At 62.6% G+C, this 108838-nt stretch carries 122 protein-coding genes, 4 tRNA genes and 1 pseudogene (1 of these 127 cut by a window edge); 70 read left to right on the top strand and 57 right to left on the bottom strand.

Annotated elements, in window-relative coordinates; genetic code table 11:
* From FJ951_RS23745 to FJ951_RS23710, 7 genes are all read left to right on the top strand, one after another.
* A protein-coding gene (locus tag FJ951_RS23745) for a flavin reductase (RefSeq protein ID WP_140493802.1) crosses the window boundary here: on the top strand, positions 1-37 show its 3' portion. The gene continues 491 nt to the left of window position 1, outside the view; only the last 37 of its 528 coding nucleotides appear in the window; its start codon lies off the left edge, out of view; its stop codon occupies positions 35-37.
* Complete coding sequence (locus FJ951_RS23740) at positions 34-963, top strand: MoxR family ATPase (RefSeq protein ID WP_140493800.1); 930 nt, start codon at positions 34-36, stop codon at positions 961-963. Before FJ951_RS23745 ends, FJ951_RS23740 begins: the two co-directional genes overlap by 4 nt.
* Before the next feature lie 5 nt (positions 964-968).
* On the top strand, positions 969-2219 hold the full coding sequence (locus FJ951_RS23735; RefSeq protein ID WP_181172272.1) for a VWA domain-containing protein: 1251 nt from the start codon (positions 969-971) through the stop codon (positions 2217-2219).
* A gap of 57 nt (positions 2220-2276) precedes the next feature.
* Complete coding sequence (locus FJ951_RS23730) at positions 2277-2615, top strand: XdhC family protein (RefSeq protein ID WP_140517690.1); 339 nt, start codon at positions 2277-2279, stop codon at positions 2613-2615.
* A 6-nt stretch (positions 2616-2621) separates the two neighbouring features.
* Entirely contained in the window at positions 2622-3326 is a 705-nt protein-coding gene (locus FJ951_RS23725) for an XdhC family protein (protein WP_140517689.1), read from the top strand.
* Positions 3323-4933 (top strand): molybdopterin-binding/glycosyltransferase family 2 protein, encoded by a 1611-nt coding sequence (locus tag FJ951_RS23720; protein ID WP_140517688.1) that lies wholly within the window; start codon positions 3323-3325, stop codon positions 4931-4933. The genes FJ951_RS23725 and FJ951_RS23720 overlap by 4 nt, the downstream gene beginning before the upstream one ends.
* A 254-nt stretch (positions 4934-5187) precedes the next feature.
* A complete protein-coding gene (locus FJ951_RS23710) occupies positions 5188-6030 on the top strand; it encodes an alpha/beta hydrolase (RefSeq protein WP_181172273.1) in 843 nt (280 codons plus the stop codon).
* Positions 6031-6046: 16 nt separating this feature from the next.
* Here FJ951_RS23710 and FJ951_RS23705 read toward each other — a convergent pair whose 3' ends face one another.
* Positions 6047-7084: a DUF1176 domain-containing protein gene (locus tag FJ951_RS23705; protein WP_140517686.1), complete on the bottom strand. Its 1038-nt coding sequence runs from the start codon at positions 7082-7084 to the stop codon at positions 6047-6049.
* A gap of 142 nt (positions 7085-7226) precedes the next feature.
* Here FJ951_RS23705 and FJ951_RS23700 point away from each other — a divergent pair, with 142 nt between their 5' ends.
* Positions 7227-7733 (top strand): DUF1993 family protein, encoded by a 507-nt coding sequence (locus FJ951_RS23700; protein ID WP_140517685.1) that lies wholly within the window; start codon positions 7227-7229, stop codon positions 7731-7733.
* A 58-nt stretch (positions 7734-7791) separates the two neighbouring features.
* On the opposite strand, the gene FJ951_RS23695 is transcribed toward FJ951_RS23700, so the two are convergent.
* Positions 7792-7956, bottom strand: a complete 165-nt coding sequence (locus FJ951_RS23695) for a hypothetical protein (protein ID WP_140493788.1) — start codon at positions 7954-7956, stop codon at positions 7792-7794.
* 385 nt (positions 7957-8341) lie between these two features.
* Between FJ951_RS23695 and FJ951_RS23690 the strand changes: the two genes are divergently transcribed.
* Together FJ951_RS23690 and FJ951_RS23685 are read left to right on the top strand one after the other, a co-directional pair.
* The gene (locus FJ951_RS23690) at positions 8342-8809 is read left to right on the top strand and encodes a hypothetical protein (RefSeq protein ID WP_140494990.1); all 468 of its coding nucleotides are present in this window, start codon (positions 8342-8344) and stop codon (positions 8807-8809) included.
* Positions 8810-8930: 121 nt separating this feature from the next.
* Complete coding sequence (locus tag FJ951_RS23685) at positions 8931-9998, top strand: aldo/keto reductase (protein ID WP_140517684.1); 1068 nt, start codon at positions 8931-8933, stop codon at positions 9996-9998.
* 133 nt (positions 9999-10131) lie between these two features.
* Here FJ951_RS23685 and FJ951_RS23675 read toward each other — a convergent pair whose 3' ends face one another.
* The 9 genes from FJ951_RS23675 to FJ951_RS23635 form a co-directional block, all read right to left on the bottom strand.
* Positions 10132-11160, bottom strand: a complete 1029-nt coding sequence (locus FJ951_RS23675; protein ID WP_140493781.1) for a histone deacetylase family protein — start codon at positions 11158-11160, stop codon at positions 10132-10134.
* The gene (locus tag FJ951_RS23670) at positions 11157-11663 is read right to left on the bottom strand and encodes a GNAT family N-acetyltransferase (RefSeq protein ID WP_140517682.1); all 507 of its coding nucleotides are present in this window, start codon (positions 11661-11663) and stop codon (positions 11157-11159) included. Before FJ951_RS23670 ends, FJ951_RS23675 begins: the two co-directional genes overlap by 4 nt.
* Before the next feature lie 52 nt (positions 11664-11715).
* Positions 11716-12645: a 3-keto-5-aminohexanoate cleavage protein gene (locus FJ951_RS23665; RefSeq protein WP_140517681.1), complete on the bottom strand. Its 930-nt coding sequence runs from the start codon at positions 12643-12645 to the stop codon at positions 11716-11718.
* A gap of 4 nt (positions 12646-12649) precedes the next feature.
* Positions 12650-14035: an aspartate aminotransferase family protein gene (locus FJ951_RS23660; protein WP_140517680.1), complete on the bottom strand. Its 1386-nt coding sequence runs from the start codon at positions 14033-14035 to the stop codon at positions 12650-12652.
* A gap of 1 nt (position 14036) precedes the next feature.
* Positions 14037-15677, bottom strand: a complete 1641-nt coding sequence (locus FJ951_RS23655; protein WP_140517679.1) for a N,N-dimethylformamidase beta subunit family domain-containing protein — start codon at positions 15675-15677, stop codon at positions 14037-14039.
* 8 nt (positions 15678-15685) lie between these two features.
* On the bottom strand, positions 15686-16450 hold the full coding sequence (locus FJ951_RS23650) for an amino acid ABC transporter ATP-binding protein (RefSeq protein WP_140493771.1): 765 nt from the start codon (positions 16448-16450) through the stop codon (positions 15686-15688).
* On the bottom strand, positions 16447-17106 hold the full coding sequence (locus FJ951_RS23645; protein ID WP_140517678.1) for an amino acid ABC transporter permease: 660 nt from the start codon (positions 17104-17106) through the stop codon (positions 16447-16449). The genes FJ951_RS23650 and FJ951_RS23645 overlap by 4 nt, the downstream gene beginning before the upstream one ends.
* A gap of 13 nt (positions 17107-17119) precedes the next feature.
* Complete coding sequence (locus tag FJ951_RS23640; protein WP_140517677.1) at positions 17120-17767, bottom strand: amino acid ABC transporter permease; 648 nt, start codon at positions 17765-17767, stop codon at positions 17120-17122.
* A gap of 63 nt (positions 17768-17830) precedes the next feature.
* Positions 17831-18613, bottom strand: coding sequence for an ABC transporter substrate-binding protein (locus FJ951_RS23635; protein WP_140517676.1), 783 nt, complete (start codon positions 18611-18613; stop codon positions 17831-17833).
* A gap of 135 nt (positions 18614-18748) precedes the next feature.
* Between FJ951_RS23635 and FJ951_RS23630 the strand changes: the two genes are divergently transcribed.
* The 12 genes from FJ951_RS23630 to FJ951_RS23570 all read left to right on the top strand — a co-directional run bounded on the left by FJ951_RS23630 (position 18749) and on the right by FJ951_RS23570 (position 29214).
* Entirely contained in the window at positions 18749-19708 is a 960-nt protein-coding gene (locus tag FJ951_RS23630) for a LysR family transcriptional regulator (protein ID WP_140493763.1), read from the top strand.
* A 128-nt stretch (positions 19709-19836) separates the two neighbouring features.
* A complete protein-coding gene (locus tag FJ951_RS23625) occupies positions 19837-20085 on the top strand; it encodes a ParB N-terminal domain-containing protein (RefSeq protein ID WP_006206067.1) in 249 nt (82 codons plus the stop codon).
* A gap of 206 nt (positions 20086-20291) precedes the next feature.
* Entirely contained in the window at positions 20292-21248 is a 957-nt protein-coding gene (locus FJ951_RS23620) for an alpha/beta hydrolase (RefSeq protein WP_140517675.1), read from the top strand.
* Positions 21249-21396: 148 nt separating this feature from the next.
* Entirely contained in the window at positions 21397-21792 is a 396-nt protein-coding gene (locus FJ951_RS23615; protein ID WP_140517705.1) for a GFA family protein, read from the top strand.
* Between the two features lie 244 nt (positions 21793-22036).
* Positions 22037-22234 carry a hypothetical protein gene (locus tag FJ951_RS23610; protein WP_140493757.1) on the top strand — a complete coding sequence of 66 codons (198 nt, stop codon included), beginning with the start codon at positions 22037-22039 and terminating at the stop codon, positions 22232-22234.
* 257 nt (positions 22235-22491) lie between these two features.
* Positions 22492-23364 carry an undecaprenyl-diphosphate phosphatase gene (locus FJ951_RS23605; RefSeq protein WP_140517674.1) on the top strand — a complete coding sequence of 291 codons (873 nt, stop codon included), beginning with the start codon at positions 22492-22494 and terminating at the stop codon, positions 23362-23364.
* A gap of 207 nt (positions 23365-23571) precedes the next feature.
* Positions 23572-24198, top strand: coding sequence for a transglutaminase-like cysteine peptidase (locus FJ951_RS23600; protein WP_140517673.1), 627 nt, complete (start codon positions 23572-23574; stop codon positions 24196-24198).
* A gap of 132 nt (positions 24199-24330) precedes the next feature.
* Positions 24331-25116 carry a phosphodiester glycosidase family protein gene (locus FJ951_RS23595; RefSeq protein ID WP_140517672.1) on the top strand — a complete coding sequence of 262 codons (786 nt, stop codon included), beginning with the start codon at positions 24331-24333 and terminating at the stop codon, positions 25114-25116.
* A gap of 171 nt (positions 25117-25287) precedes the next feature.
* Complete coding sequence (locus tag FJ951_RS23590; protein WP_140517671.1) at positions 25288-26370, top strand: GH25 family lysozyme; 1083 nt, start codon at positions 25288-25290, stop codon at positions 26368-26370.
* A 173-nt stretch (positions 26371-26543) separates the two neighbouring features.
* Complete coding sequence (locus tag FJ951_RS23585; RefSeq protein ID WP_226880337.1) at positions 26544-27518, top strand: DUF3592 domain-containing protein; 975 nt, start codon at positions 26544-26546, stop codon at positions 27516-27518.
* Between the two features lie 555 nt (positions 27519-28073).
* On the top strand, positions 28074-28595 hold the full coding sequence (locus tag FJ951_RS23575; RefSeq protein WP_140517670.1) for a hypothetical protein: 522 nt from the start codon (positions 28074-28076) through the stop codon (positions 28593-28595).
* Positions 28588-29214, top strand: a complete 627-nt coding sequence (locus tag FJ951_RS23570) for a hypothetical protein (RefSeq protein ID WP_140517669.1) — start codon at positions 28588-28590, stop codon at positions 29212-29214. The genes FJ951_RS23575 and FJ951_RS23570 overlap by 8 nt, the downstream gene beginning before the upstream one ends.
* A gap of 50 nt (positions 29215-29264) precedes the next feature.
* Here FJ951_RS23570 and FJ951_RS23565 read toward each other — a convergent pair whose 3' ends face one another.
* The 8 genes from FJ951_RS23565 to FJ951_RS23530 form a co-directional block, all read right to left on the bottom strand.
* Positions 29265-29471, bottom strand: coding sequence for a type II toxin-antitoxin system HicB family antitoxin (locus FJ951_RS23565; protein ID WP_140517668.1), 207 nt, complete (start codon positions 29469-29471; stop codon positions 29265-29267).
* 4 nt (positions 29472-29475) lie between these two features.
* Positions 29476-29676 (bottom strand): type II toxin-antitoxin system HicA family toxin, encoded by a 201-nt coding sequence (locus tag FJ951_RS23560; protein ID WP_140517667.1) that lies wholly within the window; start codon positions 29674-29676, stop codon positions 29476-29478.
* A 6-nt stretch (positions 29677-29682) separates the two neighbouring features.
* Positions 29683-33450 carry a vitamin B12-dependent ribonucleotide reductase gene (locus FJ951_RS23555; protein WP_140517666.1) on the bottom strand — a complete coding sequence of 1256 codons (3768 nt, stop codon included), beginning with the start codon at positions 33448-33450 and terminating at the stop codon, positions 29683-29685.
* 666 nt (positions 33451-34116) lie between these two features.
* Positions 34117-34428 carry a PilZ domain-containing protein gene (locus FJ951_RS23550; RefSeq protein WP_140493741.1) on the bottom strand — a complete coding sequence of 104 codons (312 nt, stop codon included), beginning with the start codon at positions 34426-34428 and terminating at the stop codon, positions 34117-34119.
* 107 nt (positions 34429-34535) lie between these two features.
* On the bottom strand, positions 34536-35024 hold the full coding sequence (locus FJ951_RS23545) for an NUDIX hydrolase (RefSeq protein ID WP_140517665.1): 489 nt from the start codon (positions 35022-35024) through the stop codon (positions 34536-34538).
* A gap of 209 nt (positions 35025-35233) precedes the next feature.
* On the bottom strand, positions 35234-35734 hold the full coding sequence (gene gpt / locus FJ951_RS23540) for a xanthine phosphoribosyltransferase (RefSeq protein ID WP_140493737.1): 501 nt from the start codon (positions 35732-35734) through the stop codon (positions 35234-35236).
* Between the two features lie 113 nt (positions 35735-35847).
* The gene (locus FJ951_RS23535) at positions 35848-36681 is read right to left on the bottom strand and encodes a universal stress protein (protein WP_140493736.1); all 834 of its coding nucleotides are present in this window, start codon (positions 36679-36681) and stop codon (positions 35848-35850) included.
* Between the two features lie 81 nt (positions 36682-36762).
* Entirely contained in the window at positions 36763-37506 is a 744-nt protein-coding gene (locus tag FJ951_RS23530; RefSeq protein ID WP_140517664.1) for a competence/damage-inducible protein A, read from the bottom strand.
* A gap of 174 nt (positions 37507-37680) precedes the next feature.
* Here FJ951_RS23530 and wrbA point away from each other — a divergent pair, with 174 nt between their 5' ends.
* The gene (wrbA, locus tag FJ951_RS23525; protein WP_140517663.1) at positions 37681-38280 is read left to right on the top strand and encodes an NAD(P)H:quinone oxidoreductase type IV; all 600 of its coding nucleotides are present in this window, start codon (positions 37681-37683) and stop codon (positions 38278-38280) included.
* 171 nt (positions 38281-38451) lie between these two features.
* Complete coding sequence (locus tag FJ951_RS23520) at positions 38452-38748, top strand: hypothetical protein (RefSeq protein ID WP_140494988.1); 297 nt, start codon at positions 38452-38454, stop codon at positions 38746-38748.
* Between the two features lie 108 nt (positions 38749-38856).
* On the opposite strand, the gene FJ951_RS23515 is transcribed toward FJ951_RS23520, so the two are convergent.
* The 3 genes from FJ951_RS23515 to FJ951_RS23505 all read right to left on the bottom strand — a co-directional run bounded on the left by FJ951_RS23515 (position 38857) and on the right by FJ951_RS23505 (position 40640).
* Positions 38857-39096, bottom strand: coding sequence for a DUF2188 domain-containing protein (locus FJ951_RS23515; protein ID WP_140493732.1), 240 nt, complete (start codon positions 39094-39096; stop codon positions 38857-38859).
* Between the two features lie 30 nt (positions 39097-39126).
* Positions 39127-39405, bottom strand: a complete 279-nt coding sequence (locus FJ951_RS23510) for a DUF982 domain-containing protein (RefSeq protein ID WP_140517662.1) — start codon at positions 39403-39405, stop codon at positions 39127-39129.
* 131 nt (positions 39406-39536) lie between these two features.
* Complete coding sequence (locus FJ951_RS23505) at positions 39537-40640, bottom strand: NADH:flavin oxidoreductase/NADH oxidase (protein ID WP_140517661.1); 1104 nt, start codon at positions 40638-40640, stop codon at positions 39537-39539.
* Positions 40641-40793: 153 nt separating this feature from the next.
* Here FJ951_RS23505 and FJ951_RS23500 point away from each other — a divergent pair, with 153 nt between their 5' ends.
* Together FJ951_RS23500 and FJ951_RS23495 are read left to right on the top strand one after the other, a co-directional pair.
* A complete protein-coding gene (locus FJ951_RS23500) occupies positions 40794-41372 on the top strand; it encodes an NUDIX domain-containing protein (RefSeq protein WP_140517660.1) in 579 nt (192 codons plus the stop codon).
* 134 nt (positions 41373-41506) lie between these two features.
* A tRNA-Leu gene (locus FJ951_RS23495) sits at positions 41507-41592 on the top strand.
* Positions 41593-41765: 173 nt separating this feature from the next.
* Here the strand turns inward: FJ951_RS23495 and FJ951_RS23490 are convergent.
* Positions 41766-42065: a DUF1236 domain-containing protein gene (locus FJ951_RS23490; protein ID WP_140493726.1), complete on the bottom strand. Its 300-nt coding sequence runs from the start codon at positions 42063-42065 to the stop codon at positions 41766-41768.
* A 480-nt stretch (positions 42066-42545) separates the two neighbouring features.
* Here FJ951_RS23490 and FJ951_RS23485 point away from each other — a divergent pair, with 480 nt between their 5' ends.
* Positions 42546-42782: a hypothetical protein gene (locus FJ951_RS23485; RefSeq protein ID WP_140517659.1), complete on the top strand. Its 237-nt coding sequence runs from the start codon at positions 42546-42548 to the stop codon at positions 42780-42782.
* 172 nt (positions 42783-42954) lie between these two features.
* Here FJ951_RS23485 and FJ951_RS23480 read toward each other — a convergent pair whose 3' ends face one another.
* Both FJ951_RS23480 and FJ951_RS23475 read right to left on the bottom strand, forming a co-directional pair.
* On the bottom strand, positions 42955-43245 hold the full coding sequence (locus FJ951_RS23480) for a hypothetical protein (RefSeq protein ID WP_140517658.1): 291 nt from the start codon (positions 43243-43245) through the stop codon (positions 42955-42957).
* A gap of 658 nt (positions 43246-43903) precedes the next feature.
* Complete coding sequence (locus tag FJ951_RS23475) at positions 43904-44569, bottom strand: outer membrane protein (RefSeq protein ID WP_140517657.1); 666 nt, start codon at positions 44567-44569, stop codon at positions 43904-43906.
* Between the two features lie 185 nt (positions 44570-44754).
* Here FJ951_RS23475 and ade point away from each other — a divergent pair, with 185 nt between their 5' ends.
* On the top strand, positions 44755-46566 hold the full coding sequence (gene ade / locus FJ951_RS23470; protein WP_140493720.1) for an adenine deaminase: 1812 nt from the start codon (positions 44755-44757) through the stop codon (positions 46564-46566).
* A gap of 21 nt (positions 46567-46587) precedes the next feature.
* On the opposite strand, the gene FJ951_RS23465 is transcribed toward ade, so the two are convergent.
* The gene (locus tag FJ951_RS23465) at positions 46588-47748 is read right to left on the bottom strand and encodes an alpha/beta hydrolase (protein ID WP_140517656.1); all 1161 of its coding nucleotides are present in this window, start codon (positions 47746-47748) and stop codon (positions 46588-46590) included.
* A 142-nt stretch (positions 47749-47890) separates the two neighbouring features.
* The gene (locus FJ951_RS23460; RefSeq protein ID WP_140493715.1) at positions 47891-48964 is read right to left on the bottom strand and encodes an alpha/beta hydrolase; all 1074 of its coding nucleotides are present in this window, start codon (positions 48962-48964) and stop codon (positions 47891-47893) included.
* Between the two features lie 406 nt (positions 48965-49370).
* Here FJ951_RS23460 and ilvA point away from each other — a divergent pair, with 406 nt between their 5' ends.
* Together ilvA and FJ951_RS23450 are read left to right on the top strand one after the other, a co-directional pair.
* Positions 49371-50627 (top strand): threonine ammonia-lyase IlvA, encoded by a 1257-nt coding sequence (gene ilvA / locus FJ951_RS23455; protein WP_140517655.1) that lies wholly within the window; start codon positions 49371-49373, stop codon positions 50625-50627.
* Positions 50624-51178 carry a DUF1697 domain-containing protein gene (locus FJ951_RS23450; RefSeq protein WP_140517654.1) on the top strand — a complete coding sequence of 185 codons (555 nt, stop codon included), beginning with the start codon at positions 50624-50626 and terminating at the stop codon, positions 51176-51178. Before ilvA ends, FJ951_RS23450 begins: the two co-directional genes overlap by 4 nt.
* Positions 51179-51209: 31 nt before the next feature.
* Here the strand turns inward: FJ951_RS23450 and FJ951_RS23445 are convergent, their stop codons facing one another.
* Both FJ951_RS23445 and gloA read right to left on the bottom strand, forming a co-directional pair.
* Complete coding sequence (locus FJ951_RS23445; RefSeq protein ID WP_140517653.1) at positions 51210-51506, bottom strand: DUF2218 domain-containing protein; 297 nt, start codon at positions 51504-51506, stop codon at positions 51210-51212.
* 129 nt (positions 51507-51635) lie between these two features.
* A complete protein-coding gene (gene gloA / locus FJ951_RS23440) occupies positions 51636-52076 on the bottom strand; it encodes a lactoylglutathione lyase (protein ID WP_140493707.1) in 441 nt (146 codons plus the stop codon).
* Positions 52077-52344: 268 nt separating this feature from the next.
* On the opposite strand from gloA, the gene FJ951_RS23435 reads away from it, so the two are divergent.
* Genes FJ951_RS23435 through FJ951_RS23425 form a run of 3 tightly spaced genes read left to right on the top strand, consistent with a single transcriptional unit; the run spans position 52345 to position 54264 of the window.
* Positions 52345-52890, top strand: a complete 546-nt coding sequence (locus FJ951_RS23435) for a cold-shock protein (protein WP_181165163.1) — start codon at positions 52345-52347, stop codon at positions 52888-52890.
* 22 nt (positions 52891-52912) lie between these two features.
* A complete protein-coding gene (locus FJ951_RS23430; protein ID WP_140493705.1) occupies positions 52913-53476 on the top strand; it encodes a DUF192 domain-containing protein in 564 nt (187 codons plus the stop codon).
* Positions 53477-53496: 20 nt separating this feature from the next.
* Positions 53497-54264, top strand: a complete 768-nt coding sequence (locus FJ951_RS23425; protein ID WP_140517652.1) for an alpha/beta hydrolase — start codon at positions 53497-53499, stop codon at positions 54262-54264.
* A 43-nt stretch (positions 54265-54307) separates the two neighbouring features.
* Here the strand turns inward: FJ951_RS23425 and FJ951_RS23420 are convergent, their stop codons facing one another.
* The gene (locus FJ951_RS23420) at positions 54308-54913 is read right to left on the bottom strand and encodes a hypothetical protein (protein WP_140517651.1); all 606 of its coding nucleotides are present in this window, start codon (positions 54911-54913) and stop codon (positions 54308-54310) included.
* Positions 54914-55037: 124 nt separating this feature from the next.
* Here FJ951_RS23420 and cysE point away from each other — a divergent pair, with 124 nt between their 5' ends.
* Both cysE and FJ951_RS23410 read left to right on the top strand, forming a co-directional pair.
* Positions 55038-55886 carry a serine O-acetyltransferase gene (gene cysE, locus FJ951_RS23415; RefSeq protein WP_140493699.1) on the top strand — a complete coding sequence of 283 codons (849 nt, stop codon included), beginning with the start codon at positions 55038-55040 and terminating at the stop codon, positions 55884-55886.
* A 148-nt stretch (positions 55887-56034) separates the two neighbouring features.
* Complete coding sequence (locus FJ951_RS23410) at positions 56035-56238, top strand: DUF3126 family protein (RefSeq protein ID WP_019857879.1); 204 nt, start codon at positions 56035-56037, stop codon at positions 56236-56238.
* 50 nt (positions 56239-56288) lie between these two features.
* Here FJ951_RS23410 and FJ951_RS23405 read toward each other — a convergent pair whose 3' ends face one another.
* Positions 56289-57020: a hypothetical protein gene (locus tag FJ951_RS23405; protein ID WP_140517650.1), complete on the bottom strand. Its 732-nt coding sequence runs from the start codon at positions 57018-57020 to the stop codon at positions 56289-56291.
* 102 nt (positions 57021-57122) lie between these two features.
* Here FJ951_RS23405 and FJ951_RS23400 point away from each other — a divergent pair, with 102 nt between their 5' ends.
* Positions 57123-57443 (top strand): hypothetical protein, encoded by a 321-nt coding sequence (locus FJ951_RS23400; RefSeq protein WP_140517649.1) that lies wholly within the window; start codon positions 57123-57125, stop codon positions 57441-57443.
* A gap of 42 nt (positions 57444-57485) precedes the next feature.
* Positions 57486-58013 (top strand): gamma carbonic anhydrase family protein, encoded by a 528-nt coding sequence (locus FJ951_RS23395; RefSeq protein WP_140517648.1) that lies wholly within the window; start codon positions 57486-57488, stop codon positions 58011-58013.
* Positions 58014-58198: 185 nt separating this feature from the next.
* On the opposite strand, the gene FJ951_RS23390 is transcribed toward FJ951_RS23395, so the two are convergent.
* From FJ951_RS23390 to FJ951_RS23380, 3 genes are all read right to left on the bottom strand, one after another.
* Positions 58199-58807, bottom strand: coding sequence for a transglutaminase-like cysteine peptidase (locus FJ951_RS23390; protein WP_140517647.1), 609 nt, complete (start codon positions 58805-58807; stop codon positions 58199-58201).
* A gap of 193 nt (positions 58808-59000) precedes the next feature.
* Positions 59001-59618 (bottom strand): PilZ domain-containing protein, encoded by a 618-nt coding sequence (locus FJ951_RS23385; RefSeq protein WP_140493689.1) that lies wholly within the window; start codon positions 59616-59618, stop codon positions 59001-59003.
* 119 nt (positions 59619-59737) lie between these two features.
* Positions 59738-60370, bottom strand: coding sequence for a PAS domain-containing protein (locus tag FJ951_RS23380; RefSeq protein WP_140493687.1), 633 nt, complete (start codon positions 60368-60370; stop codon positions 59738-59740).
* Positions 60371-60771: 401 nt separating this feature from the next.
* On the opposite strand from FJ951_RS23380, the gene FJ951_RS23375 reads away from it, so the two are divergent.
* The gene (locus FJ951_RS23375) at positions 60772-61530 is read left to right on the top strand and encodes a rhomboid family intramembrane serine protease (protein ID WP_140517646.1); all 759 of its coding nucleotides are present in this window, start codon (positions 60772-60774) and stop codon (positions 61528-61530) included.
* A gap of 87 nt (positions 61531-61617) precedes the next feature.
* The gene (locus FJ951_RS23370) at positions 61618-62049 is read left to right on the top strand and encodes a CBS domain-containing protein (RefSeq protein WP_140493682.1); all 432 of its coding nucleotides are present in this window, start codon (positions 61618-61620) and stop codon (positions 62047-62049) included.
* Positions 62050-62094: 45 nt separating this feature from the next.
* On the opposite strand, the gene FJ951_RS23365 is transcribed toward FJ951_RS23370, so the two are convergent.
* Positions 62095-62352, bottom strand: coding sequence for a YjhX family toxin (locus FJ951_RS23365; protein ID WP_140517645.1), 258 nt, complete (start codon positions 62350-62352; stop codon positions 62095-62097).
* 290 nt (positions 62353-62642) lie between these two features.
* Between FJ951_RS23365 and gatB the strand changes: the two genes are divergently transcribed.
* Positions 62643-64142 carry an Asp-tRNA(Asn)/Glu-tRNA(Gln) amidotransferase subunit GatB gene (gene gatB / locus FJ951_RS23355; RefSeq protein WP_140517644.1) on the top strand — a complete coding sequence of 500 codons (1500 nt, stop codon included), beginning with the start codon at positions 62643-62645 and terminating at the stop codon, positions 64140-64142.
* A gap of 3 nt (positions 64143-64145) precedes the next feature.
* Positions 64146-64640, top strand: coding sequence for a GNAT family N-acetyltransferase (locus FJ951_RS23350; RefSeq protein ID WP_140517643.1), 495 nt, complete (start codon positions 64146-64148; stop codon positions 64638-64640).
* Positions 64641-64696: 56 nt separating this feature from the next.
* On the opposite strand, the gene panC is transcribed toward FJ951_RS23350, so the two are convergent.
* Both panC and panB read right to left on the bottom strand, forming a co-directional pair.
* On the bottom strand, positions 64697-65548 hold the full coding sequence (gene panC / locus FJ951_RS23345) for a pantoate--beta-alanine ligase (protein WP_140517642.1): 852 nt from the start codon (positions 65546-65548) through the stop codon (positions 64697-64699).
* Positions 65545-66387 (bottom strand): 3-methyl-2-oxobutanoate hydroxymethyltransferase, encoded by an 843-nt coding sequence (gene panB, locus FJ951_RS23340; RefSeq protein ID WP_140517641.1) that lies wholly within the window; start codon positions 66385-66387, stop codon positions 65545-65547. The genes panC and panB overlap by 4 nt, the downstream gene beginning before the upstream one ends.
* Before the next feature lie 230 nt (positions 66388-66617).
* On the opposite strand from panB, the gene FJ951_RS23335 reads away from it, so the two are divergent.
* The 3 genes from FJ951_RS23335 (at position 66618) to FJ951_RS23325 (ending at position 68147) form a co-directional block, all read left to right on the top strand.
* On the top strand, positions 66618-67016 hold the full coding sequence (locus tag FJ951_RS23335) for an NADH:ubiquinone oxidoreductase subunit NDUFA12 (protein WP_140493670.1): 399 nt from the start codon (positions 66618-66620) through the stop codon (positions 67014-67016).
* A 116-nt stretch (positions 67017-67132) separates the two neighbouring features.
* A complete protein-coding gene (locus tag FJ951_RS23330; protein WP_140517640.1) occupies positions 67133-67690 on the top strand; it encodes a DUF2155 domain-containing protein in 558 nt (185 codons plus the stop codon).
* Positions 67691-67763: 73 nt separating this feature from the next.
* Positions 67764-68147, top strand: a complete 384-nt coding sequence (locus FJ951_RS23325) for a hypothetical protein (RefSeq protein ID WP_140493667.1) — start codon at positions 67764-67766, stop codon at positions 68145-68147.
* Between the two features lie 12 nt (positions 68148-68159).
* Here the strand turns inward: FJ951_RS23325 and aat are convergent, their stop codons facing one another.
* From aat to FJ951_RS23295, 6 genes are all read right to left on the bottom strand, one after another.
* Positions 68160-68777, bottom strand: a complete 618-nt coding sequence (aat, locus tag FJ951_RS23320) for a leucyl/phenylalanyl-tRNA--protein transferase (RefSeq protein WP_140517639.1) — start codon at positions 68775-68777, stop codon at positions 68160-68162.
* 27 nt (positions 68778-68804) lie between these two features.
* Positions 68805-70148, bottom strand: coding sequence for an acetyl-CoA carboxylase biotin carboxylase subunit (accC, locus tag FJ951_RS23315; RefSeq protein ID WP_140493663.1), 1344 nt, complete (start codon positions 70146-70148; stop codon positions 68805-68807).
* Between the two features lie 10 nt (positions 70149-70158).
* Positions 70159-70620, bottom strand: coding sequence for an acetyl-CoA carboxylase biotin carboxyl carrier protein (gene accB / locus FJ951_RS23310; RefSeq protein ID WP_140493661.1), 462 nt, complete (start codon positions 70618-70620; stop codon positions 70159-70161).
* Positions 70621-70646: 26 nt separating this feature from the next.
* Positions 70647-71081: a type II 3-dehydroquinate dehydratase gene (gene aroQ / locus FJ951_RS23305; protein ID WP_140517638.1), complete on the bottom strand. Its 435-nt coding sequence runs from the start codon at positions 71079-71081 to the stop codon at positions 70647-70649.
* A gap of 145 nt (positions 71082-71226) precedes the next feature.
* Entirely contained in the window at positions 71227-72030 is an 804-nt protein-coding gene (locus FJ951_RS23300; protein ID WP_140517637.1) for a DsbA family protein, read from the bottom strand.
* Positions 72031-72092: 62 nt separating this feature from the next.
* Positions 72093-73484 carry a M48 family metalloprotease gene (locus FJ951_RS23295; RefSeq protein ID WP_140493655.1) on the bottom strand — a complete coding sequence of 464 codons (1392 nt, stop codon included), beginning with the start codon at positions 73482-73484 and terminating at the stop codon, positions 72093-72095.
* Between the two features lie 146 nt (positions 73485-73630).
* Between FJ951_RS23295 and FJ951_RS23290 the strand changes: the two genes are divergently transcribed.
* Positions 73631-74779: an aminotransferase class I/II-fold pyridoxal phosphate-dependent enzyme gene (locus FJ951_RS23290; RefSeq protein ID WP_140517636.1), complete on the top strand. Its 1149-nt coding sequence runs from the start codon at positions 73631-73633 to the stop codon at positions 74777-74779.
* A gap of 4 nt (positions 74780-74783) precedes the next feature.
* Positions 74784-75713: a glutaminase gene (locus tag FJ951_RS23285; RefSeq protein ID WP_140517635.1), complete on the top strand. Its 930-nt coding sequence runs from the start codon at positions 74784-74786 to the stop codon at positions 75711-75713.
* Positions 75714-75806: 93 nt separating this feature from the next.
* On the opposite strand, the gene FJ951_RS23280 is transcribed toward FJ951_RS23285, so the two are convergent.
* Positions 75807-78755 carry a ribonuclease E/G gene (locus FJ951_RS23280; protein WP_140517634.1) on the bottom strand — a complete coding sequence of 983 codons (2949 nt, stop codon included), beginning with the start codon at positions 78753-78755 and terminating at the stop codon, positions 75807-75809.
* A 650-nt stretch (positions 78756-79405) separates the two neighbouring features.
* Between FJ951_RS23280 and FJ951_RS23275 the strand changes: the two genes are divergently transcribed.
* From FJ951_RS23275 to FJ951_RS23245, 7 genes are all read left to right on the top strand, one after another.
* Positions 79406-80656 (top strand): N-acetylmuramoyl-L-alanine amidase, encoded by a 1251-nt coding sequence (locus tag FJ951_RS23275; protein ID WP_140493640.1) that lies wholly within the window; start codon positions 79406-79408, stop codon positions 80654-80656.
* Positions 80657-80869: 213 nt separating this feature from the next.
* Positions 80870-83326, top strand: a complete 2457-nt coding sequence (locus FJ951_RS23270) for a penicillin-binding protein 1A (protein ID WP_140493638.1) — start codon at positions 80870-80872, stop codon at positions 83324-83326.
* Between the two features lie 124 nt (positions 83327-83450).
* Positions 83451-84582, top strand: a protein-coding gene (gene prfB, locus FJ951_RS23265; RefSeq protein ID WP_140493636.1) for a peptide chain release factor 2 whose coding sequence is annotated in 2 segments (ribosomal slippage) — positions 83451-83516 and positions 83518-84582 — 1131 coding nt in all. Because the reading frame shifts where the segments join, the coding sequence is not laid out codon by codon here.
* Between the two features lie 37 nt (positions 84583-84619).
* Positions 84620-85039, top strand: coding sequence for a GFA family protein (locus FJ951_RS23260; RefSeq protein WP_140517633.1), 420 nt, complete (start codon positions 84620-84622; stop codon positions 85037-85039).
* A 308-nt stretch (positions 85040-85347) separates the two neighbouring features.
* The gene (locus FJ951_RS23255) at positions 85348-85719 is read left to right on the top strand and encodes a hypothetical protein (RefSeq protein WP_140493631.1); all 372 of its coding nucleotides are present in this window, start codon (positions 85348-85350) and stop codon (positions 85717-85719) included.
* Positions 85720-85845: 126 nt separating this feature from the next.
* Positions 85846-86214, top strand: a complete 369-nt coding sequence (locus tag FJ951_RS23250) for a GFA family protein (RefSeq protein WP_140493629.1) — start codon at positions 85846-85848, stop codon at positions 86212-86214.
* Positions 86215-86366: 152 nt separating this feature from the next.
* Positions 86367-87017 (top strand): OmpA family protein, encoded by a 651-nt coding sequence (locus FJ951_RS23245; protein WP_140493627.1) that lies wholly within the window; start codon positions 86367-86369, stop codon positions 87015-87017.
* A 102-nt stretch (positions 87018-87119) separates the two neighbouring features.
* On the opposite strand, the gene FJ951_RS23240 is transcribed toward FJ951_RS23245, so the two are convergent.
* On the bottom strand, positions 87120-87704 hold the full coding sequence (locus FJ951_RS23240; RefSeq protein WP_210239750.1) for an HXXEE domain-containing protein: 585 nt from the start codon (positions 87702-87704) through the stop codon (positions 87120-87122).
* A 54-nt stretch (positions 87705-87758) separates the two neighbouring features.
* On the opposite strand from FJ951_RS23240, the gene FJ951_RS29040 reads away from it, so the two are divergent.
* Together FJ951_RS29040 and FJ951_RS23235 are read left to right on the top strand one after the other, a co-directional pair.
* Complete coding sequence (locus FJ951_RS29040) at positions 87759-87890, top strand: hypothetical protein (protein ID WP_263483010.1); 132 nt, start codon at positions 87759-87761, stop codon at positions 87888-87890.
* A 155-nt stretch (positions 87891-88045) separates the two neighbouring features.
* Entirely contained in the window at positions 88046-88651 is a 606-nt protein-coding gene (locus tag FJ951_RS23235; protein WP_140494984.1) for a hypothetical protein, read from the top strand.
* Positions 88652-88722: 71 nt separating this feature from the next.
* On the opposite strand, the gene FJ951_RS23230 is transcribed toward FJ951_RS23235, so the two are convergent.
* Both FJ951_RS23230 and FJ951_RS23225 read right to left on the bottom strand, forming a co-directional pair.
* Positions 88723-90306 (bottom strand): DEAD/DEAH box helicase, encoded by a 1584-nt coding sequence (locus FJ951_RS23230; RefSeq protein WP_181165113.1) that lies wholly within the window; start codon positions 90304-90306, stop codon positions 88723-88725.
* Between the two features lie 203 nt (positions 90307-90509).
* Complete coding sequence (locus FJ951_RS23225; protein ID WP_140493621.1) at positions 90510-91283, bottom strand: NAD kinase; 774 nt, start codon at positions 91281-91283, stop codon at positions 90510-90512.
* 319 nt (positions 91284-91602) lie between these two features.
* Here FJ951_RS23225 and FJ951_RS28530 point away from each other — a divergent pair, with 319 nt between their 5' ends.
* The gene (locus FJ951_RS28530; RefSeq protein WP_181167386.1) at positions 91603-91767 is read left to right on the top strand and encodes a hypothetical protein; all 165 of its coding nucleotides are present in this window, start codon (positions 91603-91605) and stop codon (positions 91765-91767) included.
* Between the two features lie 18 nt (positions 91768-91785).
* Here FJ951_RS28530 and FJ951_RS23220 read toward each other — a convergent pair whose 3' ends face one another.
* The 5 genes from FJ951_RS23220 to FJ951_RS23200 are packed head-to-tail and all read right to left on the bottom strand — an operon-like array spanning position 91786 to position 96335.
* The gene (locus tag FJ951_RS23220; RefSeq protein WP_140493617.1) at positions 91786-92547 is read right to left on the bottom strand and encodes an MBL fold metallo-hydrolase; all 762 of its coding nucleotides are present in this window, start codon (positions 92545-92547) and stop codon (positions 91786-91788) included.
* A 2-nt stretch (positions 92548-92549) separates the two neighbouring features.
* Positions 92550-93614 (bottom strand): ABC transporter ATP-binding protein, encoded by a 1065-nt coding sequence (locus FJ951_RS23215; protein WP_140493613.1) that lies wholly within the window; start codon positions 93612-93614, stop codon positions 92550-92552.
* Positions 93611-94393: an ABC transporter permease gene (locus FJ951_RS23210; protein WP_140517632.1), complete on the bottom strand. Its 783-nt coding sequence runs from the start codon at positions 94391-94393 to the stop codon at positions 93611-93613. The genes FJ951_RS23215 and FJ951_RS23210 overlap by 4 nt, the downstream gene beginning before the upstream one ends.
* A 1-nt stretch (position 94394) precedes the next feature.
* Complete coding sequence (locus FJ951_RS23205; RefSeq protein ID WP_140517631.1) at positions 94395-95234, bottom strand: ABC transporter permease; 840 nt, start codon at positions 95232-95234, stop codon at positions 94395-94397.
* Between the two features lie 9 nt (positions 95235-95243).
* A complete protein-coding gene (locus FJ951_RS23200; protein ID WP_140517630.1) occupies positions 95244-96335 on the bottom strand; it encodes a spermidine/putrescine ABC transporter substrate-binding protein in 1092 nt (363 codons plus the stop codon).
* Positions 96336-96427: 92 nt separating this feature from the next.
* On the opposite strand from FJ951_RS23200, the gene FJ951_RS23195 reads away from it, so the two are divergent.
* The 3 genes from FJ951_RS23195 to FJ951_RS23185 all read left to right on the top strand — a co-directional run bounded on the left by FJ951_RS23195 (position 96428) and on the right by FJ951_RS23185 (position 98234).
* Positions 96428-97042, top strand: a complete 615-nt coding sequence (locus tag FJ951_RS23195) for a TetR/AcrR family transcriptional regulator (RefSeq protein ID WP_140517629.1) — start codon at positions 96428-96430, stop codon at positions 97040-97042.
* A 223-nt stretch (positions 97043-97265) separates the two neighbouring features.
* Positions 97266-97613, top strand: coding sequence for a hypothetical protein (locus FJ951_RS28525; protein ID WP_181167570.1), 348 nt, complete (start codon positions 97266-97268; stop codon positions 97611-97613).
* 51 nt (positions 97614-97664) lie between these two features.
* Positions 97665-98234 carry a DUF2569 family protein gene (locus FJ951_RS23185; protein WP_140517627.1) on the top strand — a complete coding sequence of 190 codons (570 nt, stop codon included), beginning with the start codon at positions 97665-97667 and terminating at the stop codon, positions 98232-98234.
* Positions 98235-98339: 105 nt separating this feature from the next.
* On the opposite strand, the gene FJ951_RS23180 is transcribed toward FJ951_RS23185, so the two are convergent.
* Positions 98340-98415: transfer RNA gene (locus FJ951_RS23180), tRNA-Thr, on the bottom strand.
* Positions 98416-98573: 158 nt separating this feature from the next.
* Here FJ951_RS23180 and FJ951_RS23175 point away from each other — a divergent pair.
* The 4 genes from FJ951_RS23175 to FJ951_RS23160 all read left to right on the top strand — a co-directional run bounded on the left by FJ951_RS23175 (position 98574) and on the right by FJ951_RS23160 (position 100255).
* Entirely contained in the window at positions 98574-98744 is a 171-nt protein-coding gene (locus tag FJ951_RS23175) for a hypothetical protein (RefSeq protein ID WP_140517626.1), read from the top strand.
* Positions 98745-98948: 204 nt separating this feature from the next.
* The gene (locus tag FJ951_RS23170; protein WP_140517625.1) at positions 98949-99158 is read left to right on the top strand and encodes a hypothetical protein; all 210 of its coding nucleotides are present in this window, start codon (positions 98949-98951) and stop codon (positions 99156-99158) included.
* A 221-nt stretch (positions 99159-99379) separates the two neighbouring features.
* Complete coding sequence (locus FJ951_RS23165) at positions 99380-99685, top strand: BA14K family protein (RefSeq protein WP_140517624.1); 306 nt, start codon at positions 99380-99382, stop codon at positions 99683-99685.
* A 210-nt stretch (positions 99686-99895) separates the two neighbouring features.
* Positions 99896-100255, top strand: coding sequence for a hypothetical protein (locus FJ951_RS23160; protein ID WP_140493579.1), 360 nt, complete (start codon positions 99896-99898; stop codon positions 100253-100255).
* On the opposite strand, the gene bhcR is transcribed toward FJ951_RS23160, so the two are convergent.
* A complete protein-coding gene (gene bhcR / locus FJ951_RS23155) occupies positions 100256-101077 on the bottom strand; it encodes an HTH-type transcriptional regulator BhcR (RefSeq protein WP_140517623.1) in 822 nt (273 codons plus the stop codon).
* A 212-nt stretch (positions 101078-101289) separates the two neighbouring features.
* Between bhcR and gcl the strand changes: the two genes are divergently transcribed.
* From gcl to FJ951_RS23135, 3 genes are all read left to right on the top strand, one after another.
* A complete protein-coding gene (gene gcl / locus FJ951_RS23150) occupies positions 101290-103071 on the top strand; it encodes a glyoxylate carboligase (protein WP_140517622.1) in 1782 nt (593 codons plus the stop codon).
* Between the two features lie 21 nt (positions 103072-103092).
* Positions 103093-103890 carry a hydroxypyruvate isomerase gene (hyi, locus tag FJ951_RS23145; protein WP_140517621.1) on the top strand — a complete coding sequence of 266 codons (798 nt, stop codon included), beginning with the start codon at positions 103093-103095 and terminating at the stop codon, positions 103888-103890.
* Between the two features lie 223 nt (positions 103891-104113).
* Positions 104114-105001, top strand: coding sequence for a 2-hydroxy-3-oxopropionate reductase (locus FJ951_RS23135; protein ID WP_140517620.1), 888 nt, complete (start codon positions 104114-104116; stop codon positions 104999-105001).
* 119 nt (positions 105002-105120) lie between these two features.
* Here FJ951_RS23135 and FJ951_RS23130 read toward each other — a convergent pair whose 3' ends face one another.
* Positions 105121-105966, bottom strand: a complete 846-nt coding sequence (locus FJ951_RS23130) for an RNA methyltransferase (RefSeq protein WP_140517619.1) — start codon at positions 105964-105966, stop codon at positions 105121-105123.
* 197 nt (positions 105967-106163) lie between these two features.
* Here FJ951_RS23130 and FJ951_RS23125 point away from each other — a divergent pair.
* A tRNA-Tyr gene (locus FJ951_RS23125) sits at positions 106164-106248 on the top strand.
* Between the two features lie 90 nt (positions 106249-106338).
* Positions 106339-106412, top strand: a tRNA-Gly gene (locus tag FJ951_RS23120).
* Positions 106413-106495: 83 nt separating this feature from the next.
* Here the strand turns inward: FJ951_RS23120 and FJ951_RS23115 are convergent.
* Positions 106496-106954, bottom strand: a complete 459-nt coding sequence (locus FJ951_RS23115; RefSeq protein WP_140517618.1) for a YidB family protein — start codon at positions 106952-106954, stop codon at positions 106496-106498.
* 129 nt (positions 106955-107083) lie between these two features.
* On the opposite strand from FJ951_RS23115, the gene FJ951_RS23110 reads away from it, so the two are divergent.
* Positions 107084-107341 (top strand): GlsB/YeaQ/YmgE family stress response membrane protein, encoded by a 258-nt coding sequence (locus FJ951_RS23110; protein ID WP_140493554.1) that lies wholly within the window; start codon positions 107084-107086, stop codon positions 107339-107341.
* Between the two features lie 239 nt (positions 107342-107580).
* On the opposite strand, the gene FJ951_RS23105 is transcribed toward FJ951_RS23110, so the two are convergent.
* On the bottom strand, positions 107581-108468 hold the full coding sequence (locus FJ951_RS23105; RefSeq protein ID WP_140517617.1) for a DMT family transporter: 888 nt from the start codon (positions 108466-108468) through the stop codon (positions 107581-107583).
* 293 nt (positions 108469-108761) lie between these two features.
* On the opposite strand from FJ951_RS23105, the pseudogene FJ951_RS23100 reads away from it, so the two are divergent.
* Positions 108762-108838: pseudogene (locus tag FJ951_RS23100) on the top strand (elongation factor Tu); the annotation flags it as partial.

The following is a 108838-nucleotide window of genomic DNA, read 5'->3' as shown; positions in this document are numbered from 1 at the left end:
GGAAAGCGGGGCAGAGGCGTCCACGGAGAAGGAATGACCGAGCTAAAACCGCGCCCCGTGCCGCGGACGATCGACGAGACGCTCGATCTCCTGACCGGCGCGGACTATGTGGCGGACCGGTCGTTGGCCACCGTGCTTTTCCTGTCGCTGCGCATGAAGCGGCCGCTGTTCCTCGAGGGCGAGGCCGGCGTCGGCAAAACCGAGATCGCCAAGGTGCTGGCCGAGGCGCTCGGCCGCCGGCTGATCCGTCTGCAATGCTATGAAGGTCTCGACGTCTCGTCCGCCGTCTATGAGTGGAACTATGCCGCGCAGATGATCGAGATCCGCATGGAGGAGGCGGCCGGCAAGGTCGACCGCTCCGACATGGAGCGCAACGTTTTCTCGGAAAAATACCTGATACGCCGTCCGGTGCTCGATGCGCTGACCGGCAAGGCCGGCGCCGCCCCGGTTTTCCTGATTGACGAGCTCGACCGTACCGACGAGGCGTTCGAGGCCTTCCTGCTCGAGATCCTTTCCGATTTCCAGGTGACGGTGCCCGAACTCGGCACGATCAGGGCGGAGGAGCCGCCGATCGTCATAATCACCACCAACCGCACCCGCGAAATCCATGACGCGCTGAAGCGGCGCTGCCTCTATCACTGGGTCGATTATCCCAGCGCCGAGCGGGAGTTGGAGATCGTGCGCCGCAAGGTGCCGCAGGCGAACAGCCGGCTTTCGGCCGAGGTGGTCTCCTTCATTCAGAAGCTCCGCCAGATCGAATTGTTCAAGATGCCGGGCGTTGCCGAGACCATCGACTGGGCCGGCGCGTTGACCGAACTCGACAAGGTCGCGCTCGACCCGGAAACCGTCTCCGACACGATCGGCGTGCTGCTGAAATACCAGGACGACATTGCCCGCATCGGCGAGGGCGAAGGCCGGCGTATCCTCGACGAGGTGAAGGCCGAGCTTTCGGCGGCGGAGTAGGGCTCATGGCCATGCCTCGCGCGGAACCCAGGGAGGCGACTGTCGACGGTCACATCGCCGACAACATCGTCTATTTCGCCCGTGTCTTGCGCAAATCAGGCATGCGCGTCGGTCCGGCCTCGGTCAAGGATGCCATCGAGGCGGTACTTGCCACCGGCATCGGCGCGCGCGACGATTTCTACTGGACGCTGCATGCCGTGCTGGTGTCGCGGCATGAGGACCATGCCATCTTTGACGAGGCCTTCCGGCTATTCTGGAAGTCGCGTGAGCTGATCGAAAAGATGCTGGCGATGCTTTCGCCGGTGGCGCCCGATACCAGGGAGAAGCAGAAGCCACGCGCGGCCGAAAGCCGTGTCAGCCAGGCCATGTTCGCAGGCCACAGCAGGAACCAGCCGGCGCGGGAAATCCCCGAGATCGAGGTCGACGCGCGCTTTACTTTCTCCGGCAACGAGGTGCTGAGGGCCAAGGATTTCGCTCAGATGAATGCCGCCGAGATGGCCGACGCCAGGAAAGCGATCGCCGAACTGCGGTTGCCCTTCGATATGGTGCGGACGCGCCGTTTCAAGGCCGATTCGCACGGTCGCCGCATCGATCCGCGTGCCATGATGCGCTCGGCCGCACGCACTGGGGGCGAACTGATCCTGCCGAAATTCCGCTCGCTCCGCGAAGTGTATCCGCCGTTGGTCGTGCTTGCCGACATTTCCGGTTCGATGAGCCAGTACACGCGCATCTTCCTGCATTTCCTGCATGCTCTGACGGAAAAGCGCCGGCGCGTGCACACTTTCGTTTTCGGCACCAGGCTCACCAATCTGAGCCGACAGATGCGCCATCGCGATCCCGACGCCGCCCTGGCCGACTGTTCCACCGCGGTCAAGGACTGGTCGGGCGGCACGCGCATCGGCGACACGCTGGCCGAGTTCAACCTGATATGGTCGCGGCGCGTGCTAGGACAGGGCGCGGTGGTGCTTTTGATCACCGACGGGCTGGAGCGAGACGAGGTCGACGGCCTGTCGGAGGAAATGGAGCGTCTGCACAAATCCTGCCGGCGGCTGATCTGGCTGAACCCCTTGCTGCGCTTCGACGGTTTCCAGGCGCGCGCCCGCGGCGTCAGGGCGATGCTGCCGCATGTCGATGAATTCCGTGCCGTGCACAATCTCGACGCGCTTGCCGATCTCTGCGCTTCGCTGGACCGGAAGCCTGGATATGCCGTCGATCCGCGGCGATGGATGGAGGGTGGCGCGAGGCGCGCCGCGTAGCCATATGCTGCTGAAGACACATATTTCCGGGAAAAACAGACCCTGAGAGAAGCAACGATGAGCGACAGCATTTATCTCGACGAGGCCCGTGACCCGCTGATCATCGCGGAAGGCTGGATGAAGGAAGGCAAGGATGTCGCCATCGCGACCGTTGTCGAGACCTGGGGTTCCGCGCCACGCCCGGCCGGCAGCCATCTGGTCATCGACGCCGACGGCAATTTCCACGGCTCGGTTTCGGGCGGCTGTGTCGAAGGCGCCGTGGTGACGGATGCCATGGACGTCATCGGCACCGGCAAGCCCAGAATGCTGGAATTCGGCGTCGCCGACGAGACCGCCTGGCAGGTGGGCCTTTCCTGCGGCGGCCGCATCAAAGTGTATGTGGAAAGGCTAGGCTGATCTTCGATGGATCCCTATGCGCTGAAAACACTCAACGCCGAGCGCCGCGCGCGCCGCGCCGCGATCCTGGTCACCGATCTTGGTGACGGCCGCGACCGTGTCGTGCGCGAGGGCGATCCGGTCGCCGGCGATCTCGGTGCCGCGATCAGCAAGGCGTTCCGCACCGGGAATTCCGGCTCGGTCGAAGCGGAAGGGCGGACCTTTTTTCTCAACGCGCATCTGCCGCATCCTCGCCTGGTGGTGATCGGTGCCGTGCATATCAGCCAGGCGCTGGCGCCAATGGCCAGGATCGCCGGCTATCCAGTCGAGATCATCGATCCGCGCACGGCTTTTGCCACGTCGGACCGCTTTCCCGATGTCGCTTTGCACGCCGAATGGCCTGAGGAGGTCCTGCAACGACAGCCACTCGACAGCTACACGGCAGTCGCTGCCATCACCCACGATCCCAAGATCGACGATTTCGCGCTGAAGGCGGCGCTCGACGCCAGGTGCTTCTATGTCGGGGCACTCGGCAGCAGGAAAACCCATGCCAAGCGTGTCGAGCGCCTGTTGGCGCTGGGCGCCAGTTCCGAGCAGATCGGTCGCATCCAGGCGCCGATCGGTCTCGATATCGGCGCGGCCAGCCCCGCCGAGATCGCCGTCGCCGTGCTGGCGCAGGTCATTCACGCGTTTCGCTCGCGCGGCCTTGAAGCCAGGGAAGCCGCAGCGTGAAATTCGGCCCGGTTCCTATCGAACAGGCCGAAGGCGCCGTGCTTGCGCACGCGACGACGGTCGGCGAGCGACGTTTCCGCAAAGCGCATCGGCTGAGTGCAGAGGATGTCGGGGTGCTGAAAGCGGCGGGCATCAGCGAAGTCGTCGCGGCCGTGCTTTCTCCCGGCGATCTGGGCGAAGACGCCGCCGCCGAACGGATCGCGACCGGTATGCGCCACCGCAATGTCGCGGCCAAGCCTGCCGCGACGGGGCGGGTCAACCTTCATGCCGAAGCCGCTGGCGTCTTCACCGTCAACAGCGCGATGATCGACGCCATCAATGCCGTCGACCCAACCATCACCATCGCCACGCTTGGCCAGCATGCGCCGGTCGAAAAGGGCCAGATGGTGGCAACCGTGAAGATCATTCCCTTCGCCGTCGGGTCGGCGCTGGTCGATGCGGTCATGGAAATCTGCGCCGGCGGCGAGATCTTTGCCGTCAATGCCTATCGGCCCATTCGTGTCGGTGTTATCCAGACCGTCTTGCCGGGCGTCAAGCCGAGCGTGCTCGACAAGACGCTGCGCGTCACCGAGGCACGGCTGGCGCGTTCGGGCGGGCGGCTGACGGCCGAGCGCCGCACGCCGCACGAGGTTGCGCCGGTTGCCGAGGCGGCCGCCTCGCTGGCGCGCGATAACGACATGGTGGTGATCTTCGGCGCTTCGGCCATGAGCGATTTCGCCGACGTCGTTCCGGCCGCGATCGAGGAAGCGGGCGGTACTGTCATCCGCGCCGGCATGCCGGTCGACCCCGGCAATCTGCTGGTGCTCGGCAGGCTCGCCGGCAAGCAGATCATCGGCGCGCCGGGCTGCGCCCGCAGCCCCAAGGAGAACGGCTTCGACTGGGTGCTCGACCGGCTGATCGCCGGCCTCGACGTAACGGCGACCGACATCGCCGGCATGGGTGTCGGCGGCCTGCTGATGGAAATCCCGACACGCCCGCAGCCGCGCGAACCGCTGCCGGCCGTAAGCCGGCTCAAGGTCGGGATCGTGCTTTTGGCGGCGGGCCGTTCGAGCCGCATGGGCGGGCCGAACAAGCTTATGGCGCTTTTCGACGGCCAACCGTTGGTCCGCCGTACAGCAGAGCGCGCGCTCGCCTCGAAAGCTTCGGGCACGATCGTCGTCACCGGCCACCAGCGTGAGCGGGTGCGCGGCGCGTTGTCGGGCCTGGACGTGACCTTCGCCGACAATCCCGATTTTGCCGATGGGCTCTCCACCTCCCTGAAAGCCGGTATGGCCTATCTGCCGGGAGATGCCGCCGGTGCGATGATCGTCCTCGGAGACATGCCGGGTGTCTCGTCCGGCGATCTCGACCGGCTGATCGATGCGTTTCGCGGGGCAGGAGGCAATTCGGTGGTCCGCGCCTCGCACCTTGGCAAACGCGGCAATCCGGTCCTCCTGCCGCGCTCGCTGTTCCCGGCTGTCGCGCATCTCGAAGGTGATACCGGCGCACGCCACCTAGTCGAGGCCGGAGGACTTGATGTCGTCGATGTAGAGATCGGCGAGGGCGCATCCGTCGATGTTGACACTCGCGAGGCGCTGGAAGGCGCCGGCGGCGTGCTGCAGGATTGACAAACCCGGGCCGAATTACGCAAGCCTGCGGTATGGCTTCCGGTTTCATTTCGTTAATGTCAACGCTTCTACCCCCCTCTGGCCTGCCGGCCATCTCCCCCTCAAGGGGGGAGATTGGACATCATTTCGGCTTTCGCCAATCTCGACGGCCGGCAGAAGGGCGCCCCCGCCGAAACTGCCAATCTCCCCCCTTGAGGGGGAGATGGCCGGCAGGCCAGAGGGGGGTGCTCACGCTCTCTGCCTTTCTGATTTCGATATTTTTCCTGTTTTCTGCTGCCCAGGCCTCTGCTCTCCAACTAAAACCCTTCAAGGACGATCTGTTCGCCTATCCCGCGACGCTCTCGTCAGACGGCGCCTACACGGTGATCGACTACCGCGAGATGCGCGACATCAACCAGCGCGACGAGGTGCCGGAAAAGCGCGTGCATGCACAGTATACCGATACCGGTGTGCGCAAGGTGCAGCAGGATTTGCTGTTGAAAACCGATGCCGGCGACGTCCGGCACATCGCCGTAGGCAAGACGCAAGGGGCTTCCGTCATCGTGCTCTACCTGCACGGGCAGGGCGGCAGCCGCAAGCAAGGTGTCGATGACTTCACTTTCGGCGGCAATTTCAACCGCATCAAAAACCTGATGGCAGGCAATGGCGGCCTTTATCTCAGCCCTGACTTCCCCGATTTCGGCGACAAGGGGGCGGCACAGGTCGCGGCGCTGATCGAGCACTATGCGCAACAGTCGCCGGGCGCGAAGATCTTCGTCGCCTGCGGCTCGATGGGCGGCGCATTGTGCTGGAAGCTTGCCGCCCGCACGGACACGGGCGGGCAAATCGATGGGCTTCTGCTGCTTGGCTCGCTGTGGGACGAGAGTTTCTTCTCCAGCCCAGCCTTCAGGCGCCACGTGCCGGTTTTCTTCGGTCAGGGCAGCCATGACGTGGTCTTTCCCGTGGCAAACCAGGAATCCTTCTTCCGGTCCATCATCGCCAAGTCGAAAGCCTATCCGACCCGCTTCGTGCGCTTCGAGACGGGCACGCACGGCACCCCAATCCGCATGGTCGACTGGCGCCGCGCGTTGAATTGGATGCTGTCGAAGGCGCCGTGATCGGACCTCGCGGGGCTCAGGGAGCGGTGTTGTAGTCGACAACCGTTTGCGGGTTTTCCTCGCCGTCATAGGAGGCGTCGACGTCGTACTGGACGAGTGAAAAATCGCCGTTGCGGAACAGATAGGTGCCTGCTGACGAGGCATCGCCGGCGCCGCGCCACTTGTTGAAGGTGGTTATCGTGTGGGCGTCCTGGTCGTAGCTGGAATTGGTCGCCCAGCCGGTGGTCCGGAAGCCGACGATGTGCATGGATTCGACCTTGCCTTCGCTGTCGTTGTTCACGTAGCGGATGTCCATCTCCGGTTCGGTGAACTGCAGTTGCCTGACGCCGTTCGCCTCGTCGGTCATGTAGTAGATCGAGCTTTCATTGTAGGCGGCCGCCGAGCAGGAAAAATGGAACAGGCGCGTTTCCTTGTCGGGATCGCCGGCCGCCGCATCCTTGTCCCTGTATTTGATGGAAAAAATCTCCGGCTCCTTGGCCGCGAGATCCTTGTCGCATTGGTCGCTATAGCTGGCCAGGAAAGCCTTCTTGGCCTGCTCCAGCGCTGCATCCCTCTTCGGAGGTGGCGGGCCGTCGCCACAGCTAGCGGGCACAGCCTGCTCGTAATCCGCGCTCGACGGCTTCAGCGCTCCGCTGTCGATGAAGATCGGCTGGAATGGCGGCGCCTGAATCTGGGCATTGACCTGGCGCAGCGTGTAGCAGCCGGCAAAGACCTTCGCCTCGCCCTTCTTGTCGGTTGCCTGGATGGCGACCGGAACGCTGTAGTAGATGCTGCCTGCCGCGCCCTCGTTGGATACGGCGCCGGTCCTGACATCCACCTTGTCGGTACCGTCATAGCCCTTGACGAAGCTGTCGAAGTCCTTGGCCGGCTTGGTATCGCCATAGTAACCCCAGGCACGTGCGAATTCATGCCGGTTGATGGCACTGTAGAGCGAGCGGACAACTGCCTCGGCGCTCGACCTGTCATCGACGTAGGGCGCCTCGTCGGCAGGTGCCGACTGGGCGATCGAGGCAAGGGAGAACAAGGCAGTCGCTGCGAGAAAAGCGTGTCTCATCGGGAATCTCCACGCGGTAACGGAGATTCTACCACGGTGATTGCGGCGACGTGGTGACGCCTTGCGGGTATCGCTTGAAGAATCGCCCGGGAAGGCGCTAGTTCGCGCTCGCGGCGCTTCAACTGCCCCGGGAGATAATTGCGTGACCCTATCCATGTATGAAGTATCGGTGGCTGTGTTTTCGGCCCGGTTGAAAGCGCTGTCCAGCGTGCTGTCCACGGCCGAACAAAACGCCGGCGAGCGCAAGATCGACCCGCAGGTGTTCCTGACGGCGCGGCTGGCGCCCGACATGTTCGCCTTGACCAGGCAGGTGCAGATCGCCACCGACCATGCCAAGGGAGCCCCATCGCGGCTCGCCGGCCGGGAGGTTCCCAAATACGAGGACAACGAGGCGAGCTTTGCCGAATTGCATGCGCGCATCGCTAAGACGCTTGACCATCTGGCGACGTTCTCCGCGGCCGATCTGGAAGGTTCGGACGAGCGGATTGTCGAGGTCAGGCTCGGCGGGCGCGAGGTCTCGATGGCCGGTTTGCAGTATCTCCTGCATCTGGCCATGCCCAACTTCTATTTCCACCTCACCACCGCCTACGACATTCTTCGCCACAATGGCGTGCCGCTGGGCAAGGCAACGTTCCTGGGCTCGCGTTGACGGATCACGCCATCAAGGCGTTGCCCGTCCGGAGCCGGAATATCCCTGGCTGGCCGAACTAGCGAACGGACATTTCGCGGGCGATGCGCGGGAAATCGGCGGGCTTGATGCCGATGTCGGCGCGGTCCGCATTGCTCATGGAATGCAGCAGCGCGAGCGCGGCACGATAACGCAGATGTTCCTGCGGCCGTGGCCGCGCAAACATTTCAGTGAAGAACCCCATAATCCAGGCCCCTGTTGGACCTCCCAGCGTCCGAATATAGGGGATTCGTGACAATTGTGCAGTGCAGCATTTGCAGGCCTGCCATGCTCAGCAAATTTTTCTGCCATGATCCTGCATCGCCTGAAACTTTCGCAGATCGCGAATCGTATCCCTCTTGCTGGCACATGGCCGGTTTTTCCTCGCCGCTTCTGGCGAATTCCGGACTGCACCAACCGCAGTCCGGCTTTTTGTGACTGACCGGGCGTGGTCCAGCCCCGTAAACCTTCAATTGTTAAAATCGGCGGCATGCATTTTTAACGAGCGGACCCTAAGGTGGATGTCTCGGACACACCGTGAGACTGGGGAGGCTGACATCGTTACCAGCGCCAAGCGGGATTTCGCTTCGTTGCTCGATGATCTCTTCGTTGCCTCCGACAAGGACGGGGGAGGCGAAGAGGCCGCCACTCGCCCGTCGATTCCGTTTGACTATCTTTCCGTCGCCGACGAGCTCCATTCGGGCCGCATCAAGGTTTCTGGCAGCGGATTTGCCACGGAATATCGCGAGGCAGGCGCGGATCTCGCCGCAGAATTCGCGGCTCTGCTCGATCATGCGAAGCTGGCACTTGCGGGCGAAGAGACAAGGCCCGAAGAAAAACTGCCGCCGATCGATCCCGAATCGATTGCCGTGGAATTGGGATTGGACACGCCTAAGGCTGTCGCCGATTTTGGCCGCATGCGCCGCAGCTTCGCCTTTTCGAACCATCCTGATCGCGTCGCGCCGCACCTGCGCCAGCGCGCCATGATCCGCATGCAGGTGGCTAACATGCTGATCGACGAGGCCAAGCGGCGCGCCCTGGCAGGGGCTCGCCGCTAGCGCAGTCTGGTTCACGCAAAAGTCGGTTTGCCGAGGCTTGGAGAGCGCCTCTGCTTTCTTGTAGGATGAAAATTCCTTCCCCGCGCAGCCGCGCAAGCTTTTCCCGCCGGAGCACACTTCCATGCACAAACGCCGTCTCGGTCGGACCGATCTTCTTGTCACCCAGATCTGCCTCGGTTCGATGACCTGGGGCCAGCAGAACACCGAAGCCGACGGCCACGCCCAGATGGACCTGGCCTTTTCGCGCGGGGTGAATTTCATCGACACTGCCGAGCTCTACCCGATCCCGCCCAAGGCGGAGACGCAAGGGCGGACCGAGAAGATCATCGGCAGCTGGATGAAGGCAAAGGGCAACCGCGACAAGGTGATACTCGCCTCCAAGGTCGTCGGTCGCACCGCAAACAGCTGGTTTCGCGGCGACAGGCCGTCGCAGCTGGTGCGCGCCGATATCTTCGATGCCGTCGACAAGTCCCTGGCCAGGCTCGGCACGGACTATGTCGATCTCTACCAGATCCACTGGCCGGAGCGGGACATACCCTGGGGCGCCAATCCGACGCGCGTCGGGGCCGTGGCGCGCCGCGCTGATTCCGTCGGGGCGCCGACCGGAGAAACGCCGATCGCGGAGACGCTTGCCGTCTTCGATGACCTGGTGAAGGCCGGAAAGATCCGCCATTTCGGCCTGTCCAACGAGAGTTCCTGGGGCGTCATGCGCTTCATTGCAGAGGCTGACAAAGCTATTGGTCCACGGGTCGCCTCGATCCAGAACGCCTATAATCTGGTCAACCGGACCTTCGAGGTGAACCTCGCCGAAGTCTGCGATCGCGAAGAGGTCTCGCTGCTTGCCTATTCGCCGCTCGCGCAGGGCTATCTCTCGGGCAAATACGATCACGGCGCGCGCCCGCAGGGGTCGCGCTCGCAGCTCTTCAACCGCGGCCAGCGTTACGAGACCCCCAATGCCGCCGAGGCGCAGCTTGAATACAACGAGCTGGCGCGCTCCTTCGGCCTGGAGCCGGCGCTGTTCGCCAACGCCTATGTATCGAGCCGGCCCTTTGTCACGTCGAACATCATTGGTGCCACGACCATTTCGCAGCTGGAAATGGCGCTGTCTTCAGTGGAGGTTGTCTGGACCGAAGAGATGCAGAAGGCAGTGGACGCCATTCATCAGCGGGTCGGCAATCCCTGTCCTTGATCGACTCGGAAGTTGAATTGTCTGGGAATAACAGCGGGATGGAGACGATGGTGGATTTTCCGATCGAAACATTGCGTGGAAAATTTCCCGCTCTCGCTCTGACCGATGGAGGTCTCAGGCGCAGCTCGACCTGTCAGCGTGCCTTGGTGCCGAACCCGGTCAGGAAAGCGGTGAGGTTGTCACAGAGTTCGTCGCAGAGATAGCCGCCTTCCTGGACGATTGTCGTCGGCAGGCCGAGCTTGGCGATGGCTTCGCCGATGCGCGAGAAACCTGGCGTCGTCACCGAAAGCCCGCCGAACGGATCACCCTCGAACGCGTCGAGCCCGAGCGCCACGACCAGCGCGTCGGGCGCGAAGGCGCGGATGCGCTGGAACGCCACCTGAAGCGCTTCCAGAAACGCCGCGTCGGCGGATTTGCGTGGCAGCGGCAGGTTGAAATTATAACCGAGGCCGGGGCCTTCGCCGCGCTCGTCGGCATGGCCCCAGAAGAACGGATAAAACCGCACCGGATCGGCATGCAGCGAGACGGTGAGCACGTCGGGCCGCCCATAGAAAATGCCTTGCGTGCCGTTGCCGTGATGCAGGTCAACGTCAAGGATCGCCACGCGTGCCGCCTGTTTGCGCAGTACCTGCGCCGCCACAGCCGAATTGTTGATGAAGCAGAAGCCGCCGGCGACATCGGCGAACGCATGGTGACCGGGCGGGCGGCAAAGCGCATAGGCGGCCGGCGCGCCCGCCATCACCGCTTCCGCCGCTTCGACCGCGCTCCAGGCGCTCCACAGCGCGCTTTGCCAGGTCTCGCCAGAGATCGGGCAGGCCGTGTCGGCCATGTGGTATCCAGCCTGGCCGACCGCGGAGGCCGGATAGGAGCCGTTGCGCACGATCGGGTGAATGTTGGGGATCACTTCCGCCGAGGCACCCTCGATGCGTTGCCAACGCGTGTAGATATGCTCCAGGAAATCGAGATATTCGGGCGTGTGCACCGCCGCGACCGGACCAAGTCCGTGATTGCGCGGCCGCTCGATCGTGCAGCCGGCCGATTTTGCGCCTGCTAACAATCTCTCGACGCGCTCCGGCTTTTCGGGATTGGGCTGCGGGGCGCCGCTGGAAAGGAAAGCCTTGGGGTCGTGGCGCTTCTGCTCCTGCGCGTAGAAGGCTTTCATTCTTTTTCCTCCGGCGCGTCGGCAAAGGCGAAGAAAGCGTCGCCGATGATCTTCTGCGTCTGCTCGTAGCTCGACCAGGCGATGCCCAGCCTTTCATAAAAGGCCTTTGCGCTCTCATTGTCGGTATCGACGGACAATCTGAGATAAGCGCCGCCTTGCTTGCGGCACTCGGTCGCGACGCGCCGCAGCAGGCGCTCGCCGATCCTGCGACCGCGAAACCGGTCCTCGACATAGAGGTCCTGCACATAGACGCCGGGCCGCCCCATCCAGGTCGAGAAGATCGGGAAATAGAGGCACAGTCCGGCGAATTCGCCATCGACTTCGGCGATCAGGGTCGAGAAGGCAGGTCTTTCGCCAAAGCCCCAGGTCCTGAGATCGTCTGGCGTTGAGACGATTTCTTCGGGCGCGCCGATATGGGTGCCGAGCTTCAGAATTGCGGCATGGATGGTTTCGACGTCTTCGATTCGTCCGGGGCGGAGGAGGATTTTTTCCGGACTTGTCATGGCAAGCAGGGAGCCAAGGTGTGACGGAGCACTATCATCTCAGCCAGTCGCATTAAAACGCTACCCTGTCGCCACCCTTCAGCGCCAGCATGTCGCGTGCTTCGGCCGGGGTGGCAACCTCCAGCGACAGTCCATCGAGAATGCCACGGATACGGCCCACCTGATCGGCATTGGATTTCGCCAGCTGGCGGCCGTCGTAGAGACTGTCTTCGAGCCCGACACGGACATTGCCGCCCATGGCCGCGGCGATAGAGATCAGCGGCATCTGGTGGCGGCCCGCGGCCAGCACCGAGAACTGGTAGCTGTCGCCGAACAGCTTGTCGGCGATGCGCTTCATGTGGATGAGATTGTCCGGATCGGCGCCGATGCCGCCAAGAATACCCAGCACGAACTGGATGAACAGCGGCCCCGACACCAGCCCCCGGTCGCGGAAATGCGCCAGCGAATAGAGATGGCCGACATCGTAGCACTCGAATTCGAAACGCGTGCCGCAGCCCTTGCCCAGTCTCTCGAGAACGCCCTCCATATCGGCGAAGGTATTCTTGAAGATCGTGTCGCGTGTGGCTTCCAGCAGCTTCGGTTCCCATTCGTGTTGCCATTCCCTTGGCTTGTCGAGCATCGGGAACAGCGCGAAATTCATCGAGCCCATGTTGAGCGAACACATTTCGGGCTCGGCCCGCAAAGGTGCCGCCAGCCGCTGGTCCAGCGTCATCAGGGAGGAGCCGCCGGTTGTGATGTTGATCACCGCCGACGTCGCCTGCTTGATGCGCGGCAGGAACTGCATGAACACGTCCGGATCGGCCGTAGGCCGTCCATCTTTTGGGTCGCGGGCATGCAAGTGCAGGATCGAGGCGCCGGCCTCGGCCGCGGCGATGGCATCCGCCGCGATCTGGTCCGGCGTTACCGGCAGATAAGGCGACATGGACGGTGTATGCACCGAGCCGGTGACGGCGCAGGTGATGATGACCTTTCTCGGCGCCATTGTTTTATCCCCGGCCTTCGACCGGAAGGTCGAGTTCGGCAGCCAGAACTTCGAGCGAGTCGCCGATGATGGAGATGATCTCGCCGACCTGCTCGCTGGTGACGATCATCGGTGGTGCGACCATGAAATTGTCGCCGTCGACACCGCCCTTGACCTTGCGGCCATAGATGATCAGCCCGCGCTCATAGGCGAGGTCGAGCAGGCGCTGCGTCGCCTTCCTGCTCTGGTCGATCGGCCGCAGCGTTTCGGGATCGGCAAGCATCTCGGCGCCGGTGAGCAGGCCCTTGCCGCGCACGTCGGCGATGAACGGGAAGCGCTTGGCTAGCTCTCGCAATCCGTCCATCAGCACATCGCCCATGGCGGCGGCATTGGCGATCAGGTCGAGGCGGCCCATTTCGCCGAGCACGGCCAGCCCTGCGGCGCAGGCGAGCGGATTGCCGGCATAGGTATGGCCGTGCTGGAAGCCGCCGGAGGCGAGCAGCGGCTGCACCAGCCGCATCGGCGCCGCCAGCGCGCCGAGCGGCGCGTAACCCGATCCCAGGCCTTTTGATAGCGCGACGATGTCCGGCTTGCAGTTCCAATGGTCGCCGCCGAGGAATTTTCCCGTGCGGCCGGCGCCGCTCATCACTTCGTCATGGATGAGCAGGATGCCGTAGCGGTCGCAGATTTCGCGGATGCGCCCATAATAACTGTCCGGCGCGACAAGCGCCGCTGTCGCCGCGCCGCCGATCGGTTCCATGATGAAGGCGACCACGCTCTCCGGCTCCTCGGCCAGGATCTTCTCCTCCAGCATGTCGGCATAGCGGAGACCGCGCTGTTCCATCGAGAGATTGTCGCGGTCGCGCCAGGCCGCCGGTGCCGGCACGGTCGGCATCACCCGCATCATTGGCGTGAAGGTCTCGGCCAGCGCGTAGTCGCCGGTGATCGACAGTGAACCCAGCGTGCCGCCGTGATAGGAGGGGAAGCGCGTGATCACCTTCCAGCGGCTGGCTTGGCCGGTAGCCACCGCCCACTGCCGCGCCAGCTTAATGCACGATTCGGTCGCTTCCGAGCCGCCTGAGACGAAGAAGATGCGGTCCATGCCTTCGGGCAGCTTGCCGGCCAGCTCACGCGCCAGCTCTTCTGCCGGTTCGTTCTCGAAATGCAGCCGGTAGGCGAAGGTGGCGCGGTCCATCTGCCGCTTCATGGCGTCGAGCACATTGCGGTTGGAATGACCGATATTGGCGACCATCGGGCCGCTTGATCCGTCGATGAAGCGGCGGCCGTCCTGCGTCCACATATAGATGCCCTCGGCACGGTCGATCAGCGGCCGGCGCAGGCTGGAGAGATAGAACAGATGCGATTGGCGCCGGGCTTCGGTGTCCGGGGCGGCGGTCTGGGCTTTCGACATGTCAGGACTTTCCGAGATAACGATCGAGGACATTTTGGGTAACGCGTTCGACCATCGGGTCCTGCCTCAGCAGGCCGGCGACCCATTCGCAGCTTCCGGCGTGGAAGACCTCGCCCTTGCCGCGCGGGAAATTGACGATCATGCCGTTGCCGCGTTTGACTTTTTCCAGATTGGCGTCGCTCCGATCGCCGAACAGCGTCTCGGCGCTGAAGCGACCATCCTCGTCGGTGAGAAACTGATCCTCGATCGGGATATCGGCGCTTTCCTCGACCTGGCTGGCCATGCCGACGGCGAGAACCTGCAAGCCGTCCGGTGCGCCGCTGGTCGCGGTCGGGTAGGGAAGGCCGCCGCGGATTTCGAAATCCAGCCCGTCGACCTCATAGCCATAGACATGGCTGTCGGCGCCAAGCAGGTCGCCATAGTAGATGCCGGTTCCGGCAAAGGCCCAGTGCTCGGGCCGATACACGGGAAAGCCGCGCACGCCGCGTGGCGCGCAGCCGCCCCATCCGGCATAGAGGCCGCGTGTGGCGTTGAGCCCGAAGGTCGCCGAACCCGGCCGGCCGATCTCGGGCGCCTCCCAGGAATTGGTGGCGCGGGTGACGTCGCCGCCGCGATAGGCGGGGTCCTCGGCTCGGGCGCGGTATTTGTAGCAGACCTGCCGCCGGCCTTCATCCTCCAGCCGCGTCTGCCACATGAAGTTGCCGGCGAAGCGCGCCGCATGGCCGCCACGTTCGACGTAGCTGTCGACCGCATCGCGCATTTCCCAGGTCCAGTACTCGTCATGGCCGACAAAGACGGCGCAGTCGTAGCCATCGAGAATGTCGGGCGAGAAATGCAGATCGTGCTGGCTGGCGAGATCGACGGCGTAGCCCGCCCGTTCGGCGAAGCGGAAGAAGTGGCTGTCATAGCTCGCCCAGCCCGACGATGCGTATTTCTTCGAATGGCCGGTGGCGAGCGCCCATTCCATGTGTGGATAGCGCGGCACTGTCTTCGGCGGCACCGCGACTTCCAACGGCACACGCGGCGCCTCCTTGGGCAGCACGACGAAGCCGCGGCACCAGGGGCGCTGCGTCGAGACGATCGGAGAATATCCGTTACGGTCCGGCCCGGTGATGCCCTGGTAGTGATTGGAGCCGCCCCAGGTGTTGTAGGCGAGCCAGGTGCCTGTCGCCGCCACCTGCAGCACACGGCCTGGCTTCTTGCCGGGCAGGGGCGCGACGATGAAAAGATGATGGGATTGGATCGGCTTGCCGTCGCGGCCTTCAGCAGTCAGCGTCACCCGGTAAGCGCCGGACGGCCAGTCGCTGCCGACGCTGAATTCGAACGAGGCTTCCCAGCCGCAGCCTTCGGCCGAGCACTGGTCTGGACTTTCCTGCCAACGCGCCGCAATGCCGGACTTCTCGAACACCTTTGTCTCGGTGCCGCCGTCGCGGACGATCGTCATGCTGAAGGACGGAGCCGTCGAACTGACATGCAGCGTCACTGTCTCGCCGGCGCGGTAGGAAAAGCGGTCGCTGTAGCACCAGATTTCGCCGCGCTCGCCATCCATGCCCGGCCACTCATAATAGTGGCCGCGCACTGCGTGCCGGCGCTGCTCCGGCGTCAGTCCGAAATCGGGGAATTCAGTGGTCAATCTGGTCATCGTCGTACTCAGGCGGAAAGGTATTTCTTGAGGAAGGTGCGGGTGCGTTCTTTTTGCGGGGCGCGGAAGATGTCGCCCGGCGGGCCTTCTTCCACCACCACGCCGCCATCCATGAACAGCACCCTGTCGGCCACTTCGCCGGCAAAGCGCATTTCGTGCGTTACGATGAGCATGGTCATGTGCTCGGCGGCAAGCTGCTTCATCACCGCGTTGACCTCGTCGACCAGCTCCGGATCGAGCGCCGAGGTGGCCTCGTCGAACAGCATCACCTTGGGCTGCATGGCCAGCGCGCGGGCAATCGCGACGCGCTGCTTCTGCCCGCCCGAAAGACGCGAGGGATAGGCGTCGATCTTGTCGGAGAGCCCGACCTTGGACAAAAGACCAAGCGCCAGCGCACGAGCTTCGGCTTTCGGCATGCTTTTCAGGATCACCGGCCCCATCGTGATGTTCTCGATCACGGTCAAATGCGGGAACAGGTTAAAGTGCTGGAACACCATGCCCATCTGCTGGCGCACCTTGTTGATGTGCCTTTCGAACGCCTGGCCATGCAGCTTCTGGTTGACCTGCAGGCCGTCCAGCCAGACCTCACCGCTGTTCAAACCCTCGAGATGGTTGATGGAACGCAGCAGCGTGCTCTTGCCGGAGCCGCTCGGGCCGATGATTGCGACGATCTGCCCACGTTCGACCGATAGGTCGATACCTCTGAGGACCTCGACGGCGCCAAACGATTTGCGTGCGCCGCGGACCTCGACCATCGGCCGCTGCGTGCTCATCGGGAAACCTCCACATGTCTTTCGAACCTATGCAGGGCCGCTTCGAGCGCGAGGTTGAGAATGTAGTAGAGCGCGGCGGCAGTGATGTAGAATTCGAAAGGGCGAAACGTTTCGCTGATCGCCAGTTGCGCCGAGTGAACCAGCTCGGCAATGCCGATGACCGAGACGATGGAGGATTCCTTCAACAGCGCGATCAAATTGCTGCCGATCGGCGGCGCCGTGTTGCGGATGGCCTGCGGTATCACGACATGGCGCAGCGTCTGCCACTTGCCGAAGCCGATGCTGCGTGCACCTTCCGTCTGGCCGACATCGACGGCCACGATGCCCGCGCGGATGACATCGGCATTGTAGACGGCAAAATGCAGTCCAAGGCCGACAATGCCGGCCACGAGGGCAGGGATGTCGATGCCGACCTGCACCAGGCCAAAATAGATCAGGAAGAGCTGCAACAGCAGCGGCGTGCCCATGAACACCCACATGAAGGCGCGCACGGGGTAGGCCAGGATTGCCGGCGCGTAGAGTACGACAATCGCAAAGAAGATGCCGCCGGCGAAGCTAAGCGCTCCAGCCGAGACCGTCAGCACTGATGTCCACCAGGCGCCGGTCAGCAGAAGATCCCAGTAGGGCGCGACGACGGTGAAATCCAGGCCTTGCATTGTTTTCCGCCCCTCAGATGATTGCGAAGCGCTTGTCGAGCATGTCGACGATACGGGCGACGGCATAGACCATGACCATGTAGAGCAGGGCCGCGACGCCGAAGATCTCGAACGGCTTGTAGGTGGAGCCGATGAAGCGCTGGGCGGTGTAGGTCAATTCCACGACCGAGATGGTGGACACCAGGGCCGAGCCTTTCAACAGCGCGACCGTGTTGACGCCGAGCGGGCGGATCATCAGCCGGGCGGCTTGCGGCAGCACGACCTTGCGCAAGGTCTGGAACCGGCCGAATCCGATTGTGCGGGCCGCCTCCGTCTGGCCCCGGTCGACCGCCACCACCGCGCCTCGGATTGACTCCGCCATATAGGCGCCGATGTTGAGGCCGAGGCCGATCACGCCGGCCGCGAACGGATCCAGATTGATGCCGATCTGCGGACCGCCGAAATAGAGCACGAAGAGCTGGATCAGGCACGGTGTGCCACGGAACAGGCTCACATAGAGCGTGCCGATGGCCCGCAGGACCGCCGATCTCGACATTCTTGCGGTCGCGGCCAGTGCTGCCACGGCCAGCCCCAGAACCAGGGCCAGCGCTGTCAGTTCCAGCGTCACCAAGGCGGCTTCCACGAAGAACGGGAAGACGCGCTGCATCAAGGAGAAATCCATGGGAATGGCCCGGCGCAGTGGCTTTCGGCTTCAGGCGGCCTGGACCGCCGAAGCCTGGCGAAGTTAGCGGATGTCGCTGCCGACCCAGTGCATCGATATCTTCTCGTAGGTACCATCGGCCATCATGCCGTCCAGCGCCTTCTGCATGGCGGCCTTGAGCTCGGGATTGTCCTTGCGGATGGCGATGCCGATGGCGACGCTGCCGCCTTCGATACCCGGCGTGTCGAGCTTGCGTACCTTCTCGCCGGTCTCCTTGACGGCGACCATGACCGGAATGTTGTCGACGACGATGGCGTCGACGCGGCCCGCCTTCAGCTCAAGCAGCAATTCCGGCAGCCCCTTATAGGTGCGGATGTCCCAGCCGCCCTGTTGGCGCGCCCATTTCTCATGTGTTTCGCCGAGCGTCACGCCAATGGTCTTGCCCTTAAGTTCGTCGAGGCTCTGCACCTTGGAATCCTGGTTGACGAAAACCGCACGGCCGGCGTGATAGTAGGGGCCGACGAAATCGACCACCTTCTCACGCTCCGGCGTGATCGTCATCGAGCCGACCACGGTGTCGTATTTGTTGGCGAGCAGGCCGGCGATGATGCCGTCCCAGGCGGTCGTGATGATGGTGCCCTTGACGCCGATACGCTCGGCGATGGCCTTGCCGATATCGGCGTCGAAGCCGACGACCTCGTTCTGGTCGTTGACGAAGTTGAAGGGGGGATACTGCCCGCTCATGGAAATCTTCAATTCGCCCGCCGCCTTGACCTTCTCGAGGTCATCGGCCCTGGCCGAGACGTTAGCGAAGGAAGACGCAAACAGCAGCGCCGCGACGGCAATGCCGGAAAATACCTTGTTCATTTGAAACCTGTCCTCTGGATGGAGCGCGAAGGCTTGTTCTTGGGAGGCGTTGGGGCGCACTCCTGACGGCAATGATTGCCTTTGCGGTAGCATTGCGCAAATAGATAATGGAAATAGGGAGCATAGATATCAGGAATGGCATTGCCGCGCCCCGAACGGCTGGTCTGGGATCTGGACTGGAACCTTTTGCGGACATTCGTCGTCATCGCGGAGGTGAAGAGCATCACGCGTGCCGCCGAGAGGCTGAACCTCAAGCAGCCAAGCGTCAGCAATGCGCTGCGGCGGCTGGAAGACCGGGTCGGCCGGCGGCTGGTCGAACGCGATGCGACGCGCTTCGAGCTCACCGAGGTTGGACGGCTTCTCTACGAGCAGAGCATCGAGGTGTTCGGCACCATATCGCAGCTGCCGCTCTTGATGCGCGGCATCAGCGACGATGTCACCGGCCACGTCATGATCGCGACCGCCAGCCATGTGGTCTCGCCGCTGTTCGATCGGGCGCTGTCGGAATTCCACCGCAACTATCCGCGCGCCAGCATCACCATTTCGGTCGCGGCAAGCACCGAAGTGGCCAAGCAGGTGAGGGAGCGCCGTGCTTCGTTTGGCGTCTGCCTGGTCAGCCAGCGCGATCCGGCGCTGCAATACGACATGGTCTATCGCGAGTTCTTCGGCTTCTTTTGCGGGCCGCGGCACAGGCTCTATGGGCAAACCGGACTGACGCTCGCCGATCTCCGCGACGAGCCGTCAGTATCGTTCCAGACCGACCATATTTCGGATGCGCTGCGGCCGGTCGCACTGTTGCGTAGCGAAGCACGGCTGAACGCCGATGTCGTGGGCGTTTCGTCGAGCCTGGAGGAGGTGCGGCGCATGATCGTCGCCGGACTCGGCATCGGCCCGCTGCCGCTGCATGTGGCGCGGCGCGATGTGGCCGACGGCGCGCTGTGGCGGCTGCCGCCCTATGATGCGCCGCCGGCCATCGATATCTTCCTGCTGGTCAATCCGGACAAGGCGATGAACCGCGCCGAGAAGGCGTTGCTATCAGGGCTGCAGGCGCTGATTGCCGAGACGCCGCTCGAGGACCGTATCTACAAAGGCTGATACGCAATATCGACTGCGCGGCGGCAGACAAACCCGGTTGCCTCCGCCCTATTCGTCGCCACGCCCTTGGCCCTCGTCAACAAAGCGACTATCTCAGGACAAGGCGGCGTTCCGCCCGGGGGGTCGACATGCTCAGAGTGCAGAAGGTCAAGGTCGACGACATCTACGTGCCGACGGCGCGTAAGAAGACGCTGCATCCCGAGACGGTCCGTCATCTCGCCGAGGACATTCTGGAAAATGGCATGAAGATGCCGATCCAGGTCCGTCACGACGGCAAGCGTCATATCCTGGTAGAAGGCCTGCATCGGCTGGAAGCGGCCAAGTGGCTCGGCGAGACCGAGATCGATGCCTATCTGGTGCAAGCCAAGCGCCACTGATGCGTCCTCGATTTCGCCGTTGGTCCCCATCCACGGGAAAGCCCCAGAATTTCTCCTTGATGATGTCGGTTTGCATTTCGCTGGTTCGTCCTTGGGACGGAAGCCGGTCAGACCAATATTCTCGATCGGTTTTCGCGCGGGTTGGGGCCGATGCACCAGCCAGCTCAAGAACGCACCGACACACGGACAGACTGGAGGAGATTGATATGTCCAAAGCCCTGCTTTTCGCCATTCTTGCTTCGGCCGCGGCGCTTCTCGCCTGTCCGGGCATCACCAACGCAAAAGAGGTAAAATCTGCCATGACGACCGAAGCGAAGACACCGCCGAAGCCTGAAAAATCCGGCCTGCTGCCGATCAACGGCCTGAATTACTATTATGCCGTCCACGGCAAAGGCGAGCCGCTGCTTCTGCTGCATGGCGGTCTCGGCACAGCGGACATGTTCGCCCCCATTCTGCCGAAGCTTGCCGAACATCGCACTGTCATCACCATCGATCTGCAAGGCCATGGTCGCACCGCACTTGGCGACCGGCCGTTCACGCTGGAGGCGATGGGCGACGACATGGCTGATATCGTTAAACGGCTTGGTTACGGCGAGGTCGACGTCATGGGTTATTCTCTGGGCGGCGGTGTCGCCTTCCGGATGGCCGTCCAGCACCCCGAAACGGTGCGCCGGCTTGTGCTGGTCTCGACCGGCTATGCCGCCGACGGTTTCTATGACGAGATGCGCCCGCAGCAGGCGCGAGTGAGCGCGGCAGCGGCCGATTTCATGAAGGACACGCCGATGTACAAATCCTACGTCGCCGTGGCGCCGCATCCCGAGGAGTTCCCGAAGCTGCTCGACACGCTCGGCAACTTCATGCGCCAGAACTACGACTACTCGGCCGATGTTCCCAAGCTGAAGATGCCGGTCATGCTGGCCTACGGCGACAGCGACATGTACAAGCCCGAGCACGAGATCAAGTTCTACCAGATGCTCGGCGGCGGTTTGAAGGACGCCGGCTGGATGCGTGAAAACCTGTCGCGGAACCGCCTGGCGATCCTGCCCAACCGGACCCACTACGACGTCTTCTTCGCTCCAGAGCTGACGGCCGCCGCGCTGCCGTTCCTCAACGGCGAGACCAAGGTGAAGAGCTGGGACGAGGTGGTCGGCGAAACCGAATAGCTTGCCGGCATTGGCTGCCGGCGGTCTCCCTCGAGGCGGCCGGCAGTTTTATCGCTGCAGTCGATGGGATCGTATCAATGCTTTTGAATTGACCCGATATCCGGCCTCGATAGTCTCGCATCAAATCTTCTCGGGAATGGATACGGCAATGGCTAACTATCAGGGCGGATGCCTGTGCGGGGCGGTGCGTTATCGCGCCGACGTCGAGCCCGTCAACGAACGCATCTGCCATTGTCGGCTTTGTCAAAAGGCGATCGGCGCCGCCTTCAATGCGCGTGTGCTGTTTCGCATCGACGATGTGACGGTCGAAGGGCCGTTGGCGACCGCGAACAGCTCGCCGGATATTAAACGCGGGTTTTGCCCAAGCTGCGGTACGACGATGTTTTCGCGGCGCGATGCCGCCGGCATTATAGGCGTCACCACCGGGTCACTCGACGATCCATCCGTCTTCAAACCGCAGATGCACATCTGGACCGCCTCCAAGCAGCCCTGGGTGGCGCTCGATGACGGCTTGCCGCAGCACGAAGGCGCGCCGCCTGCCTGAGGTCTCCGGCCTCCCTTCCCGCCTTATGAAAGAAGGTGGATCGGCGCTTGAGCGCCGAAACCGATGAGCTGTGCCGGATGAAGCGGGCCAACAGAAGGGTGAAATTACGTGACCGTGACAAAAATTAATCGAAACAGTCACGAAATAACCGAAACAGTCACGCGAAAGCCGGCAAAGCGTCATTGGCGAGCCATCATTGTCTCCCTATTTAACCGGTGCGGGCCGGCATTCGAGGAGACGACGGATGAACGACAGCATCAGTACCCTGGACGAGCTTTTGAGCGATCCGATGGTCCTGCTTGTGATGGAGCGCGATCGTGTGCGCCCGGAACAGGTGCGCATGCTGCTCGAACGGGCGCGTCGGCCTTCCGTCGAGGAGCCGGTTGTGCCGCCGGCGCACGTGATCGCCAGGGCGTGCCAGAAACTCTGGCTGTGCCCCTGATCGCATCGTGATTTCCTCCAGTTTTTGCAGGCCGACCCGCCGGGCCGGTCTGGCCACTGCCTGGTGCTGCCAACGCGCCGAGGCGGCGCGGTGTTGATATTCGAACGCGCCTTCCGCACTCGCTGACGCCCATTCCCGGGTGCCAGTTCACAAATCCGTAAATTGATTTTCCGTCCCATGGCGGTATGGCTTGCCCAGGGGCCGATCGCCCCAGTCGTTCCCCGCGCAACTCCGATCTCTCTGACATGGAATTCGACATGGCCGACAGCTGCATGCAAGGCATGGACATGGGCTTTGTCGGCCTGGGCTACGCCAAGGTCGCATTTCTCGGCTTGGTGCAAGGCATCACCGAACTGCTGCCAATTTCCTCGACCGCCCACATGCGCGTCGTCCCGGCGATGCTGGGCTGGCAGGATCCCGGCTCCGCTTTCTCCGCCGCCATGCAGCTTGCGGCCCTCGCCGCGGTGATCAGCTACTTCTGGAACGATGTCAGGGACATCCTGTCCGGTTCGGTCAGTGCCTTGAAACGGCGCGATTTGGCCGACCGACATTTCCGGCTGGCGCTCTGGATCGTGCTGGCGACGATCCCGATCGTCATCGCCGGCGTGGCTCTGTCTGGCCTTCTCAACGCCTGCAATTCGCCGCTGCGCGGCCTCGGGGTCATCGGCTGGGCCTGCATCGTCATGGCACTCCTGCTGGCGCTGGCCGAACTCCGTGCCCGCCATGCGCGCACCATGGGCCAGGCCTCCATGGCCGATGCGCTGCTCGTCGGCATCGCCCAAATCGGCGCATTGATCCCGGGCGTCTCGCGGTCCGGTTCGACCTTGACGGCAGCACTGGGGCTCGGCTTTAAGCGGGAAGAAGCGGCGCGCTTTTCATTCCTGCTGGGGCTGCCGGCCATCGCACTCGCCGGTCTCAAGGAGCTCTGGGAACTGCACAAGGCCCATCTCGATGCCCATGGCTGGTCGATCCTCGCGGTCGGCCTGGTCGTCGCCTCGCTATCCGCCTTCTTCGCCATATGGGGCCTGATGCGCGTGCTGGAACGCTTCTCAGCCTGGCCTTTCGTCATTTATCGCGGCGTGCTCGGCATCGCCTTGCTGCTGGGCCTGGCGATGGGATGGCTTGCCTGAAGCAATCCCGGAAAGCGCGCAGCGGTTTTCCGCGGCGTCAAACAAGGGACTAAAAGGCAACTCCAGGAATGTGCGAGCCGGTGTTGCTTCGGCGCAACCCCGGTCGGGCATGCGTCGATCGCCAAAGATGTGATCGGCCGCCTTCATTGACTCCAGGCAAAATCCATCTTTAACGTTCTGTTAACAAAAATAGATGGGTGGGGCCGTATGGCATCCTCGGTGGGTTGGCGCCGCAAGGCGAGGGGTTTGGGGTTTGCGTTGGCGCTGACGGCTTTTTGTTCGGCCGCGGGTTTGGCGAATGCGGGACCGCTTTCCATGACTATCGGCGGGCAAACCTCCCAGCCGATCGGGCACTATGATTTTTGCAAGGTCCATTCTGCCGAATGCTCCATCCGCTCGCCCGCCAACGCTCCGGAGAGCATGACCGGCCAGCTGTTGCGGGAAATTTCCGCCGTAAATCTCTCGGTCAACACCCGCGTCAAGCCGATGAGCGACATGGACAACTACGGCAAGGATGAGTGGTGGGCCTACCCCGATAACGGGTTTGGCGACTGCGAAGACTACGCGCTTGAAAAGCAGCGCGAGCTCCAGGCCGCCGGCATTGCAATCGCCAATCTGCTGATGACGGTGGTGCGCAAGCCGGACGGCGAAGGCCACGCCGTGCTTACGGTGCGCACCGACAAGGGCGATTTCGTCCTCGACAATCTCAGCGACAAGGTTCGCCTCTGGAACCAGACAGGCTATCGCTACCTGAAGAGACAGGCGAGCGACAACAGCGGTCGCTGGGTTTCCATCCTTGGCGGCGACGAGCGGCTCGTCAGCTCTGTTCAATGATGTCGCCGATGTCTTGCGTCGGCAGCCGCACTTCGACCTTGGCCGTTTGATCCATTCCCGCTTGGGACCGTTCTTGCGTCGTGCCGGCGAATGCTGGCGGCGGCTCGTTGGAACCGGCAATCCGGTGCGCGCATGGATCTTTTGACTGTCCTCCAATCCGCGCCATTACTGCTCGCGCTGATCAAGACCGCGCTGCCGTCGGCGGCGGCGATCGGCATGGGAGTCGGCCAATGGTTCGCCTCGTTGCCGCCGTGCCGCGATTTCGTCTTCGAGGTCACCAGCTACCTGGTCTGCGAGGTCGATCCCAGGCAATATCGGATCGAATTGTTCTGGAAGGATCCGGCCGGCAAGCCCTATCAATCGCTGCACAATCTCGACGATGCCCAGCGGCGGGCCGGGCGCACGATGCTGTTCGCCATCAATGCCGGAATGTACCATCCAAACCTCGCGCCGGTCGGCCTGTATGTCGAGCGCGGGCAGGAACTGGCCTCGGCGAAGGTCGGGTCGGGAAGCGGCAATTTTTCGCTCCAGCCCAATGGTATTTTCTACATCAGCGACGGCAAGGCCGCGGTCCGCGCGACAAGGGATTTCTTAGAGAAGCGTCCGCCCACCGATTATGCCACGCAGTCCGGGCCGATGCTGGTGATCAACGGCAAGTTGCACCAGAAATTCCGGGCCGACAGCACCTCGCGCAAGACGCGCGACGGTGTCGGGGTGCGAAAGGACGGCGTCGTCGTCTTCGCCATTTCGAATGGCACGGTGACATTCCATGCATTCGCACGCCTGTTTCGCGACGGGCTCGGCTGCGACAATGCGCTGTTCCTCGACGGGTCGATATCGAGCCTGCTCGCGCCGGCCATCGGCCGCAATGACGACTACTGGAACCTGGGGCCGATGATCGGCGTCTTCAGGCGATAGGATCGGCAGGCCTAGATTGCGCTTGTCACCGCGCACGGCCGACACTCGGAACCGTGCCCAACATGCTTAAAAACTTGATTCAATCTTTATTGGTAATTTCTCGCTCATAACTAGACCTGGTTTGTCCGTCGGCCGTTGCCTTCGGTCTGTTGTGTTTGAGTACAGGTCCAGATGCGGTTACCAGGCGCCGTCAGTTTCGTGATCGCAACGCTGTGCCTTGCCGGCTGCTCGTCGACATCCGGCATGGACGCGCTGGACATCCAGAAGCCGTCGAACGAGATCACCAACTCGGTGGTGCGACCAAGCGCGCCGATCGCATCCGCCCCAGTGACCAAGGCCGAACGGAGAATGGCAGCCGAACGCAGGATGGCGGAAGCCATGCCGGTGGACGAGAATGTCCGACCTTACGGCCTGGCGGAGGAAGAGACGGTGGCGTTTCCGGCGCCCGACCTGCCGGACAGCGTCGAGCCGCCGGTCGTCGAGCCGGCGGCGCTTGTATCGCCGCCGAAGCTCTTGTCACGGGCGGCACCGCCGATGCTGGCCGGGCCTGTCACGCGCTACGGCTTTCGCGATGCCAAGCCGATCAATTTCGGCCGCTCTTCGCCGCGACACCTTGCCGTGCATGGCGTCGACGTGTCGCGCTGGCAAGGCAACGTCAACTGGGAGAAGCTGCGCGCCCAGGGCGCCAATTTCGCCTATATTAAAGCGACCGACGGCGGCGACCATCTCGATCCGATGTTCACCAGGAATTGGCGCAACGCCGACGCCGCAGGGCTGAAGCGCGGCGCCTATCACTTCTTCTACTGGTGCCGCACCGCCGGCGAGCAGGCCGACTGGTTCATCCGCAACGTGCCCAGGGTCGAGGGCGCCTTGCCGCCGGTGATCGATGTCGAATGGAATGGCGAATCCAGCTGCAAGCGGCGGCCGTCGCGCGAAAAGGTGCTGGAGAAGATGCAGGTGTTCATGGACAAGCTTGAACGCCATTACGGCCAGCGGCCCATCATCTACACCGCGCCCGATTTCTACCGCGACAATCTTCGCGGCGAATTCCTCGATTATTCGTTCTGGCTGCGCGCCGTGGCGCAGCACCCCTCAAAGGTCTATCCCGGCCGCAAATGGCTGTTCTGGCAATATTCCGGCTCCGGCCTATCGCATGGCGTCACCGGCCGCATCGACCTCAACGTCTTCCACGGCGACGAGCGCCAATGGCGCGCCTGGGCCGGCGGCCGGCAGATGGTGGCCGACGCGGATTGAAACAAGCCATCAGGCTTGGCGTGCTTCGCTCTCCCAGGTCTCCGCCGGTTTGGCCAGCAAATGGGAGACGATGATGAGCATCCGCGGAGGCTTCGGCCGTTTCAGCGAATAAGCAAGACATTGCCGTCGTCATGATGTCTATGTGCGGGCTCCTGAACTCCGGGGGAGATGAGTTGGAACTCAAATTTCTGTTGGTCGGCTTTGCCTGCGCGGTCGCCGGCGGGCTGTCGATCGTCACTTTCCTGAAATGGCGAGAGGTCAAAGCGGTCAGCCGCTGGTTGCCGGCGCCGGGAAAGATCATCTCCTCGCGCGTCGAAGCGCGCGAGGTCCGAAGCTCCGGCTCCGGGTCTGACAGCAGCGATTCCACCGAGATCCGCAATTTTCCGGCGATCACCTTCGAGTACAAGGTGGATAAGAAGACATTTCAGAGTTCGCACTACAGCGTGCAGGAAAATCTGGGGAATTTCGAAGTCGCCGAAACCCTTGCGCGATTTCCCCGCGGCGCAGCCGTGACCGTCTTCTATAACCCTGTCGATCCGGCCAAGGCCGTGATCGAGCGCACCATGCCGGAGGGCGCCTTCAAATTCATGGTGCAGCTTTCCGCCGGGCTGGTGGTCGGCGCCCTGGTGTTGGTGTTTTCCGTCGGCGGTGTCCTGGAGGCGATCGGCCCGTATTTGCCCAAGCCGCAGTATGTCGGTGCGGCGGCTCTGTTGCTGTTCATGGGCCTGTTTGTCCTGCGCATGGGCTTCGTCCAGAAATCGATGGCCGAGCAGGCGGCAAAATGGCCGGTCGCCGTCGGCCGCATCGACGCGTCGGGCCTGCAGGCGATCAAAACCCGCGAGCGGACCGGGAGCTATCGGCCCTGGCGTACTGTTTTCAAATCCCGCATCGTCTACAGCTATGGCGTCGCCGGCCAGCGATACAGTGCCGATCGCGTCGCTTTCGGCGCCAGCGTGACGGCTTCGTTGCCAGGCCTCGTCGGGGCTCAGGCGCGGTGCTATGTCGAGGGCACCAAGGTGGACGTGCACTATGACCCCGCCAACCCTGCTTCGGCGGTGCTCGAATGCAGGGTGCTCGGATTGTGGGTGCTGTGGGTCTGTTCGGTTGGCTTTCTCGGCAGCGCTGCTTTTCTGGTCGGGCTGGTCTGACGCGAACGCCTCAGCAATGCACAAGAAGTCCGCTGTCGAAGCCAGGCCAGGTGAACCGCATCGTGGCGCCATGCCTCTCGATATGGATGACACGAGTGAAGGGCTCCTCCAGTGACGGGTACGATCCGTAGCACCGGCTAGCATGTACCACCCAGCCGGTCGGCGACTTGCGAAATGACGCGTGCTCGCAGCCGAACTCGGGCAGCGACAGGGCCGCTCGGTCTACGGAGTAGACGGTCTGGCGTTGGATGTCGGCGGCCGCGTGGCAGTTCAGTCGGTCGCTGGACCAAGTCCCGACATAGGGCGACGCCGCCAGCGCAGCACCAGTCGCGAATGCGGACATTGCCATCGTAATCACCAAACGTCGCATCACCACCCCTCGATCAGTGCGCTCGACCATACAGGCTGTTGGGTTGCGAGAGATAAGTTTTCGTCCAAGGAGCCGACAATGCAGCCGTTCCGGATTTCGCTTATGCTTTTGCGTGGATGATGCGACTGTGCGGGACGGTATGCGGCCAGCATTTGGCTTTCACAACGCTTTCCCACGGACATTTGATGATCACCCGTAAACTGGCCTTCGTCTTCGCGGGTCTGCTCAGTTCGATGCAGGTGGCGAACGCCGGGGAATGCTTGCTGAGCCATGCCACCTATCGGGAGCAGCGCTCCGGTGCGGTCATGCAATTCCGGCCGCTCGCCAATGAGCCGGCGGCACTGACGGCGCAGGTGTTTTCGCTGGCCGTGCCCAAGACCGATATCCGCCTCCCGGCCGATATCACCTGGACCAACGGCAGGAATTCGTTGCCGCTCGGCACCATCCGCCATCCCTGCACCGACGATGACCGCGAAGCGGGGCTGCAGGACGGCAGCGGCCTGTGCAGGATATGGGAGGGCCAAGTCTATGCCTTGACCGGAGGCGGCGCCGAGCAGTTGAACTCGCGCGAAGCGACGCCGGCGCCGAAAGGGCTGCTGCTGCCGGATTTCGGCGTGGCTTTCACCGATTGGGTCGACTTCGCCAACGCCAACCCCGGTGGCTCGGCGTGGGATGTCTTCACTTTGACAGGATGCAGCGATGAATAGCGCCATGATATCGATCGTCTGGGGCAGCGCCCTGTTTGCGTCCGTGGCAATATCGGCCGTGGCACGAGCGGATGAACCGGCGCCGTCGCGCCCGCCCATCGACAAATGCGCCTGGGAAAGGCTGACCGACAAAACCGTCGGGCTCGCCGCCTGGGTGCAGCGCTGCGATTTCGGTTTCCGCCAGATCCACTTTGAGTTCGCAGGCGAGGCGCTCGCCGTCAAATACAGCGATGGCGGCGCGGCCGATCCTCTGGTTGAGGTATTCGACATCAAGCCCGGCGAAACTGCCGAAGCCGCGTTGCAGCGGCTGTTCCTGGAAAAGACCGACAACGCCGTCGGCGCACGCTGCGTGCTCGCCCCCTACACGGAAGGAACCGTGCCCGCCGGTGTCAAACGCTATACATTCAGCCCCGACGCCGCCTACGCGAAAGAGCTGAAGGCACTTGCCGACCCCAACGAGGTCCCCGAACCGCCCTGCGGCGACTGGGGCGAGATGCCCGATGGCATCCAGTATTTCGAGATACCGGCGGGTGCGGCGCAAAAGCTGCTGTTTGTCCGGATTGGCCAGGACGAGCCGCTGTTTGATGAGCAGACGCTGCGAGTGTTGCCGGCGGAATAGGTGCTGAGGTCAGAGGCTGATCTGGATTGGAAGGATCGCAGCGGCGCCTTCTATGCCTCTACATATTCTGCCAGGCTGACACTTTCGGGCACATCCAACCCATCGGCACGCAAGCCCTCGATATGAAAGCGTATTGCGTCGCGAATCTCGGTTTCCACCTCAGGCACCGTCGCGCCGGTCGCGATACAGCCGGGCAGGTCCGGCACATAAGCAGAAAAATTATCTCCTGCTTTTTCAATCACCACAGCGTAACGCATGTCGTCACTCCTTTAACCCGGACTGCTTGAGGATGCTGTTCAATGTCCCTGGTGCAACCTCTTCAGACGACTTGCCGGCCACGGTGACGCGGCCGGCTTTTATCTTGTGCTTATATTGGCGATGGCTGCCCTTGGTTGCAACCAGATACCAGCCATCGGTCTCCAGCAAGCGAATGACTTCGCGGACTGTAAGCCGAGGCGGCATCAGCTCTCAGCTGCACCCGCTCGTGCTTCCACACGTATCGCACTTCTCGCAGGTGCCGTTCCGCACCATGGTGAAGTTGTGGCATTCCGAGCATTCGTTGCCGGTGTAGCCCTGCATCAGCGATTGCTGGCGCCGGGTGGCGGCGAGCGCCTTGGCTTCCGCGGCTTCGTGCGCGGCGGCGTTGGAGAACAGCCCCTCGGCACCCGAAGCCTCGGCTTCCTCCTCGGCGATGTCCTCGACCAGTTCCCTGGCGCGTTCCTCATAGTCGCGCTTGTAGGCGATGGCCTCGTCGCTCGCCGGCTTCAGCGCCAGCACGTTGGAGCCAGAGAAGGCCGTCGGCGCCACGCGGGCAGGGGCCGTGGCCGGGCCAGACCCGCCAAATCCCTTAGGCTCGGCGCCCGACACCAGCTTGACCGGCGAGGCACCGCGATAAAGGCCCTTGGAGAACGGCGTGGCCTTGCCTTCGGTGATGCCGCGGCCAAGTGCCGTCTTGTCAAAATCCGACTGGTCGACATGGGCGAGGTCGTGGCGGTTGAGATAAGAGACCGCAAGTTCGCGGAACACGTAGTCGAGGATCGACGTCGCGTTCTTGATCGCGTCATTGCCCTGCACCATGCCGGCCGGCTCGAACTTGGTGAAGGTGAAGGCTTCGACAAATTCCTCCAGCGGCACGCCATATTGCAGGCCGAGCGAGATGGCGATGGCAAAATTGTTCATCATCGCCCGGAAGGCAGCGCCTTCCTTGTGCATGTCGATGAAGATCTCGCCGAGACGACCGTCGTCGAACTCGCCGGTGCGCAGGTAGACCTTGTGGCCGCCGACGACCGCCTTCTGCGTATACCCCTTGCGGCGGTTCGGGAGTTTCTCGCGGTCGCGGTAGAGACGCTCGACGACGCGCTCGACGATCTTTTCGGTGACCTGCACCGCACGCTGCGCGGCAGGCGCGGCGACCAGCTGTTCGATCGCCTCGTCCTCGTCCTCCTCGCCATCGGCGAGCAGCGAGGCATTGAGCGGCTGCGAGAGCTTCGAGCCGTCGCGGTAGAGCGCGTTGGCCTTCAGCGCCAGCTTCCACGACAGCATGTAGGCGTTCTTGGCGTCCTCCACCGTGGCGTCATTCGGCATGTTGATGGTCTTGGAAATGGCGCCGGAAATGAAAGGCTGTGCCGCCGCCATCATCTGGATGTGGCTGTTGATCGACAGCGAGCGCTTGCCGATCTTGCCGCAGGGGCTGGCGCAATCGAACACGGGGAGGTGTTCGGCCTTGAGGAAGGGCGCTCCCTCGAGCGTCATCGCACCGCAGACATGGATGTTGGCGGCTTCGATGTCCTTCCTGGAGAAGCCCAGTGCCGGCAGCATCTCGAACGAGAAGTCGTTGAGCTGCTCGTCGGTGAAGCCAAAGGTCTCCTTCACCCAGTCGGCGCCGAGCGTCCACTGGTTGAAGACGAACTTGATGTCGAAGGCCGACTTCAGCGCCGCGTTGAGCGCCGCGATCTTGTCGTCGGTGAAGCCCTTGGCCTTGAGCGAGCCGGGGTTGATGCCGGGCGCCTGGTTGAGATTGCCATGGCCGACGGCGTAAGCCTCGATCTCGGCGATCTGGCTTTCCGAATAGCCCAGCGTGCGCAGCGCTTCCGGCACGGCGCGGTTGATGATCTTGAAATAGCCGCCGCCGGCAAGCTTCTTGAACTTCACCAGCGCGAAGTCGGGTTCGATGCCTGTTGTGTCGCAATCCATGACCAGTCCGATCGTGCCGGTCGGCGCGATGACGGTCGCCTGCGCGTTGCGATAGCCGTGCTCCTCGCCGAGTTCGATGGCGCGGTCCCAAGCAGCCTTGGCGTGCGTCGCCAACTCCTGCTGCTTGAGGTCGGGAGCGACCAGCGGCACCGGGTTGACGGCCAGCTTCTCGTAGCCGTCCTTGTCGCCATAGGCGGCGCGGCGATGATTGCGCATGACGCGCAGCATGTTCTGCGCATTGCGGTCGTAATCGGGGAAGGCGCCGAGCTCGGACGCCATCTCGGCCGAGGTGGCGTAGGCGGTGCCGGTCATGACTGCGGTGAGCGCGGCGCAGATGGCGCGGCCCTCATCGGAATCGTAGGGAATGCCCGAGGTCATCAACAGGCCGCCGATGTTGGCATAGCCGAGGCCCAGCGTGCGGTAGTCGTAGGAGAGCTTGGCGATCTCCTTTGACGGGAACTGCGCCATCATGACCGAGATTTCCAGCACGATGGTCCATAGCCGCACCGTATGCTCATAGGCAGCGATGTCGATCGTGCCGTCGGCATTGCGGTAGGGGAGCAGATTGATCGAGGCGAGATTGCAGGCCGTGTCGTCGAGGAACATGTATTCCGAACACGGGTTGGAGGCCCGGATCGCACCGGCGGATGCGCAGGTGTGCCAGTCGTTCATCGTCGTGTTGAAGTGCAGGCCCGGATCGGCGGATGCCCAGGCGGCGTAGCCGATCTTTTCCCAGAGATCCCTGGCCTTCAGCGTCTTCAGCACCTTGCCGTCCTTGCGGGCGGTGAGATGCCAGTCGGCATCATCCTCGACGGCGCGCAGGAAATTGTCCTTCAGCGACACCGAATTGTTGGAGTTCTGGCCCGACACGGTGAGGTAGGCGTCGGAATCCCAGTCGGTGTCGTAGGTCTTGAACGACATCGAGGTGTAGCCCTGCTTGGCGAACTGGATGACGCGGTAGATATAGTTCTCCGGCACCGCGTCCTTTTTGGCCGCCTTGATCTCGCGCTTCAGTGCGGTGTTGACGGCGGGGTCGAAGCAGTCGTCGTCATGGCCTTCGCAGTTGACGCAGGCCTTCATGATCGCTTCGAGATGCTTCTTGACGATCTTGGAGCCGGTCACCAGCGAGGCGACCTTCTGCTCTTCATTGACCTTCCAGTCGATGAATTCCTCGATGTCGGGGTGATCGGCGTCGACGATGACCATCTTGGCGGCGCGGCGCGTCGTGCCCCCCGACTTGATGGCGCCCGCAGCGCGGTCGCCGATCTTGAGGAAGCTCATCAGGCCGGACGAACGGCCGCCGCCGGACAGCTTTTCGCCCTCGCCGCGCAGCAGCGAGAAATTGGAGCCGGTGCCCGAGCCGTATTTGAACAGGCGCGCCTCGCGCACCCACAGATCCATGATGCCGCCCTCATTGACGAGGTCGTCCTGCACGCCCTGGATGAAGCAGGCATGCGGCTGCGGGTGCTCGTAGGAGGATTTCGACTTGGTCAGCTTGCCGGTGAACGGGTCGACATAGAAGTGGCCCTGGCTCGGGCCGTCTATGCCATAGGCCCAGTGCAGGCCGGTGTTGAACCATTGCGGCGAGTTCGGCGCCACGCGCTGGGTGGCAAGCATGTAGGCAAGCTCGTCGCGGAAGGCGCGCGCGTCTTCCTCCGACTTGAAATAGCCGCCCTTCCAGCCCCAATAGGTCCAGGTGCCGGCCAACCGGTCGAAGACCTGGCGGGCGTCGATCTCGGACCCGTAGCGCTCGGCTTCCGGCAGCTTGGCAAGTTCGGCCTCGTCGGCGACGGAGCGCCACAGGAAGGAGGGAACATCGTTCTCCTCGACCTTCTTCAGCCGCGCGGGGACGCCGGCCTTGCGGAAATATTTCTGCGCCAGGATGTCGGCGGCGACCTGGGAGAATTGCGCCGGCACGTCGATATTGTCCAAGCGGAACACCACCGAGCCATCCGGATTCTTGATCTCGGAGAGCGCCTTGCGGAATTCGATCTCCGCGTAAGCCGATTGTCCCTGTCTGGTGAAACGACGCTCGATGCGCATTGTCCGGTCCCTTTTGTCTATATATAGCGCTTTCGTCGGGAGATTTCTGCTCCCAATGCGAAACGCGCATGTCCGCCGTCTGCCGGCGTTCGAAAACGGCCGGCTCTCCATTTTCGCGGTCTTCGTCCGCCTTGCTGGTCAAACTTCTTGCGAAGCGCCTGTCCAACTCACCGACGAACCCGCGGGTCCCTCAAAACTGATTTTTTCCGATTCCCTCACTCGAGGGAAATTCACATTATCTAGCGTCGAACCTGCCTGCAAACACTAAATATAGTGTTAACAGACAATTTATTCCAGTCCGACAATTCTCCCTTTTATCGCCCACGCCCCCACAATCCCAACGCTTCCGCCAGCCTCGTAAACAGGCGGAAATGTGGGGAAAAACGCACATAATCCGGGAAAAAGACCGGGCTCAGAACTTTCCGGTCGCGCTCTCAACAGGAGCGCATGGCCTATAAAAGGCGACTCGTTTTGCGCCGTCAAGGATTCGTTTGCGTAGCTTTTGTGACCTCAACATCTTGTGTGTCACACATGTGGATAACGGGGATAGAATGGAGCTGCCGCGGTAGCCCCCGGCCGAGGGGACAAAGACGCGCTTGTCAGGCTTCGCGACGGCTCCGGGGCGTGATCCAGGCACAGACCATCTGGCGCATCCGGCGTCGCGGATCAGCCGTAATGCGTCCTGGGCTTCGGCTCGGTTCCGGTGAAGTGCACCCCGATCCGGCCGTTGCGGCGCCAGCGGACCTCGCATCGATAGCCGATGCCGTCGACGGGCACATAGAGAAGGAAATGATCCGGAATCGTTGCTTCGGGCGGAACCTTGAGTTCGGCGCCACCTTCATTTTGATTGCGCAGCGTGCAGCCAACTTCCGAATTCGAGATGCCCGTGATGATCGTGCCGCCCTTGAGCACGCGCTGGCGATGCTCGCGCTTGTGCTCGTCGGATCTCTCTGGATTGGGATTTGCGGGATTTGTCATCGGTAAAACGCCAGGATCGGATCAGATCCTATTACGTCTTCATTAGAAAAGCATTCACGCCGCAGGCGCCCCCGTCCGAGCTGCTTGGTGGCGCGGCCGGTCCCGGTTCAGGCAAACCGACGCGGGTCGGCGCAGAAATAGGCGATGATTTGGCAAAGATCCGGTTCGTTGACCATGCGCACCGCTTCGCTCGAATTGACCCATTTGCGGGTGCGGGAGCGTTTTTCCTTCCAATGGTCGGCGACCTTGTCGACATGCAGCGGGAACACCAATACCTCGCATGGCACTTCCTCGCCGGAGGCCAGGGCCTTGGCGTAGAAGTAGCGGCCGGCCTCGAGATGCGAGATCGTCCCGCGCAGTCCGGCTTCCTCGACAGCCTCGCGCGCCGCGGCTTCGCAAAGCGGCTCCCTGGCTTCAGGCCAGCCCTTCGGAAGCACCCAGCGGCCGGTATCGCGGCTGGTAATCAGCATGATCTCGACGCTGTTTCCGGTTTCGCGCCAGGGCAGGGCGGCTACCTGCAGACGGCACGGCGCGGTGCCGAAGAGTCGCCGGACCCTTTCGGCCAGATGGTTGTGCGTCGTTGGCCTCGTCAGCATCGGAGAAGCTAGCCCCAGCCTCCAGAATCGTTTGCCGTCTCACGAATCTTACGGCTAATTATCGGCAATAAAAGTAAAAACTTTCATCAGGATGGCCGATTTTCGCCAATAGACGCCGATTTCCGCGCGCCAGCCAGCCTCGCGAGACCCTTTGCCTAGTGGATGAGACTTCCCTGCGGCTCGATTTGCAGCAGGTTGCTTGCCGCGAATCAGCCGGCGTGATCGTCGGCGATCGGCTTCTGGTAGGTGAAGCCCATGTCCCAGGGAAAATAGATCCAGGTATCCTGACTGACCTCGGTGACGAAAGTATCGACCAGCGGCCGCCCCTTCGGTTTGGCGTAGACGGTGGCGAAATGCGCCTTCGGCATCATGGCGCGCACGATGCCAGCCGTCTTGCCGGTGTCGGTCAGGTCGTCGATAATCAGCACGCCCGCGCCGTCGTCGGCAAGCAGGGCCGGCGTGACCTCCTTCAGCACCTGCAGCTGACCCTGGCTGCTGTAGTCATGATAGGAGGCGACGCAGACCGTCTCGATAACGCGTATGCCAAGCTCCCGCGAGATGATCGCCGCCGGCACGAGGCCGCCGCGCGTGATGCAGACGATCGCTTTCCATTGCGCCTTGTTGGTGCCGGCAAGCCGCCAGGCGAGCGCGCGCGCATCGCGGTGGAACTGGTCCCAGGAGACCGGAAAGGCTTTTTCGGGAAGGGACATCTTTCGCGCACTCCGCAGCACGCGCGGTCGCGCGCAGAAAACAGGGGAATGCGCGCGGAAGTAACTGGAAAACCTCGCGCTTGGCAAGAGCGGCCGCAAACGACACTGTGAACTTACCGCGACAGGAAAGCCGCCACCGGCGCGGTGCGCAGCACGGAGCGCGTCACTCCGCCGAACAAGAGCTGGCGCAGCCACGAGTGGCTGTAGGCGCCAAGCACCAGCAAATCGGCGCCGGTCTCCGCGATCCTGGTCTGGATCACCTCGTCGACCGAGGTGCCGCCCGATCTCTGCACCGAGACACTCACGCTGGCGCCATGACGCGACAAGGCGGAAGCGATTTCCGCTCCGGCGGCCTCGGGGCGTTCATCGAGCGTGTCCGGCGGATCGATGACCAGAATGTCGGTTTTGTCGGCCTCGATGATGAAGGGCAGCGCATCGAAGGCGGCGCGTGCGGCCTCCTTGCTGCCGTTCCAGGCAAGCAGCACACGCTTGAAGGTGGTGATCAGCGGACCCAGGTGCGGCACTACCAGCACCGGCCGTCCGGCGTCGTAGACCAGTGTGTCGACGTCGGCGCTCGCATCGCCGCCCGTCTCGCGCTGCGCGGCGATGATCAGGTCGGCGGCACGCACGCTTGAAATGCCGGTCAGGGCGCTGTCGCCGGAAAAACTCTCCAGGCTGTGCCATTCGAAGGACAGGCCGGAATTCTCGATATGCCTGAGAAACGCGGCCCGCAGCTTTTCGGCCCGTTCGCGGTTCATGTCGGCCGAAACCTGCAGGAACTCGGTGTCGGGAAAGCCGGTGGCCGACGTGTAGGGCACCGGAAGCGCTTCGGCGTGGATGCCGATCAGATGGCTCTGGAAGCGGCCGGCAAGCGGAATGGCGAAGTCGAGCACGCGCTCCGCGTCCTGCTCGTTCTGCAGAATGGCGACGATGGTCTTGAAGCGCATGGTGATCCCCTCATTTTGCGAGCGATCCGCCCGCGGCAAGGAAACGTCGCCGCGTTGTGCTTGGTTCCGGCCTGGACCGGATCAGCTCGCGCTGCTGGCAAAGCCGGCCACCATCGCCTCGACATCGGCGCGCGCGGCGTCCAGGGCCTGCTGGCTGCGGGCACGGACCACCAGTTCGGTCCAGAACTTGCCGTCGCCGTATTTCGGATAGGAGCCGATGATCGTGTCCGGATGCGCTTTCTGGATCTCGCCCAGCGGCCCGCCGACGAGACCTTCGCCGAACGGGCAATGCACCGCTGCCGACAGCATTTTCGTGCCGGCTTTCAGCGTCGGCACGACATTGTCGAGCATGGCCTGGAAGATCGAGGGCACGCCCGCCATCACGTGGACATTTCCGATGCGGAATCCGGGCGCGACCGACACCGGATTGTCGATATGGTCGGCGCCGCGCGGCATTCGGGCCATGCGCTTGCGGGCCTCGGTGTATTCGATGCCGCGAGCGGCATAGCTTGCTTCCAGCAGGGCATAGGCCTTGGCATCGTATTCGCACGGCACGCCGAAGGCCTTGGCAATCGAATCGGCTGTGATGTCGTCATGGGTCGGGCCGATGCCGCCGGTTGTGAACACATAGGTATAGCGGGCCCGCACCGCATTTACCGCGGCGACAATCTCGTCTTCCTCATCGGGAACGATGCGCACCTCCTTCAGGTCGATGCCGATGGCCGTCATGATGTCAGCCAGATGGCCGATATTCCTGTCCTTGGTGCGGCCGGACAGGATCTCATCGCCGATGACGAGCATGGCGGCGGTAACGATTTCGGACATCGATGGCTCCGGCAAAAACGGGTCGCCTGAAATAGCGCGGCACGCGGCCAGCGGCAATGCCATCCGACCGGTGAACAAACTGTGCCCGCATACGCGGTATTCCCCGAATATTGGCGCCCTAAGTACCCTGGCGTGGCTGGGGCGGGCGAGGATCATCACGTCAAGGAGACGCAAATGGCGAAAGTACTTGTTCTCTACTATTCGAGCTGGGGTCACATGGAGCAGATGGCCAAGGCCGCAGCCGAAGGCGCGCGCGAAGCCGGTGCCGAGGTGACCATCAAGCGCGTCGCCGAACTCGTGCCCGAAGCGGTCGCCAAGGCCGCCCACTACAAGCTCGACCAGGAAGCGGCGATCGCCAGCCCGCTGGAACTGAGCGACTATGACGCGATCATCGTCGGCGCCTCGACGCGTTACGGAATGATGTGCGCGCAACTGAAGAACTTCTTCGACCAGACCGGCCCGCTATGGGTCAAGGGCGCGCTGATCAACAAGATCGGCTCGGTGATGTCTTCGACCGCGACCCAGCACGGCGGCGCGGAACTGGCGCTGATCAGCACCCAGGCCATGCTTCAGCACCACGGCATGATCATCGTTCCCCTGTCCTATGCCTATCAGGCTCAGATGGGCAACGATGTCGTGCGTGGGGGGGCGCCCTACGGCATGACCACCACAAGCGACAGCGACGGTTCGCGCCAGCCTTCGGCGCAGGAACTCGAAGGCGCGAAGTTCCAGGGCGGGCGCGTCGCCGAAATCGCCGCGAAGCTGCACGGCTGATCGTTGTGCCGCCGGTGCCTGCCGGCGTTGCTCCTGCTGGCGATGCTTGTGGTCCACGCCGTGGATCGTCGCTTCACCGACGCTTCACAAGGAATTCAAGGAACCATTCGGCTGATGACTGGTTTGCCCCGTGTCGCACCCAAGGCGACGAAGACAAAACGGAGTGATCCAATGTACAAAAAACTTTTCGCGGCATTCGTTCTGACGGCCGGTCTTGCCACATCGGCGATGGCGCAGTCGACGGACGGCAGGTATTACAACCATGACAGTTGGTGGAACAATTGGTCGCTGTTCGGCAATGAGGATTCATCAGCCATCGACCAGAGCACCACCGGGAGCATCAACGCATACGGCTCCGGGTTGAGCACCCAAGGCAATACCGGTGGGATGGGCCCATGTGCTCACAACACTCCAGGTCCGGACGCCAATGCTCAAGGCAACGTCAATGACCAGTACTGCGGCAAATAATCAGCCGTAAGTTTCCCTGCTGACCGTAGGGCGTTTTCTCTCCCGACGTCCGCGGTCGGCGCTCCGGGGCGGCCGGCCTTTGGGGCGATCGGGCTTTGGGCTGAAAGATCAGTCGGAAACCTCGGTCTGCGGCCGGTCGCGTCCATCAGCCAGTTCCTCATGCCATTTGCCGTCGGCATCCTCGTACTGGATGCCGTCCGTCGACCCCGCGACCTGCTGCTCGGCAGAAGCGATCTCGGCGGCCCGCAACGCGTCCTGATGCGTGGGAAACGTCTCCGAGAAGGTCGCTCCGACCTTGTAGGCCCAGCCGCCGTCATGCTCGACGATCTTGTAAGTCAGCTTCGCCATCAATAACCTCCGGTTTAAAGGTCCGTCCGCTCAATGCAGGCGGTCGTCGGACAGCTTGTCGTCTGGCACCAGCACTTCCGATTCCTTGGCGGCTTCGATAAGGGCCCGGCGCGCATCCGCTGTCGAACGATAACCTTCCAGCACTTTGAGGCAAGTGTCGAGAGCATCACGATGACGGGGGCCGCGATTGAGCGGCCAAACCGTCATCAGGCACTCCGCCGCCTCCTGGGTACTGCGGATGTGGCGATATTTGCCGACATGGCCGAGTTCGACCACGACCGGTGTTTCAAAAGGCTTGTTGTCCATCATGGCCGCAACGCAAAGCAGTCAATTTGGTTGCAACCGTGTCCTCAGCCTGCGCCCAAACGTCCCAAACCTCCTTGGAAGCTCTATTGCGGCGGTCGTCCGACGACGCGTTCCGCCCTTCTCGGAAGGGTCGCTCAGTCCGCCGCCTTCATCCAGTGCTGCATCGTCGTCACCGAGCGCGCGAGCTGCGGCGCGGGATGGATCGTCTCGCTGAACGTGGCGGCCGCTCGCCACCCCCAGCGCGGGTCGGCGAGGAAGGCGCGCGCCAGCGCAACCATGTCGGCGCGGCCTTCGGCGATGATCGCCTCTGCCTGCTTGGGATCGTCGATCAGACCGACCGCGCGGGTAGGGATGCCGGCGCCCCTGCGCACGGCTTCCGCCAGATGTACCTGATAGCCGGGGCCGGAGGGCAGTTTCTGCAAGGGCGAATTGCCGCCGCTCGAGCAACAGAGATAAGCGACGCCTTCGGCCTTCAGCGCTTTCGCCACTTCGATCGCATCCTCGACGTCGAAACCGCCATCGACCCAATCCTTGACCGACAGCCGGGCGCCCAGCATCAGTTTTGGCGCTGCCTTTTTCACCGCCTTGGCGATCTCGACGACAAGACGCATGCGGTTTTCCAGCGAGCCGCCCCAGCTGTCCGTGCGTTGGTTGGAGAGCGGCGACAGGAACTGGAAGATCAGGTAGCCGTGCGCCGCGTGCAGCTCGATGAAGTCGAAGCCCGCGCGTTCGGCCCGCCTCGCCGCCTCGGCGAACCGCTCGATGAGCTGGAGGATCTCCTCTTCCTCCAGCGCTCGCGGCACGTTCCAGCCGGTATCGTAGGCGATTGCCGAAGCCGAGACGGTCTGCCAGGGATCCTCGTTCGGCTGCAGCGGTCCGCCGCCCTCCCAAGGCTTGCGGTTCGAGGCCTTGCGGCCGGCATGGGCAAGCTGAGTGCCGAATTTGGTGCCGGGTGCGGCCACGCGCCTTGCTGCGTCCAGGGCGCGGCGCGCAGCGGCTTCATTGTCTTCGGAATAGAGGCCGAGGCAGCCATGGCTGATGCGGCCACGCCGCTCGACATCGGTCATCTCGACCGTCACCATGCCGGCGCCGGACATTGCCAGGTTCATCCAGTGGTGGAGATGCCAGTCGCTCGCCGAGCCGTCCTCGGCCGAATACTGGCACATCGGCGCGACGGCGATGCGGTTGGGAAAGCTCAAGCCATCGAGCGTGATCGGCTGGAAAAGCGATGTGGTCATGAACGAAACTCCGGGAATAGGATGCGCTATTTAGGCGATCGATCGCCGCCATGCCACACACGAGAGAGTGAAATGCTTGCTGGACCAACCGCTGCCCCGATTGCGTGAACGCTGGTTCGCGGCTACGCCTCCCGGGCAACGTGGAGGCAGCCGATGGAAGATCGTATCCGCATCCGTTCTGAAGAAATCCTATCCGACGACTGGGCGGTTCTGAAGAAGACCGTCCTCGACTACCGTCGCCGCGACGGACAATGGGAGACACAAATCCGCCAGACTTACGATCGCGGCGATGGCGCGGTGATCCTGCCCTATGATCCCCATCGTTCGACCGTGCTCCTGGTGCGCCAGTTCCGCTATCCCGCCTATGTCACCGGCCACCGCGAGCCGCTGGTCGAGGCCTGCGCGGGACTGCTCGACGAAAACGATCCGGAGACCTGCATCCGCAAGGAGGCGGAGGAAGAGCTCGGCTATCGGCTGAACCATGTGGAGCGGCTGTTTTCGCCCTACATGAGCCCAGGCAGCGTCACCGAGCGGCTCTGGTTCTTCACCGCCCTCTATTCGCCCGCCGACCGCATTTCGGCCGGTGGCGGCGCAGCGGACGAAGGCGAGGACATCGAGGTGCTGGAAATGCCGCTCGACGAGGCTCTGGCCGGCATTGCCGATGGCCGCATCATCGACGCCAAGACCATCATCCTGATCCAGCATCTGAAGCTCCATCCGATCGCTGTTTGACCGATACCGGTCGCCCCTGCGGGACGAAGAATCGGTGCGGGGCGAATGAAAACGAACGTGTTTTGCACAACGCTTTTTTGGGACTGCATGGCCCTAATTGACGAGATCGCCTAGGTAGTTGAAACGAAAGGCGCGCGGACGTGGCGGAATTGGTAGACGCAAGGGACTTAAAATCCCTCGATCTCTGATCGTACGGGTTCGATTCCCGTCGTCCGCACCACCTTAACTCTACTTCAATGCTCTGCAGAGCCTAGCCGCCACCAACGGGTGCCACCCGGGTCTTCTAGCGGCGGCTCGGCGACCGTGCGCCGAGGCGCGCCGTCGGCTATGGGCCCTCGGCGAACGTTGCCACGATCCGCCGACCTGAAACGGCGGATCGTGGCGTTCAAGCGCTCACTGGATAATCTTTACGATCTTGCGTGTGCCGGGATCCACGACGACGGTGTGATTGTCCACGACGACATAGCGATATTTGACGTTGGGAATTTCATGAAGCTCGACTGTATCGGGCAGGGCGGTCCCGACATTGAGCTCAACGCCGGGAATCTTGACTGAGGCCAGAGGCTGTTTCTTTACGTATTCTTGTATGACGGTTTCGTCCTGCGGCTGAATGACCACATCCTGTGCGGCGGCGGCACCGATGCCGGCAAGCAGCAGGAATCCCGCTACGACGGTTGTAAGATCGGTTCTCATTGTTGCTTCCTTTCTCTCTCGTTGGGCTTGACGCGAAGCGCGGTGGCGCCCGAAGGATTGCCAGGGTTGGCAAGGGCTCCCAATGCTGGCCATCGATCAGGGGAACCATCGTTCAATGGCCTGTCAGGCAATCGCTCTTAGACGCGTGGGTTCCAAACAACCGTGGGTTTGGGCCTTTTGCGCGCCACGATCTGACTTTGGTCGCATGTTCAATAGGACCCAAGCCCCAGCAGTGGAACCGCCGGTAGGAAGCGTGCGTTGCGTTTGCTAATGATCTTCAACTGGAGGCCGATCATGGCAGCCGGCCCCGCTGTGGTAAATTCTGGCGGCAGCGCTGCCGTGGCCATTGTTCTGGCAGGCGGAAAAAATATTTGGCGTCAAGATTGACGCTCCCAAAGCCAAAGTGCCGTCCGCATCGGCGAATCCGGCAGCTCCGTCGAACGGTGGCTGATGTCAATCCGACGCTTCGTGAGGCAAAGCATGACCCCTGGTTCCATCAAAACTGATGGCCGTGACCGTGTCACAATCCCCGACAACGACAATCACATGGCTGGCGTCGACACCAAGCCGCTCTTGAAAAGTATCCAGAGCGACGATTTTGCTGACGCGCTTTGCGCGAGAGCCGAGCGGTTCGCGACCAAGGTGGTCGTGGCAATGGCGATTTGTTTGACATCGACACTGGTCGCCGGCGTTTATTTTTTACTGGCGCCCTCTTGAGGGACCAGAAGCTCAAGCTGGAGAGCACGACCGGCCTCTCATACCCGGGCTGCGATTAAGCACTCATTTTCAACAGGGAAGACCCGCCTGGCTTCCTTCCCTTGTTGTCGGTCCGCCGCTCGCGGGCACGGCCCGGCAGGGTTGGCGATCAGCCGGGCCGGATTGCACAATATTAGTCGTTGCTGTCGTAGATCACCACTGGGTGACGCCGGTGGTGACGGCGTTCAGTTGAGCCCGTTATGACGACGGTGTCGCGGCGATGATGCCGGCGACCTTGGTCATAGAAAGCCACCGTGCCATGGCGCCGATGATGGAGGCGCTGGCCCTGATCGTTGATCACTGCCACGTGACGGTGATGATGGCGATGGGTTTTGATGACGACGTCGGCTTCTGCCGCCGAAGCGACAACCGGCATTGCAACGAAAACGAGCGCCATGGCACTTGTCAGAAAAATCGCTTTCATAAGTGTTTCTCCATTCCAGATCCCTCGGGGTAGTTTCACGACAGCTCAAGCCGCACGAGATCTCGATTTGAGCTTTCTGCCTGCGAACTGAGCAGGGGGTTGAGGGTGCAATGATGGCAACCCTGCTCTCGTGGGCACATGAAGGACCATTGCTGCACCCGTTCAACAAATGAAAGGAATGCGAGTACGTTCCTTGCAGGAGAGCTGATCGGACCTCTGCTGTAGGTATTCGGACCAAGGTCTTGCTGATGTTCTTGGACCTTCGTCCGCACTTGCGGGTTCGATGGCTCTTTTCTCGCTGCAATTCTTTGAGTGTTCACTGCGCGATCGGGCGCGGGTACTGCGATGGCGGACGCGCGCCTGCGTGCGAGGGCAGGATCATAAACGGCACGCGGCATCAAGTGCTGCGCCGGTGACGTTCAGACAAGCGGGCATGGTGATACTGGTGCGATCACGCAATTCCGCGCGCCGCAGGCAATGATACGGTGTCTGCGCGGCGGATCTGATCCGTCGAGGCCGGCGTCTACCAGGCCCAACCCATCCCCCCGCCCACTGGGGACGCCGGCCCCTCAGTCCTTGGAATTGCCGTAGAATTGCCGTCGCGGACCATGCGAGATCGAGCATGATCCTGCCCGGTGACCGGGCGCGGCGATGGGGCTCAGAACTTGTAGCTCAGATTGATGCCGACCGTATTCAGCTTCACATTCTGGTCGCGATCGAGAAAATCGTCCGGCGCATCAAAATGCTCCTTACTGAAATCATAGTAGCGATACTGCGCCCCGACGACGAACCTGTCGGTCAGCGCATAGTCGACGCCGGCCCCAACCGTCCAGCCTATGCTGGTTCGCGTGTTGTCGAACGAAGTACCGGCATCTTGGGAGGTTTCGATGCCGGCAAAGGCGACGCCGCCGATGCCGTAGATCAGGAACCGATCCATCGCATAGCCGGCCTTGGCATTGATGGAACCGAACCACTTGACATCCGTGCCGAGCAGATTTCCCGCACCCAGTTCTTCGGCGCCCTTTGCCGAGGAATAGTTAAGCTCTGCTTCGGCGCCGAGCACAGCCTCGTCGAATTGCCACAGACCGGCGACATGGCCACCGACGAAACCGCCGTCGAGGTCTGGCGAGGCGGCAAACGGCTCGCCCTCGGTTCCCGAGATGTCGGAACTGCCCCAGCCATAACCGCCTTGCAGGCCGGCATAGTAGCCGGTCCAGTCGAAACCGGGGGCGGTCATCGGCACATCGGCCACAGGTTCGGCTGCGAAAGCCGGTGCGGCCAGAGCGGCAAGAAAACCGACACTTGCAAGCATTAGGCGACGCATCGAACTGCCCGAACGAAGAGCTGGAAGATCCTGGCAGGCACGGTAACCCGATTTGCGGCAAAACGGAATCGCATTTCTGTGCGGCCGATTTACGCTCTCCGTCGGTCTTGGAACAATCGGGAGAAAGTGTGAGGCTGGTCAAAACCGTGGCGGCTTGGCACAGTCGGGCAAACAGGAGTCGCTTCATGGCGAACACGCCGTCGGGCAGCAAACCCAGACCATGGACTGAAATGGCAACGCATCTGGTCGATGTCGCCATGGGCAGGAAACCCGCCGATCTCGTCATCCGCAACGGGCGCTGGGTCAATGTTCACTCCGGCGAGATCGTAGCCGGCACCGACATCGCTATTGCCGGCGGCCGCTTCGCCTATTGCGGTCCGAACGCCGGCCATGCCATCGGGCAGGGCACCAAGGTGGTCGATGCCGGCGGGCGCTATCTGGTGCCCGGCCTTTGCGACGCGCACATGCATGTCGAGAGCGGCATGGTGACGGTGACCGAATTCTGCCGCGCGGTGATCCCGCATGGCACGACTTCGATGTTTATCGATCCGCACGAGATCGCCAATGTGCTCGGCCTGCCCGGCGTGCGGCTGATGCATGACGAGGCCGTCGCCATGCCGATCAACGTGCATGTCCAGATGCCGTCCTGCGTGCCCTCGGCCCCCGGGCTCGAACATGCCGGCGCCGAACTGACGGTCGCCGACGTCGCCGAGGCGATGGGCTGGGAAAATATCATCGGGCTGGGCGAGGTGATGAATTTCCCTGGCGTAGCCGCCAACGATCCTGTGATGTCGGGCGAGATCGCCGCGACCGTGAAAGCCGGCAAGACCGTCGGCGGGCACTATGCCTCGCGCGATCTCGGCCTGCCGTTCCATGGCTATGTCGCCGGCGGCCCGGAGGACGACCATGAGGGCACGCGCGCCGAAGATGCCATCGCCCGCGTGCGCCAGGGTATGAAGGCGATGCTTCGGCTGGGCTCGGCCTGGTACGACGTCGCCTCGCAGATCAAGGCGGTTACCGAGGGCGGCATCGATCCGCGCAATTTCATCCTGTGCACCGACGACAGCCATTCCGGCACCTTGGTTCACCAGGGGCATATGGACCGCGTGGTCCGCCACGCCATCAGCCAGGGCTTGAAACCGGTGACCGCGATCCAGATGGCGACGCTCAACACCGCTCAGCATTTCCGGCTGGAGCGCGAGATCGGATCGATCGCGCCGGGGCGGCTGGCTGACCTTTTAATCGTCTCGGATCTCGCCGAAATGACCATCGACGAGGTCTATGCGCGTGGCGTCAGGCTGGCCAAGGCCGGCAAGCTCGACATCGACATTCCGGTCTACGACTATCCCAAGGCGGCGAAGAACACCGTCAAGCTCGGCAAGAAGCTGAAGGCCCACGATTTCGACATCACGGCACCCAACGGCGCGAACGAAGTCCGGGTCCGGGTCATCGGGGTCATCGAAAATCAGGCACCGACGCGGGCGCTGGAAGCGGATCTCGCCGTCGAGGACGGGCTGGTCGCCATGGATCGCCGCAACGACGTCTGCCAGATCGCGCTGGTCGAGCGCCACAGGGGTACCGGCGGCGTCACCAATGCCTTTGTCTCCGGCTTCGGTTACATCGGCGATTGCGCGATGGCGTCGAGCGTGGCGCATGATGCCCACCACATCATCGTCGTCGGCACCAACAAGCGGGATATGGCGCTGGCGGTCAACCGACTGGGCGAGGTCGGTGGCGGCGTCGTGCTGTTTTCCAAGGGTAAGGAACTGGCACTGGTCGAAATGCCGATCGCCGGGCTGATGTCGGACGAGCGGGCCGAAATCGTCGCGGCCAAGGCCGACAAACTGACCGAGGCCATGCGCCAGATGGGCTGCTCGCTGAACAACGCCTACATGCAGCACTCGCTGCTGGCGCTGGTCGTCATTCCGGAGCTCAGGATTTCCGATGTCGGCCTGATCGACGTGACGACCTTCCAGAAGGTCGACCTCTTCGTATAAGAGCAGTTGCGGTCGCTTCGCTCATCCGCCGGTGGCGATCGTCAGCACCTTGAACGGCGTGGTGATGACGATCTCGGCAACCGAGCCGACGGCCTTGCCGAGGCCTTGGCCGAGATTGTTGAGCTGCACTGGAGGTTCGTCCGACGCCAGGCCGGCCGGGGCCCGCAGCCGGTCGCCGAGCAACTGAACCAGGATCGGATTGTCGGCGAATTTGGCGTGGTTCAGCCGGTCGCCACCCTTGGTCTGGCTGAGATCGACCACAGACACGCCATAGCTGGCCAGATCGGCCGCGTCGCCATAGTCGCCGACGCGGGGCTTGTCGCCCGAGATCAGGGAAGACAGTTTGAGCGCCCGGTCGTCCGCGGAAAGCAGGATGGCGAACGGTTTGTCCGGTTTGCCGTAGCGGATCATCTGTTTCTTGAACACGTCGACGTCGATGTCGGGCGAGGCCAGGATGACATAACCAAGCTTGCCGTCGAGATCGCGGTCGCCGGTGATGGCAAGCTGGCGCAGCGCCTCCATGGTCACCCATGTTCCCATCGAATGGGCGACGATGTCGATGCTCTTAGCCCGCGTCTTGGCCAGCATCCTGAGCGTTGCCTCGAGGTCGTCACGCGCCGCGTTGGCGCTCTCCTTGTCGTAGATGTAGCCCGTCGCCTTGCCGCTCGAGGCCCAGGAGAACAGCACCGGCGTGCCCGGATATTTCGTGTCGTGCGCGATCTGCGTCAGCCGGTAGATGCCGTCGTCGAAACCATTGTTGAACCCGTGCACGAAAACCAGCGCACGGTCGCCGCGCATGGCGATGTCGGCACCGACCGCCTTGGCGAATTGCGGCGCATCCGCATAGAACGCGACATCCTTGGCGGTGAAATCCTTGGCTGGATTGCTGTTGGCAGACCCCCGGACACGCTCGATCATGCCGACCTTGTGACTTTTCGGCACGGTGACGTCGACCCGGGCGAAGCTGGTGGTCAAGGAGCGATCGCCGTCGAATACCTGCCGCGGGTCCTTGGTCGCCTTCTGGCGGGTGGTGGCGACGAATATCTCGTGGGTGGCCGCGATGTCGGACGCGGGTACGGCAACCGTCGTCCTGTTCAGCAGATCGTGCGTGTTTCGGCCGGCGCAGCCTGCGACCAGCAGCGTGAACGCAATGACGACGAAACTCTTCGAATGCACCGTCACACGCCGGCTCCCGCAAAGGAGGACGTCAAACGCGTGACGTCGCTGGATATTTCGATAAGGCCAGAGGCCGGCGCGGTCCAGTTCAAAGTTGGTCGAGTCTGTCGCAAGGCCGAGCGGGCCACGCGAACCCGCGGCGATGCATCTATTGGCCGAGCAGGCTGATGCGGTCGGTCACGTCGCGGTCGCTGGCAAATCCATCGTCTTCGCGCAGCCGTTGGCCGATCATCTTCACCAGCGCGGGATTGTCGGCGAATTTCGTATGGTTGAAACTGTCCGCTCCCTTGATCTTGGAGAGGTCGACGACCGTTACGCCGTAGGATGCAAGGTCGGCGGCGTCCTTGTAGTCGCCGACGCGCGGCCGCGCGCCGGCAATCAGACCGGAGAGCCGGAGCGCGCGGTCATCATCGGACAACAACAGGATGAACGGCTTGTTGGGTTTGCCATAGCGGCGCATCTGGCTCTTGAACACGTCGACATCGATGTCGGGCGATGCGAGCACGACGTCGCCGAGCTTGCCGCCGAGATCACGGTCGCCGGTGATGGCGAGCTGGCGCAGCGTCTCCATGGTCACCCAGGTTCCCATCGAATGGGCGACGATATCGATGCGCCGCGCGCCGGTCTGCGCCAGCATGCGCAACGTCACTTCGAGCTGGTCGCGCGCAGCGCTGGCGCTTTCCTTGTCGTAGACATAGTCGGTGGTCTTGGCGCCGGATGCCCAGGAAAACAGCACGGGTGTGCCGGGATAGCCGGAATCGTGGACGATCTGGGTCAGGCGGTAAACGGCGTCGTCAAAGCCGGTGTTGTAGCCATGGACGAAGACCATGACGCGGTCGCCGCGCGCCGCGATGTCAGCACTTAGCGCATTGGCGAATTTCGGCTGGGTGTCGTAGCCGACGACCTCGGAGGCCATGAAATACTTGGCCGGATCGTTCGACTTGCCGCGCGAGCGGCGTTCGATCTGCCCGGTCTGGTGGATGCCGGGCACGGTGACGTTGACGCGGGCGTAGTTCAGCGTGGCCGATCGCTCGCCGTCGAAGACCTTGTTCGGATCGTCGGATTTCTTGCGCGTGGTGGCGATGAAGATGCTGTGATTGCCGGCGATCTCGGTCACCGGCGCTGCCACGATGGCGCTGCCGAGCAGTTCCTGGGTCTGCTGTCCCGCGCAGCCCGCGACAAGCAAGGCTAGGCCAATGGCAAAAATCGTCTTCAACGGCACGTCTGAAATTCCACTCCGGCCCGAAAAGGCCAATCGCCTCCGCAAGTCTCCCCCGACAGCGCAAGTGCGGCGGAAGTAAGTCGTGCCCAGCCGAAAAGCGGTCGGCGTCTCGCGACCGCCGCCGCAGTGTTGCACGAAAGCCAGACTGCATCAGGGCGAGCCCCGACGGGCCTTGGCACCCGCATGGATTTTAAGAATTACATGAACAATCACCTCCAACTAACGGCAAATATGTCACTAAACGCCGACCGCTTGGGAACATGAGTGACGGGCAATGGTTTCACGGGGTCGCCTGTGCAATAGACGGAATCGGGTTGCTTGGCGGCAAGGCTCGCGACAAAAGGGCGTTCCGCAGCCAATCGATGATAGACGTTCCCAAACGACATGCGTTCAAGGTGGCTTTCCGATGACCAGCTTCTCTTCCCGTGTTGCCACCGCTGCTTCCGCGATCCGCCGGATCTTTCCGGAAACGCCGCTGCAGGAGAACGACTATCTGTCGAAGAAGACCGGCGCGCGGGTGCTTTTGAAGCGCGAGGACCTGAGCCCGGTGCGCTCCTATAAGATCCGCGGCGCCTTCAACTTCTTCCGCAAGGCACTTGGCGAAGGCAATCAGGCCGAACTGTTCGTCTGCGCTTCCGCCGGCAACCATGCGCAGGGTTTTGCATTCGTCTGCCGCCATTTCGGCAAAAAGGGCGTTGTATTCATGCCGGTGACGACGCCGCAGCAGAAGATAGACAAGACGCGGCTGTTCGGCGGCGACTTCGTCGAGATCAGGCTCGTCGGCGATTTCTTCGACGATTGCTATCGCGCCGCCATCGAATTCACCGAAAGCGCCGGCGCTCATATGGTGCCGCCCTTCGACCACAAGGACATCATTGAGGGACAGGCGACGGTCGCCTATGAGATCGCCGACCAGATGCCCGGCGCGGGCATGCCCGACATCGTCATGCTGCCGGTCGGCGGCGGAGGTCTGGCCGCGGGGGTGACGCACTACTTCGCCGATCAGGGGCGTGAGGCGCGCTTCGTCTTTTGCGAACCGGCAGGGGCGCCAAGCCTGCGCGAGAGCCTTGCGGCGGGAAAACGGCTCAAACTCGCCAAGGTTGATAATTTCGTCGACGGCGCGGCGGTCGCCGAAATCGGCCGTGAGCCCCTGCGGCACCTCAAGGACTTCGCCGCCGACACGGTGCGGCTGATCCCGGAAAACCGGCTCTGCGCGACCATGATCGAGATGCTCAATGTCGAGGGCGTGGTGCTGGAGCCGGCCGGCGCGCTGGCTATCGATGCGCTGAAGGATTTTTCCAGGAAGGAAATCCGCGGCAAGACCATCGTGGCCGTGGTTTCGGGCGGCAATTTCGATTTCGAACGGCTGCCGGACGTCAAGGAACGGGCACTGCGCTTCGAGGGCCTGAAGAAATACTTCATCATCCGCTTTCCGCAGCGGCCGGGCGCGCTGCGCGACTTCCTTGAAATGCTGGGGCCGGACGACGACATCGCCCGGTTCGAATATCTGAAGAAGTCGGCACGCAATTTCGGCTCGGTTCTGATCGGCATCGAAACCAAGGATCGCCGCAATTTCGACCTGCTGAAAGCGAATTTCGAGGCCGAAGGCGTCCAGTATCAGGATATCACCGACAACGAGACATTGGCCGGGTTCATCATATGAGCGGAAACGTCTTCATCGCCCTGTTTTCAGGCATTAATGTCGGCGGCAACCGCATCGTCAGGATGGCCGAGTTGCGGGCGTTCTTGGAGGATCTCGGGTTTTGCGATGTCGCTACCTACGTGCAGAGCGGCAATGCGGTGTTCCGGGCCAAGGAAGGTGACGCCGCCACGCTGACCAAACAGATCGAAGCGGCTTTCGAGGAGAAATGGGGTTTTCATTCGCGCATCATGGTGCGCGATCTCGGCTGGGTCGAACGGCTGGTCAGGGAAAATCCCTATCCGGAGATTGCCGAGGAGCCAACCAAGCTGCACGCGTATGCGCTGGAGCGCGCGCCTACCGCCGAGGAGGCGGCACGGCTGGCCGAAAAATGTACGGGTCCGGAGCGGTTCGAGATCAAGGGCGACGTGCTTTACCTGCATGCACCCGGCGGACTGGGCAAATCGGTGTTTGCCAATCTGATCCCACGCGTACTGAAGGTACCTGGCACTGCGCGCAACTGGCGCTCGGTGCTGGCGCTGCTGGAGATGGCCGGCAAGCCCGGCGGCGGCTGATTAATGCCTGCCGTAATGCGCGGACAAGAGCCTACGCCGCCTCGGCGCGTTTCCAGTCGAACGTCAGCTCCTCGCGAAACGCAAAGCGTTTGATGTGGTCGGCGACGACGCTTTCGAGGCGTTCGATAGAGCCGGGGTCGTCGCTCGTCGATACGGTGATGTGCAGCGCAGCTCCATCGGCATCCATGATGGTGCGGCCGAGCGAAAGGTCGATGGCGCCATGGTTGGGATCGAATTCCACGGGGAATTTGTGCGCCCAATGTTTGCACAATTGCTGCAGATAACGGCTTGCATGTGCGGTGGTGACATCGGCATGGCTGGTCGTCATGAAGGGATCTCCGAGGGTGAAACGCACGAAACGGCGGCCGCTTTCGAAGCGGGCGCTATCGCCGCATAGATAGGCGCAAGCTCGCCCGCCGCCATAGGCCGGCTGCCGACCGCTCGAAAAGGTGATCGATCACCAGCTTCCGGTGTTCGGCATCGACGCCCACGGTTCGGCCTTTGCCTTCGCCGGACCTTTCTGCAGAAGTTCGATCGAGATTCCGTCCGGCGACTTGACGAAAGCCATGTTGCCGTCGCGCGGCGGCCGGTTGATGGTGACGCCGTTGTCCATCAGCCGCTGGCAGGTGGCGTAGATGTCGTCGACTTCATAGGCGAGGTGGCCGAAATTGCGGCCGCCCTTGTAGTCTTCCGGGTCCCAATTGTAGGTGAGCTCGACCAGCGGTGCTTTCTCGTCGATGCCGCTTTGCTCGTCTTCCGGCGCGGCCAGGAAGATCAGCGTATAGCGGCCCTGCTCGTTCTCGTAGCGGCGCACTTCCTTCAGGCCGAGCTTGTTGCAGTAGAAATCGAGCGAAGCATCGATGTCGGCGACGCGGACCATGGTGTGCAGATAGCGCATGTGATTTCCTCGACTTGTTGGGTTGCGGCGCAACATAGGGGTGGGCCGTCCAAAGGGCAAATCCCAGGCGGCCGCCGGCGCCGCCAAAGAACAAATCCGGTATTCGCATAATGAACCGTGAAAAAAGGCACGTCAGGTCTTGCACTCACCGGAAGCCGCAGTGTTAATCTGGTGTCAAGAATCAGTTGCGGTGTTCTTGAAAAAAGGGGGCATTCTTATGGGGGAAAAAGCCTCTTTGACGGGGCGGGCCGAAACCCTTGGCGACGCCATGAAGCGCGACGAAGGCGGCGATGCCGTCGATCTGACCGAAATATCCGGCGCCATCAAGTGGTTCGATGTAGCCAAGGGCTATGGCTTCATCCTCCCGGATGACGGCGTTTCAGGCGACATCCTCCTCCATGTGACATGCCTTAGACGGGATGGTTTCCAGACTGCTCTGGAGGGAGCGCGCGTTGTCTGCCTCGTCAAGCAGGGCGAGCGCGGATTGCAGGCTTTCCGGGTTCTCTCGATGGATGTCACCACAGCGGTCCATCCGGCGGAAATGCAGGAACAGCGCACCCATGTCTCGGTGACGCCCGAAAGCGGGCTGGAGCGTGCCTTGGTGAAGTGGTTCAACCGCACCAAAGGATTTGGTTTCCTGACCCGGGGCGAGGGCACCGAGGACATCTTCGTCCATATGGAGACCTTGCGCCGCTACGGCATCACCGAGCTTCGGCCGGGGCAGGTCGTGCTTGTCCGCTTCGGGCGCGGCGACAAAGGCCTTATGGCTGCCGAAATCCACCCCGATATGGGAACCTTGCCGGTCGCGCATTAGGGCGGTTGCCGAGGATTTTCGCATGACACATAGGAACTGGCTGACGGCGGGCGCAATGTGCGTCCTGGCTGCCGTCATCGTCGCCGCGGGCGCCTATTTCTATTCGCCTGCACCGACGGCGGCCGACAGCCGGGTGATGACCCTGCCGGTGGACCCGACGCCGCTGGTCGTGGCGACGAAAGGCGGAGATCGCTCCTTTTCCATCGAAATCGCCGACACCGATGCTGAACGCGAGGCCGGCTTGATGTATCGCCAGGACATGGCGGACGATCACGGCATGTTGTTCGTCTTCGACATGCAGCAGCAGGTCAACTTCTGGATGCAGAACACGCCGATGCCGCTTGACCTGGTTTTTATCGGCCAGGATGGCAAGATCCGGGCGGTCAAGCACGGCGAGCCGCAATCCCAGGCGCTCATTTCGCCCGGCGTGCCGGTGCGCTTCGTGCTTGAGCTCAAGGCGGGCACCGCCGCCAGGAACGGTATCGATTATGGCGACCTGGTGCGGCATCCGGCCGTTGGCACCATATCAGGCCCCGAGGTGCCGCCATCGGACAATGGCGATGCGCCGAACGGCGGTGGCGGTTGAGGACGCGGGCAGTATAGCCGATGCAGTTTTTTTCCCATGACGGGTTCGACATCGCCTTCCTCGATCGCCAGCCGGGATCGGGCCGGGGCGATCCTGTGCTGATGATCCATGGCTTTGCCTCCAGCCATTACGTCAACTGGGTTTCGCCCGGCTGGTTCAAGACGCTGAACGATGCCGGCTACCGCGCTATAGCGCTGGACAATCGCGGCCACGGCTCGTCATCGAAAAGCTACGAAGAGGCAGATTACACCCCGGCCCGGATGGCCTCGGACGCGGCTGCTTTGCTCGATCATCTCGGCATCGAGCGCGCCCATGTCATGGGCTATTCGATGGGCGCGAGGATAGCGGCATTCCTGGCGCTATCGGATCCCGACAAGGTAGCGACGCTGGTCTTCGGCGGTCTCGGCATCGGCATGATCGACGGCGTCGGCGATTGGGATCCGATCGCGGCAGCCCTCCTTGCCGACGATCCGGCCAAGACCACACATCCCCGCGGCCGTTCGTTTCGCGCCTTCGCCGACCAGACCCGCAGCGACCGCCGGGCGCTCGCGGCCTGCATCGCCACCTCCCGCGAGTTGCTGAGCGAGGATGAAATTGCCCGGATCGCCCAGCCGACGCTGATCGCCGTCGGCACCACCGACGACATCGGCGGCTCGCCCGACGAGCTTGCCACGCTGATGCCCAACGCCAAGGCTTTCCACATCGAAGGCCGCGACCATATGCTGGCCGTCGGCGACAAGACCTTCAAGCGGCGTGTGCTGGAATTCTACGCCGAAAATCCGCTTTGACCCGGCGCAAGAGCCCGATAAAACCTGATGCACAAGCCAGATGTCACGCTGGTTTTTGCAGCGCTTCGAGCGATCGGGTGAGATTCAGCCTGGCCTGCTGCTCGAAGCGCCGACGGAATTCCTCGCTGTGGAAGATGTGCGGGCGTGTCAGGAAGCTGTTCAGCACCGCGCCGCGTCCGGCCCGCCAGATCGGCTCCTCCACCCATTGATATTCGGCGCGGATCGCGCGCTCATAAGCATCGAATGCATCCGGCGCTGCGCCGAGGATCGACAGGTCCATGTCCAGGAAAAGAGCGGCGTCATGCATCGCGGCCGTGTCTTCGAAGCCCGGCAACTGGTGTGTTGCGGTGGCAAGGATCATGGCGCTGATGCGGCCGAGGCGCTGGGCGTCGATGCGGCCCGTGAGCTTTTTTTCCGCGAGCGCCGCGCTTTGCGCCTCATTGTCCTTGGCCCGGCTGTCGTAGACGGCGTCGTGGAACCAGATCGCCGCCTCGACGGCCTCGGGATCGCCGAGCAGCTTCCGGTACTCGCCGGCGAGCGCCAGCATCGCCTCGATATGGGCAAGGTTGTGGTAGTGGCGATCCCGTCCCTCATAGAGGACGGAAAGCTCGCGTTTGAGGGCATTGTCGAGCAAGAGTTCATTTTCCATGCCGGCTTGAATTCCCGCGAACCAAATCCATTTGACAGAGCACTAAGGAAAATTGAGTTCAATCGTGCTATGATCTGGCTTATATGTGCGGCCCGATATTAGGCAAGGCGGCAGGACGACGTCGATGAACAGCATCAGCATTTCCCGACACAGCGCGTTGCAGCCGGTCGATCCGATCTGGCGCTCGATCCGTGACGAAGCGATGGACGCGGTCAATCGCGACCCGCTGCTCGCCGCCTTCCTCTATTCGACCATCCTCAACCAGGAGAGCCTGGAGGAGGCGGTCATCCACCGGCTGGCCGAGCGGTTGGCGCACCAGGACATAGGCTCCGATCTCATCCGCCAGACCTTCAAGTCGATGCTGGCCGACGACAAGGACTGGCCGACCACCGTGCGTGTCGACATCCAGGCCTATTACGACCGCGACCCGGCCTGCGACCGCTTCATCATGCCGGTGCTCTACTTCAAGGGTTTTCACGCCATCCAGACCCACAGGCTGGCGCATTGGCTGTGGAATCAGGGGCGCAAGGATTTCGCGCTCTATCTGCAAAGCCGTTCGTCCTCGGTCTTCCAGACCGATATCAATCCGGCGGCCCGCATCGGCAAAGGCATTTTCATCGACCATGCCACCGGCCTGGTCGTCGGCGAGACAGCGGTCATCGAGGATGACGTATCGATCCTGCACGGTGTCACGCTCGGCGGCACCGGCAAGGCCGGCGGAGACCGTCACCCCAAGATTCGTCGTGGCGTCTTGATCGGCGCCGGCGCCAAGATTCTCGGCAACATCGAAATCGGCCATTGCTCCAAGATCGCCGCCGGTTCGGTGGTGCTGTCGCCGGTGCCGCATAACAAGACGGTCGCAGGCGTGCCGGCTCGCGTCGTCGGCGAGACCGGCTGCGACCAGCCGTCGCGCCAGATGGACCAGCTTCTGCCGTCGCAGACGATGGACCAGGTCGTCAGCTTCGACATCTAGTTTTACTGAGGGGCGTCGCGGAGTTTCGCACTGCTCGCGCCGGCGGCTTCCATTGCCGTGCAATACGGCGAGCTTGCCTTTACATGGCCATCGTCGACGTGTCAGAAGCGCCGTTCAAACGAGCAAGCCCGATGATCGGAGAAGACTGTTGAAGCCTGACGAAATCAGAAAGCTGGACGCCTATTTCAAGCGCGTCTTCCAGAACCCCAAGCTCGAGGTCAAGGCACGGCCGCGCAAGGAGGATTCGGCCGAAGTCTATGTCGGCGACGAATTCCTCGGCATCGTCTTCAAGGACGAGGATGACGGCGACTACAATTTCTCGATGGCGATCCTCGACATCGATCTGGGCTGATCCTTGCATCCCATGGCGATGCCGGACGCAAACGCGACCGGCCTTTCCCGTCAACGTCCGGCCTTTAGGACACGCCCGGCCTCGGCGGTGATTGCCGCGTCAAGCGCCTGCCAATCCCCCAGAAATTCCTTCGGGAAGCGATAGGTGAGGCTGAGATCCTCGCCGACATGGATGTCGCGCTCGCAAGGCGCCAGCGATTGTTCTGCTGCCGGCCCGCTCAGGCAGCGGGCCACGAATGGGTCCTTGCCGGGCCGGTTGCCGACAACGAGCACCTCGTTGAGGTAACCTGATTTCGCGTTGAAACCGTAAATCGTCGTGCCGCCCGGACCTGCCGTGCCGGGCTGCACGATCAGCGCGCTGTAGATCGGCCCGAAACGTCCGCTCATGTCGCGAGACATCATTTGCGGTTCGAAGGACAGGAAGACGATGCTTTTGGCTGGCCCCGTGTGGTTGAAATCGCCGCGGGCGGCCTCGCTGTAGCCATCCATCTGGGGATAGCGCAGATAGAGGTCGAGCCGCGAGGCGATGCCGTCGCGCCGCGCCTGTTCGAAACGGATAAAATTGGCAGGCACGGCGATGACATTGTTGCCGACCACCACCTTGCGCATCGTCGCATCATCCGTGTAGCCGGCCATGGCGATCGAATGGCCGAACCATTTGCCGCCCAGGCTGATTGCGACCGACAGCAGGGCGAGTGCTGCGAAGGCGTAGAACACCCGCTTCATCAGCGTGGAATCGACCACGGTGAATTGGGGGTCGTCGGCGATCGCTGCCTGCTTCATCTCTGTCCCCGGATTCCTGTCCCGTGACGGCACGCATCGCACGGCACGGCTCTTGCAGTCCTTCCAGCGACTGTGCGATTTCATGGTAAACGGAAGGTAAAGATGGGCCCGGTTGAGCTAACTGCGTTCGCTTTTCTTGTCGGGTTGACGGCTTGTGGGCTGGTCGGATCGGCGATGGAGTTGGTTGCCGGGCGCAAGGTCGCGTTCACCGAGCCTTATGTGTCCTCCGCGCACGTACTGCGTTCGCTCGCCGCCACCGCGTGCGCCGGGCCGTTCATGCTGCTCAACGATGCCTTGGACGCCCGCCGCGACGGTCGCATTTCGTCGGTGGCGCTGATTTCCTGTGGCTGCACGGCGGTCGCCTGGACGCTGGCGCTCGGCATCGTTCTTGTGGCCGTTGCGTGTTGGGAGGTGCCAACCTAGGGTCGTTCGACTTTCAGGCTTGAGACGAATCGGAGACCAGAAATGCCGCTTTATGCGATCGATGGCACCGAACCGAACTTCGCGGATGCGGGCTCAAACTGGATCGCGCCCGATGCGACGCTGATCGGCGACATCAGCATCGGCCGCAATGCCGGCTTCTGGTTCGGCGTCGTCATCCGCGGCGACAATGAACCTGTCGTGATCGGCGCCGACACCAACGTGCAGGAGCACACGGTCATGCACACCGATCCCGGCTTCCCGCTGACCATTGGCGAAGGCTGCACGATTGGACACCGGGCCATGCTGCATGGCTGCACCATTGGCGACAACAGCCTGATCGGCATGGGCGCAATCGTGCTGAACGGCGCCAGGATCGGCAAGAATTCGCTGGTCGGCGCCGGCGCGCTGGTCACCGAAGGCAAGGAATTCCCGGACAATTCGCTGATCGTCGGCTCGCCGGCCAAGGCGATCAGGGTGCTGGACGAGACGGCGATCGCGAGGCTGCGAGCCTCGGCCGCGCACTATGTCGCCAACGGCAAGCGCTTCAAGGCGGGGTTGAAGAAGGTCTAGGCCAGAAATGGCGGAGCCGGCCCGGGGACGGGGCCGGCTCCTTAGACCCGGTCGTTGGGACGGGGAGGGTGGGGACTCGACCGGGTTTCTCCTTAGGCGCATCGCCTTGATGCGTAGCGCCTGGTCTCTGGTTCACGCGTGCCGGTCCCCTAACGCTGCGCGTTGATCGCCATGGATCGACGCCTTCAGCGGACGCTGGCGACCGCGTCGGCGCGGCCGTCGTTGATCGTCACCCAGACGCCGGAATTGGTATCCGACTGTCGCTTGAGGTAGGTGTAGTCGGTGTCCGTCCAGGACAGGACCTTGGTTTCCAGATTGTCGAGGATGAATTCGCCGAGGCTGGTGCGCACGGTCAGCACCGCGTGGCCGTCACCGTTCGGCTGGCGCGCGACCGTCATCAACAGGTTGCCGGCCGGAACGCCGGCGTCCATCAGCTCGCGGCGCTTTTCCAGCGCGTAGTCCTCGCAATCGCCATAGCCATTGTCGGGATAGGCCCAATATTCCTCGACGCCGTTGTTTTCCATGTCGGTGCGCGGCTTGACGCGGGTATTGACCGAATTGTTGATGCTGAGGATCGTCGCCCACAGCTTGCGGGTCAGTTCGACCGGCGCCCCCTTGGGTGTCCGCTCGCTGCATTCGCCCGGTATGCGCTGGCAGAATTCATAGTGTCCGACAGGCTGTGTGGTGCGGCCGCCGGTGTGCATATAGGCCGGTCCCGCGGCATATGCTGATCCCCAAGCGGAAAGCTGCATCGCCATTGCCATCAGCAACAGCTTGCCTCTCGTTTTCTTCATTGTTTTTGTCTCCCCGTTCGAGGGAGACATTGCCACAGGTGGATTTATTCGACGCAAAAGCGCGCAGTAGATATTGAGTAAAACGTCCCTAGAATAGGTATCAAATTTGAAACTTTTGAGTGGTCAATCGTTGTCGTGAAATACAAAAAAACCGGCCGCGAAGGCCGGTTTTGATCTTAACGCTGTTCGGCCTTCAGGCGCGCGGCGTGTTGAATTCCGAATCGAGCGTCTCAGGCCGCTGGATGACGGCGAATTCGATGGCGACGCCATCCTCGAAATGACGCACGATCTGTCCGCGCATGGTGCCGAGCATGACCTGGACGCCGATCGCCGGCTTGACGTCGATCTCGATCGCGGCGCCGGAGAGCGACAGGTCGATGATGCGGCACTGGTACTGACGGCCGTCGGTGAGCTGCAGGATGCTGGTCGGGTTGCGGGGGGCGACGCGCTCGTGGCGGCGGTCTTCCGGCAGATCGAGCTCGTGCTTGTTGGCGAGCCACGTCAATTGCGCGGCGAGCTTGTCCTTCTTGCGGTCCGACGCAATCACCGTCATTGCGAAACCGTCCTGCAAGGTGCGGGTGACGACGCCTTCTATGCGGCCGATATGGTCGACATAGGCGATGACCTTTTCACCGGGCATGCCGATGCGGTCCGTGCGAAACGCGACGTTACCCGGCGACATATCGACGACCTGGCAAGGATGTTCGGTGCGGTCTTCCAGCATGAAGCGCCCGTATATCTTGACCCGGACGCGCTGAAAGTTACGTCTCTCAGCTTGGGACGGCGCGTAGTCGACCGCCGCTGACCTCATGACTGCCTACACCCCGTTTGGCATCCCCGCGCGCCGATGCCAGGGACTTCATCCCAGAACTACAGCAAAGCGGGTTAACAAAGGGGAAAAACGGGCAGGCGGGGCTGTAGGATCGTCAACTATTCCTCGCGCCCGCCATCGAAGACGACGAGGTGGCGGATGCGGCGCGCTCGGCCGAGCGCGGAGATGGTTTCGGGCGCCTCCAGTTCGGCGGGAACAAGCGAGGGAACGTCGATCGCCGGCCGGCTCGCCAGCAACTCTTTTTCGGGATCGATGACACGGATCGAATCGATCAACGCGTCCGTGAGCGGGTCGGCGCCCAGCCAGAACGGCTTCTCCACAGCGCTGATCACGCCAAGGCAACGCGGGTTTTCGACGCCGCCATCCAGCGGCAAGGCAAGCAGTTCGAACTTGTTGGAACGGCCGTTGCGGCTGAAGCCCTCGAACATGATCAGCACGACGGATTTCTGGTCGAACACGCCATGGATCAGCTTCGAGACCAGCCGCTGGTCCTTCTCGCGCCATAGCGAGGGAAAGGAGAACCCCTTGAGTTCGCGGCCATAGGAGGCGCAGAGCCTTGTGCCGGCCAGCCGGAACACCGCTTGCCCACGCGTGTCCCTTTCCAGGATGAAAGTGTCGGCCAGCAGCGACTTGATATCGGCCGGCTCCACTTCCGAGCGCTTCGGGGCAGGGCGTCCATCACGCAAGCGGTTCCAATACTGGAACAGCGTGATCGATCCGTTCTGGTTCATGCTAAGCAGCTCCGCGCATTCTGTCGTCTGATGTCCCATCGGTGAACAGAAGGGCGCCCTCCGATGACCTACATGCGTTGCGGAGCAGGAAGCGTGCCAGCGTCGTTAACACTTGTTCACGGGTCGGGGCCGTTAAGGTTAACAAGTGGTTTACGTTGCGCCCGGTCGAGCCGCGTGGCACACAAAAACCACTCCAGAAGCGGTCGTTTCGCGACGATCGGCAGCACTCCAGTCAAGAGTTCGGGGGAACAGGGGACTCGACAGCCGTTCAAGGGAAACCTTGGACGGCTTTCTTTTGATTCGGCACTTTTGATTCGCGCTCGGCGATTCGCCCTTTGTGGTCCGGCGGGCAGTGGTCTAGATGCTCGCAACGACGAATCCTGGACCGAGTGCTAGTGCGCATGAGTGAACCTGTAAGCCCACCGGAAATAGAACAGGCGGATCGCGAGCCCGAGCCGCGTCGCGAGCCGATCTTCAACCTGCCGCCGATCGTGCTGGCGGTGATCGCCATTTGCGTGGCCATCTACCTGTTGCAGCAATACGTGCTGAGTGATGCTCAGCAAATGACACTGCTTTACGATGGGGCCTTCATCCCTGTCCTCTACACCGGCCAATACGGCTTCGACTGGTTCCTGTTCACGCGGCCCTTCACCTATGCCTTCATGCATGGTGGATTTGCGCATATCGCCATCAATATGGTCTGGCTCGCTGCCTTTGGCTCGCCGTTGGCCAATCGGCTCGGAGCGTTCTGGTTCGCGTTGTTCTTCGCCGCGACGGGACTGGCTTCAGTGGCGCTTTTCTGGGCCATGCATCCATATGGCGAAGCGCCGCTGGTCGGGGCTTCCGGTGCGATATCGGGCATGATGGGAGCGGCGGCACGCTTTGGCTTCCGTACGGATCGTTCGGCGGGCAAAGCCGCTTTCGCCGGCCCCGTGCTGCCGATCGCAATGGTGCTGCGCTCGCGTGGCGTGATGATCTTCCTTGCCGTTTGGATGATGATCAATCTTGTCACCGGCCTTGTCGGCTTCGCCCCCGGGGTCGACAGCCAGATCGCCTGGGAGGCTCACATTGGCGGCTTTATCGCCGGCTTCTTCGGCTTGCGCTGGTTCGATAGGCGTTGGCAGCCGCTCGACTGGGAGACGACCGACCGCCGCACTTGAAATGCAACCGATCGCGGCGCACGATGTTCACTCTTACGTGAAAGCCGGTCAGGGCAGGAACCGGTTGGCAAAGTAGAGGAGGACGCCATGACGGTTAAGGCCATTCTCGAGCAAAAAGGCCACGACGTGTTGACGCTCGGGCCGAACGAAAAACTGAGCGAAGCCATCCGTATCCTTGCCGAACACAGGATCGGGGCGTTGGTCATCACCAATGGAGACCGCAAGATCGTCGGCATCCTGTCCGAACGCGACATCGTCCGCGTCGTCGCCAGGGAAGGCGCGGCGGCGCTCGACATAGCCGTTCGTTCCGCGATGACGCCGAAAGTGAAGATCTGCAACGAGAATCACACCGTCAACGAGGTGATGGAGATCATGACCCGGGGCCGCTTCCGCCATCTTCCGGTGGAAAAGGACGGCATGCTCGACGGCATCGTGTCGATCGGCGACGTGGTCAAGCGTCGTATCGAGGATGTCGAGCGCGAGGCTGAGGAAATCCGCGCCTATATCGCTACCGCCTGAGCGGCAAGCAACCGCCGGCCGCGCAAACGGTCGGCGGGGCGATAGTTACCTGTTGTCGAGTTCGGAGCGGACGAGTTGGAGCCCGCGCCGCGTGATGCGGTAGGGGCCGCCGCCCGACGACGAAACCGCCTTCTTGCGCTTCAGCTCCCGAAACAGGTCGAGATCGACGTCGGGGTAGTGCCAGCCGTCGCGGGTCAGGCATTTGACGGAGGCGATCCGTTTCTTCTCACTTTTTTCGATCTCAATGCGTCCGCCCTGCGCGAGCAGGTGCAGAACGCGTTGTTCAATACGCGAAATATCCATGGGAGAGTTTCCGGGAAAACAACAAAAGCCGCCGCCGCGAAGCTTCGCGGCGCGGGGTTTCAGGTTTTCTGCCCTGCCTCGCTATGAGGTCAGGGCCTTACCGGGACTGAGCGTAAGTGGACATCCACTCTCCATTGGGATGGATGGCCTATAGGCGAAAGCGGCGGAAAAGGCCAGCGGGCGGCTTTACGCTTGTCTCGCGATGCGGTTTGCACTAGCGAATGACTTTAATTTTTAACGTGAAACTCACGTCCGAACGTGAGTTCGGTCCCCGTAATTCGCAGGCTACCATGAGCATCATCGACACCCGCACGCCCGACGCGAAACGCCTTATCCCCGGCGCCACCGGCGACTGGGAAATCATCATCGGGCTCGAGGTCCACGCGCAGGTGACATCGGAAGCAAAACTCTTTTCCGGCGCTTCGACGTCGTTCGGCGCTGCCCCCAACGCCAATGTCAGCCTGGTCGATGCGGCAATGCCCGGCATGCTCCCCGTCATCAATGAGGAATGCGTCAAGCAGGCGATCCGTACCGGCCTCGGCTTGAAGGCGCAGATCAACCACAAGTCCGTCTTCGACCGGAAGAACTATTTCTACCCGGACCTGCCGCAGGGCTACCAGATCTCGCAGTTCAAGCAGCCGATCGTCGGCGAGGGCACGGTGATCGTCTCCGTCGGGCCGGACCGCCAGGGCGAGTTCGAGGACATCGAGGTCGGCATCGAGCGCCTGCATCTGGAGCAGGACGCCGGCAAGTCGATGCACGACCAGCATCCGACCATGTCCTATGTCGATCTCAACCGCTCCGGCGTGGCGCTGATGGAAATCGTGTCGAAACCGGACATGCGTTCGGCCGACGAAGCCAAGGCCTATGTCACCAAGCTGCGCACCATCGTGCGCTATCTCGGCACCTGCGACGGCAACATGGACGAAGGCTCCATGCGCGCGGACGTCAACGTTTCGGTGCGCCGGCCGGGCGGCGAATTCGGCACGCGCTGCGAGATCAAGAACGTCAATTCGATCCGCTTCATAGGCCAGGCGATCGATTTCGAGGCGCGCCGGCAGATCGCTATCATCGAGGATGGCGGCACGATTGACCAGGAAACGCGGCTGTTCGACGCCGTCAAGGGCGAAACCCGTTCGATGCGCACCAAGGAAGAGGCGCACGACTACCGCTATTTTCCCGATCCCGATCTGTTGCCGCTGGAATTCGACCAGGCCTATGTCGAAGCGCTGGCCAAGGAGTTGCCGGAACTGCCCGACGACAAGAAGGCGCGATTGATCTCCTCGCTCGGCCTCTCGACTTACGATGCTTCGATCCTGGTGTCGGAAAAGCCGATCGCCGACTATTTCGAGAAGGTGGCCGCCGGCCGCGACGGCAAGCTCGCGGCCAATTGGGTCATCAACGACCTGCTCGGACAATTGAACAAAGCTGGTAAGGACATTGAAAACGCTCCGGTTTCGCCAGACCAGATCGGCGCTATCATCGACCTGATCAAGGATGGCACCATCTCCGGCAAGATTGCCAAGGACCTGTTCGAGATCGTCTGGAACGAGGGCGGCGACCCGCGCCAACTGGTCGAGAGCCGCGGCATGAAACAGGTTACCGACACCGGCGCTATCGAAAAGGCGGTGGACGAGGTGATCGCAGCCAACCCGGACAAGGTCGAGCAGGCGCGCGCCAAGCCGACCATGGCCGGCTGGTTCGTCGGCCAAGTGATGAAGGCGACCGGTGGCAAGGCCAACCCGCAGGCCGTCAATGACCTGGTCAAGGCCAAGCTGGGCATCGAGTAGACTATGTTCGTGCGCACCGCCGGGGATCGCGACCTCGCCGCCATCCGGGCGCTGCTGGTCGAGACCTGGCATGCGACTTACGACGCCATCTATGGCGCCGAACGGGTGGCAGAGATCACCGATGTGTGGCATTCGATCGCCTCGCTCACGGCGCGGCTGGCGAAGCCAAACAGCGAGTTCCTCGTCGCCGACGATGGCCAGCGCATTGGCGGCATGGCATTTGCCGAAGCGCTCGATGGCGGCGGCGTGGTCATGCTGAAGCAGCTTTACGTGCAGCCCGGCCTGCAGGGCCGGGGCATCGGCGGCATGCTTCTCGACGAGATCATCGAAAGCTTCCCTGAGGCCCGCGCCATCCGGCTGGAAGTGGAAGAGAAGAACACGCGCGCAATTGCCTTCTACCAGGCGAACGGCTTCGTCCAGACCGGCCGCACCGACAATTGCGGTTCGGCCCAATCCGCTATCCCGGCGCTCGTCTATGAAAGGCCGCTTGCCGCATAGCAGCGGACCTTTCGGGTGCGCAATCCGGCGGTCGAATTCAGCGATCGAGCCGCAGCCTAACTGGTGGAGACGTCCACATTGTCGATCAGCCTGGTCTTGCCCAGCCAGGCGGCGGCGAGCAGGCGGCCCTCGTGCCCGCGGCGCCACGGCGTCAGCGTCCGGCTCTCGCGAGCTTCGACATAATCGATCTTGTGGAAGCCGGCCGCGAGTAGGGCGCGGCTGGCTTCGCCTGTCGCGCCGTTCTGGTCGGCGCCGGCCGCCAGCGCCGCGGCTGCCTTGCGCAGGATCACGTTGAGCCGGCGGGCGATCTGGAGTTCGGCCTCACCGAGATAGGCGTTACGCGATGACATGGCGAGGCCATGCGCGTCGCGGATCGTCGGCGCGCCGATGATTTCGACGGGCAGGTCGAGGTCGCGGCAGAGCTGCCTGACGACGCACAATTGCTGATAATCCTTTTCGCCAAAGACCGCGACGTCGGGCGACGCCTGCAGGAGCAGCTTCGCCACGACGGTGGCGACGCCTTCGAAAAAAGTCGGTCGAAAATCCGATTCGAGCCCGGCGGAGGGACCGCCGACCGAGATTTTGGTGGCAAAGCCGGCAGGATACATCTCACCAACCCCAGGCGTGTAGGCAAGATCGGCTCCGGCCAAAGCCAGCTGGTCGAGATCGCGGGCGAGCTGACGTGGATATTTGTCGAGATCCTCGCTCGGCGCGAACTGCGTCGGGTTGACAAAGATCGAGACGATGCAGCGCTCGGCTCTTTCAAGCGCGATCCTGACCAGCGATAGGTGCCCTTCGTGCAAGGCGCCCATTGTCGGCACCATGGCGACGCGAAGGCCGTCGCGCCGCCAGTCGCGGATCCGCGCGCGAAGGCCGGCGACCGTGTCGACGACGAGGGGCCGGCTCATCGGTTGTCCTTGCCCAAGGTGGCCGAAAACACATTTTCGGAACCGGGGAATGTCCGGTCTCGTACCTCGCTGGCGTAACGTGCGGCCGCCTGCGAGACCACGCTGCGCAAATCGGCGTACTCCTTGACGAATTTCGGCACGCGGTCGACGGTGAGCCCGACCATGTCGTCTATGACCAGGATCTGGCCGTCGCAAACGCCACTCGCGCCGATGCCGATAGTCGGAATGGCGATGCGGCGGGTGATTTCGGCCGCGACCGCTTCGACCGTGCCCTCGATGACCATCGAAAAGGCGCCGGCTTCTTCGACGGCGCGCGCATCGGCAAACAGCGCTGCCGCATTCTCGTCGGTCCGGCCCTTGATCCTGTAGCCGCCATCCTTCTCGACGGATTGCGGCAGCAGGCCGATATGGCCCATGACCGCGATGCCGGCATCGACGACCGCGGCGATCTGCCGGGCCATACCGACGCCGCCCTCGAGTTTCACAGCCTGGCAGCCGGTTTCGCCAACGATACGCCGCGCCGAGGCAACCGCTTGGGCAGCCGAATCCTCATAGCTGCCGGCTGGCATGTCGACGACGACGCAAGCCCTGGCCGAGCCGCGCATCACCGCTTGCCCATGCGCGATCATCATCTCCAGCGAGGCGCCCAGCGTCGTTTTGTGGCCATGCAGGACCATTGCGACGCTGTCGCCGACGAGGAGCAGATCGACATGCTCGTCGAGCAGGCGGGCGATGGGGTAGGTATAGGCGGTGAGACAGACGATCGGCACGTCACGCTTTCGGCGGCGAATGGCGTCGGCACCGATGCGAATGTCGGCGGTCGGCGATTTCCTGGCCAATCGTCACCTCCCTCGGCCAACGGTCGGCCGGATACCCGCACGGGGCGCGCGCAGAGCTTTAGAAAGGCTGAGGGTGGTTGGCAAGCACCATACGGCGCCGGCAATGCATCACCGGCTTGTGTCGCCTTACCGGCGCGCCATTTGCGCCCTCTTGGCGGCAAGCCCCTTGCCTTCACGAAGGGCTGACGCCATAAGCAGGAAACGGACGCCATCGGCGCGAGGGTTTGAAGATGAAGACTTTCCTTACGCAGTTTTTCACCTGGTGGAACGGCCAGACGCTTGGCACGCGCCTGCACACCTGGCGGCACGGCAGGAAGGTCGGGCAGGACGAGGTGGGCAACGTCTACTACGAAGGCGGTGTCGATTCCGAAGGACGCACGCGCCGCTGGGTCATCTATCGCGATTATTCCGAGGCTTCTTCTATCCCGCCCGGCTGGCACGGCTGGATTCATCACCGCGTCGACGTCGCGCCGCCGAGCGACGATTACAAGCCGCGCGACTGGCAGAAGCCACATCAACCGAACCTGACCGGCTCGCCCTCAGCCTATCGTCCGAAGGGCTCGGTGCTGACCAACCAGCACCGCCCGCAGGTCACCGGCGACTACGACGCCTGGACGCCCGGATCATAAGCGGGCGTCGGTCCTTTATCGCCACAATTGGTGTCTAGCAGCTTGCTCATCAGAAAACGGCGACTAGCCTTTGTGATAGAGAGAATCACCCGGGCGCTAACCACCGGTATCCCTGCATGAGCATTTTCAGCCTGACATCGATGGGCGCACTGATAGTAGCCGCCGGGCTCACCGTTAGCACCGCGGCACTTGCCGCTTCGCCAACGCCGGCCGCACCCGCGCCGGCGCCGGGATCGGACCGAATCACCAACCCGGTCGCCGAATTCGCCGGCATCGACAAGATCACCGGCCGCATCATCACCTTCGACGTCTATATCGACGAGACGGTGCAGTTCGGTGCTTTGCAGGTGACGCCGCGCGTCTGCTACTCCCGGCCGCAGAACGAGGAGCCGAAGACCGATTCTTTTGTCGAAGTCGACGAGATCACGCTCGACCGCAAGATCCGCCGCATCTTCACTGGCTGGATGTTTGCCGAAAGCCCTGGTCTCAATGCCGTCGAGCATGCCGTCTATGACGTCTGGCTGAGGGCCTGCAAGCAGAAGTCGGATGTGCCAGCGCCCGATTCGGCCAAGACCGATGCGGCCAACCCCGATACGGCCCAGCCGAATGCCACGGCCGCTCCGGCTGCGGCCGAACCGGAAGCCACGGAACCGCCTACGACCAGCACCAACTGATCCTTCGGAACCGCCCTGAGGGCAACGCGTTGGGCCCTGACGGCCACACGATGCGCGCCGGGAGGATTTTCCGATGTCTGCCAGAAAGCGGATCACCGCCAGCATCAAGGAACTGCTTGAGCTCGAAAAGGGCTTCTGGACAGGCGATTCGGCATTTTTCGCGGCCAATGCCGACACCGAGTGCCTCGTGGCATTTCCGCAGATGGCCCAGACCATGAGCAATGCCGATCTCGCCGAAACCGCCGCCGATCCCAAGCGATGGCGTGATCTCGAGATCGATCTCAAGGGCGTGGTCGAACCAGGCAGCGACATCGTCATCCTGGCCTATGAGGCGCATGCCGTGAAGGGCAATGGCGAAGCCTACGCGGCGCTGGTCAGCACCGGCTATGTCCATCGCGTCAACGGCTGGAAGATGATGTTCCATTCGCAGGCTCCGCTGGAAACGAAGGTCCGCTGACGGGCTGGATCATCAGGGGAAAAACACCGCTTCACCCTTCAGCGCGTCGGCCAGCATCTTCTCGTATTTGCCGCGCGGCACGTCGATTGCGCCGAAGCGCTTGAGGTGTTCGGTGGTGAACTGCGTGTCGAGCAGCGCGAAACCGCGCGCCTGCAGGCGTTCGACGAGATGCACAAGGCAGATCTTCGAAGCATCCGTTTCCCGGGAAAACATGCTTTCGCCAAAGAACACCCTCCCCAGCGAGACACCGTAGAGGCCGCCGACCAGCCGCTCCTCGCGCCAGGCCTCGACAGAATGGCAATGGCCGATGCGATGCAACTGTACATAGGCCTCGCGGATCGGTGCGTTGATCCAGGTGGAACGGCGCTCCTCGCGCCTTTCGGCGCAGCCATCGATCGTCGCCTCGAAATCGAAGTCGAAACGGATGTCGAAGAGGTTTCGCCGAAGCGCCTTCTTCAGACTTTTCGGCGTGTGGAAGCGGTCGAGCGGAATGATGCCGCGCGTCTCCGGCCGCACCCAGAACACTTCCGGATCGGCGGCGCTTTCGGCCATCGGGAAGACGCCCGAGGCGTAGGCCTTGAGCAGAAGGTCGGTCGGGATACGATAGCCTGGCGCGTAGGGGCGAGTCATCGCTTCATTATAGCGGCAAGTCCGGGGCTATTCGCCTTTGGCCAGATATTTTTCCAGCCAGTGGATGTCATAGTCGCCATTGGCGATGTCGGCGTTGCCGACGAGGTCGCGAAACAGCGGCAACGTCGTCTTGATTCCGTCGACGACGAATTCGTCCAGCGCCCGGCGCAGCCGCATCATGCATTCGACGCGGTTGCGCCCGTGCACGATCAGCTTGCCGATCAGGCTGTCGTAGTAAGGCGGGATCTTGTACCCTGAATAGACGCCGGAATCGACACGGATGCCAAGGCCGCCTGGCGTGTGGAAATGGGTGATCGTGCCGGGCGAGGGCGTGAAGGTGCGCGGATCCTCTGCATTGATGCGGCACTCGATGGCATGGCCCTGGAAGCGGATGTCTTCCTGCTTGACCGAAAGACCGCCGCCCGAGGCGACACGGATCTGCTCATGCACCAGATCGATGCCAGTGATAGCCTCCGTCACCGGATGCTCGACCTGCAGGCGCGTGTTCATCTCGATGAAATAGAACTCGCCATTCTCGTAGAGGAACTCGATCGTGCCGGCGCCGGAATAGCCGAGGTCGGCGATGGCGTTGGCGCAGATATCGCCGATGCGCGAGCGTTCCTCGGCGTTGAGGGCGGGTGAGTTGGCCTCTTCCCAGACTTTCTGGTGGCGGCGCTGCAAGGAGCAGTCGCGCTCGCCGAAATGCACGCCCCGGCCAAAGCCGTCGCCGAACACCTGAACCTCGATATGACGCGGTTTTTGCAGGTACTTTTCAATATAGACGGCGTCATCGCCGAAGGCCGCGCCCGCTTCCGAGCGGGCCGTCTGCAAGGCGACTTCGAGGTCGGCCTCGGTATGCGCCACTTTCATGCCGCGTCCGCCGCCGCCGGCCGACGCCTTGATGATCACGGGATAGCCGATCTCTGCGGCGATGCGCTTGGCCTCCTTTTCCTCGGTCACCGCACCGTCGGAGCCGGGAACCACCGGGATGCCGAGGCGCTTGGCGGTGCGCTTGGCTTCGATCTTGTCGCCCATGATGCGGATATGGTCGCCGGTCGGACCGATAAAGGTAATGTTATGCGCGGCCAATATGTCGGAAAACTTGGCGTTCTCCGACAGGAAACCGTAGCCGGGATGCACGGCGTCGGCGCCGGTGATCTCGCAGGCGGCGACGATCTGGTGGATATTGAGATAGCTGTCGCGCGATGGCGGTGGCCCGATGCATACGCTCTCGTCGGCGAGCCGAACATGCATGGCGTCGGCGTCGGCGGTCGAATGCACCACCACCGTCTGGATGCCAAGCTCCTTGCAGGCACGCAGCACCCGAAGCGCGATTTCGCCGCGATTGGCGATGAGAATCTTCTGGAACATTAGGGCCGCTCTACTCGATCACGACGAGCGGCATGCCGTATTCGACCGGCTGTGCGTCCTCGAACAGGATCGCCGTCACCGTGCCGGCGCGCGGCGACGGGATCTGGTTCATCGTCTTCATCGCTTCGATGATCAGCAGCGTCTGCCCTTCCTTGACGTTCTGGCCGATCTCGATGAACGGCTTGGCATCCGGCGAGGGCGCCAGGTAGGCGGTGCCGACCATGGGGGAGGCCACGGCGTTTTTCGACACGTCGGCCGCGGCCGGAACGGCTGCGGTGGCAGGTTGGGCCGCTGGCGCCGGCGCAAAGGCCGGCTGCGGCGCGGCTATCGCGTGAACCGCCGGCGCCTGCCGCGATACGCGCACCTTCAGGTCACCCAGCTCGACTTCGATCTCGGTGAGATTGGTGTCGTTCAGTATGCCCGCCAGGTCGCGGATCAGCTGCTGGTCAACACCGGTCTTCTTTATCGACATTTTCGAGCCTTCTGTTTGTTGGCCGGTCATAGGCGTGCGGCCAGCGCCTGAAGCGCCAGCGTGTAGCCGAGCGGCCCAAAGCCACAGATCATGCCGACAGCGACCGGCGCGACCATGGAGACGTGGCGGAATGATTCCCGCGCATGGATATTGGAAAGATGGACCTCGGCGACCGGCAGCGGCGCCACGGAACGAATGGCGTCGTGAATCGCGATCGAGGTGTGGCTATAGGCGCCGGGATTGATGACGATGCCGGCGGCCTTGTCGCCGGCTTCCTGGATCCAGTCGACGAGGTCGCCCTCGTGGTTCGACTGGCGGAAATCGATTTCGAGCCCGAGCGCCGCGCCCGCCTCTCTGCAGTCCTCCGCGATGGCGGCAAGCGTCTTGCCGCCATAGATGCCTGGCTCGCGCTTGCCGAGCGCGTTGAGATTGGGACCGTTCAGGACGAAAACCGTTTTCAAAAAATGCCGACCTTTTCCGGCACCGGCGTCAAACCGGCGCTGGGCCCTCTATAATGGGCATAGACGCCCGCGGAAAGAGCGCAAGTGCGTTCTTTCACTGTCCACAACAGGCGGAAATGCGCCCGTGAAGAAAACCCGCGGCCGATCAAAGCGCGGCTTTCGCCGCCTCGATCTTCTCCGCCAGGACTTCCTGTCCGAGCGCCCCGAACACGACCTCGTTGCCGACGACATAGGACGGCGTTCCGGTGATCGCCAGCTTGTTGGCGAGATCGTAGGTCTTGGAGAAGGCTTCGGTGATGGACGGGTCCTTCATCTTTTCACGCAGCGTCGCTTCATCGGCGCCGAGCGAAAGCGCGACCTTGATCGCCGCCGCCTCGGTGGCGCGACCCTGGCCGCCGAGCAGCGCATTGTGGAACTCGCCGTACTTCTGCGGCATCATCAGGTGGAAGGCCATCGAAACGACGCTGGCCTTCTGCGAATCCGGGCCGAGGATCGGGAACTCCTTGAGCACGAAACGCAGGTCCGGATCGGCCTTGGTCAGCGCCTGCATGTCTTCGATGGCGCGTTTGCAGAAGCCGCAATTGTAGTCGTAGAACTCGACGATCGTGACCTTGCCGTTCGGGTTCCCGACCACGCCGTCGAAGGAGGAGTTGAAGATCTGCTCCTTGGCGCCCTTGATGACGCCGAGATGGGCAATGCGCTGCTCTTCCTTCTGCTTGGCCTCGAGCGCATCCTGGACTTCCAGCAGCACTTCCGGATTCTTCAGGAGATAATCGCGGATGATGCCTTCGACCTCGGTGCGGTCGATCTTGGTATCGGCCGCTGCCGTCTGAAGCGGTTGCGCCGCACCGGCTTCCGCGATTTGCGGGCTGCCGGCCACGAAACCGAACGCCAGCATGGCAAGGGCTATCGCAACTCCCGTGGTGCCCAGCAACAGTGCCTTTTTCATCGTTCCGTTCCTTTGCCTGTTTTCCGGTCTGGCTGCGTCGCAGCGCACGGCCGGAAGGTTCACTATACCTTGCCCGACGGCTTGTAGTTTATGATGTCCTGGGCGCGTATCCATCGCGGCTCGCCGCGTTTGAGTTGCTGCTGCGCTCGCATGGCGAAGATCTTCGCATCCTTGTAGTTACCGGAATAGAAATGACCCTCGGCCGTGGCGAGCTCGGCGCCCGGTATATCTCCCAATTCGCCATAGGCCTGCGCCAGATAGCGGTATCCCACGGAATTTTCCTTGTCGCGTCGCAAGCCGTTGTTGATCTGCACCACGGCCTTTTTCAGAGCGTCTGGGGTGCCCGTCGCCATCAACGCCTGGCCGAGCGAAACCGGCAGCAATCCAGATCGCGCCTTGTCCAGGCTGACTGCCTTGGCGTAGGCATCGGCAGCTTCCTTGGGCTTGTTCGCCTTCATCAATATATCGCCGCGCAATTCCTGGAAATAGGCGTTGCCGGGCTGGGCTTTGATCAAGGCGTTGGTCTTGGCGAGTGCGGTGGCGATGTTGCCGAAAAGATAGGCCGATTGGGCCTCGCCATACTGCGCGGCAAGGCTGCCCTGCATCTTTCGCATCAGCCGCGACGCGGCGGCCTGGCCTTCCATGTAGACAGCGATCTTCACCCGCATCATGTCGTGGCGCAATTGCAGTGCCGGCGCATCGACCTTGTCGAGATAGGGGCTCTGCTTGACCAGCACTTCGAGGTTGGAGATTCGATCGCGCGGCATTGGATGGCTGATCCGGTAGGGATCGACCTGCGCGCCCGACAGCGACAAGGCCGTCTGGAAACGCTGAAACGTCTTCAGCATGCCCATGCCGGACTGGCCGGTGGCGTTGAGATAGGTGATCGCCGAGCGGTCGGCCGTCATTTCCTCGGTGCGCTGATAGGCGAGAATGCTGCGCTGCGCCATCTCGCCGCCGCCAGCCGCCACGCCCACGCCGGCGCCGGCAAGTCCGCGGCTGTTGGTGGTCGCCCCGGCGACCATGGCGCCGGCGCCCAGCAAGGTTGCGATGATGGCCATCGTCTTGGCGCGCTCGAGCTGGTCACGCAGTTTCTGCTGGTGGCCGCCGGCGATATGGCCGGCCTCGTGGGCGATGACGCCGATGATCTCGTTGGGCGTTTCGGCTTCCATCAAGGCGCCCGTGTTGATGAACAGCCTGCGTCCGGTGACGAAGGCATTGAAGCTCTGGTCGTTGACCAGGACGATGTCGATGCCGTCATTCGCCAGACCGGCGGCCTTGAAGATCGGGCGGGCGTAGTCGCGCACCAGCGCCTCGATCTCGGCATCGCGCACCACCGGCACGTTCTGGGCCAAGGCGCTGATGGAACCAGACACCGCGACGGCGACGCCAAGCGAAAGCGTCGCAACGACGCGCGCTACCCGGGCAACCATCGATTTGGGTCGGCTCAACATGACGTGTCCACTGGTAGACGAGCGGGCGAAAGATGAAAAGTCGGCACCGGAAAAACTTCCTCAACTTGTGATCCTCACACCAATCGGGCATTTGTGCGGCGCATGCGCCAGGACGTGGTGCGCTCAATCGTCGGATCGAGGTCAAAATGGTCGTTTCGCTCTCACGCCGTGGCAATGTCGAACCCTTCCACGCCATGGATGTGCTGGCCGAGGCGAACCGGCTGAGAGCGACGGGCGCGCCGGTCATTTCCATGGCCGTCGGCCAGCCGTCCGATCCGGCTCCGGCCCGCGTTCGTGCCGCGGCGGCCAGGGCTTTGCAGGACGGGCGTATTGGCTATACCGATGCGCTGGGCCTGGCTGGATTGCGCAAGGCGATCGCGGAACATTATGGGGATCACTACGGGCTTGATGTCGCGCCCGACCGGATCGCGGTCACGACGGGATCCTCGGCCGCCTTCAATCTCGCCTTCCTGGCAATGTTCGATCCCGGTGACCGCGTCGCCATCGCAGCGCCGGGCTACCCCGCCTATCGCAACATCATGGCGGCGCTGGGCATCGAAGTGATCGAGATAGAGCTCGGCGATGCGGCCTATCTTCATGCCGCTCACCTGGAGACCGCGCATCGCGAAAAACCGCTGAAGGGCGTGCTGTTCGCAAGTCCGGCCAACCCGACCGGCGCGGTCATTCCGGCCGATGATCTCGCGGACCTGGTCCGGACGGCGGAGGCGCTCGGCATTGCCGTCATCTCCGACGAGATCTACCACCGGCTGGCCTATGCGGCGCCCGACACCACGGCACTCGCCTTTGGCACCGGTGTCACGGCGATCAACTCCTTCTCGAAATACTATTGCATGACCGGCTGGCGCATCGGCTGGATGGTGCTGCCGGAAGCGCTGGTGCGGCCCATCGAGCGCATTGCGCAGAGCCTCTACATCTCGCCGCCGGAACTGTCGCAGGTCGCCGCAATCGAGGCCTTTGCCGCTACCGAGGAGCTGGAAGCGGTCAAGGGTCGCTATGCCTGGAACCGCGAGCTCCTGATGACGCGTCTGCCGGAGCTCGGCTTTCCGCTGGCCGCACCGATGGATGGCGCCTTCTATGCCTTTTGCGACGTCACCCGGCACAGCAATGACAGCATGGCTTTCGCCCGCAAGATGCTGGCCGAGGCGCATGTCGCGGCCACGCCCGGCCGTGATTTCGACACCCAGGCCGGGCACCGCACTATGCGTTTCTCCTATGCCGGCAGCCATGACGACATGGTCGAGGCATTGGCGCGCATCGAACGCTGGCTGAGGTAGATCCATGCCGGAACTCGAGCAGGCCCTGGCCGAAGTCGCGGTCGAAATGGCCGAACGCACCGATCGCGGCGAGGTCGCCACCTATATCCCGCAACTCGGCAAGGTTGATCCCAAGAAATTCGGCATCGCAGCCGTCACCAATGACGGCCGTGTGCTGATGGCGGGCGACGCCGACCAGCCCTTTTCGATCCAGAGCATCTCGAAAGTGTTCACCTTGACGCTGGCGCTGGGCAATGTCGGCGACGCGCTGTGGAAGCGGGTAGGGCGCGAGCCTTCGGGCAATCCGTTCAACTCGATCGTGCAGCTCGAGCATGAGAACGGCATTCCGCGCAATCCCTTCATCAATGCCGGCGCCATTGTCATCTCCGACATCCTGCTTGCCGGCCACCAGCCGCGCGAGGCGATCGGCGAGATCCTGCGCTTCATCCAGTTCCTCGCCGACGACGAGACCATCATCATCGACCGCGAGGTGGCAGCGTCGGAGCGCGCCACCGGCTATCGCAACTTCGCGCTCGCCAACTACATGAAATCCTTCGGGAATCTTCATCATGCGCCGGAGCTGGCGCTCGGCGTCTATTTCCACCATTGCGCCATCGCCATGAGCTGCCGGCAGCTGGCGATGGCCGGCCGGTTCCTCGCCAATGGCGGCAAAAATCCGGCGACCGGACATTCCGTGGTGTCGGTCGAGCGGGCACGCCGCATCGGCGCCATGATGCTGACCTGCGGCCACTATGACGGCTCCGGTGATTTTGCCTTCCGCGTCGGCATTCCGGGCAAGAGCGGCGTCGGCGGCGGCATATTGGGCATCGTGCCCGGCGTCGCCTCGCTCGCCGTCTGGTCGCCCGGCCTCAACGCCAACGGCAATTCCAAGCTGGGCTCGATCGCCCTGGAAAAGCTTGCCAGGATGATGAACTGGTCGATCTTCGCGCCGTAACGTTCCGGCAAACCGGATATGAAAATCCCGCGCCGTCTTTCGACCGGCGCGGGATTTTTTTTATTCAGGAAGTCAGTTCAAAGGGCTGAAATCTCAGAAGAAACCTTTCCGCTGCCACCAGCCGGCGCGCTTCGGCTTCTCTTCGGTCTTGGTTTCCGGCTCTTCGGCGACGGTCGAGGAAACCACCGGCACGATCGGCGCATCGATGGCCGCCGGCTTGCGTCGTGACGGACGGGCCTTCGGTGTTTCCTCGGCGGTCGCTGCCGCCGCCTCGTCCGATGCCGTGGCTGGCGTCTCGGCGGGTGCCGGAACGGCCAGTTCAGCGATCGGCTCCTCGGCGACAGCCTCGGCGGCTGCCTTCTTCGGCTTGGCTGCGCGCCGCGGCTTCTTGGGCTTCTCGGCGGTCGTCGCCTCGTCGCTCACTGGAGCCACCGGCTCTTCCGCAGCCACGACGGTTACCGGCTCGATCGCAGGCTCGCTTTCGGAAGCATCGACCCCGGAAGGTTCGGTCGCTTCATCGGCGCTTGCCTCGGCCTCGCCTTCGCCGTCCTCGCGCCGGTTGCGTTTGCCGCCGCGCTTGCCGCGGCGACGCTTCTTGCCCTGGCCCTCGTCGGATGCTTCCGCCGTTTCGGCAGTTCCGGCCGCGGGGACCGGAGCCTCGTCGCCGGCTTCCGCCTCGTCACGGCTCACCGGGCTTTCCGATGTGGACAACTCGTCGGCCTGCGCCGACACGGAAGCACCGTCGGTGTGGCCATGTTCTCGATCGCGATCCTTGCCGCCGCGGCGTCTGCGACGCTTGCGGCGCTTGCGGTCGCGGCCTTCGCCCTCTTCGCCGGGCCTCTGCTGGTGCTGACCTTGCTGCGGCTGACGCGGCTGTTCGGCCTGGGCCGGTGCTTCGTCTTCCTCCTCGACGATGGTCTCATCCTCGGGCTCTTCCGGTTCGACATAGGCCGGCAGGGTGCGTGCCTCGACGAAGCCTTCAGGCTTTTCGGCCAGCGCGCCGCGGAAGATCGCATAATGCTGCGAACCGACCGTGTCGTCGGCCTCGAGCGTGATGGTCAGGCCGAAGCGGCTTTCCAGTTCCACCAGCGTGCCGCGCTTGTGGTTGAGCACATAGAGCGCGGTCGCCGCGGGCGTGCGAACCGTGATGTGGCTGCGCGAATCCTTGAGCAGGAACTCCTCGATCGCCCTGACCACCATCAGCGCGACAGACGAATCGGAGCGCACATGGCCGGTGCCGCCGCAATGCGGGCAAGGCTTCATGGTCGATTCCAGCACGCTGGCGCGGATGCGCTGGCGCGACATCTCCATCAGGCCGAAATGCGAGATGCGGCCGACCTGGATGCGCGCGCGGTCGTTCTTGAGATGATCCTTCAACCGCTTCTCGACGGCACGGTTGTTGCGGTTCTCCTCCATGTCGATGAAGTCGATGACGATCAGGCCGGCAAGGTCGCGCAGCCTGAGCTGGCGGGCGACTTCCTCCGCCGCTTCCAGATTGGTGTGGAGCGCGGTGTCCTCGATCGAGTGCTCCTTGGTCGAGCGGCCCGAATTGACGTCGATGGCGACCAGCGCCTCGGTCTGGTTGATGATGATGTAGCCGCCGCTCTTCAGCGTCACTTGCGGCTGCAGCATGCGGTCAAGCTGCGCCTCGATGCCATTGCGCACGAAGATCGGCGTCGTATCGCGGAACGGCTGAACCACCTTCGCGTGGCTCGGCATCAGCATGCGCATGAAGTCCTTGGCCTCGCGGTAGCCCTCTTCGCCGGAGACGAGGATCTCGTCGATGTCCTTGTTATAGAGGTCGCGCACCGAACGCTTGATCAGGCTGCCTTCCTCGTAGACGAGGGCAGGGGCCGTGGACTGGAGCGTGAGATTGCGCACGTTCTCCCAAAGCCGCATCAGATATTCGTAATCGCGCTTGATCTCGGCCTTGGTGCGGCTCTCGCCTGCGGTGCGCAGGATGACGCCCATGCCTTGCGGCACTTCGAGATCGGCGACCACTTCCTTGAGGCGCTTGCGGTCCACAGCACTGGTGATCTTGCGCGAAATTCCGCCGCCGCGCGCCGTGTTCGGCATCAGCACGGAATAGCGGCCGGCAAGCGACAGATAGGTGGTGAGCGCTGCGCCCTTGTTGCCGCGCTCTTCCTTGACAACCTGCACCAGCAGGATCTGGCGGCGCTTGATCACTTCCTGGATCTTGTACTGGCGGCGCATCGGCTTACGGCGGTTGCGCGCTTCCTCCAGGGCATCCTCGGCGCCGACCGATTCGACCTCGTGATCGTCCGGATGCGAAGACTGAACCTCTTCCAGCATGCCGCGATCATCGTCGCTGGATTCACTGCCCTGTTCCGTCAGCGGGACGGGTTCGGAAATCACGTCGGCGTCGACGGAGGCGGCGATCGACGTCGGGCCGCCCTCGCGGGTCTCGCCTTCGTCCTGTCCGGACGATTCGTCGCTCTGCTCGGGGGAGGCTTCGCCATGATTGGATGCATCCGCGGCCTGTTCCGGGATATCGGCCGCATGTTCGATGGTTTCCGAACCGTGGGAAGTGTTCTCCGAGATGGCGTCATTGCCATTGTCGGCGTCGCCTGCCTCGCCGGCCGTTTCGGTTGCCTCGTCGGCATCGGCCCCGCTCGCATCGCGCTTGTGTTCTGCGCGGTCGCGGCCCTTGCCGCCGCGCCGGCGCCCGCGCCGGCCGCGATCGCGGCTCTGGCGGTCGTCGCCTTCGCCGTCCTCATCGTCCTCGTCCTCGGCTTCCTGCGCTTCGGCGCGCAGCAGCGCCTGACGGTCGGCGACGGGGATCTGGTAGTAGTCGGGGTGTATTTCACTGAAGGCGAGGAAACCGTGACGGTTGCCGCCATATTCGACAAAGGCTGCCTGAAGGGAGGGTTCGACGCGCGTTACGCGGGCGAGATAGATGTTTCCTTTGAGCTGCTTCTTGTCCTGTGATTCAAAGTCGAATTCTTCGATACGATTACCGCGTACGACGACAACGCGTGTTTCCTCCGGGTGGGAGGCGTCTATCAGCATTTTGTTGGGCATTATTTCGTTTCCCCCCGGCAGCCGTCAGCCGCAGCTTGCGGCGCAAGGGCCGCTGCTGTGTGTCTGGATGAATGTGGGTGCCGGATGTCTGAATGTCCGCCGGACGGTGCCTGCGCGCCATGGCGGTGCCGCCCGCAGCCATATTGGCGCGGTTTGATGCGGACCTTTCCATGATTGCGCTTGAAGCCATCGTCACCAGCAGAACCTTTTGAACCAAAGCCCGGAAACCGGACCAGCTTGTTTGCTCATACAGAGCCGGCGCGGGACAAACCCGGCCGTTTTCCTCACGCAGGCGATTCCCCCGCCACGGGCGCACACCTGCGAAATTCGTCGCGATCACCTGAACCCTTCTCGCATGGAGCGAAAGGAGCCGCCTTTCGTCTCACCTGTAGCGGGAAGCTGCGGAGGAGGGCGGTTCCAGGATTGCAGTGATCCACTATCGCTTTTATGATTTGGCGGGTTGGAAGGCAACCCCGTTTTCCGACGCCGGCAAAAGCGGTTCCGCCACGTAAGCACGGGTCCGGGCCTCGCGTGAAAAGGCTTGGTTAACCTTCTCTGGATACCAATCGTTAATCGAGTTCGCGGCCTAACCGGCACTTCGACTACATGACCGGGCGCCTTGGCGCCAAACCGGGAGCGACTGCAAAGAGATGGGACTGGCAGGCTTCACAGACAAGGGCAGTCGTGCCGGCGGCCGTTTGCTCGCGATCTTCTGCCTCCTGCTGTCGATGACCATTTCGTTGGTCGCCAACGCCGCCGATGCCCCGCTCACGGCAACCGGTTACAAGATGGCGGGCGATGCCACCAAGATGCGCATCGTCATGGATTTCGACCGCGAGCCCGACGTCAAATGGTTCCTTTTGCGCGGGCCCAATCGTCTGGTCATCGATCTGGCGAATACGAAGTTAGCCATCGATGCCAAGGATTTGAAGCCTCGCGGGCTGGTCAAGGGCGTGCGCCTGGGTGAGTTGGAGGCAGGCGTGTCGCGGCTGGTTCTCACCGGGAAGGGGCCGTTCGCGGTCGACAAGCTCGATGTTCTCAAGAACGAGGACGGCGCGGGCTACCGCATCGCCATCGACATGTCGGCGGCCTCCGAACGCGAGTTCGACACTGCCCTTGCCAATCAGGCGCTGACCACCGGTTCCACGGTTTCGACCGACAAGGGCGGGCGGGTCGGCACCGGGCCGGTCTCCAATCCGGGCCATCGCTTCACCGTCGTCATCGATCCGGGCCATGGCGGCGTCGATGGCGGTGCCGAGGGCCTGAACGGCACCGTCGAAAAGAACGTCACGCTGGCTTTCGCCACGGAACTGCGCGACAAGCTCGCCGCCGTCGGCAGATACGATGTCTTCATGACGCGCGACACCGACGAATATTTGCGGCTGGACGACCGCGTGCGCATCGCTCGCCAGCATGAGGCCGACCTGCTCATCTCCATTCATGCCGACACCATCAGCCTCAAGGGCATCCGTGGCGCGACCGTCTATACCGTTTCCGACAAGGCTTCGGATCCGGAAGCGCAGGCGCTTGCCGACCGTGAAAATCTCTCGGACCAGTTCGCCGGCATGGTGATCAAGGACGACAACAAGGAAGTCACCGATATCCTGATCGACCTGATCCGCCGCGAGACCCACACCTTTTCGATGAGTTTCGCCCACACGCTGGTCGGCCAGTTGTCGACCAGCGTCGGCCTCATCAACAATCCGCAGCGTTCCGCGGGATTCAAGGTGCTGAAAGCGCCTGACGTCCCCTCCGTGCTGGTCGAACTAGGCTATCTCTCGAATGCCAAGGACGAGGCGCAACTGCTCGACGCCGACTGGCGCGGCAAGGCGGCGCAAAGCATCACCAACGCCGTCGCGCTGTTCGCTTCCGCGCGTGCCGGAACGGGAACCGGGGGCTGAAATGCCTGACGACGCCTGCAACCACAGGCAGCGTTGCGCGGCGACAACACCCGACGCTTTTATTTCCGACTCACGGCCGCGAAATCCGGCCTTGCCGTATTTTGCCCACATGGTAGCGACATGGGTTTTCGATTACGGGTTGGGACCGGCTCGAATGCTTGCGCGGAAGGCGGCTTCGTTTAGGAAATTCCCGAACCAAGGACTGGAGCGGGCATGATTCGTCTCATTGGCTATTTCTTCGGTATCGGCACGACGCTGGCCCTGCTGGTCGCGGCGGGGGTTGCCATCTATATCGGGCATTTGTCCAAGGATCTGCCCGACTATGAGGTGCTGGCCAAGTACGAGCCGCCGGTGACCACCCGAATCCATGCCTCGGACGGCGCGCTGATGGCCGAGTACGCGCGCGAACGGCGCCTGTATTTGCCGATCCAGGCCATCCCCGACCGCGTCAAGGCGGCCTTCCTGTCGGCCGAGGACAAGAATTTCTACAACCACCCCGGCATTGACGTGACCGGCCTGGGCCGCGCTATCATCGTCAACCTGCAGAATTTCGGCTCGGGCAGGCGTCAGGTTGGCGCCTCGACGATTACCCAGCAGGTGGCGAAGAATTTTCTGCTGACCTCGGACCAGACCTACGAGCGCAAGATCAAGGAAATGATCCTCGCCTTCCGCATCGAGCAGGCCTATTCCAAGGACCGCATTCTCGAACTCTACCTCAACGAAATCTTCTTCGGTTTCGGCGCCTATGGCGTGGCGGGTGCCGCGCTCACTTATTTCGACAAGTCGGTGAACGAGCTGACCGTGGCCGAGGCCGCCTATCTGGCCTCGCTGCCCAAGGGGCCGAACAATTATCACCCCTTCAAGCATGCCGACCGCGCGCTTGAGCGCCGCAACTGGGTCATCGACCAGATGGTCGAGAACGGCTACGTTACGCGCGAGGAAGGCGACAAGGCCAAGGCGGAGCCCCTCGGCGTCACACCGCGCCGCAACGGCACCTATCTGTTCGCCGGCGAATACTTCACCGAGGAGGTGCGCCGCCAGATCATCGCCCGCTACGGCGAGAACGCGCTCTATGAAGGCGGCCTGTCCGTCCGCACCACGCTCGACCCGAAGATCCAGCTCATCGCCCGCAAGGCGATGCAGAACGGCTTGATCAAATACGACACGCTGCGCGGCTACCGCGGGCCGCTGAAGACGATCGACGTGTCCGGCGACTGGGGTGTGCCGCTGGGCAATGTGAAGGGACTGGAAGACGTTCCCGAATGGAAGCTCGCAGTCGTGCTCGACAGTTCGGCATCCGGCCTGTCGATTGGCTTGCAGCCGGCACGCCAGGCGTCGGGCGACATCGTCAAGGAGCGCGTCGAAGGCACCGTCAGCAAGGAAGACATGGGCTTTGCCATGCGCCATGTGGTCGGCGGCAAGACGGTCAGGGCCAAGTCGCCGGCCGATGTGCTGAAGCCGGGCGACGTCGTCTTCGTCCAGAAGAACGAAGGCTCCGACGACGCCTACAGCCTGCGCCAGGTCCCCGAAGTGGAAGGCGGCCTAATCGCCATGGATCCACACACCGGCCGCGTGCTGGCCATGGTCGGCGGCTTCTCCTACGCGCAGTCGGAGTTCAACCGCGCCACCCAGGCCATGCGCCAGCCCGGCTCTTCGTTCAAGCCGATCGTCTATTCCGCGGCGCTCGACAATGGCTATACGCCGGCGTCGGTGATCATGGACGGGCCGATTACCATCCAGAGCGGCAACACGACCTGGACGCCGAAGAACTACGACGGCACGGTCGCTGGTCCGGCAACCCTGCGCTCCGGCATCGAAAAGTCGCGCAACCTGATGACTGTGCGCCTCGCCAACGACATGGGCATGAAGCTGGTCGTCGAATATGCCGAGCGTTTCGGCGTCTATGACCATCTGGCGCCGTATTTGCCGATGGCGCTGGGCTCCGGCGAGACGACGGTGATGCGCATGGTTTCGGCCTATTCGATCATGGCCAATGGCGGCAAGTCGATCAAGCCGACATTGATCGACCGTATCCAGGACCGCTACGGCAAGACCGTCTTCAAGCAGGACGAACGCGGCTGCGAAGGCTGCAACGCGGCCGAATGGCAGAACCAGCCCGAACCTGAGCTTGTCGATAATTCCGAACAGGTTCTCGATCCGATGACCGCCTACCAGATCACCTCGATGATGGAAGGCGTCGTCCAGCGCGGCACCGGCGCCACCATCGCCGAGCTCGGACGCCACATCGCCGGCAAGACCGGCACCACCAACGACGAAAAGGACGCCTGGTTCATCGGTTACACGCCGAACCTCGTCGTCGGCCTCTATATGGGCTACGACACGCCGCGCGGCCTTGGCCATGGCGCCACCGGCGGCGGCCTCGCCGCTCCTATCTTCAAGGATTTCATGCGCGTGGCGCTGGATGGCACGCCCAATGTCGACTTCAAGGTTCCCGAAGGCATGAATCTGGTCGCCATCAACCGCAAGACCGGCATGCGGGCCAATTCGGGCGATCCCGGCACCATCATCGAGGCCTTCAAGCCGGGCACCGGGCCAGCCGACAGCTATTGGGTGATCGGCATGGGCGCTGACGGGTCCAATGCCTCCGGCGGCGCGCTGTCGCCTCAGGCCAACCAGGCCATCCAGTCGGGCGGCGGCGGCCTCTACTGACGGGTATGCATGCAGGATTGGGCCGGCCCTGGGCCGGTCCAATTTGCTTTACAGGCGGCGGCGCCGTCCCTATGTATCGCGCCGACCAGGCGTCACTTTCAGCAACAGGATAAAACATCAGGCCATGCGCGCGGAAACGCAGAATATTGTCGACGAGATCAGGCAGGCGATTACCCTGCTGAGGAGGCATCTTTGACTGGGATCAGGCCATAAAGCGGCTTGAATATCTCAACGTCCGCGCCGAGGACGCCAGCCTCTGGAACGAACCGCTGGAAGCGCAGAAGCTGATGCGCGAGCGCCAGGGCCTCGAGGAAGGCATCGCGGCGGTCAGGGGCCTGACCCAGGCGCTGGAAGACAATATCGGCCTGATCGAACTCGGCGAGGAAGAGGGCGACGAGAGCGTCGTTGCCGAGGCTGAGGCAGCGATCCGCTCGATGCAAGGCGAGGCGAAGGCCCGCCAGGTCGAGACGCTGCTGTCGGGCGAAGCCGACGCCAACGACACCTATCTCGAAATCCACGCAGGCGCCGGCGGCACCGAAAGCCAGGACTGGGCCTCGATGTTGCTGCGCATGTACACGCGCTGGGCCGAGCGCCGCCGCTTCAAGGTCGAGGTGCTGGAAGTGCATGACGGCGAAGAGGCAGGCATCAAGTCTGCGACGCTGCTGATCAAGGGCCACAATGCCTATGGTTGGCTGAAGACGGAATCCGGCGTCCATCGCCTGGTGCGCATTTCACCCTATGACAGCAACGCGCGCCGGCACACATCCTTCGCCAGCGTCTGGGTCTATCCCGTCATCGACGATACGATCGAGATCGACGTTTCCGAATCCGACGTGCGCATCGACACCTATCGTTCGTCCGGTTCAGGCGGCCAGCACGTCAACACCACCGATTCGGCGGTGCGCATTACCCATCTCGCCACCGGCATAGCGGTCGCCTGCCAGGCCGAACGTTCGCAGCACAAAAATCGGGCAAAGGCCTGGGAGATGCTGCGCTCGCGGCTTTACGAGGAAGAGCTGAAGAAGCGCGAAGCCGTCGCCAACGCCACCGAAGCATCGAAGAGCGACATTGGATGGGGTCACCAGATCCGCTCCTACGTGCTGCAGCCCTATCAGCTGGTGAAGGATCTGCGCACAGGTGTCGAAAGCACCAGCCCGTCGAGCGTGCTCGATGGCGACCTCGATGACTTCATGGAAGCCTCGCTGTCGCAACGCATCGAGGGTGGTGCTGGGGAAGCGGTGGCGGACCTGGATTAGGGCCGGCGCCTACAGTGCCACACATTTGGATTGGATGATGGCTCGCAAGCTTGTTGGAAAGTGCTTCTGCGGCGCGGTGCACTATGCGGTCGCTGACGAGTTCCTGTACGCGGCGAATTGCCATTGCTCGAACTGCCGGCGCACGACAGGTTCGGCTTTCAAGCCCTTCGCGGGCATCGAACGCGCCAAGTTTGTCCTGACCAAGGGCCACGACATGTTGCTGGTCTTCGGCGACGACAACGGCCATGACGCGCACTGCAAGCGGTGCGGTTCGCTGCTCTATTCGGTCGTGCGCCAGGGCGCCTTCGTCCATGTCGCGATGGGAACGCTCGTCGACAACCCGAGCATCCGCCCGACCGAGCATATCTTCGTCGGTTCCAAGGCGCCATGGTACACGATCAGCGACGGCCTGCCGCAGTATGACGAACACGTGATCACAGGACCTGCTGGCGAATAGGCCGGAACTTCTCTCGCTGAATCTCGTTATCTGCGATCCCGTCTGCTGGGCATGGTTGTGCCTGCCTATCCAATCAAGAGACGGCGCCTGTTTTCTGTTGCCGATGCGCGGCATTCAGCCTGCGACATCGGCATGCAGTGGTTTCTTGCGCCGACTCACAAATCGGCCCACCATCCATGGTCGAGGGGAGACAAAAGCATCTATGGCCGGGCGCGGCAGAAATGCCTGCTGACGATCCGGCCGCTGGGAAGACACGTTTCAGGAACGGGCAAGCGAAACGCTTGATGCTCGTCGAAAGGAGCGCTTCCATGTCTGCTGCCCCATCAAAATCGGCTCGGGCCGCGGTGGGCCGACTCATGCTCTGCCTGCTTGCAATCGCAGCGATTGCGTTGCCGATGGCGCCTGCCTTCGCCCACGACGCCAAGCCTACAGCGGCGAAGCCGCTGGGTTGGAGCTATCCATTCGCATGCTGCGCTAACTACGATTGCCGCACGGCCCATACGGGCGAGGTTTTGGAAAAACCCGAGGGTTATGTGATCGCCGGCACGGGGGAAGTTGTCCCCATGACCGATAAGCGTGTGAAGGACAGCCCGGACGGCGAATTCCACTGGTGCGCGCATCAAGCGGGTCTCGACGCGGGTAAGACGATCTGCCTGTTCGTGCCGCCGCGCTCCTACTAGGCCCGAAAGGCGCAGCGGCGACCGGCCCGGACCGCGATGGGCGGGGGCCTGCTGACGGACGGTTGCCAGGACCGCTCCTTTGTGTTGCGTTGCCTGCGGGCGGCGGACAAGGGAGAGGTGACGTCCATGACCATCAAGGGAAGCTGCCACTGCAAGGCGACGATATTCGAGGTTTCGCAAGCGCCGCAGACGCTGACGCAGTGCACTTGTTCGTTCTGCTCGAAACGCGGCTCGCTTTGGGCCTACTACACTCCTGCGCAGTTCAAACTCCTCACGCCGCAGAAGAATGTTTCCTTCTATCAGTGGGGATCGAAGACCGTTAAGCACGGTTTTTGCGACACCTGCGGCTGCGGGACCTTCACCGAAACACCGGACTGGTCGAGCGGAGAGCCGGATTTCGACAATCCCAAGATCAGCGTCAACTCGCGGTTGTTCGACGATTTCGACCTGGACAAGGTCGAAGTGGTGGCCATCGACGGCAAGAATCTCTGGTAGATTCCTGGACGCCCAATCGGGAAAATCGTGCCCCGGGGAAAAGCCGTTGCCGGTGTTTTCCCGTTCCGCTTTTCGCCGCATTTCATGGTACAAGTCGCGCGAAGGGCTGATTTGGCGCCATCGCAAGGCGTGACTTGGAGAGGGACAATCCTATGAAGAAGACCGTGCTCGTCGTCGTGGCGACGGCTGTGCTGGTGAGCGCCTGCACCACCACCGATCCGTATACCGGCGACCAGAAAATTTCCAACACGGCGGCCGGTGCCGGCCTCGGCGCCTTGGCCGGCGCCAGCCTTGGCCTGCTTGCGGGCGGCAATGATCGTCGCAACGCGCTGATCGGCGCCGGCATCGGGGCGCTGGCCGGCGGCGCCATCGGCGCCACCATGGACCAGAACGAAGCCGAACTGCGCCGGCAGTTGGAGGGCACAGGCGTCAGCGTCACCCGCTCCGGCGACCAGATCATCCTCAATATGCCGTCCGATATCACCTTCAACGTCGATCAGGATGCGGTGAAGCCCGGCTTCTACCAGGTGCTGAATTCGGTCGCGCTGGTGCTGAAGAAGTTCAAGCAGACCACGGTCGACGTGTTCGGCCATACCGATTCGACCGGCGGCGACCAGCATAATTTCGATCTGTCGCAGCGCCGCGCGCTGGCGGTCGCCAACTACCTGGCTGGCCAGGGCGTCGATTCGCGCCGCTTCGCCGTCACGGGATTCGGCAAGACCCGTCCGGTAGCGTCCAATGCCACCGCCGAGGGTCGCGCTCAAAACCGTCGCGTCGAGATCCAGCTTTCGCCGCTCACCTGAGCAGCATCGATCAGAATGCAAAAACGGCCTCGCAAGGGGCCGTTTTTGTTTGCAAAATGCGACCGACGGCCAAGCCTGCGGCCCCCGGGTTCTTCCATGATCTTACGGTGAGGTCGGCTTATCGACCGTCGCTCGTTGGGTCAGGCGCTGCCGCCGGACGACATGGGCAACGATCAGTCCATGAATGAGCAGCCCGACCGCAAGTCCAAGGATATGGAAGCCCGTTCCCGAACCGGAAAGCGTCAGGATCGACCAGATGGATGCGGGTACGAACAAGACAATTGCGGTGATGAGCCCGGGGTTGTAGCTGCGCATCCTGATGGCCTGCGCGACGTGAACCAAAGCGTTGATCAGGGTGGTGTAGGCGGCGATCAGCCCTATCCCGGCATTGACCGTGACAGCGAGGGTGAAAACCAGGGAGTAGATGCCCCATACACCCGGTACGTTGATCACAAAGACATCGAAGCGGGTAAGCAGCGGCGCCCCGCCGCCGAGCATCTTGTTGACGAAAAGCCGGAACCGGTCCTCGGCGTGCTCCTCGTATTGGTGGAGCATGTAAATCGGGATCAGCAGGAAGACGGCGAGCTCGGCTGTCTCCAATCGAGCAGCCAGCCCGATCGCCACCACGCACAGGGTGAGGCCGGCGAGCACGCCACCATAGACCCAATCTTCCACCAGACGCTTCATCACGCCACCTTCGGCGAGGCCGCGCGTCCTTGCAACACACGACGATATCAGACCTTGGCAACGATGCGCATGAAGGCCGGCGTGTCGTCGCCGAAGCCAACGGTGGTGTCGCTCGGCGATGACGGCAACAGCTTCACCGGCCGCGACCGCCGCGCTCAGATTGAGATTGGCGTGCCAGAGAATTAGCCAGTCCTAAATAACCGCTTTCCCGCAGCCATGGAAAGGAATAGCATCGTCGCTGTTCCGGAGGGGATGAGGCGGTACACTTGGCCGCGCAATAAGCATTTTCTTTTTCAGCCTCGGTCTTGCACGGCCAGATCAAAAAAATCTGGGAGGAATGCATGACAAGAACAGCCAGCCTTGGGCGCTGCGGCGTCTTCGCTTTAACAGGTCTTGTAAGCGCATGGTTGGGCGTCGCGGCGGCTCGAGCCGAGGATGCCAACAAAGCTGACATCGAGGCCTTGAAAAAGTCGCTCGCCAAATATGAGGACTACACCGCGGCTGTCCGCGACCTTTATCTGTCGACGGTCGGCTGCGTCTACTATAGCGGAGAAAAGATATCCGGAGCGATGTACTACCCGAAAGGCGCCATGGGCATCCATTTCGTCAACGTCCCAAGTGTCGGCCAAAAACTCGACCCGATGCGCCCCAATGTGCTGATCTACGAGCCGACGAAAAACGGTCTGCGCCTGGTCGGGGCGGAATGGCTTGTGCCGCTGACGCCGGACGTCAAAGAGCCACCGAAGCTGTTTGGCCAAACCTTCATGGGTCCGATGGAGGGACACTATCCGCTCATCCCGAGGGAGTTCGTCCACTACGATCTTCACGCCTGGCTGGGTGATAATCCCAACGGCATGTTCAGTCCGACGAACCCGAACGTGAAATGCAACAAGGCCGAGTTTCCGATGTTGGAGAAACCGACCAAGATGATGCCCGGGCCGATGTAACGGCGACCCCAGCCAGGAGCTTGCCGGGAGGGCAAGCCGGATGGCCGTCTTGTCTTGGAACCACTCGTCGGTCAGCCCTTGGCGACGATGCGCATGAAGGCGGGCATGTCGTCGCCGAAGCCAACGGTGGCGTCGTTTTCGTCTTCTCGGTTGCGGGCAGGGCGACGGTCATCGCGCTGGGGCCTGGTGTCGCCACGTTCCGGTGCACGTCGCTCGCTGCGCGCCGCGGAGCTCTTGCGCTCGGAATTTTCCGAGCGGATAGCGTCCTTGCGCGTGCGCCGCTCACCAGTGTCGGCGACCGTTTCCTCGGCCGCGACCGGCTGTTCCTCGCGCACGGTTTCCGGTGCCGCGTCTTCGCCATGCTTGGCCTGGCGTCCGCCTCTCTTGCGCTCGCCCCTGTCCTTGCGGTCGTCGTCCTTGCGGCCGGCACGACGCGGTGCACCGCGGCCACGGCGCGGAGCTTCGTCCTCGCCTTCGCTGGCCACCACCGTCGACAGGTCACCGTCATGCCACTCGATCTTGGTGCCGATCAGCCGTTCGATGGCGTCGATATACTTGGTGTCGGACTTGGTCGCGATGGTGAAGGATTTTCCGGAGCGCCCGGCGCGGCCGGTACGGCCGATTCGGTGGACGTAATCCTCGGCGTGGATCGGCACGTCATAGTTGAAGACGTGGCTGACATCGGGAATATCGAGGCCGCGCGCCGCCACGTCGGAGGCGACCAGATACCGAAGCTTGCCGTCCCGGAAATTTGCCAGCATCTGCATGCGTGCGCGCTGGTCCATGTCGCCATGCAGCGCGCCGGCGTCGAAATCATATTTCAGCAGCGAGCGGAACAGCTCCGACACCTCGATCTTGCGATTGCAGAAGATGATGGCGTTCTTCAGCTCCGCATCCTCGGCTTTGATCAGGTTGCGCAGCGTCTCGCGCTTGTCCCAGGGTTTGGAACCGGACTTCACCAGCCGCTGGATGATGTTGGTCGCGGCGGAGGCGGCCTTTGAAACCTCGACGCGCACCGGCGCGTGCAGGAACTTTTCGGTCAGCTTGGTGATCTCGGGCGGCATCGTCGCCGAGAAGAACAGCGTCTGCCGGGTGAAGGGGATCATCTCGCAGATACGCTCGATATCGGGAATGAAGCCCATGTCGAGCATGCGATCGGCTTCGTCGATGACGAGGATCTCGACGCCGTTGAGCAAGAGCTTGCCGCGCTCGCGGTGGTCGAGCATGCGGCCGGGCGTCGCGATGAGCACGTCGGCGCCACGCTCCAGTTTCTTGTCCTGTTCGTCGAACGACACGCCGCCGATCAGCAGTGCGATGTTGAGCTTGTGGTTCTTGCCGTATTTGATGAAGTTTTCCTCGACCTGCGCCGCAAGCTCGCGGGTCGGCTCCAGGATCAGCGTGCGGGGCATGCGGGCGCGGGCGCGGCCCTTTTCCAGTCGTGTCAGCATCGGCAGCACGAAGGAGGCGGTCTTGCCGGTACCGGTCTGTGCTATGCCAAGCACATCCTTGCCCAGAAGCGCGTGCGGAATGGCGCCGGCCTGGATCGGCGTCGGCTTGAGGTAGCCGGCGTCGGTGACTGCGGAAAGGACCTTCGGCGATAGGCCGAGGTCCGCGAAAGTCAACGCTTCTTGAGCGGTCTGGGTGTCTGAGGACAAGTTCTGGCTGTCTTTGGCTGTTCGGGGAAGCGCAACGGCATCCGTCGCGGCAGGCGCCGCGCGCCCGCAAGATCATCACTGCAACTAGGCGCAAGCCCGCGATTTGTCAACACAAACGGCCGGCAATGGCTCGATTGTGAAGTCGTAACCTTAATTACTATGTCTGATCCGGCCGCTTATCCGCGCGCCGGCTCAATATCGGCTCAATAACGGAACTGTTCCGCCAGTATGCGTTCGTTCCAGGAGTGATTGGGATCGAACAGCAAAGTTGCGGTCGCCGTCGCAGATTCCCTCACCGTCACGGAAGCTACGGCCTTGACCTCCGTATGGTCGGCGGCGGCGTTCACCGGCCGCTTTTCCGCCTCTAGTATATCGAAGCGCACGGTTGCCTTGTTGGAAAGCAAAGCGCCGCGCCAGCGGCGCGGGCGAAACGGGCTGACGGGGGTAAGCGCCAGCAGCGGCGCGTCGAGCGGCAGGATGGGCCCATGCGCCGAAAGATTGTAGGCGGTGGAGCCAGCCGGCGTGGCGATCATCACGCCGTCGCAATTCAGTTCCTCGAGCCGTACCTGGTCATCTATGGTGATGCGGATCTTGGCCGTCTGATAGGACTGGCGCCATAACGCCACTTCGTTGATGGCCAGCGCCGAGACGGTTTCGCCATCCGAGGTAACGGCCTGCATCTCCAGCGGACGGATCGTTTCGGCGACCGCGGCGGCGATGCGCTCGGCGAGACCTCCGGAACGATATTCGTTCATCAGGAAGCCGATGGTGCCACGGTTCATGCCGTAGACCTTTTTGCCGGTTCCCATTGTATCGCGCAAAGTTTGCAGCAGGAAACCGTCGCCGCCCAGGGCCACGACGACATCGGCTTCCGCGACCGAATGCTGGCCATAGCGCGCCGACAGGCTTTCCAGCGCCGCTTTGGCGTCAGGCGTGCCGGACGAGACGAAGGCGATGCTGTTGGCGGCTTTGCTCATGGCTCCCCGACGGTGACCGGTTGGCGGCTGGGCCGGGGTAGCATGGGCGGGCCTGTGTGCAAAGAGAGCCCGCAGACGTGCGGTTCGAACCGGCAGTCGCGAATCATATCAGGGAACGAGCCAATGTGATGGTTAAGGCCGGGCTTAAACTCTCGTAAAGCCCCATGGATCATGTTAGCCGGCATGGGTGGCGTGGGGGCGCCCACAGCGATCTTATGCCTTTCAGGATACGAAAGACGCTGTGGCACTTTTGATCGTGCGTGAATCCTTCGAGAGTCGAGCCCGATTCCGGGGACACGCGCCAGCCGGGACCAACATATTGCTGGTAACACGCCTGATCATCATCTCCGTCGTGCTGGGAAGCTTCGCGCTTGTCTTCGCCGAACTGGTGCGCCGCTCGGAAGAAACAAGCCTCAGGCCCTTGCCCACTGCCTCGCGCTGCGGCGACGCCGCCGGTATGCCTTGTCCGCAAAGGGCGCTGTAGATCAAAACAAGCTGATTGCTAGGAGCGTGGTTGCAGATGGCAGCCGGCCTGGCGTTTCTGTGCCAGATACTCGTCGATCAGCTGCCGATAGCGCACCTTGCCGAAACTCGGGAAATGGCCGCCATGCACGACCGAGACGTCGAGGTCGCGCATGGCAAGCAGCGTCTGCAAATAATCATCGATATCGGAATGGTAGACGTCGTCGATCAGCGGGCCGTCATAGATGATGTCGCCGGAAAGCAGGATGCGGGTCTTCTTCTCGTACAGAGCGATACCGCCTGGCGAATGGCCGGGCGTGTGGATCACCTCGAAGGCGCGATCGCCGAGGTCGACGATATCGCCATGTTCGAGCAGGCGGTCCGCCGGGGCGGGCATGATGCGATAGCGCGCCGTATCCCAACCTTGTGGCTGGCGATCGAACATCTCTTCATTGGCGTAGCGGTCAGCCACCGTCCATTCGTTGCGCGGATCGGTCAGAATCTCCGCCTCGGCGCGGTGCACGCAGCGGTCGGGAAATTCATGGTGGCAGCCTATATGATCGAAATGCGTGTGGCTGGCGACGCAGGTGAGCTTGCGCTCGCTAACCAGCGGCACATGGCGCCTGAGGCTGAAATGGCCAAGCCCGGTATCGAACAGCAGGTCGCGGTCGCGACCGCGCACATGCCACATATTACAGCGGAAGAACGGTTTGATCCATGGCTCGTGGATCAGCGTGACACCGTCGCCCATGCGGATGGTTTCGTACCAGTCAGGTGCGTCGACGACCGCAAGCATGCCCATGTTCAATCCGTCAGCAGGATGATCTTGTCTGTATCGCAGGAAACCGAGACCGTGTCGCCCGGCTGCACGACGGACGTCGCGGGCAGTTTGGCGATGAATTGCAGCGTGGCGTCTTCAGTGGAGACCGCGAGCACGCGCTTGAAGCTGCCCTGGAAAACGACATCGCTGACCTGCGCCTTGCCCAGCTTTGTGGCGCCTGAGGTCGCGCCCAGGGCAAGGTGCTCCGGCCGGATGGCCAAGGCAACCGCCGATCCCACCGGCAACGCTCCGGACGCCGAGACCGGCCCGACCTGTGTTGCGACAGTGCTTGTCCTGTCCATCATCTCCGCCACCGTTCCGCGAAGAATGGTGCTCTCGCCCATGAAAGTCGCCGAAAAGCGTGTCTTTGGCCGCGCATAGACGCGTTCGGGCGGCCCTTCGTCCTCGATGCGGCCGTCACTCATCACCACGCAGTGGTCGGCCAGCGCCATCGCTTCTTCCTGATCGTGGGTGACATGGATGAAGGCGGTGCCGACGCGCTTCTGGATCGCTTTCAATTCGTCCTGCATCTGCCGGCGCAGCTTGAGGTCGAGCGCGCCGAGCGGCTCGTCGAGCAGCAGCACGGCGGGCTCGATCACCAGTGCGCGCGCCAGCGCTACGCGCTGCCGCTGGCCGCCGGAGAGCTGGTGCGGCTTCTTGTCGAAGGCGGCATCCAGCCCGACCAGCGCCAGCGTCTCACGCGCCCGCGCGGCGCGTGTCGCGCCATCGACGCCTTGCATGCGCAGGCCAAAACCGACATTGCCGCCGACGCTCATATGCGGAAACAGCGCATAATCCTGGAACACCGTCGTTGTCGGGCGCTTTGCCGGCGGAACGGCGGTGCAGTCCTCGCCTCGGATGAACACCTTGCCTTCGCTCGGTGTGACGAAGCCGCCCAAAATCGACAAAAGCGTCGTCTTGCCGGAGCCCGACGGTCCGAGCAGGATGGTGTAGCTACCGGGCTCTATCCGCAGCGATACGTCTTTCAGCACCGCCAGCTGGCCGAAACGGTGCGAGACCCCGCGGATGTCGACCAGGGGCGCGCTCATGCCGGCTTCCTCCGCAGCAATGTCAATTCGAACAGCACGACCAGCACGATGGAAACGGCGAACACCAGCGAGCCGACTGCGTTGGTCTTGGGGTTGAGGCCAGAGCGCAGCAGATTCCAGATTTCGACCGGCAGCGTGGTTTCGAAGCGTGTCAGCAGGAAGGAGATCACGAATTCGTCCCAGGAAAAGGTCATCGACAGGAAGAAGCCGGCGAAGATGGCCGGCGCCATGACAGGCACAGTAATCAAGAGCAGCACTTTCCATTCCGGCGCGCCGAGATCGCGCGCGGCGCGCTCGATGTTGATCTGGTGGTCGCCCATCTGGCTGTAGACGATGGCGAAGCAGAGCGGCAGGTTGATCACGACATGGCCGATGCCGGCGGCCATCAGCGATTTCGGCACGCCGGCCCAGTTGAACAGCACCAGCAGCCCCATGCCGATGATGAGATAGCTGACGGTAAGCGGTAGCGTGATCAACCCTCGCAGCAGGGCCGAACCCGGCAGCACGAAGCGCGCGAACGCCCAGGCGCTGAGGAAGCCGAGCGTGACGGCCGCGAGCGACGAAAGGACGGCCACCAGCAGCGAGTTCACCAGCGCCGAGGTCAGCCGCGTATCGGACAGGACGGCCTGGTACCAGCGCAGCGACGGGCCGGTGAAGGGCGGGATGGGGAAGGAGGTTGCCTGCAGCGAGAACAGCACGAGCACGATCACCGGCAGGAAAATGAAGGCATAGATGGCGATCGCGTAGAGACAGGAAGCGGTTCGGACGATCAGGCGCATCTCAGGCCCGCTCGATCTTCAGCCAGCGGGCGCAGGCGAGATAGGCGATGGTCACGACCGCCATCAGGATAATCGACAGGGCGGAGGCCAGCGGAAAATCGCCGCGCCGGCCGATCTGCATCATCACCAGCTGCGGCATGACCAGCTCGTTGTTGCCGCCGAGGATCTGCGGCGTGATGTAGTCGCCGATGCACAGCACGAAGGTCAGGAAGGCGCCGACCATGATGCCGGGCAAGGTCAGCGGCAGGATGACATGCAGGAAGGTGCGCACCGGCCCGGCGCCGAGATCAGCGGCGGCCTTGCGGTAGCTCGGACTGAGCTGCTTCAAATTGGCGAAGATCGTCAGCGTCAAAAGCATGACGAAGAAATGCACGAAGCCGGTCACGGTGGCGAAGCGCGTATTGGCGAGCTGCAGCGGTTCGCTGGTCAAGCCGATGCCGGTCAGCGTCCGGTTGATGACGCCGTTCTGCGCCAGCACCAGAAGCCAGGAATAGGAGCGCACGACATAGGACGTCCAGAACGGCAGCACGGCCAGCATCAGCGCCAGCCGCTGCCAGCGTTCCGGCACCTGTTCGGCCAGGATCCAGGCGAAAGGATAGGCGAGCAGCACCGAGACCACGGTGACGATCGCCGTCACCTCCAGCGAATTCACCATCGCTTGCCAATAGGCAGGATTGGTGAAGAACTGGCTGTAATTGGCTGATGTGAAGCCGCCGCCCTCATGCGACGTCAGGCTGGAAAGCCCCATGGCGATGAAAGGCAACACGAAGAACAGCAAGGTCCAGCCGAGCGCCGGCGTAACCAGCGCCCAGGGCAGGGCCTTGTTCGCGGTGCTGCTCACGACGGCCGTCTACTGCGCCTGCAGCATCTCGGTCCACATGTCCTGCATCTTCTTGTCGAGATCGGCATTCGGCGCCGGATAGGCCTGGGCGCGGGCAAGGAATTCGGGCTGCTCGTCGAAGCGCAGGATCTTCTTCTGGTCGTCGGTGAGTGCCGCCTTGCTGTTCGCCGGCATGCCCCAATAGCAGGACGAGGTGGCAAGCCGCGCCTGGCCTTCCGGGCTCATGATGTACTGGATGAATTTCAGCGCCACGTCCTTGTTCTTGGAGTCCTTGAACATGGCCAGCGACTGCGACCACAGCACCGCTCCCTCCTTGGGGATCGAGAAGTCCAGCGCCGGGTTCTCCTTGGCCAGGCCCGCCGTCACCCATTCGCCGCCGCCGACCAGAATATCGACTTCACCGGTGGCGAGCGCTGTCTGGCTGGCGGTCACCTCGCCGACCAGCTTGGCGTTGGCCTTCATCTTGAGCAGTTCGGCCTTGAGGGCGGGAAGATCGGCCTCGGTGAGTTCAGCCGTTTTCTTGCCGATGGCGAGTGCCGCCATGCCGATGACCGGCAGGTAATAATCGTAGATGGCGACCTTGCGCTTGTACTTGTCGCTTGTCAGCGACGCCAAGGATTGCATGTCGGCCGGGTCGACCTTGGTCTTGTTGAAGCCGATCGTGTTGTAGCCGAACTTTTCGGTGATGCCGTAGCGCTTGCCGCCGACCACGGTAGAGTTGTCCATCTTCACCTGCGGAAAGAGGTCGCCCAACGGCAGCTTGTCCTCCGGCAGCGGCTCGAACAAGCCTTTTTCCACGCCGCGCGGCACGTCGATGCTGTCGATCACCATCACGTCCCAGTCGCCGGGTTGCGACTGTTCGACGATGGCGAGCCCCGCGCCGGTGCCCTCGAATTCCTTGACGTTGACCTTGACGTTGTTGGCCTCTTCGAAGGGCTGCAGCAGCGCCGGGTCGGCATGATCGCACCAGATCAGGGCGTTGAGATCGGCGGCCTGGCTGGCGCCGGCTGCTGAGAGCACCAGCGCCGTGGCGCCGCAAGCGGCGCCCAGATGTCTCTTCAGGATTGAAAGCGGATTGTTGGCTGCGGATCGTGCGGACATCGAGTGTTCTCCCTTGCCTTTGTGGCTTCTTGCAAAAAGTTGAACCAATTCTAAAATTGAGTCAATTCTGTTTTTGTGGCAGACCAGCCGGCATGAGTGGATTGAGGGCAAGGCAAAAGGCCGACCGGCACCGCCGCATCATCGAGGCGGCGGCCGAGCTTTTCCGCGAGGCCGGTTATGAAGGTGCCAAGATCGAGACGATCGCCGCCCAGGCCGAAGTGTCGATCGGGACGATTTACAATTACTACCAGAATAAGGGCGACATCCTCGGCGCCATCGTCTCCATGGAGGTCAACGAGGTGCTGAATGCCGGGCGAGGCGTGGTCGACAGCCCACCGGCCAATGTCGGCGATGCGCTGGACACGCTGATCGGCATCTATATCGAGCACTCCTTGCACTATCTCAGCAAGGAGATGTGGCGCCAGGCGATGGCGATCTCGACGCAACTGCCCGACAGCCCGTTCGGCCAAGCCTACACGGCGCTCGACCGCGCTCTGACGCAACAGATCCGTGCCCTGATCGCAAGGCTGCAGGAGATCGGCCTGGTGCGGCGCGACATCGACGGGCAGGCGGTGGGTGAGCTGGTCTTCAACAACATGAACATGATGTTCATCGAGTTCGTGAAGCGCGACGAGGCAAGGATAGCGGAACTGCGCGCGGCGATCCGACGGCAGAACCGGATCCTGGTGGCGGCGATCGGGGTGTGAGGATGGAAGCGACCGCGGCATGAAACCAGCTTCCGCTGCCAGTGTGACTGACGATGAGTGCCAACGGCGCCGCCCGTCTACACCGCCGGGCCCCGCGCACGGTAGGGCCTAGCGGCTTGACGTTGGGGGGGATTGACAGCGTAGCCGCTGGACCTAGCGATCCCTTCGAAGCATCGACTGAAGGGAAAGCAGACGCGCGGCCGCAGTGGCGCAGGTAAAATCAGTGATCGGTCGGATCGATCTTTGTCAGGCGCTCTCGCGCTTCGGTCACGCGCCGCTGCGCGGACCTTATCCTGCTGCAGAGCGCGAGATTGATGCCGACGCCACAGTCTCCGTCCAGCATTTCTTCCGCTCGTTTGAGGGCGAGTTCCGCTCGGCCAATTCGCTGCCTGGCTCTGGCCAGTTCTATGTCCAAGAGTTCGATCATTGTTCCGCTACAGAGTTTGCGGTCCCTTCGATCGTTAACCGTCTCCGGCCGGGTTTGGTTCCGGGTTGGGGCTCGAGACTCAGGACAGCAGGAGAAAGTCGCCGCTTCGGCACCGACCTCATTGCACGCGAAGTCGCCTCTTGAGTTGAATTTGAAATCTGATACAACTTATAGGAGTGCGAAGGGGAGAGGTTAATGGGGACGTTTTCAATCTGGCATTGGGCGATCGTACTGCTGATCATCGGCGTGCCTGTTTTCTTTGCGGTTCGCTCAGCCGTGAAGCCGTCACAGGGCCCGGCGGCTCTTGTAGGATTCGGTGGCTGGCTTATGCTGCTTGCGATCGGTCAGGTTTTGTCGCCGCTGCGCACGCTCGCCGACTTGGCCAATTCGGTCGAGGGTTACCGGCAACTCTTGCCCCTGCCAAATGGGCTGCTTGCGGTGTATAGCGAGGTTGCCCTCAATCTGGCATTTCTGGCGCTTCAACTGGTTGTGCTCATTTCGATGCTGCGGCGAAGCCGACGCTTTCCACAATTGTTTCTGTTTCAGTGGATTGCGATACCGGTTGTGCTCGTCCTGGACACGATCTTGATCTCATCAACTCTAGGCGTCCCGGTGAGCCAAATCTTTGCTGGAGATGCGCTGATGACACCCGTTCTGTCGTTCATCCTCACCGGAGCCTGGGTCGCCTACGTCTACAAATCCGTCAGGGTGAAGAACATGTTCTGCGGCGAAGTGGCAGCCGGCCAGGTCGCGACGGCCGCCTAGCGAGAGTCCGCTGGGTTTCGGAGGACACTTCTTCGTTTCGCGAGATCTGGTGTTCTTATAACGGGCTCTGGGTGGCCTGCCACCCGAAGCTCGAAGAGCGAAGGGTGGTGCCCCCGGCAGGAATCGAACCCGCGACCTTCGGTTTACAAAACCGCTGCTCTACCAGCTGAGCTACAAGGGCATGCGGCACGGGTTAGCCATATTTGCGGCGCCAGTAAAGACAAATGTCCGTTTTGAGGTGCTCCTGCCGCTGCGAAGCAACAGACACGGCATCCTGAAAACGGCCAATTCGCTTCCTATATCCTACGGCAGGTGCAATCGCTCGGGCGAGGCCGTCGCATGATCAGATTTGTCATCATCCTGCCGATCGTCGTCATAGCCTGGATGCTGCTGGTGAAGCTCATCAGGAACCTCAAGAACGCCAATATCGACTGGACCGGCGTTACCACCATCATCGGCTTCATCGCGCTCGCCTTCTGGCTGCGCCATGTCACGGGCATGGGGTGGTGAATAGTAGTCAGTAGTCAGTAGTCAGTAGTCAGTAGTCAGCCTGCTGCTCATAGCCTACTACTCACTACTCACTACTCACGATTCATCCCGTCTCCGGCCTTGCCGAAAAAAATCTCCTCCACCTTTCGAACCTTTTCCCGCGCCGCGCCGACTGATGGTCAGAGGCGAATGGGTCGCCTCGATCAAAAGATCCAGGAGATCATCATGTTCAAGCGCACTCTCACCTCAGGCCTCATTGCCATCTTCGTCGCCACCGGCGCGCTCGTCGGCACCGTCGGCACGTCGTCAGCCCACGCCATGCACAGCCATCATCACCACCACCACAATCATCACAAGAAGCACTTCAAGAAGTTCTGGTGGAAGCACCACAACCATCATCACCACAAGCACGGCAGGGTGATCATCTTCCTTTGATGGAGGGACCCAATTCTCCCGAAAGGGCGGCTTCGGCCGTCCTTTTTCGTTGGGCGAAATGGGACCGGTCATCAATGTCTAGCCAGGCTCTTGCAGGTCGCCGTCAGCGCGACCTCCTCGGTTCACGCCCAAAAAAAAGATTCGAACCTTTTTCTTGTGCCGAACGACAGAAGATCAAGAGGCGGATGGGTCGCCTCTCCAAACGAAGCAAGGAGATCATCATGTTCAAGCGCGCACTCGTTTCCAGCCTCATCGCCACCACTGTCGCCGCCACCGCTCTGGTCGGCACCGTTCAGCCCTCGGCGGCTCATTCGCATCACCACCACCATGGCCTCGGCATCGGCATCGCCGCCGGCGTCGGGGGTTTTGTCCTGGGCAGCCTGCTTGCCCAGCCCCGCACCGTCTACGTCGACGAGGGCGGCGGCTCGTGGCACGTCCGCCGCTGCTTCGATCGCTATTCGAGCTACGATCCGGACTCCGACACCTACATCGGTTACGACGGCTATCGCCATTACTGCCGTCTCTGAGAGGAGGAGCACCGTTCAGCACCAGAAGAGGGGCTCAGGCGAGCCCCTTTTCTACGCTTGGATGGCGGCACACCTGTTGGATTAGCCGACTTTCACGGAGACGCCTGAAAGTCCTCGGTTTTGTCGATGCGATCGGCAATGTACAGGCATTTCCCGAAGGCCTAATCTGCTTTGGCGATGATCTGCGGGCGATATGGGGGAGGGTGATCCTTGGACGAGCAGGACCCGAAAGAGGAACAGGTCGAAATCATTTTCCGCAACGGCACGGTCACGGCCGTCGGCATCCTGCTGGCGTTTTCGCTGGGATTCATCACGCATTGGGCCGCCAATCCGATCCCGTGGCAGACCTATCATCTCGTCGCCGTGCTGCCGATCCTGGCCGGCATCGCCTTGCAGATGCGGGCACTGTCGCTTCTGCTCGACACAAAGTGCCTGCGGCTGAGCGCCTATGAACGCGCCAACCGCATCTTCATCACCGGCCTCGTCTTCACCGCCTGCGGTGTCGGCATGGCGATCCTGCTCGATTTCTTCGATCTTGCGAGCAGAAGCGCGCTGCCCGGAGCAGGTTGATCATCCGGTTTGCACGCCGCCGATCATCTTTGTGACCTCGGCCGCGGCGCTGTGCACCAGCGGGCCGATCTCGGCCAGCCTCTCAGGCGTCACCCGAACGGTCGGCCCCGACACCGAGACACCGCCGATCGGCTCGCCGAATTCGTTGAAGATGGCTGATGCCACGCAGCGCATGCCTGGGTGCCGTTCCTCGTCGTCGACCGACCAGCCGCGCAGCTTGATCGTCGCGAGATCATGTGCGAGGGCAGGGATGTCGGACAGCGTCCTGTCGGTAAAGCGCTGCAGGCCGGCCTTGCGCAGGATGGCTCCGACGCGCTCCGGCTCGAGGTGGGCCAGCACCGCCTTGCCGATGCCGGATGCGTGAAAAGGGCTGCGCGTGCCCGGTCGGAAGAAGGCGCGAATTGCCTGGTGCGTCTCGACCTGGCTGACGAACACCACGCAATCGTCCTCGGCGACGCCGAGATTGGCGGTCTCGCCGGTTTTCTCCATCAGCTCCTGCATCACGATGCGCGCGCGGTCGACCAGCTTGCGGCGGCGCAGGAACGCCGCGCCCATCCGGTAGGTCTCGACGCCGATCGACCAAAGCTGGTCCGAACTGTCGAACTCGACCATGCCGTGGTTTTCGAGCGTCGTCAGCATGCGGTAGGCGGTAGAGGCAGCCAGGCCGCTTTGCGCGGATATCTCGCTCAGCGACAGGCCGCTGCCTTCGGCAACGATGGCCAGGATGCGCAAGGCCCGGTCCAACGACTGCACCGAAGCCGCTTCCGACGGGCCGTTGAAGGCGCGCGGCCGGCCGCGCTGGCGTTTTTCGGCGGTTTCCATGACGCCATCATGCCCGATTTTCCCGAATGGACAATGAAAAAGTTTTTCACTCTTCTGCATTGCCATTTTTTGGAAAACAAAAAGAGAAAGGAAATCAATTGGCAACGGCAGCTTCCTAGAAATGAAAAAATATTCTGAAAAAATTGAAAAATAGGCCGCTTGCTGACATTCTCGGTCATCCAACAATCACAACCCTGTGGAGGGCCGGAACAATGGCCAGGATGCGCGCTGTCGACGCTGCGGTTCTCGTTTTCGAAAAGGAAGGCATCGCCTGCGCCTTCGGCGTGCCGGGAGCGGCGATCAATCCGCTCTACTCGGCCCTGAAGGCGAGGGGCACGATCCGCCATGTGCTGGCCCGTCATGTCGAGGGCGCCTCGCACATGGCCGAAGGCTTCACCAGGGCCAAGGCAGGCAATATCGGGCTCTGCATCGGCACGTCTGGCCCGGCCGGCACCGACATGATCACCGGGCTCTACTCGGCCGCAGCCGATTCCATCCCGATCCTCTGCATCACCGGCCAGGCGCCGCGGGCGCGGCTGAACAAGGAGGATTTCCAGGCCATCGACATCGCCGCCATCGCGTCGCCCGTCGCCAAATGGGCGGTCACCGTCATGGAGCCTTATCTCGTGCCGATGGCGCTTCAGAAGGCATTTCACCTAATGAGGTCTTCGCGCCCGGGACCGGTGCTGATCGACCTGCCGGTCGACGTCCAATTGGCCGAGATCGAGTTCGACATCGACGCCTATGAGCCGCTCGCGCCGTTCAAGCCGGCGATGACGCGCGCCCAGGCCGAGAAGGCTCTGGCGATGCTCAACGCCGCCGAAAAGCCGCTGATCGTCGCCGGCGGCGGCATCATCAATGCCGATGCGTCGGACCTGCTGATAGAATTCGCCGAGATCACCGGCGTGCCCGTCATCCCGACGCTGATGGGCTGGGGCGCGATCCCCGACGACCATCGGCTGATGGCCGGCATGTGCGGCCTGCAGACCTCGCACCGCTATGGCAACGCGACGATGCTGGAAGCCGACTTCGTCTTCGGCATCGGCAACCGCTGGGCCAACCGCCACACCGGTTCGGTCGATGTCTACACCAAGGGAAAAAAGTTCATCCATGTCGACATCGAGCCGACGCAGATCGGCCGTGTGTTTGCCCCGGATCTCGGCGTCGTCTCGGATGCGGGCGCTGCGCTGAAGATGCTGCTCGACGTCGCCACCGAATGGAAAACGGCCGGAAGACTGCGCGACTGGTCGGGCTGGGCGAAGGAATGCCAAGGCCGCAAGAAGACCATGAAGCGCAAGACGCATTTCGACCAGGTGCCGCTGAAGCCGCAGCGCGTCTATGAGGAGATGAACAAGGCGTTCGGGCGCGACGTCACCTATGTCACCACGATCGGCCTGTCGCAGATCGCCGGCGCGCAGTTCCTGCATGTCTACAAGCCGCGCAACTGGATCAATTGCGGCCAGGCCGGCCCGCTCGGCTGGACACTGCCGGCAGCCCTTGGCGTGCGCGCCGCCGATCCCGACCGCACCATCGTGGCGCTGTCGGGCGACTATGACTTCCAGTTCATGATCGAGGAACTGGCGGTCGGCGCGCAGCACAGGCTGCCCTACATCCACGTCGTCGTGAACAATGCCTATCTCGGCCTGATCCGCCAGGCGCAGCGCGGCTTCTCGATGGATTACGAGGTCAGCCTTGCTTTCGAGAACATCAACCGATCGGACGATCCCGAGGCCGGCTACGGCGTCGACCACGTCGCTGTTGCCGAGGCGATGGGCTGCAAGGCGGTCAGGGTGCGCAAACCGGAAGAATTCGCCGGTGCCTTCAAGGAGGCGCAGCGGCTGATGAAGGAGCATCAGGTTCCCGTAGTGCTCGAATTCATCCTCGAACGCGTCACCAATATCTCGATGGGCACCGAGATCGACAAGATCACCGAATTCGAAGACCTTGCCGAACATCAAGAGGATGCCCCGACAGCGATCGTGATGCTCGACTAGGACGGAAGAAGGACAAAAAGAATGCCGCGTTTTTCAGCCAATCTTTCGATGCTCTTTGGCGAGCATGACTTCCTCGAACGTTTTGACGCAGCTGCCCGCGCGGGCTTCAAAGGCGTCGAATATATAGGCCCCTACGACCATGCCCCCGAGGTGGTGGCCGCGCGGCTGAAGAAGAACGGCCTGACACAGGTGCTGTTCAACCTGCCGGCGGGCGATTGGGGCAAGGGCGAGCGCGGTATCGCCGTTTTGCCGGACCGAGTGCCGGAATTCCGCCAGGGCATCGCCAAGGCGATCACCTACGCGCAGGCGCTCGGCTGCTCACAGGTCAATTGCCTGGCCGGCATCGCGCCCGCCGGTGTCGACCGCAAGGTGCTCGAGGATGTCTTTGCCGAGAACCTCGCCTTCGCGGCGGAGAAACTGGAGCAGGCCGGTATCAAATTGCTGATCGAGCCGATCAACACGCGCGACATTTCAGGCTTCTTCCTCAATTATTCCGACCAGGCGCTGGCGCTGATCGACCGCGTCGGCTCGAAGAACCTGTTCCTGCAATACGACATCTACCACATGCAGATCATGGAGGGGGATCTCGCCCGTACCATGGAGGCAAACCTCGGCCGCATCGCGCATATCCAGCTTGCGGACAATCCCGGCCGTCACGAGCCGGGGACGGGCGAGATCAACTATCCCTTCCTGTACGAGCATATCGACCGCATTGGTTATTCCGGCTGGGTCGGCGCGGAATACAAGCCGAAGGCCGGAACTGAGCAAGGGTTGGGGTGGTTCCGGGAACTGGCCGGGCAGGGAAGCGCGGCGGCTTAGCTGTCGAAATCGAACTCGCGTTCCTTCACGCCCTCCTCTGGCCTGTCGGCCATCTCCCCCACCAAGGGCGGAGGTTGGATGTCACCGGCGGCTTCGCTAAATTTTGAACCGGGAAAGTTGGGGCCAGCGCCGAAACTGCCAATCTCCCCACCTGTGGGGGAGATGGCCGGCAGGCCAGAGGGGGGCGTGAAGGAACGCAACCTCAACAAGACGGAGAACCACAATGGAAACCATCGGCTTCATCGGCCTTGGCATCATGGGCGCGCCGATGGCGGGACATTTGCTGGACGCCGGCTACACGGTGATCGCCAGCGACCACCGCTCCAGGCCACAGGCCGAACTGGTGGCCAAGGGACTGAAAACTGTCACCGGCCATGCCGCCGTGGCGAAGGCCGCCGATATCATCATCACCATGGTGCCCGACACACCGGAGGTGGCCGAGGTGCTGTTCGGCGACAACGGCGTCGCATCAGGTCTTTCCAAAGGCAAATTGGCCATCGACATGAGCTCGATCTCACCGATCGAGACCAAGGTCTTCGCCAAAAAAATCAACGAACTGGGCTGCGACTATCTCGATGCGCCGGTCTCGGGCGGCGAGGTGGGAGCCAAGGCCGCATCGCTCACCATCATGGTCGGCGGCGAGGAGAGGGCGTTCGAGCGCGCCAGGCCCGTTTTCGAGAAGATGGGCAAGAACATCACCCTGGTCGGACCGAACGGCGTCGGCCAGACCACCAAGGTCGCCAACCAGATCGTCGTCGCGCTGACCATTGAAGCCGTCGCCGAAGCGCTTGTTTTTGCTTCGAAAGCCGGCGCCGACCCCGCCAAGGTCAGGCAGGCGCTGATGGGCGGGTTGGCCGCCTCGCGCATCCTCGAAGTGCATGGCGAACGCATGGTCAGGCGCACCTTCGCGCCGGGTTTCCGCATCGAACTGCACCAGAAGGATCTCAACCTTGCGCTGGAAGGGGCAAGGGCGCTCGGCGTCTCCCTGCCCAACACGTCGACCACCCAGCAACTGTTCAACTCCTGCGCCGCCAATGGCGGCGCCAGGGAGGATCACTCGGCCCTGGTCAGGGCGCTGGAGCGGATGGCGGGACATGAGGTAGGGCAGTAGGGCAGTAGGGCAGTAGGGCAGTAGGGCAGTAGGGCAGTAGGGCAGTAGGGCAGTAGGGCAGTAGGAGCCGCCCGTTCCGGGCCGATTTGCAAACCCTACTGCCTTGTTGCCGTACTGCCCTACTGCCTCAGGAATTTCCGTGCCGCATAAAGGCTTACCGCCGCCGCGTTCGACACGTTGAGCGAGCGGATGGCGCCGGGCATGTCGAGGCGGGCCAGTGTCGTCACCGTCTCGCGCGTCTTCTGGCGCAAGCCCTTGCCTTCCGCGCCCAGCACCAGGGCAAGCTTGTCGCCGGCAAAGCTCGTTTCGAGTTCGGCCGGGCCGTCCGAATCGAGACCGATTGTCTGGAAGCCGGCCTCATGCAGTTGCGCGAGCGCGTCGGCCAGGTTCTTGACCTCGATCTGGTCGATATGTTCGAGCGCGCCCGAGGCGGATTTCGCCAGCACGCCCGATTCCTGCGGGCTGTGGCGCGCCGTGGTGATCAGCGCGCCGGCATCGAAGGCGACCGCCGAGCGCAGGATGGCGCCGACATTGTGCGGATCGGTGATCTGGTCGAGCACCAGCACCAGCTTTGTATTGCCGAGAGCGTCGAGGCGCTTGGGCTTCAGCGGCTCGGCCTCGATCAACGCGCCTTGGTGCACGGCATCCGAACCCGTGATCTTGTCGATGTCCCTGGGTTCGACCAGCTCCGCCTTGAAGGGCAGAGCCGCGAGGTCGGCCAGTCCCAGCCGCTCGGCGGCATTGCGCGTCACCAGCATTTTCCGGATCTTGCGGCGCGGATTGTCGAGTGCCGCGCGCACCGTATGCAGGCCATAGAGCCGCACCAGCCCGTGGGCTGCGTTCTCGCCCGGCGGCATGGGCTGGCGCGGCCGGAACGCCGGCGCGCCGCCGCTCTTTTCGTCGCGGTGTGCACGACGCAGCTTGGCGTAGTGGGTGTCTTTCGGGGTGCCGGTCTTGTTGCTCATGGCCGGCTTCTATAGCGGTCTCCGGCGGCCAGGGATATGGCCCGTCGCCGTAGCCGGCGAACAACATCGAAAAACCCTTCCCACGCGGTTGACACCCACTGGCCTTGCCGCCATAAGGCGCTTCGCTGATTTCGGAGAAGTGATACTCGGGTCCGGATCGGCAAGAATGCCTCGTTGCATGGCTCCGGCGGCAGACTGGAGAGGTGCCCGAGTGGTTAAAGGGGACGGACTGTAAATCCGTTGGCTTAGCCTACGTTGGTTCGAATCCAACCCTCTCCACCACTGCCGGCCCGGAAGCCCTGAAACGTGAAAGCATCGGAGGCGAAAAGCGCATGGCGCTTTTCCGTGGAATCCGGTACTTCAGTGCACGGCGCGGGTATAGCTCAGTGGTAGAGCAGCAGCCTTCCAAGCTGAATATGCGGGTTCGATTCCCGCTACCCGCTCCAGATCTCCAACCCACGCCATCGGCAAGCTGAAACGCTGCGCGGCCAAGTCGCGCAGCGCTCCAGAGGATGGCTGTCCACTGGCTTCAGCTGTTGAAGGCCGACGCGACCTGGTGTTGCTGCGGCACCTGGCCGTTCGGCGTCAGCTTGTCGACGATGCCAGGCAAGGCTGCGGACAATTGCTTGAGCAGTTCCTGCTCGTCGAGTCCCGTCCGTTGCGCGATCTCGTGGATGACCTGCGGTCCGATCGCGTTGCCCAGGTCGTTGGCGTTGATCGGTTGGTTCTGGCCGGTGCCGACCCAGGAATCGGCGACGTTGCCGTGGCCGGAGTTCTTCAATTTGTCGAGCAGGCCGCCCAGTCCGCCAAGCAGGCCGCCATCGCCGGCAGTGGTTTCACTGGGCTCGGCCGGTACGGGAGCTTGGGGTTGCTCCGGCTGTTCGGCACTCCTGCCGCTGAGCATCTTTCCGACCAGCAGCGCGCCGAGCGCGATCATCAGGGGTTTGGTGATGTTGCCGCCCGGAACGGCATTGTCAAACAGTCCCATCGTGGATCTCCTTGTCAACCAAGCCCGTCCCATCGTCACAATGACGCAATCGGGCGGAATTTCAAGCTGGCTTGAGCTTTTGACAATCATATGAAAATGATGGACGCGGCAGGGGATTGGAGAGGAAAAATGTCAATCATCAGCTGGATTATTCTGGGAGTCATCGCCGGCTTTCTTGGCAGCAAGATCGTCAACAAGAGCGGCCAGGGCATGATCATGGATATCGTGCTCGGCATTGTCGGCGCCATTGTCGGCGGCCTGATCTTCAGCGCTTTCGGCGCGTCGGGCGTGACCGGTCTCAACATCTACAGCCTGATCGTCGCGGTGGTGGGCGCCGTGGTCGTGTTGTGGGCTTACCACCAGTTCGCCGGCAAGCGGACTATTTAGCACCAGTCCCATTCCGAAGGTTCGGGATGGGATTTTATCCGTTCGCTTGTCCATGACCTTTCCCGAAACCGGATCCCGCCTTTCGGGTCATGCGCCGTCGTCTGTCCATCATCGGCGGTGTTTGCCACCGCGGAGCGCCGTCTGGCGCGTCCTATCTGACCCTCTTGAGGATCTCGCGGGCAGCGTGTTGAGCTTTGCGGCGAGACCCCCGGCGATAATCGGCCGCAACTGGAGCCGACTTAGGCCACGACAGTCAGCCGGCGCTTGCGCTGGTCGAGCGAGACGATGGCCAATCCGCTACCGACAACCAGAAGGATGCCGCAAATCGCCAGCGCGTTTGGGAATTGTCCGAACACCAGCAGGCCCGAAATCATCGCCCAGACGGTGAAGCAGTAGTAGAACGGCGCCACTGCGCTGGTCGGCCCGACGCGATAGGCCATGAAGATGAAGAAATGGCCGAAGATCAGGAAGAACCCGGCTCCGGCCATGAGCAGCAAATGATGTGCTCCGGGCATGATCCAGCGCTCTGAAACCAGGTGTGCCGCACCGGCGCCGATCAGCACCACGACGACGGCGGAAATCGCCACGATCATTCCCGGCACCTCGGCCGGAACCCGCCTGCCGGTGAGATCGCGCGCGGCCGACAATGCCGCGTTGCCGAGCGCCAGCAGGGCATAGACCGAGATGCCCTGCATTGTCGGTTGCGCCACCATCAGCGCGCCGATGAAGCCGAGGCCGATCAGCGCCATGCGCTGGCCGCCGATGCGCTCGCCGAACAGGATGGAGGAGCCGACCAGCATCAACAGCGGCGTGACCTGTCCGAGCGCGGTGGAATCGGCAATCTGCATGTTGGCGAGCGCCACGACGTAACAAAGGATGGCGGCCAGTTCGAGCAGGTTGCGGTGCAGCACGCGCTTGTCGAAGATCAGCGGGATCTGTTTGCCATAACCAAGCGCAAACAGCAGCGGAAAGCCCCAGAGCGCTGCCGCCGCGCCGCGCAGGAACAGCACTTCATAGGACGGCAGGCCCGCCGTGGCGAGCTTCATCATCGTATCGTTGACGAGATACGACCCGGTCGAGACGATCATGAACAGGGGGCCGCGAACGGCTGTCGGGATGAAATGCATCGGTGCAGGAAATCAGAGCGGGAACACCGCCGCAATGGGCCATGAAGCGCCGACAAATCCGACAGCGACCGACGAGCGGGGCGCGGGAGGCCGGCGCGATTGCGCAGGGGTTTAGGCCATTCCATTTCACGCGGCACGTTCCTATATCAGCGCCATATCCCCGCAATCGGATCACGGGTTCGGGCCGAGTGAGAAGGCGCCCGGGCAAAAGACGCTTGTGTTTTTTGGCCTTTGTCGCTAATCGCCCCGCATTCGACTGAACTGAAGGTCCAGGCCGTCCAAGGAAAGAGACTATGGCAAAAGGTAAATTCGAGCGCACCAAGCCGCATGTGAACATCGGCACGATTGGCCACGTTGATCATGGCAAGAC

This window comes from Mesorhizobium sp. B2-2-3, assembly GCF_006442405.1.
GTDB lineage: Bacteria > Pseudomonadota > Alphaproteobacteria > Rhizobiales > Rhizobiaceae > Mesorhizobium.
The sequence above is the reverse complement of the archived record's forward strand: the minus strand, read 5'-3'. Positions and strand labels throughout refer to the sequence as shown.

Bases quoted from the DNA above. Each gene is read 5' to 3' on its own strand.
- FJ951_RS23390 (WP_140517647.1), bottom strand. From the start codon at position 58,807: ATGAAGAAAACGAGAGGCAAGCTGTTGCTGATGGCAATGGCGATGCAG.
- FJ951_RS23335 (WP_140493670.1), top strand. From the start codon at position 66,618: ATGAAGACTTTCCTTACGCAGTTTTTCACCTGGTGGAACGGCCAGACG.
- FJ951_RS23280 (WP_140517634.1), bottom strand. From the start codon at position 78,755: ATGCCCAACAAAATGCTGATAGACGCCTCCCACCCGGAGGAAACACGC.
- FJ951_RS23365 (WP_140517645.1), bottom strand. From the start codon at position 62,352: ATGGATATTTCGCGTATTGAACAACGCGTTCTGCACCTGCTCGCGCAG.
- FJ951_RS23565 (WP_140517668.1), bottom strand. From the start codon at position 29,471: ATGCGTTACGCTGTGGTGATTGAAAAAGCAGGAGATAATTTTTCTGCT.
- FJ951_RS23435 (WP_181165163.1), top strand. From the start codon at position 52,345: ATGAAGCGCGACGAAGGCGGCGATGCCGTCGATCTGACCGAAATATCC.
- accB (WP_140493661.1), bottom strand. From the start codon at position 70,620: ATGTCGATAAAGAAGACCGGTGTTGACCAGCAGCTGATCCGCGACCTG.
- FJ951_RS23685 (WP_140517684.1), top strand. From the start codon at position 8,931: ATGCACAAACGCCGTCTCGGTCGGACCGATCTTCTTGTCACCCAGATC.
- FJ951_RS23425 (WP_140517652.1), top strand. From the start codon at position 53,497: ATGCAGTTTTTTTCCCATGACGGGTTCGACATCGCCTTCCTCGATCGC.
- FJ951_RS23500 (WP_140517660.1), top strand. From the start codon at position 40,794: ATGGAAGATCGTATCCGCATCCGTTCTGAAGAAATCCTATCCGACGAC.
- FJ951_RS23725 (WP_140517689.1), top strand. From the start codon at position 2,622: ATGGATCCCTATGCGCTGAAAACACTCAACGCCGAGCGCCGCGCGCGC.
- FJ951_RS23730 (WP_140517690.1), top strand. From the start codon at position 2,277: ATGAGCGACAGCATTTATCTCGACGAGGCCCGTGACCCGCTGATCATC.
- FJ951_RS23735 (WP_181172272.1), top strand. From the start codon at position 969: ATGGCCATGCCTCGCGCGGAACCCAGGGAGGCGACTGTCGACGGTCAC.
- cysE (WP_140493699.1), top strand. From the start codon at position 55,038: ATGAACAGCATCAGCATTTCCCGACACAGCGCGTTGCAGCCGGTCGAT.
- FJ951_RS23130 (WP_140517619.1), bottom strand. From the start codon at position 105,966: ATGAGCAACAAGACCGGCACCCCGAAAGACACCCACTACGCCAAGCTG.
- FJ951_RS23505 (WP_140517661.1), bottom strand. From the start codon at position 40,640: ATGACCACATCGCTTTTCCAGCCGATCACGCTCGATGGCTTGAGCTTT.
- FJ951_RS23480 (WP_140517658.1), bottom strand. From the start codon at position 43,245: ATGAAAGCGATTTTTCTGACAAGTGCCATGGCGCTCGTTTTCGTTGCA.
- FJ951_RS23115 (WP_140517618.1), bottom strand. From the start codon at position 106,954: ATGGGACTGTTTGACAATGCCGTTCCGGGCGGCAACATCACCAAACCC.
- FJ951_RS23530 (WP_140517664.1), bottom strand. From the start codon at position 37,506: ATGTCCGAAATCGTTACCGCCGCCATGCTCGTCATCGGCGATGAGATC.
- bhcR (WP_140517623.1), bottom strand. From the start codon at position 101,077: ATGGAAACCGCCGAAAAACGCCAGCGCGGCCGGCCGCGCGCCTTCAAC.
- FJ951_RS23675 (WP_140493781.1), bottom strand. From the start codon at position 11,160: ATGAAAGCCTTCTACGCGCAGGAGCAGAAGCGCCACGACCCCAAGGCT.
- FJ951_RS23235 (WP_140494984.1), top strand. From the start codon at position 88,046: ATGACAAGAACAGCCAGCCTTGGGCGCTGCGGCGTCTTCGCTTTAACA.
- FJ951_RS23275 (WP_140493640.1), top strand. From the start codon at position 79,406: ATGGGACTGGCAGGCTTCACAGACAAGGGCAGTCGTGCCGGCGGCCGT.
- ade (WP_140493720.1), top strand. From the start codon at position 44,755: ATGGCGAACACGCCGTCGGGCAGCAAACCCAGACCATGGACTGAAATG.
- FJ951_RS23255 (WP_140493631.1), top strand. From the start codon at position 85,348: ATGTCTGCTGCCCCATCAAAATCGGCTCGGGCCGCGGTGGGCCGACTC.
- FJ951_RS23695 (WP_140493788.1), bottom strand. From the start codon at position 7,956: ATGGGGTTCTTCACTGAAATGTTTGCGCGGCCACGGCCGCAGGAACAT.
- FJ951_RS23630 (WP_140493763.1), top strand. From the start codon at position 18,749: ATGGCATTGCCGCGCCCCGAACGGCTGGTCTGGGATCTGGACTGGAAC.
- FJ951_RS23430 (WP_140493705.1), top strand. From the start codon at position 52,913: ATGACACATAGGAACTGGCTGACGGCGGGCGCAATGTGCGTCCTGGCT.
- FJ951_RS23260 (WP_140517633.1), top strand. From the start codon at position 84,620: ATGGCTCGCAAGCTTGTTGGAAAGTGCTTCTGCGGCGCGGTGCACTAT.
- FJ951_RS23625 (WP_006206067.1), top strand. From the start codon at position 19,837: ATGCTCAGAGTGCAGAAGGTCAAGGTCGACGACATCTACGTGCCGACG.
- FJ951_RS23210 (WP_140517632.1), bottom strand. From the start codon at position 94,393: ATGCGCCTGATCGTCCGAACCGCTTCCTGTCTCTACGCGATCGCCATC.
- FJ951_RS23370 (WP_140493682.1), top strand. From the start codon at position 61,618: ATGACGGTTAAGGCCATTCTCGAGCAAAAAGGCCACGACGTGTTGACG.
- FJ951_RS23420 (WP_140517651.1), bottom strand. From the start codon at position 54,913: ATGGAAAATGAACTCTTGCTCGACAATGCCCTCAAACGCGAGCTTTCC.
- FJ951_RS23135 (WP_140517620.1), top strand. From the start codon at position 104,114: ATGGAAACCATCGGCTTCATCGGCCTTGGCATCATGGGCGCGCCGATG.
- FJ951_RS23215 (WP_140493613.1), bottom strand. From the start codon at position 93,614: ATGAGCGCGCCCCTGGTCGACATCCGCGGGGTCTCGCACCGTTTCGGC.
- FJ951_RS23520 (WP_140494988.1), top strand. From the start codon at position 38,452: ATGTACAAAAAACTTTTCGCGGCATTCGTTCTGACGGCCGGTCTTGCC.
- FJ951_RS23570 (WP_140517669.1), top strand. From the start codon at position 28,588: ATGAATAGCGCCATGATATCGATCGTCTGGGGCAGCGCCCTGTTTGCG.
- FJ951_RS23325 (WP_140493667.1), top strand. From the start codon at position 67,764: ATGTCTGCCAGAAAGCGGATCACCGCCAGCATCAAGGAACTGCTTGAG.
- FJ951_RS23165 (WP_140517624.1), top strand. From the start codon at position 99,380: ATGTTCAAGCGCGCACTCGTTTCCAGCCTCATCGCCACCACTGTCGCC.
- FJ951_RS23660 (WP_140517680.1), bottom strand. From the start codon at position 14,035: ATGTCGAAAGCCCAGACCGCCGCCCCGGACACCGAAGCCCGGCGCCAA.
- FJ951_RS23620 (WP_140517675.1), top strand. From the start codon at position 20,292: ATGTCCAAAGCCCTGCTTTTCGCCATTCTTGCTTCGGCCGCGGCGCTT.
- FJ951_RS23600 (WP_140517673.1), top strand. From the start codon at position 23,572: ATGGCATCCTCGGTGGGTTGGCGCCGCAAGGCGAGGGGTTTGGGGTTT.
- FJ951_RS23450 (WP_140517654.1), top strand. From the start codon at position 50,624: ATGAGCGGAAACGTCTTCATCGCCCTGTTTTCAGGCATTAATGTCGGC.
- hyi (WP_140517621.1), top strand. From the start codon at position 103,093: ATGCCGCGTTTTTCAGCCAATCTTTCGATGCTCTTTGGCGAGCATGAC.
- FJ951_RS23220 (WP_140493617.1), bottom strand. From the start codon at position 92,547: ATGGGCATGCTTGCGGTCGTCGACGCACCTGACTGGTACGAAACCATC.
- FJ951_RS23175 (WP_140517626.1), top strand. From the start codon at position 98,574: ATGATCAGATTTGTCATCATCCTGCCGATCGTCGTCATAGCCTGGATG.
- gpt (WP_140493737.1), bottom strand. From the start codon at position 35,734: ATGTCCCTTCCCGAAAAAGCCTTTCCGGTCTCCTGGGACCAGTTCCAC.
- gatB (WP_140517644.1), top strand. From the start codon at position 62,643: ATGAGCATCATCGACACCCGCACGCCCGACGCGAAACGCCTTATCCCC.
- FJ951_RS23375 (WP_140517646.1), top strand. From the start codon at position 60,772: ATGAGTGAACCTGTAAGCCCACCGGAAATAGAACAGGCGGATCGCGAG.
- FJ951_RS23550 (WP_140493741.1), bottom strand. From the start codon at position 34,428: ATGACAAATCCCGCAAATCCCAATCCAGAGAGATCCGACGAGCACAAG.
- FJ951_RS23485 (WP_140517659.1), top strand. From the start codon at position 42,546: ATGACCCCTGGTTCCATCAAAACTGATGGCCGTGACCGTGTCACAATC.
- FJ951_RS23445 (WP_140517653.1), bottom strand. From the start codon at position 51,506: ATGACGACCAGCCATGCCGATGTCACCACCGCACATGCAAGCCGTTAT.
- FJ951_RS23240 (WP_210239750.1), bottom strand. From the start codon at position 87,704: ATGAAGCGTCTGGTGGAAGATTGGGTCTATGGTGGCGTGCTCGCCGGC.
- FJ951_RS23385 (WP_140493689.1), bottom strand. From the start codon at position 59,618: ATGAGGTCAGCGGCGGTCGACTACGCGCCGTCCCAAGCTGAGAGACGT.
- FJ951_RS23245 (WP_140493627.1), top strand. From the start codon at position 86,367: ATGAAGAAGACCGTGCTCGTCGTCGTGGCGACGGCTGTGCTGGTGAGC.
- FJ951_RS23545 (WP_140517665.1), bottom strand. From the start codon at position 35,024: ATGCTGACGAGGCCAACGACGCACAACCATCTGGCCGAAAGGGTCCGG.
- FJ951_RS23105 (WP_140517617.1), bottom strand. From the start codon at position 108,468: ATGCATTTCATCCCGACAGCCGTTCGCGGCCCCCTGTTCATGATCGTC.
- FJ951_RS23395 (WP_140517648.1), top strand. From the start codon at position 57,486: ATGCCGCTTTATGCGATCGATGGCACCGAACCGAACTTCGCGGATGCG.
- FJ951_RS23655 (WP_140517679.1), bottom strand. From the start codon at position 15,677: ATGACCAGATTGACCACTGAATTCCCCGATTTCGGACTGACGCCGGAG.
- FJ951_RS23290 (WP_140517636.1), top strand. From the start codon at position 73,631: ATGGTCGTTTCGCTCTCACGCCGTGGCAATGTCGAACCCTTCCACGCC.
- FJ951_RS23300 (WP_140517637.1), bottom strand. From the start codon at position 72,030: ATGAAAAAGGCACTGTTGCTGGGCACCACGGGAGTTGCGATAGCCCTT.
- gloA (WP_140493707.1), bottom strand. From the start codon at position 52,076: ATGCGCTATCTGCACACCATGGTCCGCGTCGCCGACATCGATGCTTCG.
- panC (WP_140517642.1), bottom strand. From the start codon at position 65,548: ATGAGCCGGCCCCTCGTCGTCGACACGGTCGCCGGCCTTCGCGCGCGG.
- FJ951_RS23225 (WP_140493621.1), bottom strand. From the start codon at position 91,283: ATGAGCAAAGCCGCCAACAGCATCGCCTTCGTCTCGTCCGGCACGCCT.
- wrbA (WP_140517663.1), top strand. From the start codon at position 37,681: ATGGCGAAAGTACTTGTTCTCTACTATTCGAGCTGGGGTCACATGGAG.
- FJ951_RS23200 (WP_140517630.1), bottom strand. From the start codon at position 96,335: ATGTCCGCACGATCCGCAGCCAACAATCCGCTTTCAATCCTGAAGAGA.
- FJ951_RS23555 (WP_140517666.1), bottom strand. From the start codon at position 33,450: ATGCGCATCGAGCGTCGTTTCACCAGACAGGGACAATCGGCTTACGCG.
- FJ951_RS23560 (WP_140517667.1), bottom strand. From the start codon at position 29,676: ATGCCGCCTCGGCTTACAGTCCGCGAAGTCATTCGCTTGCTGGAGACC.
- FJ951_RS23635 (WP_140517676.1), bottom strand. From the start codon at position 18,613: ATGAACAAGGTATTTTCCGGCATTGCCGTCGCGGCGCTGCTGTTTGCG.
- FJ951_RS23270 (WP_140493638.1), top strand. From the start codon at position 80,870: ATGATTCGTCTCATTGGCTATTTCTTCGGTATCGGCACGACGCTGGCC.
- FJ951_RS23590 (WP_140517671.1), top strand. From the start codon at position 25,288: ATGCGGTTACCAGGCGCCGTCAGTTTCGTGATCGCAACGCTGTGCCTT.
- FJ951_RS23330 (WP_140517640.1), top strand. From the start codon at position 67,133: ATGAGCATTTTCAGCCTGACATCGATGGGCGCACTGATAGTAGCCGCC.
- FJ951_RS23380 (WP_140493687.1), bottom strand. From the start codon at position 60,370: ATGAACCAGAACGGATCGATCACGCTGTTCCAGTATTGGAACCGCTTG.
- FJ951_RS23350 (WP_140517643.1), top strand. From the start codon at position 64,146: ATGTTCGTGCGCACCGCCGGGGATCGCGACCTCGCCGCCATCCGGGCG.
- FJ951_RS23670 (WP_140517682.1), bottom strand. From the start codon at position 11,663: ATGACAAGTCCGGAAAAAATCCTCCTCCGCCCCGGACGAATCGAAGAC.
- FJ951_RS23535 (WP_140493736.1), bottom strand. From the start codon at position 36,681: ATGCGCTTCAAGACCATCGTCGCCATTCTGCAGAACGAGCAGGACGCG.
- FJ951_RS23640 (WP_140517677.1), bottom strand. From the start codon at position 17,767: ATGGATTTCTCCTTGATGCAGCGCGTCTTCCCGTTCTTCGTGGAAGCC.
- FJ951_RS23110 (WP_140493554.1), top strand. From the start codon at position 107,084: ATGTCAATCATCAGCTGGATTATTCTGGGAGTCATCGCCGGCTTTCTT.
- FJ951_RS23185 (WP_140517627.1), top strand. From the start codon at position 97,665: ATGGGGACGTTTTCAATCTGGCATTGGGCGATCGTACTGCTGATCATC.
- FJ951_RS23665 (WP_140517681.1), bottom strand. From the start codon at position 12,645: ATGGCGCCGAGAAAGGTCATCATCACCTGCGCCGTCACCGGCTCGGTG.
- aat (WP_140517639.1), bottom strand. From the start codon at position 68,777: ATGACTCGCCCCTACGCGCCAGGCTATCGTATCCCGACCGACCTTCTG.
- FJ951_RS23170 (WP_140517625.1), top strand. From the start codon at position 98,949: ATGTTCAAGCGCACTCTCACCTCAGGCCTCATTGCCATCTTCGTCGCC.
- FJ951_RS23595 (WP_140517672.1), top strand. From the start codon at position 24,331: ATGGATCTTTTGACTGTCCTCCAATCCGCGCCATTACTGCTCGCGCTG.
- FJ951_RS23195 (WP_140517629.1), top strand. From the start codon at position 96,428: ATGAGTGGATTGAGGGCAAGGCAAAAGGCCGACCGGCACCGCCGCATC.
- FJ951_RS23515 (WP_140493732.1), bottom strand. From the start codon at position 39,096: ATGGCGAAGCTGACTTACAAGATCGTCGAGCATGACGGCGGCTGGGCC.
- FJ951_RS23295 (WP_140493655.1), bottom strand. From the start codon at position 73,484: ATGTTGAGCCGACCCAAATCGATGGTTGCCCGGGTAGCGCGCGTCGTT.
- FJ951_RS23705 (WP_140517686.1), bottom strand. From the start codon at position 7,084: ATGAGACACGCTTTTCTCGCAGCGACTGCCTTGTTCTCCCTTGCCTCG.
- accC (WP_140493663.1), bottom strand. From the start codon at position 70,148: ATGTTCCAGAAGATTCTCATCGCCAATCGCGGCGAAATCGCGCTTCGG.
- FJ951_RS23605 (WP_140517674.1), top strand. From the start codon at position 22,492: ATGGCCGACAGCTGCATGCAAGGCATGGACATGGGCTTTGTCGGCCTG.
- FJ951_RS23610 (WP_140493757.1), top strand. From the start codon at position 22,037: ATGAACGACAGCATCAGTACCCTGGACGAGCTTTTGAGCGATCCGATG.
- FJ951_RS23740 (WP_140493800.1), top strand. From the start codon at position 34: ATGACCGAGCTAAAACCGCGCCCCGTGCCGCGGACGATCGACGAGACG.
- FJ951_RS23475 (WP_140517657.1), bottom strand. From the start codon at position 44,569: ATGCGTCGCCTAATGCTTGCAAGTGTCGGTTTTCTTGCCGCTCTGGCC.
- FJ951_RS23490 (WP_140493726.1), bottom strand. From the start codon at position 42,065: ATGAGAACCGATCTTACAACCGTCGTAGCGGGATTCCTGCTGCTTGCC.
- gcl (WP_140517622.1), top strand. From the start codon at position 101,290: ATGGCCAGGATGCGCGCTGTCGACGCTGCGGTTCTCGTTTTCGAAAAG.
- FJ951_RS23405 (WP_140517650.1), bottom strand. From the start codon at position 57,020: ATGAAGCAGGCAGCGATCGCCGACGACCCCCAATTCACCGTGGTCGAT.
- ilvA (WP_140517655.1), top strand. From the start codon at position 49,371: ATGACCAGCTTCTCTTCCCGTGTTGCCACCGCTGCTTCCGCGATCCGC.
- FJ951_RS23645 (WP_140517678.1), bottom strand. From the start codon at position 17,106: ATGCAAGGCCTGGATTTCACCGTCGTCGCGCCCTACTGGGATCTTCTG.
- FJ951_RS23510 (WP_140517662.1), bottom strand. From the start codon at position 39,405: ATGATGGACAACAAGCCTTTTGAAACACCGGTCGTGGTCGAACTCGGC.
- FJ951_RS23650 (WP_140493771.1), bottom strand. From the start codon at position 16,450: ATGAGCACGCAGCGGCCGATGGTCGAGGTCCGCGGCGCACGCAAATCG.
- FJ951_RS23285 (WP_140517635.1), top strand. From the start codon at position 74,784: ATGCCGGAACTCGAGCAGGCCCTGGCCGAAGTCGCGGTCGAAATGGCC.
- FJ951_RS23615 (WP_140517705.1), top strand. From the start codon at position 21,397: ATGGCTAACTATCAGGGCGGATGCCTGTGCGGGGCGGTGCGTTATCGC.
- FJ951_RS23575 (WP_140517670.1), top strand. From the start codon at position 28,074: ATGATCACCCGTAAACTGGCCTTCGTCTTCGCGGGTCTGCTCAGTTCG.
- FJ951_RS23400 (WP_140517649.1), top strand. From the start codon at position 57,123: ATGGGCCCGGTTGAGCTAACTGCGTTCGCTTTTCTTGTCGGGTTGACG.
- FJ951_RS23250 (WP_140493629.1), top strand. From the start codon at position 85,846: ATGACCATCAAGGGAAGCTGCCACTGCAAGGCGACGATATTCGAGGTT.